At 50.9% G+C, this 115,343-nt stretch carries 108 protein-coding genes, 5 tRNA genes and 1 pseudogene (1 of these 114 running past the window's edge); 87 read left to right on the top strand and 27 right to left on the bottom strand.

Translation table 11 applies throughout. The features are described from left to right. The 6 genes from E1757_RS16205 to E1757_RS16180 all read left to right on the top strand — a co-directional run. On the top strand, positions 1–390 hold the 3' portion of the coding sequence (locus E1757_RS16205; RefSeq protein WP_133229909.1) for a sugar phosphate isomerase/epimerase family protein. The gene continues 384 nt to the left of window position 1, outside the view; the window shows 390 of its 774 coding nt (coding positions 385–774); its start codon lies off the left edge, out of view; the stop codon is at positions 388–390. Positions 391–451: 61 nt separating this feature from the next. After that, a complete protein-coding gene (locus tag E1757_RS16200; protein ID WP_133229907.1) occupies positions 452–1,474 on the top strand; it encodes a Gfo/Idh/MocA family protein in 1,023 nt (340 codons plus the stop codon). 264 nt (positions 1,475–1,738) lie between these two features. Next, positions 1,739–2,611, top strand: a complete 873-nt coding sequence (locus tag E1757_RS16195; RefSeq protein WP_133229905.1) for a 3-hydroxyacyl-CoA dehydrogenase family protein — start codon at positions 1,739–1,741, stop codon at positions 2,609–2,611. Beyond that, on the top strand, positions 2,608–3,825 hold the full coding sequence (locus tag E1757_RS16190) for an acetate/propionate family kinase (protein WP_133229903.1): 1,218 nt from the start codon (positions 2,608–2,610) through the stop codon (positions 3,823–3,825). Before E1757_RS16195 ends, E1757_RS16190 begins: the two co-directional genes overlap by 4 nt. A 43-nt stretch (positions 3,826–3,868) precedes the next feature. Next, a complete protein-coding gene (asnS, locus tag E1757_RS16185; protein WP_133229901.1) occupies positions 3,869–5,167 on the top strand; it encodes an asparagine--tRNA ligase in 1,299 nt (432 codons plus the stop codon). An 83-nt stretch (positions 5,168–5,250) separates the two neighbouring features. Then, positions 5,251–5,931, top strand: a complete 681-nt coding sequence (locus tag E1757_RS16180; protein WP_133229899.1) for a DnaD domain-containing protein — start codon at positions 5,251–5,253, stop codon at positions 5,929–5,931. Between the two features lie 83 nt (positions 5,932–6,014). On the opposite strand, the gene E1757_RS16175 is transcribed toward E1757_RS16180, so the two are convergent. Both E1757_RS16175 and E1757_RS16170 read right to left on the bottom strand, forming a co-directional pair. After that, positions 6,015–6,704, bottom strand: coding sequence for an ankyrin repeat domain-containing protein (locus E1757_RS16175; RefSeq protein WP_165972149.1), 690 nt, complete (start codon positions 6,702–6,704; stop codon positions 6,015–6,017). Between the two features lie 79 nt (positions 6,705–6,783). After that, a complete protein-coding gene (locus E1757_RS16170) occupies positions 6,784–7,671 on the bottom strand; it encodes an ankyrin repeat domain-containing protein (RefSeq protein WP_133229895.1) in 888 nt (295 codons plus the stop codon). 387 nt (positions 7,672–8,058) lie between these two features. On the opposite strand from E1757_RS16170, the gene E1757_RS16165 reads away from it, so the two are divergent. From E1757_RS16165 to E1757_RS16120, 10 genes are all read left to right on the top strand, one after another. Then, entirely contained in the window at positions 8,059–8,940 is an 882-nt protein-coding gene (locus E1757_RS16165; RefSeq protein WP_246079222.1) for an ABC transporter ATP-binding protein, read from the top strand. Positions 8,941–9,130: 190 nt separating this feature from the next. Next, positions 9,131–10,183: an efflux RND transporter periplasmic adaptor subunit gene (locus tag E1757_RS16160; RefSeq protein WP_425464848.1), complete on the top strand. Its 1,053-nt coding sequence runs from the start codon at positions 9,131–9,133 to the stop codon at positions 10,181–10,183. A 5-nt stretch (positions 10,184–10,188) separates the two neighbouring features. Further along, on the top strand, positions 10,189–13,113 hold the full coding sequence (locus E1757_RS16155) for an ABC transporter permease (RefSeq protein WP_133230241.1): 2,925 nt from the start codon (positions 10,189–10,191) through the stop codon (positions 13,111–13,113). A 3-nt stretch (positions 13,114–13,116) separates the two neighbouring features. Further along, positions 13,117–13,986, top strand: a complete 870-nt coding sequence (locus tag E1757_RS16150; RefSeq protein ID WP_133229893.1) for an ABC transporter ATP-binding protein — start codon at positions 13,117–13,119, stop codon at positions 13,984–13,986. Between the two features lie 47 nt (positions 13,987–14,033). After that, positions 14,034–15,497: an ABC transporter substrate-binding protein gene (locus E1757_RS16145; protein ID WP_133229891.1), complete on the top strand. Its 1,464-nt coding sequence runs from the start codon at positions 14,034–14,036 to the stop codon at positions 15,495–15,497. A gap of 7 nt (positions 15,498–15,504) precedes the next feature. Then, the gene (locus tag E1757_RS16140; protein ID WP_133229889.1) at positions 15,505–17,670 is read left to right on the top strand and encodes a hypothetical protein; all 2,166 of its coding nucleotides are present in this window, start codon (positions 15,505–15,507) and stop codon (positions 17,668–17,670) included. A gap of 203 nt (positions 17,671–17,873) precedes the next feature. Beyond that, the gene (locus tag E1757_RS16135) at positions 17,874–18,407 is read left to right on the top strand and encodes a GbsR/MarR family transcriptional regulator (RefSeq protein WP_133229887.1); all 534 of its coding nucleotides are present in this window, start codon (positions 17,874–17,876) and stop codon (positions 18,405–18,407) included. A 69-nt stretch (positions 18,408–18,476) separates the two neighbouring features. Further along, positions 18,477–21,590, top strand: a complete 3,114-nt coding sequence (locus tag E1757_RS16130; RefSeq protein ID WP_133229885.1) for an efflux RND transporter permease subunit — start codon at positions 18,477–18,479, stop codon at positions 21,588–21,590. Positions 21,591–21,620: 30 nt separating this feature from the next. Next, a complete protein-coding gene (locus E1757_RS16125) occupies positions 21,621–22,871 on the top strand; it encodes an efflux RND transporter periplasmic adaptor subunit (RefSeq protein ID WP_133229883.1) in 1,251 nt (416 codons plus the stop codon). A 22-nt stretch (positions 22,872–22,893) separates the two neighbouring features. Beyond that, a complete protein-coding gene (locus E1757_RS16120; protein ID WP_246079220.1) occupies positions 22,894–24,795 on the top strand; it encodes a hypothetical protein in 1,902 nt (633 codons plus the stop codon). A 199-nt stretch (positions 24,796–24,994) separates the two neighbouring features. On the opposite strand, the gene E1757_RS16115 is transcribed toward E1757_RS16120, so the two are convergent. Beyond that, the gene (locus tag E1757_RS16115) at positions 24,995–25,513 is read right to left on the bottom strand and encodes a 2'-5' RNA ligase family protein (RefSeq protein ID WP_133229881.1); all 519 of its coding nucleotides are present in this window, start codon (positions 25,511–25,513) and stop codon (positions 24,995–24,997) included. Positions 25,514–25,768: 255 nt separating this feature from the next. Between E1757_RS16115 and E1757_RS35830 the strand changes: the two genes are divergently transcribed. The 7 genes from E1757_RS35830 (at position 25,769) to E1757_RS16085 (ending at position 29,895) form a co-directional block, all read left to right on the top strand. Further along, positions 25,769–25,933: a hypothetical protein gene (locus tag E1757_RS35830; protein ID WP_165972148.1), complete on the top strand. Its 165-nt coding sequence runs from the start codon at positions 25,769–25,771 to the stop codon at positions 25,931–25,933. A gap of 71 nt (positions 25,934–26,004) precedes the next feature. Next, a tRNA-Met gene (locus E1757_RS16110) sits at positions 26,005–26,081 on the top strand. A gap of 9 nt (positions 26,082–26,090) precedes the next feature. Next, a tRNA-Ile gene (locus E1757_RS16105) sits at positions 26,091–26,164 on the top strand. Positions 26,165–26,268: 104 nt separating this feature from the next. Continuing rightward, a tRNA-Leu gene (locus tag E1757_RS16100) sits at positions 26,269–26,353 on the top strand. Between the two features lie 214 nt (positions 26,354–26,567). Then, complete coding sequence (locus tag E1757_RS16095) at positions 26,568–28,184, top strand: plastocyanin/azurin family copper-binding protein (protein ID WP_165972147.1); 1,617 nt, start codon at positions 26,568–26,570, stop codon at positions 28,182–28,184. Between the two features lie 340 nt (positions 28,185–28,524). Beyond that, positions 28,525–29,103 (top strand): sigma-70 family RNA polymerase sigma factor, encoded by a 579-nt coding sequence (locus tag E1757_RS16090; RefSeq protein WP_133229877.1) that lies wholly within the window; start codon positions 28,525–28,527, stop codon positions 29,101–29,103. A 6-nt stretch (positions 29,104–29,109) separates the two neighbouring features. Further along, complete coding sequence (locus E1757_RS16085; RefSeq protein WP_133229875.1) at positions 29,110–29,895, top strand: anti-sigma factor; 786 nt, start codon at positions 29,110–29,112, stop codon at positions 29,893–29,895. Between the two features lie 128 nt (positions 29,896–30,023). Here the strand turns inward: E1757_RS16085 and E1757_RS16080 are convergent, their stop codons facing one another. Continuing rightward, positions 30,024–30,362: a hypothetical protein gene (locus E1757_RS16080; RefSeq protein ID WP_133229873.1), complete on the bottom strand. Its 339-nt coding sequence runs from the start codon at positions 30,360–30,362 to the stop codon at positions 30,024–30,026. Between the two features lie 23 nt (positions 30,363–30,385). Then, positions 30,386–31,087, bottom strand: a complete 702-nt coding sequence (locus tag E1757_RS16075; protein ID WP_133229871.1) for a pirin family protein — start codon at positions 31,085–31,087, stop codon at positions 30,386–30,388. A gap of 174 nt (positions 31,088–31,261) precedes the next feature. On the opposite strand from E1757_RS16075, the gene E1757_RS16070 reads away from it, so the two are divergent. The 7 genes from E1757_RS16070 (at position 31,262) to E1757_RS16040 (ending at position 35,646) form a co-directional block, all read left to right on the top strand. After that, positions 31,262–31,654, top strand: coding sequence for a VOC family protein (locus tag E1757_RS16070; protein WP_133229869.1), 393 nt, complete (start codon positions 31,262–31,264; stop codon positions 31,652–31,654). 51 nt (positions 31,655–31,705) lie between these two features. After that, on the top strand, positions 31,706–32,854 hold the full coding sequence (locus tag E1757_RS16065) for an acyltransferase (RefSeq protein ID WP_133229867.1): 1,149 nt from the start codon (positions 31,706–31,708) through the stop codon (positions 32,852–32,854). A gap of 69 nt (positions 32,855–32,923) precedes the next feature. Continuing rightward, a complete protein-coding gene (locus E1757_RS16060; protein ID WP_133229865.1) occupies positions 32,924–33,127 on the top strand; it encodes a hypothetical protein in 204 nt (67 codons plus the stop codon). 290 nt (positions 33,128–33,417) lie between these two features. Next, positions 33,418–33,618 (top strand): hypothetical protein, encoded by a 201-nt coding sequence (locus tag E1757_RS16055; protein WP_133229863.1) that lies wholly within the window; start codon positions 33,418–33,420, stop codon positions 33,616–33,618. A gap of 61 nt (positions 33,619–33,679) precedes the next feature. Continuing rightward, positions 33,680–33,937: a hypothetical protein gene (locus E1757_RS16050; RefSeq protein WP_133229861.1), complete on the top strand. Its 258-nt coding sequence runs from the start codon at positions 33,680–33,682 to the stop codon at positions 33,935–33,937. Between the two features lie 151 nt (positions 33,938–34,088). Next, positions 34,089–34,319 (top strand): hypothetical protein, encoded by a 231-nt coding sequence (locus E1757_RS16045; protein ID WP_133229859.1) that lies wholly within the window; start codon positions 34,089–34,091, stop codon positions 34,317–34,319. 109 nt (positions 34,320–34,428) lie between these two features. Continuing rightward, positions 34,429–35,646 carry an MFS transporter gene (locus E1757_RS16040; RefSeq protein WP_133229857.1) on the top strand — a complete coding sequence of 406 codons (1,218 nt, stop codon included), beginning with the start codon at positions 34,429–34,431 and terminating at the stop codon, positions 35,644–35,646. A gap of 71 nt (positions 35,647–35,717) precedes the next feature. On the opposite strand, the gene E1757_RS16035 is transcribed toward E1757_RS16040, so the two are convergent. Continuing rightward, positions 35,718–36,296: a hypothetical protein gene (locus E1757_RS16035; protein WP_133229855.1), complete on the bottom strand. Its 579-nt coding sequence runs from the start codon at positions 36,294–36,296 to the stop codon at positions 35,718–35,720. 208 nt (positions 36,297–36,504) lie between these two features. Between E1757_RS16035 and E1757_RS16030 the strand changes: the two genes are divergently transcribed. Further along, positions 36,505–37,758, top strand: coding sequence for an ATP-binding protein (locus E1757_RS16030; protein ID WP_133229853.1), 1,254 nt, complete (start codon positions 36,505–36,507; stop codon positions 37,756–37,758). A gap of 22 nt (positions 37,759–37,780) precedes the next feature. Here the strand turns inward: E1757_RS16030 and E1757_RS35825 are convergent, their stop codons facing one another. After that, positions 37,781–37,933 carry a hypothetical protein gene (locus E1757_RS35825; RefSeq protein WP_165972145.1) on the bottom strand — a complete coding sequence of 51 codons (153 nt, stop codon included), beginning with the start codon at positions 37,931–37,933 and terminating at the stop codon, positions 37,781–37,783. 177 nt (positions 37,934–38,110) lie between these two features. On the opposite strand from E1757_RS35825, the gene E1757_RS16025 reads away from it, so the two are divergent. The 5 genes from E1757_RS16025 (at position 38,111) to E1757_RS16005 (ending at position 41,360) form a co-directional block, all read left to right on the top strand. Beyond that, entirely contained in the window at positions 38,111–38,299 is a 189-nt protein-coding gene (locus E1757_RS16025) for a YqaE/Pmp3 family membrane protein (protein WP_133229851.1), read from the top strand. Between the two features lie 236 nt (positions 38,300–38,535). Then, positions 38,536–38,607: transfer RNA gene (locus tag E1757_RS16020), tRNA-Lys, on the top strand. Positions 38,608–38,838: 231 nt separating this feature from the next. Next, complete coding sequence (locus tag E1757_RS16015) at positions 38,839–39,069, top strand: hypothetical protein (protein ID WP_133229849.1); 231 nt, start codon at positions 38,839–38,841, stop codon at positions 39,067–39,069. Positions 39,070–39,498: 429 nt separating this feature from the next. Next, the gene (locus tag E1757_RS16010) at positions 39,499–40,623 is read left to right on the top strand and encodes an AAA family ATPase (RefSeq protein WP_133229847.1); all 1,125 of its coding nucleotides are present in this window, start codon (positions 39,499–39,501) and stop codon (positions 40,621–40,623) included. After that, entirely contained in the window at positions 40,623–41,360 is a 738-nt protein-coding gene (locus E1757_RS16005; RefSeq protein WP_133229845.1) for a DUF3226 domain-containing protein, read from the top strand. Before E1757_RS16010 ends, E1757_RS16005 begins: the two co-directional genes overlap by 1 nt. A gap of 105 nt (positions 41,361–41,465) precedes the next feature. On the opposite strand, the gene E1757_RS16000 is transcribed toward E1757_RS16005, so the two are convergent. Further along, a complete protein-coding gene (locus tag E1757_RS16000; protein ID WP_133229843.1) occupies positions 41,466–42,185 on the bottom strand; it encodes a helix-turn-helix domain-containing protein in 720 nt (239 codons plus the stop codon). Positions 42,186–42,739: 554 nt separating this feature from the next. Between E1757_RS16000 and E1757_RS15995 the strand changes: the two genes are divergently transcribed. The 4 genes from E1757_RS15995 to E1757_RS15980 are packed head-to-tail and all read left to right on the top strand — an operon-like array spanning position 42,740 to position 45,546. Further along, on the top strand, positions 42,740–43,804 hold the full coding sequence (locus E1757_RS15995; RefSeq protein ID WP_133229841.1) for a replication initiation factor: 1,065 nt from the start codon (positions 42,740–42,742) through the stop codon (positions 43,802–43,804). Positions 43,805–43,823: 19 nt separating this feature from the next. Next, positions 43,824–44,006, top strand: a complete 183-nt coding sequence (locus E1757_RS15990; protein WP_133229839.1) for a helix-turn-helix domain-containing protein — start codon at positions 43,824–43,826, stop codon at positions 44,004–44,006. 15 nt (positions 44,007–44,021) lie between these two features. After that, the gene (locus tag E1757_RS15985; RefSeq protein ID WP_133229837.1) at positions 44,022–45,134 is read left to right on the top strand and encodes a tyrosine-type recombinase/integrase; all 1,113 of its coding nucleotides are present in this window, start codon (positions 44,022–44,024) and stop codon (positions 45,132–45,134) included. Positions 45,135–45,162: 28 nt separating this feature from the next. Beyond that, a complete protein-coding gene (locus E1757_RS15980) occupies positions 45,163–45,546 on the top strand; it encodes a hypothetical protein (RefSeq protein ID WP_133229835.1) in 384 nt (127 codons plus the stop codon). Positions 45,547–45,657: 111 nt separating this feature from the next. Here the strand turns inward: E1757_RS15980 and E1757_RS15975 are convergent. Further along, positions 45,658–45,730, bottom strand: a tRNA-Val gene (locus E1757_RS15975). 249 nt (positions 45,731–45,979) lie between these two features. Between E1757_RS15975 and E1757_RS15970 the strand changes: the two genes are divergently transcribed. Together E1757_RS15970 and E1757_RS15965 are read left to right on the top strand one after the other, a co-directional pair. Next, entirely contained in the window at positions 45,980–46,927 is a 948-nt protein-coding gene (locus E1757_RS15970; RefSeq protein WP_133229833.1) for a hypothetical protein, read from the top strand. A 95-nt stretch (positions 46,928–47,022) separates the two neighbouring features. Then, the gene (locus tag E1757_RS15965) at positions 47,023–47,319 is read left to right on the top strand and encodes a DUF1811 family protein (RefSeq protein WP_133229831.1); all 297 of its coding nucleotides are present in this window, start codon (positions 47,023–47,025) and stop codon (positions 47,317–47,319) included. Here the strand turns inward: E1757_RS15965 and E1757_RS15960 are convergent. Beyond that, on the bottom strand, positions 47,316–48,032 hold the full coding sequence (locus E1757_RS15960; protein WP_133229829.1) for a Crp/Fnr family transcriptional regulator: 717 nt from the start codon (positions 48,030–48,032) through the stop codon (positions 47,316–47,318). The genes E1757_RS15965 and E1757_RS15960 overlap by 4 nt on opposite strands. Before the next feature lie 191 nt (positions 48,033–48,223). Between E1757_RS15960 and mobA the strand changes: the two genes are divergently transcribed. From mobA to E1757_RS15940, 4 genes are all read left to right on the top strand, one after another. Then, the gene (gene mobA / locus E1757_RS15955; RefSeq protein ID WP_133229827.1) at positions 48,224–48,853 is read left to right on the top strand and encodes a molybdenum cofactor guanylyltransferase; all 630 of its coding nucleotides are present in this window, start codon (positions 48,224–48,226) and stop codon (positions 48,851–48,853) included. 9 nt (positions 48,854–48,862) lie between these two features. Continuing rightward, on the top strand, positions 48,863–49,777 hold the full coding sequence (locus E1757_RS15950; RefSeq protein ID WP_165972144.1) for a sugar phosphate isomerase/epimerase family protein: 915 nt from the start codon (positions 48,863–48,865) through the stop codon (positions 49,775–49,777). 401 nt (positions 49,778–50,178) lie between these two features. Then, the gene (locus E1757_RS15945; RefSeq protein ID WP_133229825.1) at positions 50,179–51,624 is read left to right on the top strand and encodes a hypothetical protein; all 1,446 of its coding nucleotides are present in this window, start codon (positions 50,179–50,181) and stop codon (positions 51,622–51,624) included. 57 nt (positions 51,625–51,681) lie between these two features. Then, positions 51,682–52,179: a divergent PAP2 family protein gene (locus tag E1757_RS15940; protein WP_133229823.1), complete on the top strand. Its 498-nt coding sequence runs from the start codon at positions 51,682–51,684 to the stop codon at positions 52,177–52,179. 88 nt (positions 52,180–52,267) lie between these two features. On the opposite strand, the gene E1757_RS15935 is transcribed toward E1757_RS15940, so the two are convergent. Next, complete coding sequence (locus E1757_RS15935) at positions 52,268–53,896, bottom strand: ATP-binding protein (protein WP_133229821.1); 1,629 nt, start codon at positions 53,894–53,896, stop codon at positions 52,268–52,270. Positions 53,897–54,093: 197 nt separating this feature from the next. On the opposite strand from E1757_RS15935, the gene E1757_RS15930 reads away from it, so the two are divergent. Further along, entirely contained in the window at positions 54,094–54,321 is a 228-nt protein-coding gene (locus E1757_RS15930) for a DUF3892 domain-containing protein (protein ID WP_133229819.1), read from the top strand. A 119-nt stretch (positions 54,322–54,440) separates the two neighbouring features. On the opposite strand, the gene E1757_RS15925 is transcribed toward E1757_RS15930, so the two are convergent. Further along, entirely contained in the window at positions 54,441–55,187 is a 747-nt protein-coding gene (locus E1757_RS15925) for an MBL fold metallo-hydrolase (RefSeq protein WP_133229817.1), read from the bottom strand. Positions 55,188–55,604: 417 nt separating this feature from the next. Here E1757_RS15925 and E1757_RS15920 point away from each other — a divergent pair, with 417 nt between their 5' ends. Both E1757_RS15920 and E1757_RS15915 read left to right on the top strand, forming a co-directional pair. Then, on the top strand, positions 55,605–56,219 hold the full coding sequence (locus E1757_RS15920; protein WP_133229815.1) for a stalk domain-containing protein: 615 nt from the start codon (positions 55,605–55,607) through the stop codon (positions 56,217–56,219). Between the two features lie 101 nt (positions 56,220–56,320). Continuing rightward, positions 56,321–56,614, top strand: a complete 294-nt coding sequence (locus E1757_RS15915; protein WP_133229813.1) for a DUF1292 domain-containing protein — start codon at positions 56,321–56,323, stop codon at positions 56,612–56,614. A 118-nt stretch (positions 56,615–56,732) separates the two neighbouring features. Here E1757_RS15915 and E1757_RS15910 read toward each other — a convergent pair whose 3' ends face one another. Further along, a complete protein-coding gene (locus E1757_RS15910) occupies positions 56,733–57,152 on the bottom strand; it encodes a DUF1885 family protein (protein ID WP_133229811.1) in 420 nt (139 codons plus the stop codon). A 112-nt stretch (positions 57,153–57,264) separates the two neighbouring features. Between E1757_RS15910 and E1757_RS15905 the strand changes: the two genes are divergently transcribed. Next, entirely contained in the window at positions 57,265–58,092 is an 828-nt protein-coding gene (locus E1757_RS15905; protein ID WP_133229809.1) for a Cof-type HAD-IIB family hydrolase, read from the top strand. Between the two features lie 162 nt (positions 58,093–58,254). On the opposite strand, the gene E1757_RS15900 is transcribed toward E1757_RS15905, so the two are convergent. Continuing rightward, positions 58,255–59,724 carry an aminotransferase class I/II-fold pyridoxal phosphate-dependent enzyme gene (locus E1757_RS15900; protein WP_484217464.1) on the bottom strand — a complete coding sequence of 490 codons (1,470 nt, stop codon included), beginning with the start codon at positions 59,722–59,724 and terminating at the stop codon, positions 58,255–58,257. A 253-nt stretch (positions 59,725–59,977) separates the two neighbouring features. Here E1757_RS15900 and E1757_RS15895 point away from each other — a divergent pair, with 253 nt between their 5' ends. Further along, positions 59,978–61,153: an MFS transporter gene (locus E1757_RS15895; RefSeq protein ID WP_133229805.1), complete on the top strand. Its 1,176-nt coding sequence runs from the start codon at positions 59,978–59,980 to the stop codon at positions 61,151–61,153. Between the two features lie 234 nt (positions 61,154–61,387). Here the strand turns inward: E1757_RS15895 and E1757_RS15890 are convergent, their stop codons facing one another. The 3 genes from E1757_RS15890 to E1757_RS15880 all read right to left on the bottom strand — a co-directional run bounded on the left by E1757_RS15890 (position 61,388) and on the right by E1757_RS15880 (position 64,046). Continuing rightward, positions 61,388–62,326: an S-layer homology domain-containing protein gene (locus E1757_RS15890; protein WP_165972143.1), complete on the bottom strand. Its 939-nt coding sequence runs from the start codon at positions 62,324–62,326 to the stop codon at positions 61,388–61,390. A 146-nt stretch (positions 62,327–62,472) separates the two neighbouring features. Then, complete coding sequence (locus tag E1757_RS15885) at positions 62,473–63,210, bottom strand: hypothetical protein (RefSeq protein ID WP_133229801.1); 738 nt, start codon at positions 63,208–63,210, stop codon at positions 62,473–62,475. Between the two features lie 197 nt (positions 63,211–63,407). Beyond that, the gene (locus tag E1757_RS15880; RefSeq protein WP_181956653.1) at positions 63,408–64,046 is read right to left on the bottom strand and encodes a DUF1054 domain-containing protein; all 639 of its coding nucleotides are present in this window, start codon (positions 64,044–64,046) and stop codon (positions 63,408–63,410) included. Between the two features lie 249 nt (positions 64,047–64,295). Here E1757_RS15880 and E1757_RS15875 point away from each other — a divergent pair, with 249 nt between their 5' ends. The 8 genes from E1757_RS15875 to E1757_RS15845 all read left to right on the top strand — a co-directional run bounded on the left by E1757_RS15875 (position 64,296) and on the right by E1757_RS15845 (position 75,522). Beyond that, complete coding sequence (locus E1757_RS15875; RefSeq protein WP_133229797.1) at positions 64,296–65,252, top strand: ABC transporter permease; 957 nt, start codon at positions 64,296–64,298, stop codon at positions 65,250–65,252. A 23-nt stretch (positions 65,253–65,275) separates the two neighbouring features. Next, positions 65,276–66,154 carry a carbohydrate ABC transporter permease gene (locus E1757_RS15870; RefSeq protein ID WP_133229795.1) on the top strand — a complete coding sequence of 293 codons (879 nt, stop codon included), beginning with the start codon at positions 65,276–65,278 and terminating at the stop codon, positions 66,152–66,154. Between the two features lie 147 nt (positions 66,155–66,301). Next, entirely contained in the window at positions 66,302–67,864 is a 1,563-nt protein-coding gene (locus E1757_RS15865) for an extracellular solute-binding protein (protein WP_133229793.1), read from the top strand. Between the two features lie 132 nt (positions 67,865–67,996). Further along, positions 67,997–69,034, top strand: coding sequence for a response regulator transcription factor (locus E1757_RS15860; RefSeq protein ID WP_133229791.1), 1,038 nt, complete (start codon positions 67,997–67,999; stop codon positions 69,032–69,034). Next, a complete protein-coding gene (locus E1757_RS15855) occupies positions 69,031–70,890 on the top strand; it encodes a cache domain-containing sensor histidine kinase (RefSeq protein ID WP_342774572.1) in 1,860 nt (619 codons plus the stop codon). The genes E1757_RS15860 and E1757_RS15855 overlap by 4 nt, the downstream gene beginning before the upstream one ends. 59 nt (positions 70,891–70,949) lie before the next feature. Further along, positions 70,950–71,093, top strand: coding sequence for a hypothetical protein (locus E1757_RS35820; RefSeq protein ID WP_165972142.1), 144 nt, complete (start codon positions 70,950–70,952; stop codon positions 71,091–71,093). Continuing rightward, complete coding sequence (locus tag E1757_RS15850) at positions 71,090–73,195, top strand: heparinase II/III domain-containing protein (protein WP_133229789.1); 2,106 nt, start codon at positions 71,090–71,092, stop codon at positions 73,193–73,195. Before E1757_RS35820 ends, E1757_RS15850 begins: the two co-directional genes overlap by 4 nt. Continuing rightward, positions 73,192–75,522: a DUF4962 domain-containing protein gene (locus tag E1757_RS15845; protein ID WP_133229787.1), complete on the top strand. Its 2,331-nt coding sequence runs from the start codon at positions 73,192–73,194 to the stop codon at positions 75,520–75,522. Before E1757_RS15850 ends, E1757_RS15845 begins: the two co-directional genes overlap by 4 nt. 245 nt (positions 75,523–75,767) lie before the next feature. Here the strand turns inward: E1757_RS15845 and E1757_RS15840 are convergent, their stop codons facing one another. From E1757_RS15840 to E1757_RS15830, 3 genes are all read right to left on the bottom strand, one after another. Beyond that, on the bottom strand, positions 75,768–76,823 hold the full coding sequence (locus tag E1757_RS15840) for an ABC transporter substrate-binding protein (protein WP_133229785.1): 1,056 nt from the start codon (positions 76,821–76,823) through the stop codon (positions 75,768–75,770). Between the two features lie 79 nt (positions 76,824–76,902). Continuing rightward, positions 76,903–77,667, bottom strand: coding sequence for an ABC transporter permease (locus tag E1757_RS15835; protein ID WP_133229783.1), 765 nt, complete (start codon positions 77,665–77,667; stop codon positions 76,903–76,905). Next, a complete protein-coding gene (locus E1757_RS15830; RefSeq protein WP_133229781.1) occupies positions 77,600–78,439 on the bottom strand; it encodes an ABC transporter ATP-binding protein in 840 nt (279 codons plus the stop codon). Before E1757_RS15830 ends, E1757_RS15835 begins: the two co-directional genes overlap by 68 nt. Positions 78,440–78,685: 246 nt before the next feature. On the opposite strand from E1757_RS15830, the gene E1757_RS15825 reads away from it, so the two are divergent. The 7 genes from E1757_RS15825 to gndA all read left to right on the top strand — a co-directional run bounded on the left by E1757_RS15825 (position 78,686) and on the right by gndA (position 87,154). Beyond that, on the top strand, positions 78,686–79,642 hold the full coding sequence (locus tag E1757_RS15825; RefSeq protein ID WP_133229779.1) for a hypothetical protein: 957 nt from the start codon (positions 78,686–78,688) through the stop codon (positions 79,640–79,642). 369 nt (positions 79,643–80,011) lie between these two features. Beyond that, a complete protein-coding gene (locus E1757_RS15820) occupies positions 80,012–80,608 on the top strand; it encodes a hypothetical protein (RefSeq protein ID WP_133229777.1) in 597 nt (198 codons plus the stop codon). A gap of 281 nt (positions 80,609–80,889) precedes the next feature. Beyond that, positions 80,890–81,903 (top strand): LacI family DNA-binding transcriptional regulator, encoded by a 1,014-nt coding sequence (locus E1757_RS15815; RefSeq protein ID WP_133229775.1) that lies wholly within the window; start codon positions 80,890–80,892, stop codon positions 81,901–81,903. A 1-nt stretch (position 81,904) separates the two neighbouring features. Then, positions 81,905–83,176: a nickel pincer cofactor-dependent isomerase, group 22 gene (locus E1757_RS15810; protein ID WP_133229773.1), complete on the top strand. Its 1,272-nt coding sequence runs from the start codon at positions 81,905–81,907 to the stop codon at positions 83,174–83,176. Beyond that, positions 83,173–84,726: a gluconokinase gene (gntK, locus tag E1757_RS15805; RefSeq protein WP_133229771.1), complete on the top strand. Its 1,554-nt coding sequence runs from the start codon at positions 83,173–83,175 to the stop codon at positions 84,724–84,726. The genes E1757_RS15810 and gntK overlap by 4 nt, the downstream gene beginning before the upstream one ends. Before the next feature lie 68 nt (positions 84,727–84,794). Beyond that, complete coding sequence (locus tag E1757_RS15800) at positions 84,795–85,562, top strand: SDR family oxidoreductase (protein ID WP_133229769.1); 768 nt, start codon at positions 84,795–84,797, stop codon at positions 85,560–85,562. Between the two features lie 179 nt (positions 85,563–85,741). Beyond that, on the top strand, positions 85,742–87,154 hold the full coding sequence (gene gndA, locus E1757_RS15795) for an NADP-dependent phosphogluconate dehydrogenase (protein ID WP_133229767.1): 1,413 nt from the start codon (positions 85,742–85,744) through the stop codon (positions 87,152–87,154). On the opposite strand, the gene E1757_RS15790 is transcribed toward gndA, so the two are convergent. Further along, positions 87,155–87,502, bottom strand: a complete 348-nt coding sequence (locus E1757_RS15790; RefSeq protein WP_425464845.1) for a hypothetical protein — start codon at positions 87,500–87,502, stop codon at positions 87,155–87,157. It lies immediately after the preceding gene. 183 nt (positions 87,503–87,685) lie between these two features. Here E1757_RS15790 and E1757_RS15785 point away from each other — a divergent pair, with 183 nt between their 5' ends. After that, a complete protein-coding gene (locus E1757_RS15785) occupies positions 87,686–88,195 on the top strand; it encodes a shikimate kinase (protein WP_342774571.1) in 510 nt (169 codons plus the stop codon). Here the strand turns inward: E1757_RS15785 and E1757_RS15780 are convergent. After that, positions 88,192–88,485 carry a rhodanese-like domain-containing protein gene (locus E1757_RS15780; RefSeq protein WP_133229763.1) on the bottom strand — a complete coding sequence of 98 codons (294 nt, stop codon included), beginning with the start codon at positions 88,483–88,485 and terminating at the stop codon, positions 88,192–88,194. The genes E1757_RS15785 and E1757_RS15780 overlap by 4 nt on opposite strands. Before the next feature lie 185 nt (positions 88,486–88,670). Here E1757_RS15780 and aroA point away from each other — a divergent pair, with 185 nt between their 5' ends. The 14 genes from aroA (at position 88,671) to E1757_RS15710 (ending at position 102,036) form a co-directional block, all read left to right on the top strand. Next, the gene (gene aroA / locus E1757_RS15775) at positions 88,671–89,966 is read left to right on the top strand and encodes a 3-phosphoshikimate 1-carboxyvinyltransferase (protein ID WP_133229761.1); all 1,296 of its coding nucleotides are present in this window, start codon (positions 88,671–88,673) and stop codon (positions 89,964–89,966) included. A gap of 166 nt (positions 89,967–90,132) precedes the next feature. Then, entirely contained in the window at positions 90,133–90,957 is an 825-nt protein-coding gene (locus E1757_RS15770; RefSeq protein ID WP_181956652.1) for a C39 family peptidase, read from the top strand. Between the two features lie 55 nt (positions 90,958–91,012). Continuing rightward, positions 91,013–91,438 (top strand): CoA-binding protein, encoded by a 426-nt coding sequence (locus tag E1757_RS15765; RefSeq protein ID WP_133229757.1) that lies wholly within the window; start codon positions 91,013–91,015, stop codon positions 91,436–91,438. 3 nt (positions 91,439–91,441) lie between these two features. After that, on the top strand, positions 91,442–92,089 hold the full coding sequence (gene thiE, locus E1757_RS15760; RefSeq protein WP_246079219.1) for a thiamine phosphate synthase: 648 nt from the start codon (positions 91,442–91,444) through the stop codon (positions 92,087–92,089). Positions 92,090–92,228: 139 nt separating this feature from the next. Beyond that, complete coding sequence (locus E1757_RS15755) at positions 92,229–93,029, top strand: hypothetical protein (RefSeq protein WP_133229755.1); 801 nt, start codon at positions 92,229–92,231, stop codon at positions 93,027–93,029. 72 nt (positions 93,030–93,101) lie between these two features. Next, positions 93,102–93,326 (top strand): hypothetical protein, encoded by a 225-nt coding sequence (locus tag E1757_RS15750; RefSeq protein WP_133229753.1) that lies wholly within the window; start codon positions 93,102–93,104, stop codon positions 93,324–93,326. 21 nt (positions 93,327–93,347) lie between these two features. Then, positions 93,348–93,680 carry a spore coat protein gene (locus E1757_RS15745; protein ID WP_133229751.1) on the top strand — a complete coding sequence of 111 codons (333 nt, stop codon included), beginning with the start codon at positions 93,348–93,350 and terminating at the stop codon, positions 93,678–93,680. 99 nt (positions 93,681–93,779) lie between these two features. Continuing rightward, entirely contained in the window at positions 93,780–95,672 is a 1,893-nt protein-coding gene (locus E1757_RS15740) for a glucose PTS transporter subunit IIA (protein ID WP_133229749.1), read from the top strand. Continuing rightward, entirely contained in the window at positions 95,665–97,398 is a 1,734-nt protein-coding gene (ptsP, locus tag E1757_RS15735; protein ID WP_133229747.1) for a phosphoenolpyruvate--protein phosphotransferase, read from the top strand. The genes E1757_RS15740 and ptsP overlap by 8 nt, the downstream gene beginning before the upstream one ends. Before the next feature lie 44 nt (positions 97,399–97,442). Then, complete coding sequence (locus tag E1757_RS15730) at positions 97,443–97,976, top strand: type 1 glutamine amidotransferase domain-containing protein (RefSeq protein WP_133229745.1); 534 nt, start codon at positions 97,443–97,445, stop codon at positions 97,974–97,976. Between the two features lie 259 nt (positions 97,977–98,235). Then, a complete protein-coding gene (locus tag E1757_RS15725) occupies positions 98,236–98,655 on the top strand; it encodes a hypothetical protein (RefSeq protein WP_133229743.1) in 420 nt (139 codons plus the stop codon). Between the two features lie 181 nt (positions 98,656–98,836). Next, entirely contained in the window at positions 98,837–99,853 is a 1,017-nt protein-coding gene (gene ccpA, locus E1757_RS15720) for a catabolite control protein A (protein ID WP_133229741.1), read from the top strand. Positions 99,854–99,927: 74 nt separating this feature from the next. After that, the gene (locus tag E1757_RS15715; protein WP_133229739.1) at positions 99,928–100,629 is read left to right on the top strand and encodes a 5'-methylthioadenosine/adenosylhomocysteine nucleosidase; all 702 of its coding nucleotides are present in this window, start codon (positions 99,928–99,930) and stop codon (positions 100,627–100,629) included. 24 nt (positions 100,630–100,653) lie between these two features. Next, positions 100,654–102,036 carry a glycine--tRNA ligase gene (locus E1757_RS15710; RefSeq protein ID WP_133229737.1) on the top strand — a complete coding sequence of 461 codons (1,383 nt, stop codon included), beginning with the start codon at positions 100,654–100,656 and terminating at the stop codon, positions 102,034–102,036. Between the two features lie 98 nt (positions 102,037–102,134). On the opposite strand, the gene E1757_RS15705 is transcribed toward E1757_RS15710, so the two are convergent. Next, complete coding sequence (locus E1757_RS15705) at positions 102,135–103,322, bottom strand: acetoin utilization protein AcuC (protein ID WP_133229735.1); 1,188 nt, start codon at positions 103,320–103,322, stop codon at positions 102,135–102,137. Between the two features lie 150 nt (positions 103,323–103,472). Next, positions 103,473–104,108 (bottom strand): GNAT family N-acetyltransferase, encoded by a 636-nt coding sequence (locus E1757_RS15700; RefSeq protein WP_133229733.1) that lies wholly within the window; start codon positions 104,106–104,108, stop codon positions 103,473–103,475. Positions 104,109–104,348: 240 nt separating this feature from the next. Here E1757_RS15700 and acsA point away from each other — a divergent pair, with 240 nt between their 5' ends. Next, positions 104,349–106,067 (top strand): acetate--CoA ligase, encoded by a 1,719-nt coding sequence (acsA, locus tag E1757_RS15695; protein WP_133229731.1) that lies wholly within the window; start codon positions 104,349–104,351, stop codon positions 106,065–106,067. Positions 106,068–106,176: 109 nt separating this feature from the next. Here the strand turns inward: acsA and E1757_RS15690 are convergent, their stop codons facing one another. After that, positions 106,177–109,338 carry a transglycosylase domain-containing protein gene (locus E1757_RS15690; protein WP_133229729.1) on the bottom strand — a complete coding sequence of 1,054 codons (3,162 nt, stop codon included), beginning with the start codon at positions 109,336–109,338 and terminating at the stop codon, positions 106,177–106,179. 615 nt (positions 109,339–109,953) lie between these two features. Here E1757_RS15690 and tyrS point away from each other — a divergent pair. Next, entirely contained in the window at positions 109,954–111,213 is a 1,260-nt protein-coding gene (gene tyrS, locus E1757_RS15685) for a tyrosine--tRNA ligase (protein ID WP_133229727.1), read from the top strand. Between the two features lie 204 nt (positions 111,214–111,417). Here tyrS and rpsD read toward each other — a convergent pair whose 3' ends face one another. Continuing rightward, positions 111,418–112,017, bottom strand: coding sequence for a 30S ribosomal protein S4 (rpsD, locus tag E1757_RS15680; protein WP_133229725.1), 600 nt, complete (start codon positions 112,015–112,017; stop codon positions 111,418–111,420). A 346-nt stretch (positions 112,018–112,363) separates the two neighbouring features. On the opposite strand from rpsD, the gene E1757_RS15675 reads away from it, so the two are divergent. The 4 genes from E1757_RS15675 to E1757_RS15660 all read left to right on the top strand — a co-directional run bounded on the left by E1757_RS15675 (position 112,364) and on the right by E1757_RS15660 (position 115,032). Then, a complete protein-coding gene (locus E1757_RS15675) occupies positions 112,364–112,951 on the top strand; it encodes a TVP38/TMEM64 family protein (protein ID WP_133229723.1) in 588 nt (195 codons plus the stop codon). A gap of 36 nt (positions 112,952–112,987) precedes the next feature. Beyond that, positions 112,988–114,103, top strand: coding sequence for an aminopeptidase (locus tag E1757_RS15670; RefSeq protein WP_133229721.1), 1,116 nt, complete (start codon positions 112,988–112,990; stop codon positions 114,101–114,103). 142 nt (positions 114,104–114,245) lie between these two features. After that, positions 114,246–114,494: an HPr family phosphocarrier protein gene (locus E1757_RS15665; protein ID WP_133229719.1), complete on the top strand. Its 249-nt coding sequence runs from the start codon at positions 114,246–114,248 to the stop codon at positions 114,492–114,494. 250 nt (positions 114,495–114,744) lie between these two features. Next, on the top strand, positions 114,745–115,032 hold the full coding sequence (locus E1757_RS15660; RefSeq protein ID WP_133229717.1) for an Fpa/YlaN family protein: 288 nt from the start codon (positions 114,745–114,747) through the stop codon (positions 115,030–115,032). 142 nt (positions 115,033–115,174) lie between these two features. Here the strand turns inward: E1757_RS15660 and E1757_RS15655 are convergent. Then, positions 115,175–115,343: pseudogene (locus tag E1757_RS15655) on the bottom strand (IS5/IS1182 family transposase); the annotation flags it as partial.

Here is a 115,343-nt window from a genome sequence, read left to right as displayed (position 1 = left end):
CATAACCATGCCTTCGAATTCGAAATGAAAACGGACGGTCAATATATATTCGACGCCTTGTATGCCTCCGCATCTCCGGAAGCGCTCCAGGTCGAGCTGGACGCAGGTTGGGTTCAATACGCGGGGCTGGATACGCTGCAATATATCGCCAATTACAAAGGGCGTCTCCCGCTGCTGCATCTGAAAGATTTCAAAGGTACAGTCAACGGGCTCATCAATACGGTGGAGCTCGGACACGGCGAGATCGATCTGCCATCCGTTATCCAGGCGGGCTCCGATGCCGGCGTGGAATGGATCATCGTGGAGCAGGACCGCTGCGCCAATCCGCCGCTGGAAAGCGTCGCCACAAGCTACAACTGGCTGAAGGACAACTATTTGTCCAAATTTTAACACGCCAATCCATGCGCAGCACCAACCAACTATATGATTGAATAAGGAGTCGAACTAGAACATGAGTAAAATTAGAGTTGCCGTCATCGGCTGCGGGTCCATTTCCAAGCATCGCCACATTCCGGAATATGCGGCTAATCCCCATGTCGAACTGGTCGCCTTTTGCGATCTCGTAAAAGAGCGCGCGGATCATTATGCCGAGCTGCATGGCGGTAAGGCATTCACCGATTATGAAGAAATGCTGCGCACGGTCAAGCCGGATGCGGTCAGCGTCAATCTGCCTAACGTACTGCATGCTCCGGTATCGATAGACGTGGCCAACGCGGGCGCGCATGTGCTTGTCGAGAAGCCGATGGCTACGACTTACGAGGAAGGCTTGGCCATGATCGAAGCCGCCAAGAAAAACGGCGTTTTCCTGATGGTCGGTCATAATCAGCGCCTCATGCCGCCGCATGTGAAGGCGAAGGAAATATTGGAAACTGGCAAGCTGGGCAAAGTATTGACCTTCCGTACCTCCTTCGGACATCCGGGACCGGAAAATTGGAGCATCGACGGACGCGGCAGCTGGTTTTTCCGCAAAGAAGAAGCCATTATGGGCGCGATGGGCGATCTGGGCGTGCATAAATCCGACTTGATCCGCTGGCTGCTTGAAGACGAGGTGACCGAGGTTGCCGCATTTGTAGACACGCTGCATAAGGACGGCACGGAATGCGACGACAACTCGACCTGCTTGCTGCGTATGAAGAGCGGCGCCATCGGTACGCTCGTAGCAAGCTGGACCTATTATAAAGGCCAGGATAACAGCACCGTCCTGTGGTGTGAAAACGGGGCGATGCACATCGGTACGCATCCGGAAGATCAGGTCATCGTCGAGCTGCGCGACGGCACGGTGGAGAAATATAGAGTCGGCGCCATGGCTACCAACGAAAAGCAGACAACAAGCGGCGTCATTGACGCTTTCGTCCAATGTATCGTGACGAATACGCCGCCGACCATTTCCGGAGAAGAAGGCTTAAGATCGTTGAACGTCATTTTGGCGGCATTCGAATCGCAGGCGACGAAGCAAAATGTTTTGGTGAAATAATCGATTTTTTTAATACGTATGGGCCTGTTTGCCGCTTTGCGGCCGCAGGCCCATTCTTTTATGCCGATGAAGCCGTATGGTCGTTTGTCAACCGGGGGGCACAGCATTTGGAGCGGACCGGACGCGGGCTGCTCCGATTTGTCATATAGATGTCGGTGTCTATTCGAACCGGGGATGATGTATAATACATATATGGACAAGCATCCCGCTTTAGCGGCGAATGCTCGATGGGTCCAGGTAAAGGTGGCAGGGGGAGACTACAAGATGCAATTCAATAAAATCGGCGTCATCGGAGCCGGCACGATGGGACAGGGGATCGCCGAAATGCTGGCGGAGCAAGGCTTGGAAGTGCTGCTGCTGGAGCGTACGCCGGAGAAGCTGGAGCAGGCGTTCGAGCATATTGAGATGAGCCTGGATAAACGGATGGAGAAATGGGCGATAACGGCTTCGGAGAAGAAGCTGATTTTGTCCAAAATACATAAAGAAACCGATTTGCAAAAGCTGGCGAAATGCGATATGGTCATCGAATCGATCAGCGAAGATCTGGAACAGAAGAAGCAGCTGTTTCAGCAGTTGGATGCGATTTGCCCGCCTTCGGTCATACTTGCCAGCAATACGTCCACATTGAGCTTGACCGAAATCGCTGCTGTGACGACGCAGCCCGGGCGCGTGATTGGCGTTCATTTCCTGCCCCCGGTATCGAAGGTAAGTCTGGTGGAAATCGTGCGCGCGCTTAAAACTTCGGAACAAACGTTCGTGCAGACGAAGGTGTTTATTGAAACGACCATCCAGAAACGCGGCATCCAGGTGTACGAATCGCCCGGTTTCGTGACTACGCGGTTGATCTGCGTGCTCATTAACGAAGCGATGCACACGTTGTCGGAACGGGTGGCCACAGCCGAGGATATCGATTCGGCGATGCGGCTGGGCTATGATTTTCATTACGGGCCGCTGGAGATGGCCGACCGGTTTGGACTGGACTCCGTGCTTGATGCCATGGAAAGAATGTTCCGGGAATTCGGCGACGTCAAGTACCGGCCTTCCGTGCTGTTGAAGCAAATGGTACGGGCGGGCCAACTGGGGACGAAAACGGGACAAGGATTTTTCAGCTACGATAAGGAGGGCGACCGCCTGTGAACATATTGGTAATTAATGCGGGCAGCTCGTCATTAAAGTTTCAGCTGTACAATATGGATCATGAAGAGGTGCTGGCTAAAGGCAAAGTCGAACGGATCGGCATGGAATCGGCGATCTTGAGCTACGAGCCGGAAAGCGGGGCTGAAATCCGCGAGGTTGAGGAAATATTGGAGCATACGACGGCGATCCGCAAGGTGCTGGCGATACTCGTACATAAGGAGCATGGCGTTCTCTCCTCGATGGACGAGATCGATGCGGTCGGGCACCGGATTGTGCACGGCGGCGAATCGTTTTCCAGCTCCGTAATCGTCAATGAGGATGTAAAGCGCGAAATCAAGCGGTTGTTCGATCTGGCTCCGCTGCATAATCCGGCCCATATGCTCGGCATTCAAGCCGTCGAGACCAATATGCCGAACGTGCCGCAGGCGGTCGTATTCGATACGGCGTTTCATCAGACGATGCCGCCGAAGTCGTATTTATATCCGATTCCGATGGTGCTGTACAAAAAGCATAAAATCCGCAGATATGGCTTTCACGGCACTTCCCATGCTTATGTCAGCGAGCGTGCCGCCGCTTTTCTGCGATGGCCGCTGCATGAGCTGAAAATCGTTACATGCCACATCGGCAACGGGGCAAGCTGCGCTGCCGTGCTGAACGGGCGATCCGTTGATACGAGCATGGGCTTGACGCCGCTGGAAGGGCTTATGATGGGGACGCGCAGCGGCGATATCGACCCGGCGATCGTGCCGTTCGCGATGGGCAAGGAGGAGCTGACGTTAAATGAGGTTACCTCCATGCTGAACAAGCACAGCGGTCTGATGGCAGTATCCGGTCTCAGCAGCGATATGCGGGAAATCGTCGAGGCGATGGAAGCGGGCGACCGGAATGCGGCGCTTGCCTTCGACATGTACGAATACCGGCTGCGCAAATATATCGGGGCGTTCGCAGCGGCCATGAACGGGATGGATGTGCTGGTTTTTACAGCCGGCGTCGGAGAAAATTCGGCGGCGATGCGGAGAGCGGTATGCCGCAATCTGACGTTCCTCGGACTGGAGCTGGACGAACCGGCCAACGAACAGCCGAGTGCCGCGGAACGTGCGATCTCGACGACCGGCTCCAAAGTGCAGGTGCTGGTCATTCCGACAAATGAGGAGCTTGTGATCGCGCGCGATACGCACCGGTTAATTTTAGACAGCAAGGAAGATGTAGTATAATAAAGGGAGCCATGAAAGCAGAACAAGGAAGGATGTCGGTCCGATGAGTCGTAACTTATCCATGATCCGCGATGTGAATCAGCATATTAACGAAACCGTGACGATCGGCTGCTGGCTGCACAACAAGCGGTCGAGCGGCAAAATTCAATTTTTGCAGCTGCGCGACGGCTCCGGGTTTATTCAAGGCGTCGTCGTCAAGAGCGAAGTGCCGCCGGAAGTATGGGACGCCGCCGCCAAGCTGACTCAGGAAAGCTCGCTGTACGTGACCGGAACGGTTCGGGAAGACTCGCGAAGCAAGAGCGGCTTCGAGCTGAATGTTACCGGCGTCGAAATTATCCAGATTGCGAACGATTACCCGATTACGCCGAAGGAGCATGGGGTCGACTATTTGATGGATCATCGCCATTTGTGGATCCGTTCGCCGCGCCAGCGCGCGATCCTTGTTATTCGGGCGCAAATCATCCGGGCGGTCCAGCAGTTTTTTGACGAACGCGGATTCCAGCTTGTCGATCCGCCGATTTTAACGCCTTCCTCCTGCGAAGGAACGACGAATTTGTTCCATACCAAATATTTTGACGAGGACGCCTATTTGACGCAAAGCGGCCAGCTGTATATGGAAGCGGCGGCGATGGCGCTGGGCAAAGTGTACTCTTTCGGGCCGACCTTCCGTGCGGAGAAGTCGAAGACACGCCGGCATTTGATCGAATTTTGGATGATCGAGCCGGAGATGGCCTTTGTAACGCATGAGGAAAATTTGGAGGTGCAGGAGCAGTTTGTCTCCCACATTGTCGCCTCCGTACTGCAGCATTGCCACAAGGAGCTTGAGGTACTCGAGCGCGACACTGCCAAGCTTGAAAAAATTACAGCCCCGTTCCCGCGGATCACTTATGACGAGGCCGTCAAGTTTTTGAAGGCGAACGGACACGAATTCGAATGGGGCGAAGATTTCGGCGCGCCTCATGAAACCGCGCTTGCCGCAAGCTATGAGAAGCCGGTGTTTATTACGCATTGGCCGACGGATATTAAAGCCTTTTATATGAAGCCGGATCCGAGCCGCCCCGAGGTTGTGCTGTGCGCCGATATGATCGCGCCGGAAGGCTATGGCGAAATTATAGGCGGCAGCCAGCGGATCGACGACCCGGAGCTGATGGAGAAGCGGTTTGCCGAGCATGAATTGTCCAGGGAAGCGTACCAATGGTATATGGATTTGCGCAAATACGGCTCCGTACCGCATTCCGGCTTCGGGCTGGGCCTTGAACGAACGGTAGCCTGGATATGCGGTCTGGAGCATGTACGGGAGACGATTCCATTTCCAAGATTGCTGTACCGGCTGTATCCGTAGCATCGAAAAAAAGACTTATCGGCCTGTTAGTGAATATGGAAGGAATTGTTGAATAGGAAAGCATTGCTTAAAGAGGTGGACGGATGAAACGCAACGATAGCGAGCATGAACGGACTATGCTGCAGGCTGCTTTTGTGGCGGGCTGGAAGGCGGGAAGCGTTGAGCTCCCGTACCTGCTGCTGAAGCACTACAGCCAATTAAAGCTGAACGAAACCGAGGTCATGCTGATGATCCATGTGATGGCCTTGAAGGAAAAAGAACAAAAAGGCTTTCCGACCTTGGACGAGCTGCAGGGACGGATGTCCATTCCTCCTGAAAAAGTAATCGCGGCGCTGCAAAAGCTGCTCGTGCAGGGGCTGATGACGATTGACGAGCATATCAACCCGCAGAGCGGACTGCAGTCCGAAACCTATAATTTCAGTCCGCTGTTCGAACGGCTGGCGGGCTGCTGGTACGATGACATGATCGCTCAGCGGAACGAACGGGAACCGGCGGAGCCGGCAGTGCGCAACGATATTTTCAGCATTTTCGAAAAAGAGTTCGGGCGGCCGCTGACGCCGATGGAGCTGGAGTCCATTACAGGCTGGCTGGATAAGGATCAATATCCGGAGCAGCTGATTTTGGCCGGGTTGAAGGAGGCCGTGTTTGCAGGCAAAGTCCATTTCCGTTACATCGACCGGATTTTGCTCGAATGGAGCCGGAACCGGATTACGACGGTGGAGCAGGCGAAAGAGCATTCGCAGAAGTTTCGCTCGATCCGGTAAAGCCGCGGCTTTGGAGCCGATATGCAAAAAAACGCTGTGCCCATGCCGGGAACACAGCGTTTTTTTGCGTTAATCAGGCCGGATCAATGGCCTCCGGCCTGATCGTTCGGGCGCGCCAGCAGCCTTTCGAGCTGCGCGTCGCCAAGCTCGCGCGCCATCGAAAGCGGCGTCGCTCCGGCGTCGTTGGCCGCGTGCGCATCCGCGCCGTGCGCCAGCAGCAGCGCAGCCAGCTCGGCGTGCCGGTTATGCACGGCCGAGTGCAGCGGCGTCCAGCCGCTCTGCTGGCGCGCGTTAGCGTCGGCGCCATGCTCCAGCAGCGCATGCGCGATCGCGGCATGGCGCCCGGCCGCCGCCGAATGCAGCGGCGTCACGCGCATCTCGTTGCGCGAAGCCGCATGGACGTCGGCGCCGCGCTGCAGCAGCTCGGCCGCGATGTCCGCGTGGCCGAAAAAAGCGGCAAGGCCGAGCGGCGTGTAGCCGTCGTGCGAGAAGCTGTCCGCGAGCTCCGGCGATTCGCCGAGCAGGCTGAGCAGTGCGGCGGATTGCCCGACCGCGGCGGCTTCGTGCACGCTGAGCGGGACGCCGCGTGCCAGCAGCAGCCCGATGATATCGTGCGCCCCGTAATAACGGGCGAGCAGAATCGGGCTGTTGCCCTGCGCGTCGCGGGCGGACGCCAACTGCGGCTGCCGTTCCAGCAGCGCCTGTACGCGGTTCGTATCCTTCGCTTTGATGGCCTGCATGAGTTGCTCCGTTTCAATTAATCCATTGTCCATGACCGTTACCTCCCTTGGCATATAAAGCGATTCCATTCGCTTGCAGCGATAGCCGCATCACGATGTGCCGCCGCTGCGGCTATTCGCCCGCGCCGCGCTCGCGCAGCCATGCCGCCATAGCGGTCTTGCCCTGCTGCCGCGCGTAGGCGAGCGGCGTCTGCCCGTCTGCCTTGCGCGCGTCGAGCGGCGCGCCATGGACGAGCAGCAGCTCCGCGATGGCGATATTGCCGCGGCCCGCGGCCACATGCAGCGGCGTGAAGCCCGCCCGGATGCTGCCTTCGGCCGGCTGCCGGACATCGGCGCCGCGCGCCAGCAGCAGCTGCACGATTGCCGCATGCTGGCCGGCGCAGGCGGCCTGCAATGCGGTGTTGTTGAGCCGGCCGTCCCGGCCGAGCAGGCCGGGCTGCGCTCCCCGTTCGAGCAGGAACGACACGACCTCCGCATGGCCGAAATGACTGGCCAGCGCCAACGGGGTAAAGCCGTCCGGGCTGTGGCTGTCAAGAAGCCGCGGCGCCGCGGCAAGCTGCGCCTTGACCAGCTCCAGATCGCCGATTGCCGCCGCCTCATAAAGCGTCAGCTCGGCGCCCCGCTCGATCAGCAATTGTTTAATTTCCGCAGCGCGGTAGTAGGCCGACAGCAGCACAGCCGTTTCGCCCCGCTCATTCCGCGCGTTCGCCAGTCCCGCGTCAGCTTCGAGCAATTCCTGCACACGGGCGATATCGCGTTCCTTGACGGCCTCGAGCATGTCCCGGCGCAGCGAGCGAACATGCTCGGCCAAGCCTTTTGCCCGCAGCAGCAAGCTTTCGCTGGACGCAACGCCGCAGCGCACGAACTGCGTAGCCGCTTCAGAGCGGCTCTGGGCGAGGCCGGCTTCGACAAGCAGATCCATTGCCTGCAGCGTTAAATCGTCCACCCGGACGGAGATGACATGCTGTTTGGCGGGGGTTGTTTTTTTCGTTCTGGCCATCGCTTTCGATCATTCCTGACATTGTAATTATTATTACAAAAGTAATTATATACCAAAACAAACAAAACGTACATAAGTCGTCCAAATGATGTGAAATCGTGTAAAAGTTATATTTTGTTGATAATTTTTTGTAACTTTTTGCGCTTAAGCATCGTCTATAATGGGGAAACGGATTGAAGCTGATAGATCATAGAAGTCCTGTGAATTAGCGGCGCTGCGAACGGCATTATACATAAGATACGGAAGGCATCTTCCGTTATTTTCCAAATTTCGACCGCCGGGACGGCTCCCTGAGATCTCAGGGGCAACAGCGTCCGGCCATGATCCGTCCGCGCAGCGGGCATTTTTTCACCGGACTTAAAGAGCACATCAGGCAGGGGGATAGAGATGATAGGCTGGCTGCGATCAAAAAATAAAACCGCCGGATCAACGCAGGTTTCAGATTCGACAGGGGAGCGGCGGGAAGCTGTTTCGACATCAGACGCACAGCCGTCTGACGACGCCGGGTCGAGCCGGCAGGCCGTTCAGCAGCCGGAGGAGGAGAAATCGATCGGCAAAGGTCCGCTGTTTAAGCCCCGTGCTTGGGACGAGACGAAGCCGCTGCTCACCGTTTCCGGTGTGGAGCGTTCCTTTCCCGTAGGGGGCGGGCAGCTGCATGTGCTGAAGGGGATCGATATGGCGTTGTACCCGATGCAGCTTGTCATGTTAAAGGGACGCTCAGGCTCGGGGAAGACGACGCTGCTTAATATGATCGGCGGCCTGGATCAGCCCAATAAGGGCGAGATTGTATTTATGGGGCATGCTTTTCACCAAAGCGGTGACGATCAGCGCACGCAAATCAGACGCAAGGAAATCGGCTTCATTTTCCAATCGTTTGCGCTGATGCCGTTGCTGTCGGCTTGGGAAAATGTGGAGCTGGCGCTTCGTATGGCCGAGGTGCCGCGTTCCGAATGGAAACGGCGAACCGCTCACTGCCTGGAACTGGTCGGGCTGGGCAAGCGGATGCATCACCGTCCGTTCGAGCTGTCCGGCGGAGAACAGCAGCGTGTGGCCATTGCCAAGGCGATAGCTCACCGTCCATGTCTGCTGCTGGCCGACGAGCCGACTGCGGAGCTCGATTCGCAGATGGGGGCACAGGTGATGGCCGTTTTTCGCGATATTATTCAAACTGAGCAGGTTACGATTTGTATGACAACACATGATCCGACAATTATGGAGGTTGCCGACCATGTATTCGAAATGGTGGATGGAAAATTTATTAACGGCTAGAAATTCAGCCGGCAAGAAGCGGAGAGGCCGGAATCGTTCCGGAGAAGCGTCCGCGCTTGCCCTTTTAACCGGATTTTTACCGCTGCTGGAGCGGTTTCAATCCAATAATTCAGGAGACAACAGCGAACGGAACAATGAACCGCCTGCACAACGCGCATACATTCACCGGACTCCCGGAAGATCGGCGAGAATGCTGTTTATTATTTGCATGGCCTCCGTAATGGCCGTCAGCTCCGGATGCTCGATCCTTCCTAAGGAAGACGAAGAGGAGACGCTGCCTGCGATCACCCCTCCGAAGCTGTCCAAAAAACCGGAGTACGTCGTAAAGACCGATACGCTGGAAACGAAGGTGCGCGGCTCCGGCAGAATGATGGCGACCAAAGAGGAAGATTTGTATTTTACCGATGAAGCGAACCGGCGCATCAAAGCGATGAATGTAAAAACGGGGGACAAGGTCGAGCAGGGTCAGGTTATCGCCGAGCTGGATGTGACCGAGCAGGAGAGCAAGCTGAAGCAGCAAAGGCTGCAGACGCGCAAGGACGAGCTTGCGATGATCGAATCGCTGCGCAAGGCCGATGAAATGAGCGCGGAATCGCTGGAACAGGCCAAAATTGATTTTGAGCTGAAGCGCGAAGAATTGAACAAGCTCGAAGAGACGATTGCCAATGCGAAGCTGAAGGCGCCTTTTGCCGGCACGATTGTTACCCTTTATATGAAAAAGGGCGACTCGGCCCAGGCTTACGGCGTTGTCGCGACGATTGCCGACTTGGCGCAGCTGACGGTAGTGGCGACTTTAAACCAGGATGACTTGAAAAAAGTATCCGTCGGCATGGAGGCGGTCGTCGATATTAACGGAGCCGGTCAGCATAAGGGGAAGGTAACACAGCTTCCGGTTCCGAAGGAAGATGACGGCAATAACGGAAACCAGGGCAATCAGGGGGGAAACAACCAAGCGAAGCCGATCGACACGATCGACAACTACCTCGTCGTACAACTGGATGAAATGCCTCAAGGCTTAAACCGGGGAGCGCCGCTCAGCGTTTCGATTATTACTCAGCGAAAAGAGAAGGCCGTGTTGATTCCGCTTGCCGCGCTTCGTTCCTATTCCGGACGCAACTATGTGCAGGTCGTCGACGAGCAGGGGAACAAGAAGGAAGTGGACGTGGAAATCGGCCAGCAAACCGCTACCGACGTCGAAATCATTAAAGGCTTGACGCCGGGACAGAAAGTAGTGGGCCGCTGATGTCGATGCCGATGCTTCGTTTTTTATTCCGTAAAATGTGGAATACGCGCTGGCTGACCGTCAGCTCACTGCTTGGTTTGATTATGGCCGTAGCTTTTACGACAAGCATTCCGATGTATGCCGACGGCTCTTTGAAAAGAGTCGTTACGAAGTCGCTGCAGGAGAAAAACGGCGGCTTGCCGGCCGGTTCCGTGCTGATCCGCTTTCAGGCGGCGGGCAGCGATAAGGCGGAGCTCGATGCATTGGCCGATGCCGATCAATATATTCAGAACGAGCTTCCCAAAGAAATTGCTTTCCCGTATCAAACCTACGTCAAGAGCTATTCCATTCGCGCCGCCCAGCTTACGCCGGACGATCCGCAGAAGGTGGATCCGAGCAAGAAGCGGCAAATGACGTTGATGTCGCAAAACAGTCTGAAGGAGCATGCGGAGCTTGCCCAGGGTAACTGGTTCGCGGATGCGATGTCCGGAGGCGTTGTGGACGTGGTCATGATGGAAGAAGCGATGTACCGCAACGACATTCATGTCGGCGACGTATTTTCGTATCCGATCAGCGGCGGGCTGGGCATTGCGCCATTGAAATTAAGGGTGGCCGGCACCGTCAAGCCGAAGTCCGAAGACGATCCGTACTGGTTTCAGGGCCAGGAAGGACTTATCAATACATTTTTTGCGAGCGAGCCGGTTTTCCAAGATTACATATTGAAGCAAAAAAAAATACCGCTGAACCTTGCGAACTGGTATTATGCGTTCGATCTGCGGAATATTCAGACGAGTCAGCTGTCGCCTCTTGAAACGAAGCTGGAACGGCTGGACGTCATATTGTATCAAAAATTGAAAAATACGCGAGTCGATTTATCGTTTATTCCCATTTTGCAAGAGTTTAAAACGCAAAGCCTGCAGCTGCAAATCATGTTGTTTACATTGGCGGCGCCGATGATTGCCATGGTGTTCTATTATATAGTCATGAATGCCCGCCAATCACTTGACCGTCAGCGCAGCGTCATTGCGGTGCTGCGCAGCCGGGGAGGCAGTACGCGGCAAATTATCGGGATATACGTGCTCGAAGGACTGCTGCTAGGAATTACCGCCTTATTGATCGGTCCGCTGCTTGGCTGGTTCATGGCGAAGAGCATCGGCTCCTCAAGCGGATTTCTGACGTTCGTCGACCGCCAATCCGTACCGGTCGGCGTTTCGGCGGAGGCGTTGTTCTATGGCGCCGCCGCCGTGCTGATTGCGTTGATGGCGAGCGTCATTCCGGCTGTCGTCTTTGCCAGATCGTCCATCGTTGGCTATAAGCAAAAGCTGGCCCGTTCCGACAAGCCGCCGTTTTGGCAGAAGTGGTTTCTCGACGTCCTGCTGATCGGCGTAGTCGTCTACGGCTACTATTTATTTGATCAAAGACAGGTTTTGTCCGTGCAAACGGGCTTGACGACGGATCAGCTGCAGGTGCATCCGCTGCTGTTTTTCGTACCTGCCTTGTCGATTATCGCCTTAGGCTTGTTTTTTTTGCGGATATTTCCGTGGCTGCTGCGCCTTTGGAATTGGATTGGCAAAAGGTTTTTGCCGGTGCCGGTATATTTGACGCTGACGCAGCTGTCGCGTTCCGCCCAATCGTATTATCCGCTCATGCTTTTATTGATTTTGACGCTTGGACTGGGCGTATACAATTCATCGGCCGCCCGGACGATTGATTTGAATTCGACCGACCGCATTTTATACGCCTACGGGTCGGATGTCGTGCTGCAGCCCGTATGGGAAGGCGTCTCCGACGAGCTGCCACAGGATCAATCCGGCGGGCAGAACGGCGGCGCTGGCGGATCCGGTTCGGGCTCGGGGTCGGCCGGCGGTTCCGGAGGCGCGCAGGGAGGCGGCGGGCAGCAGGGAGGCGCTCCTGGCGGCGGCGGTCCCGGCATGGATGATCCGCCGCCCAAGCTGCGGTATGTGGAGCCTCCTTTTGAGGTTTACAGGCAAATGGAAGGCGTGGAGCATGCCGCCCGCGTTTTGCGGACCAAAGGAAATGTGGTCGTATCGGGCAAATCGCTGGGGCAGGGAATGCTGATGGGTATCGATAATGTCGATTTTGCCAAAGTGGCCTGGTTCCGCAGCGATTTGTTCAAGGCGCATCCTTTCCGGTATTTAAATCTGTTGGGGACGTATGAACAGGCGGCCATTGTGCCGACCTCATTTGCCGAGAAGCATCATATTAAAGCGGGCGATCTGATCAGCATCTCCGTCCAGCAGCAGCTGATCGAATTTGTTGTCGTCGCCACCGTTCCGTACTGGCCCAGCCAATATCCGGAGCAAATGCCGTTTTTCATCACGAATTTGGACTATATTTACGATCAGGCTCCAATGACGCCGTATGAGGTGTGGCTGAAGATGAAGGAGGGGGCGAAGACGACTCCGCTGATCGAAGCGTTGAATGAGAAGCAGATTCAGATTGCAAGCGTCAAGGATGTGCGCAACGAGCTGATTGCACAGAAAAAGCATCCCGCCCGCGGCGGCGTGTTCGGGATTTTGAGTCTCGGCTTTCTCGTATCCGTGCTCGTCTCGCTGATCGGCTATATCCTGTACTGGTTCTTCAATTTGTCGAGCCGGGTTGTCCAGTTCGGCGTGCTGCGGGCGATGGGACTGTCGCGCCGGCAATTGACCGGGATGCTGCTGCTTGAGCAGGGCTTTACGGCCGGACTTTCCATCGCTCTGGGGATTGGAATCGGCAAGCTGACCAGCTACCTGTTCCTGCCTTTCCTGCAAACTGCGGAAAACGTCAAGATGCAGGTGCCGCCGTTCCGGGTCGTATTCAATGCGCGGGATACGGATCAGCTTTACATCGTCGTAGCCTTCATGATGCTGACCGGCGCCTGCCTGTTATTCCTTCATATCCGCAGGCTGCGGGTGCATCAAGCGGTGAAGCTCGGGGAGGAGAAATAAGCGATGATTTCATGCGAGGAGCTCGTCAAAATTTACAAAACCGACGACATCGAGGTCGTCGCTCTAAAAGGGCTTAACATCAGCGTGGCCGACGGCGAAATGATGGCGATCATCGGCAACAGCGGCAGCGGCAAGTCGACGCTTCTGAATATATTGGGCGGCCTCGACCGTCCTTCGGCCGGCCAGGTTCAGGTCGGGGAATGGAACCTGCTAAAAATTACCGACGACGAGCTGGTCAAGTACAAACGTAAAACCGTCGGCTTCATTTGGCAAAACAACGCCCGCAATTTGGTGCCCTATTTAACCGCTCTGGAAAATGTGGAGATGCCGATGATGCTGAGCGGGCAGTATGACCGGACCTATGCGAAGCAGCTGCTTGAATGGGTAGGCCTTAAGGAGCGGATGGGCAACAAGCTGCAGCAGCTGTCCGGCGGCGAGCAGCAGCGCGTCGCGATTGCGATTTCGCTGGCCAACCGGCCTTCGCTGCTGCTGGCTGACGAACCGACCGGTTCGGTCGATACGCGAACATCCGACATGATCATGGATATTTTCCGCAAATTGAACCGCGAGCTGGGCGTCACCATCGTTATCGTCACCCATGATATGACGCTGGCTGGCAAGGTGGACCGTGTCGTTGCCATTCGCGACGGCATGACCAGCACGGAATTTATTAAGCGGAATCCGAATTTGGATCAGCTGGAAGCGGGCGGGCATTCGATTCAGGAAGCGCATGAGGAATACGTCGTGCTGGATCGGGCCGGCCGGCTGCAAATTCCGAAAACTTATCTGCAGGCACTGGGGATCGACAACAAGGCGTCAATGGAGTTTGACGGGGATAAAATCATTATCCGTCCCCCCAAATCGCTTACTTAACAAGGGTGTCACGAAAGAGAATATTAATCACATGGAGGAGTGCCTGAATGAAAACATGGGTGAAACGAACGATGCTGCTTACCGTTTCCACAAGTCTTATGGTGCCGATGCTTTCGGCATGCAGCAAGACCGGGAGCGGCAATACGAACACGGAGCGGGTGCTGCGGGTAGCAACGAGCTTCGGTTACGGGGATGACGAATATTTCCGCCAACAATTTACGGAAGTATTTGAGTTCGCCAACCCCAATATTAAGCTGGAAATGATTTCGACGGCGGATGAAAGCATGCGTTATGGAAGGTATGATCCGAACAAGAAGCCTGCCGATCCGATGGAAAAGCTGAAGGAAGTGATGCAGGGCGATAACCCGCCGGATGTCGTCATGGTCAACTACGAGCAGCTCGAAGATTTGATCGGCGGCAATTTGCTGATGCAGCTGGATCCGATGATCACCAAGGATAAGTTCGATACTTCGGACATGGTTCCCGCCGTCATCGACGGCTTGAAGAAGGTGGGAGACAACAAGCTGTATGCGTTGGCGCCGACCTTCAATTCTTCGGCTCTCATCTTTAACAAGCAAATGTTTGACGAAGCGGGCGTATCGTATCCGAAGGATAAAATGACTTGGGACGAAACGTTCGATCTAGGCAAACGGTTGACCAAGGGAGAAGGGGACAACCGGAAATACGGCTTCTCGTTCTCGACGCAATCGATGGGGGATATGTTTTATTCCATGCAGCAGGCTTATACGCTTCCGCTGCAGCTGAGCATGTTTGACGAGAAAGGCGAAAAGATGACCGTTGATACGGATCAATGGGAAAAAGTATGGAAACGGATGGTTCAGCTCTCCCAGGATAAAATAACGCCGCAGCAGCAGGAGCCCGCAGCGATGAAAAGCCGCGTCATGAATGCGAGCGGTGAAGATTTCAATCCGTTCCAATTCGATGATTTTTTATCCGGCCGTGTAGCCATGTCGATTATTAATTACGGGCAAATCAGCCAGATCAACAACGCCAACAAGAACGCGCAAAGCATTAAAGGCTTTACGCCGATCGACTGGGATGTCGTCACGATGCCTGTGCATCCGGAAGCGCCTGAAGTGGGCGGCCAGATCGGGATGAACGGAATTATGGGCATCAATACGAAAGCGCAAAATGTTGACGATGCATGGAAATTCATTAAATTTATTAACGGCGAGGATTGGGCCCGTCTGAAGTCAACCAGCTCTTATAATATCGTGACCCGCAAAAAATATATCAAGCCAAAGGACGGCGTCCAGTTCCATATGGAAGCCTTCACGACCTTGACGCCGGCACCTCAGGTTGACGGCAAAGTTTTCAGAAGTAATCCGAATATTTATCCGGCGCAGGATATCGGACGGCGTTTATTCAATGATGTCGTTCAAGGTAAAATGCAGGTTCGCGAAGCGCTCAAAAAATGGCAAACCGACGGCGATGCCATGCTGCAGCAAATTCAAAATAATCCGAATGGAATTCCGGGAGGAAGAGGGTAGAGACAACATGAAACGGAAAAAAAACTCGGCTTGCATATGGCTGTTGGCTGCCGCACTGACATGCGGCGGCGCCTCCCCGTCATGGGCCGCCGAAGGGACGACTGCGCCGCCCGCAAGCGGCGGCGCAGCCACTTTGACGATGGGTAACGCTCCGGCGCTTGGAACGGTTAAAATCGATGGCGGCAGCTTCTTTGAACTGAAAAATGTGATGATGCTAACCGAGCAAAAAGGAAGAACGGTCACCTTTACGGTTAGCGTTCATAACGAGAGCAGCACGGATTTATTATTTATCGATTATTGGGTGCGGCTGCGGACGAAAACCGGCGAGCAGATTTCGGTGCGCATCCTGCCGCAGGATAAGGAAAAGAACAAAATTTCGGCTAAAACCGTTCAGGATATTAACTTTTACGCATCCATCAACGAGACGACAGAGCTCAATCAGCTGGCGTTTGAGTTTATCAAATGGGATTTCAGCCAGCCCAACTTTGAACGCAAAGTCGGCGATGTCTCCGTACCTGACGATTATTCGACGTTGACGCCGGTTGGCGGCTCGCATGCGATTTCGATGTCGGGCACCGATGTGAAAACATCGATTAAAAAAGTGCTCATGACCAAAAATGAGAAAAACTATTCGCCGACTGTCGTCCTCAGGATGGAGAATATTGGCAACCGTACGGCTGTCGTTCCCGGCTATCAATATTTGCTGCGCACGAAGGAGGGGTTCATGTATCCTATGGACGCCAAGAAAAAGAAAGATTTGACGATCAATCCGCAGGTTGTCGAGGATGAAATCGAGCTTTCCGGCTCTGTGCCTATTGCCGTCAGCACGGACGGCTGGCAGCTCGTCATCGTGCAGGAGGCGGCAGATATCAAATTGAATTTGCCGATCGCTTACTTCCAAATGCCGGCCGTATCGGACACGGATGCGGTCGCTACGGGAATCGAGTACCATTTTACGAACAAGAAGGGCACTTATACGACCGTGCTGAACTCGTTCCAGCGTTTGCCGTGGGAGGATCAGGATATTTTGACGGCCAATATTTCGCTGATGAACAAGGGACCGGAGGCGCTGCCGATTCCCGAGCTGACCGGCTATTACATGCTGGACGACGCGGTGAAGGTGGAGGCGAAGCTGATAAGGACGGATAAGACGATCGGCTTGCCGAAGGGCGCCTCCGCGAACTTCCAGTTTATCGGGAAAATGCCGTACACGTACCCGTTTTCAACCGTCAAGCTGGTGCTGGAGGAGAAAACCGGCGAGAATGAGGCGGAGGAGCTGCTGGAGTTTGCGCAAACCTCCGAGCTGCTGAACGTCCCTTACCTCAATGTCGGCGAAACGCATAAAATGACCAATGTCGGCCGCAGCGCGAGCTACTCGGTGAAAAGCATCAGAACCTATGGAGGCGATACGGCTGATATTTTCACCGTACAGCTGGAGGCTACGAATCTGGAGAAACGGTTCACCGATGTGTCCAAGCTGGTCGCTCAGCTGAAGACGGCTGACGGTACGGTTTACCCGGCCGCCGTTTCGGACATTAAGAAAAAGGTAGCACCTGGTTCTTCCGCGCTGCTGTACCTGTCCGCTGCACTGCCCAAAGGCTTCCCGACCTCCAATATGCATGTAATGATCGGCGAGGCTGTGACCGAGGATAAATATACGGAAAAAGACGCCGTGCCGGATGCTTACGTCAATGCCGCCGCCTTCTGGCTGCCGGACGAAAACAAAACCGTCGCGGACGATTTGCTGAACGTCGATCTGATGCCGTACACATTCTCAATGAATCATATCAATACATGGCTGCTGCAAGGGCAGCTGAAACTGACCTTCAATTATGAGCTGACCAAAAACTTGCTGATGGAAGCAAATACGGAAGGCCGCAAGCTGGTGATCGGCTTGGAGGACGAGAACGGCAACAAGACGTTTACAAGAGAGTTCGATTTCAAAGATTTTGACACGAGCGATGCGGGAGCGGAAAGCTCGAGCGAGGATACGGCGATCACAAAGCTGAAAATCGGCAAGCATGACGGCGTTAAAATTATCGAGCGCGATCAGGACCTTATTTTTAAACTGGAAACGTTGAAAACATACAAGCTGAGCATTTACGATTCGTTCCAAGGGCAGAAGAAGCTGCTTGCGAGCAAAAAGATCGACTGGTTCTCAACAACCGATTAAATGACCATGATTTCATTGACAACCGACCGTCCTGTCAGAAGCTGCATGCAGCATGACGGGACGTTTTTTTTGTTGATTATTCCTTTTATGAATGTTTTGTTAATTTGTCAGAAAATGTATTGACAACTTTTTCAAAAGGAAATATGTTATTAACGTTAAGATTGTTCTTAACGACAACAACGTAAACAATTGAGGAGATTGCTATGAGATCAGCGCAACATTCGTATGCCGGCTTGAAGCAGCGTATCACCGACCATATGTCGCTCACGTTCGAGAATGAAGGATTCAGTCCGCTGGTCGGGCGGATTTTTGCGTATTTGCTGTTTTCTGTGGAGCCGGTCAGCCTGCAGGAGATGGCGGATCAGCTTGGCGTCACCAAAGCGGCGATCAGCGTACAGGTGAGAACGCTTGAGAAGCATTTGATGTGCCAGAAGCTGCCGACCGCAAGCGACCGCAAAGATTATTACTACATATCGGAAGATTTCAGCATGAAGGCCGTTCAGAACAGCATCGTCAAAATGAGAGGCGTTTTGCAGCAGATGGAATCGACGCTGGCGCAGTTTAACAGCTTGGAGCAAATCGAGCAGGAGGAGCGTCGTTCCTATGACATCTCCAGGCGAAGATTTGTCGAAATGAAGGAGCTGCATCAAATTTTTTTAGACCGTCTGGATGGGCTGGAGGAGGAGTGGGACGAGCGCAAGAAACAGCTTTTTCCTGCTAATGAATCCAATTTATGAAAAAAAATGAAGGGTTAACAGGCAATGCTACGTCTAAGTTGTCAGCAAATGTAATGGAGGAGTAGAGAGATGAATAAGTTGACTCAATTTTCAATGAAAAACATAACCGCCGTCATTATTATTGCCCTTCTTTTGCTGGGAGGCGGTATGTATACGGCGACCACTCTGAAGGTGGAAAGCTTCCCGGATATTTCCTTTCCGGTCGTCTTGATCAACACCCAGTATACGGCGCCTCCAAAGGATGTCCTTGAAGATATTACGAAGCCGTTGGAAAAGGCGGTCTCAAGTCTTGAAGGCACCAAAACGTTAAGTTCCACCTCCAGCGACAACTTTTCGTCCATCGTCATTGAGCTGGAAAATAACATTAAATCCGAGGACGCCAAACGGGATGTGGAGAGCTTGATCTCCAACGTAAAGCTGCCCCAAAGCGCGGAAAAGCCCAAGGTACAGACATTCGGATTCGCGTCCGAGCCGGTTTATTATTTGTCGGTGTACGGAAAGAACGGCATGAGTCAGCAGGATCTCGACAAAGTGTATAAGGACGTGATTTTGCCGGGCTTCGAATCCATCAAAGGCATCGACCATGTCGACTCCATCGGCAACCAGGAAGCGGTTTTAACGATGAAGCTGGATGCGAATGCGCTGACGAACTACAATTTAACGCCGGCACAGGTTTCAGGAAGCATTAAGTCGGCGCTTCTGAGCAGTCCCGCAGGCTCGGTCGATTTTAACGGCAACACCCAGATGGTTCGGGTCAAAAGCGATTTGAACTCGGTGTACAATCTTGAAAATATGAAAATAACGACGGTTGCAGGCGATACGCTGCTGCTGAGACAGATCGCCAAAGTGGAAGCGATCACGGAATCGACCTTCCGCTCCCGCTTGGACGGACAGCCGGCGATCGGCGTCCACTTGTTCAAAACCAAAAATGCCAACGCGGTTGAATTCGGCGACGAAGCCGATAAGCTGATGGCCGGCTGGAAAGAGCAGTATCCGAACATCGTGTTCCATACGATTTACAACAGCGCGGTGGACATCAAGCATTCGATTAACGGTATGGTGCAGGAAGGCTCGCTCGGAGCCATTTTGGCTTCGATCATGATTTTATTGTTTCTCCGGAATATCCGGATGACCATCATCGTACTCGTCTCGATCCCGCTCTCCATTCTGGTCACGCTGCTGGTTATGGGTCCGCTCGGCATTTCATTAAATATTATGACGCTCGGCGGTATGGCAATTGCGATCGGCCGGGTCGTCGACGATAGTATCGTCGTTATCGAGAATATTTACAGCGAATTGGAAAAAGCCCAGGAACGCAACGAATCGGTCATCCGCATGGCGACGGCGCAGGTCGCTTCGGCCATCACATCCTCGACCATTACAACGGTTGGGGTATTCGGACCGATCGCATTTGTCAGCGGGGTGTTGGGCGAGGTGTTCCGTCCCTTTGCCATTACGCTGGTTGTCGCGCTGCTGTCGTCACTGATCGTTGCATTAACCGTCATTCCGATGATGGCGAAGCTGATGGTGATGAAAGGCAAAATCAAAGCGCATCATGAAGAAGCATCGTTGGGAAAATTTTCGGCCGGCTACAAAAAGACGTTGATTTGGTCGCTTAATAACAGCAAAAAAACGATGCTTCTGGCCTTCATATTATTTATTGTAACGATTGTATCGACTGCGCCGTTCCTGTCCACATCGTTTATGCCGGAGAGCGAAGCGGATAAGCAAATGATGTTTTCGATCAAAATGCCCCGTGAAACCTCCATTGAAACGATGGATGCGAAGGTCAAGGAAATTGAAGGCGTGCTGCGCGAAGCGAAGGAGCCGAACGGACAGCCGACCTTCGATTACGTGGAGTCGCTCATCGGTTATAACAACGGTACGGACCGCATTCCGTACCGGACGATGTTTTTTGCAGCGGCGTCCAAGGATGCCCATGCCAAAGAGGTTGTGAAGCAGTACAAAGAGAAAATATTATTCACGCTGCCAAAAGGCTCCGAAGCGGAGGGGCAAGTACTCGCAGGCGGCGGGCCGGGCGGTTCCAATACAGACTTTTCCTATGCGCTGAAGGGCGATGATTTGAACAGCCTGAAGGCGGCTGCCGAGCTGGTTAAGGCCAAGATGAAGGAATTTCCCGAAATGATCGAAATTAAAGATTCGCTCAGCGAATCGAAAACCGAGGTTGAAATTAATGTCGATCAAAATAAAGCCCGGCTGTACGGCTTGTCGTCCGCTCAAATTACGGAAACGGTGCACAGCTGGCTGGCGGAAGAAAAAATCGGGGACTTGAAGTTCGACAATACGACCTTTAAAACAAAGGTCATGCTGGATTCTTCCTTTAAGGATTCCGTCGACAAGATCGGGCGTTTCCCGATTAAAACCGCCACCGGCGCGACAGTAAGCCTGAACGAGGTAGCCAAGGTCCGCCAGATCGACGCACCGGTTGCCATTACGCGCGAAGCGGAAGAGCAGATTGTGACGGTTAACGCCAAAATCGACAGCGTCGATAAGGGGGGCGTCAGCGCCAAGGTAAGCGCAGCGCTCAAAACCGTCGAGCTGCCGAGCGATGTACGGACGCAGGTCAAAGGGGTAACCGATGACATCCAAACGAGCTTCCAGCAAATGTTTATCGCGATGGGCGCTTCCATCTTTATCGTTTATCTTGTCATGGTGCTTGCTTTTGGAAACGGCAGCGCGCCATTCGCCATTTTGTTCTCGCTGCCGCTTGCGGCGATCGGCGGGTTGCTCGGGCTGTTCGTTACCAACGAGTCGGTAAATATTACGTCGCTTATCGGATTTTTGATGCTGATCGGCGTCGTCGTAACGAACGCGATCGTGTTGGTCGACCGGGTGCAGCAGCTTCGCGAAAGCGGGCACAGCGTACGCGAATCGTTGGTCGAGGCGGGAATGACCCGATTGAGACCGATCATTATGACGGCCGGCGCGACAATTATCGCTCTCATGCCGCTTGGATTGGGTCTGTCGAAAGGAACGCTCATTTCCAAAGGACTGGCGGTTGTCGTCATCGGCGGTTTAACGACCTCCACCCTGCTAACGCTTGTCATCGTGCCGATCGTTTATGAAATGATTGACCGATTTAAAGGCAGAGTGGCGAGATTGTTCAGAAAAAAAACTCAACCAGCCGACGTGCAGCCTAGCACGCCGACGGTTATTCATTAATAGAGAGACATGGAAAAGGAGAATCGGCAAATGAACTTAAACAAGATGAAATCGGTCAAACATAGCACGAAATGGATGGGGGCCGTCGTATTGAGCACAGCGCTGCTGACTGGCTGCACGGCACCTGCGGCCAAACCGCAGCCTAACGCTGCGGAGGCGGCATTGAAAACAGTCAAGGTCAGCCCTATCACGAAGAAATCGATTGGCGATCCGTTGGAACAGGTGGCGGATGTCGTATCGTCGGTAACGATGGACGTGGTGACGAAAGCAAACGGCGATGTGCTTGAAATTTATAAGAAGCGCGGAGAGCTGGTACAAAAAGGAGAGGTCATTGCGAGAATGGACCCAACCGACGTGGCGTTGCAAAAGCAAAAAGGCGTGCTGGGAGTTAAAAGCGCTGGTCAGCAGTTGACGAAGGCGAAGGAAGATTTGGCCAATTCGAAGGTCGATTTGCAAAACGCTGTAACCAAGTCGGAAACGGCAGTAAAAGACGCCGAAAAAAGCTATAGCAAAGGACGTAATGATTATGATTCCGGTCTTATTACGAAAAATCAGCTCGATCAGATGGAAACCCAGCTCAATAACTTGAAGCTGGATTTGGAAAGCGCGAAAAACAAGCTGAAAACGTTGGAGTCGACCAATTCGTTGTCACAGCTCGAAACGCAGCTGGAATCGTCGAATCTTTCGGTTCGCGAAGCGGACCGTACATTGGAAAATATGGAGCTGAAGGCGCCTGTCAGCGGCGTGCTCACGGAGCTTCCCATCGAGACAGGCATGAGCTTGTCTCCCGGATTTAAAGCGGCGCAGGTGCAGCAGCTTGATCCGGTCAAAATCAAAGCCGAACTGACGGAGGCGTCCGCTGCGCTTATTCGCGGCAAACAGGAACTAGGCTTCTATGTGCCGGGCAGCAAAGACAAGCTCAAAGGGCAAATCAGCTATTTGGCCGATGTCATGAGCGCTCAATCCAAATCGTATTCGTTGGAGCTGCAAGTGTCGAATGCCGAACGGAAGCTGAAGCCGGGCAGCAAGGTGCAAATATTGCTGACCGAAGAGAAGGATGAAGTGGTCATTACCGTACCGACGCTTAGCGTTGTGCGAGAAGGTGGCGATACATTCGTATTCGTTCTGGTGGGCGACGTCGCCGAGAAGCGCAAGGTCGAGCTGGGCCGCCTGAATGAGACGATCCAAGAGGTGCTCTCCGGCATCAAAGAAGGGGAACAATTAATCGTTTCCGGTCAAAACCAATTAAAAGACAAAGAAAAAGTACAGCTGGCCAAGTAAATAGCGGCCACAGGAGGAGATCATGTTGAAGATGAACTGGAAAAAAACGGTAACGACCGTTGTGATATCAACCTCGCTTATGACAACAAGCTTTACCGCTATCGCCGCACCGTCCGCAGACATGAATGCCGAATCGGCCGCGGCCGTTTCTTATCCGTTAAACGATACGTTAAGCGTGGAGCTTAAAACCGTATTGAACGAGCATGTTCTCGGAGGAACGAGGCTTGGCGTTGTCGTCAGAATGAATAATAACGGCGCAGCGGTTGCGCGCGTACCGGAATATGAGGTGCGCATGAAAACGAATGACGGTGTGGAATATACGCTGCAGGCGAGCGCGGCGAACCCGAAATCGATCCAGCCGAAGGCGAAAACGGAATTAAGCTATTTGGCCGTAGTCGATCGCACGGACACCGTAACATTGGCCGAGGTTAATTGGACGGATGTCGACTATTACGTTTACCCGAAAAAAGAAACGTTGATGGTCGCCGTTCCGATCAGCGATCAAGCCTGGAAGGGCGCGGATGCGCCGATTACGAATCCGGCGATGATCAAGAAATGGGGCGAAACGTTCACGATTCCGTCGCTGCTTTCGCCGCTGCAGTTTCAACCGCTAAGCATCGACAAGGAAGTGACCGAGAAGGGGACGGTGCAAGTCGTTCAACTGCTTGTAACGAATCCGACCGGCCAACGCGAAACGCTGCCCGAATTTCTCATCGACGGCAAATCGGATTCGCAGGTATATGCCGGTGAAAAAATCGCGCAGGGAGCCGCGGCTTCGGCCGTTCCGCCGGCTGCCGGGGAGGCTGCCGGCGGAACGGCGGCTGCGGGCAGCGCAGACACTTCCGGAGCGGCTCCGGCGGCGGCAAACGCTGCAGCAGCCGCTGTAGGCGCGACAGGATTGAAAAAGGCGGATTCCCAGTCCTATTCCGGCCAAAAGATGGAGCAGGGTGAAATCATCCTTGAGCCGAAAGAGAAAAAATATGTGCACTATGCGATAGCGACCGACAACGATACGGCATTGTCCAGCCTGACCGTGTTGACGCCGGAAAAATTCGCTCAGGCCGGAGGGCAGCAGACGTCTTATCTCGTCGGCAGATTGAAGGTGCTTTTGCCGGACAGCACCGCACGGACCGCCGCATCCTCTTATCAGATCGGGCAAACGATGAAATTCGATGCTTTAAGCGATCTGATTCACCCGAATTTGGATGTGTCGATCGTCGAATTCCATATGAATGATAATGAGGATGAAGGTTCCAAAAGCGTTACGGCCAAGTTCAAGCTGTTTAATAAAACGGATCAGCCGATGGCAGTACCCGTTTTCCAAACGGATCTGGTCAGCTCGGATGGCTATACATATACCGGCAGCCGTCAAAATATAGCGGCGCAGCGCATATTGCCCAATTCCGGCGTCGTCATCAATTATGCCTATACGCTCCCGGCTTCCGAAACCGGCAGCGGCCTGATCATACGGGTCAACGATACGCAAAAAGCGGCGCCGTATAAAACAACGATCGCCTCTTACGGAATCGGCCTGCAGCAGCCGGATACGAACGAATCGTTTGATGTGTATCCGTTTGAAGCGAAGGTCGGTTACTGGACGATCACTCCGATGTTTAATCGCAGAGGCGATATGACCTATTCTTATAAAGTAAGATTCGATCTGGAGCTGAAACGCGCCGAGCAAGTTCAGCTTGATCCTTCCTTCTCGAAGCTGCAGTTCGAAATCTACAACTCGACGAACAACCTGATCGGAGCGACGCCAGTCAGCTTCACGGGAGCCAACCGGCTCGTTTCGGGAGAAAACAATATTATGCTGAATGCCACCTCCGAACAATTGGAGCGACCATTGACCGTTAAGCTGTATGAAGTGTTCCAAACGCCGGCCGGCGAGTCCAAACGTTTAATCGGCGTATACACGCAATAAATCCCAGCTATTATTAGGATCATACGAAATGGCAAAACAAGCCGGCCCAAGAGCCGGCTTGTTTCCTGTATGTTCAGCAAGGTATGAACGATGAACGTCGGTTTCGACGGCAAGCTTCCTTCAATCGGCTGCCGCGGAGGCCGTTGTTGAAAGACCGGAGCTTTCGTCAATTTGATTCACACATCCAGCGCGTACCGGATTATTTATTCGTCAGCGGATAAGCGTGCATATGTTCCCATATGCCGTCCGCCGATCTCCTCAACAGCTCCAGTTTGTCTACCGTGCAGGCAATATCTACATCTCGCAGTCTCAGGCTGCCGTATAGATCGTGCAGCTCGTCATCGCCCAGATTTTGGGCCACGGTTAAATGAGGGGTGTAAGCGTAAGGCTTATCCGGCTCGGCCAGCATGCCGCCACCGCAAATCCGTTTGTATAACGATTGCATCGGCTCGGGGTCCGAGAGGGCCAAATAAATGACGTTATTGACCGGGAAAAAGGTGGAAAACCGGTTGAAATGCAGCCGAATCGGCTTGCATTGCGCCGCTGTACGCTCCAAAAGCTCATGGACGTCGCGAAGCTGATCATCCGTCCAGTCCTCGCTTGCGCGAAGCGTCAAGTGCGGATCGATAAATGCGAACTGCGGATCGTATCTTTGACGGAGCCGGTTCGCAGTATCCTGGATTTCTTTTGACGGAAAGACGGCTATGCCATATAACATATGGATCCCTCCTCGCAAAACTTCTTCAAAAGCATGGGCTGCACCTTTATTATACCTTTGATTGCTCCTTCGTTCCAAGTCGTATCGGCGGTATGGCAGCCATTAACAAGTATGAATATATTATGGATGTCAGAACCGATTGTTATGTTGATTGTTCATATTTTTTTGCATCAATAAGACGGCTCCATTTTGGTTATGCTATCCATGTATCCTTGAATCAATAAAACTTACATGAATAAGTGGAGTGAATGCCTTATGCATTGGGTATATTGGGTAAAATTATACGAAAGCAAATTTCAGGCAGGCTGCTTGGCCAAACGGATGGAGGAAGATTGGTGGATCTACGGCTACGAATGCCCTCAGGAGGTCGAAGTGTTTAAATCTAAAAGAGGGCGATTCGGGGTGCGATATTTAGTCTAAATTTTTCCTTGACTTTTCTTTTTTGTTTGTTGTACAATAGGTTTCGTCGCTATGACAGGCTAACCAACCATCGCGGGGTGGAGCAGCCCGGTAGCTCGTCGGGCTCATAACCCGAAGGCCGCAGGTTCAAATCCTGCCCCCGCAACCAATTCATCAAGGGCCCTTAGCTCAGTTGGTTAGAGCGGTCGGCTCATAACCGATTGGTCGGGGGTTCGAGTCCCTCAGGGCCCATAACCCCATTTTACTTGAAATGTTCATGTACGGTGGCTTAGTGGACTTATCCTTTATAAGCATGAAGCGTTCATCCGATCGGACGGATGAACGGTACGTGACTTGCCGAAGTGGCGGAATGGCAGACGCACAGGACTTAAAATCCTGCGGTAGGTGACTATCGTGCGGGTTCGAGTCCCGCCTTCGGCATCAATGGAATAATCGAATATGAATGACTGTAAATCCTGATCGGGTCGTTGAGCCCGGCTCGGGATTTATTTATTTTGAAGAAGCAAAGCTTCCTTGCATATAACCTCGAAGCGAACTTTTCAATCCGCCGTCAAACCGTTTATTCGCGATCTACGTTACCTGAGATGAATGGATGCATTCGATCTATATCATGAAATTGGGAGGTATAATTCGTATGAACAAACGCAAACGCAGTAAAGCGGCGGCGTGGCTGCTGGCCGTTGCATTTATGCTCGGGAGCGCAATTCCGGCGTGGGCGGCGGAACCGACGGCACCGGGCATCGTAAAGACCGACATGCAAATAGCGACCGACCTTGGCGTGCTGCAAGGGGACGGTAGCGGCGTCACCGCTGCTTACCTTGCGAAGACGACGACGAGAATGCAGGCGGCTATTTTATTTCTTCGGCTCAAAGGTTTGGAAGCGGTTGCGTCGGCCTTCGGCGGCACCGATAATTTCTCCGACGCGGGAACGGTCAGCGACGGCAATAAAGCGATACTCGCTTATTTAAAAGCGAATCCGCAATTGGGCTGGACCGGAACGGGAAGCGGCAAATTCGAACCTGCCGCACAGGTAACGGCGCAGCAGTATTACAAAGTACTGCTGGAGGCGCTGGGCTACAAGCAGGACGCAGATTTTACATACGATCAGACGCTTAACTATGCGCGCGGCTTGGGCTTGTCACAGGCGGCAGGCGCAGGCTCGCTGCGCAACGCACATGTCGCAGCGGCTACGGTCGAAGCGCTGAAGGCGAGAATGAAAAGCGGCGGCAAGACACTGCTCGATTCGCTCGCCGGGCAAAAGGTGATCGATGCCGCCAAGGCCGCCGCCGCCCAATACGCCTCGATCCGCATCGCAACGGACGCGGCGCTGGGCTCCTACCTGGTGGACGAAGCCGGTAAAACACTGTACATGTTCATGAAGGACACGCCCGGTATAAGTACTTGCAAGGATCAATGTGCCGTCAATTGGCCGGTCTATTATGCCGAGAACATTCAAATCCCGGCGGACTTGAATGCCGCCGATTTCAAGACGATCGTTCGCGATGACGGGAAAAAACAGACGACGTACCAAGGCTGGCCGTTATACTATTATGCCAAAGACGGGAAGGCCGGCGATACGTTGGGGCAAGGCGTCAATCAAGTATGGATGGTTATGAACCATTCCGGCGTCACGATCGCCAGTCTGGAAGGTCTGGGCAGCTATATTGCGGACTCCAAAGGGATGGCGCTCTACTTGTATACGAAAGACTCGGCCAATCTGAGCGTCTGCAAAGGGAACTGCGAGGTGAACTGGCCGATCTTTTATACTGAGCACCTGCCGGTAATGGGACAATTGAAATCAACCGATTTCGCGACGATTACACGTGAAGATGGAACCAAGCAAACGACGTATCAGGGCTGGCCGCTCTATTATTACGTAAAAGATACAAAGCCGGGAGAGGTAAAGGGCCAGGATGTGGGCAAGGTCTGGTATGTCATTGATCCGACCGCCGCTGCCAAGCCTGTAGTCAAAGCCGAGCCAAAAACGTACTCGATCGAAATCGCCAAGTTCGCTTTTTCCGTACAGGAATTGACGGTTGAAGCCGGCTCGACCATCACCTTTACCAATAACGATCCCGTCATGCATAATGCGGTCTCCGACTTGCTTAAGGAGGACGGCACGCCCTTCTTCGAAACGAAGCTGCTGGGCAAAGGAGAATCCGAATCGGTCACAATCGACAAACCCGGTGTGTATACTTATTACTGCCTTCCGCATAAGGCCAATATGAAGGCGACTATTATCGTCAAGTAAACAGCTCTAAAAAGCCCGATGAACCGGCATGTCCGGGACGTTGGGCTTTTCTTTATAATATCAGAATTTATAAGTTTTCAGCGAAGCTGAACAATTCTGATATTGCAAGAAAAGCTACATCTAAAACACGAATGTATCTTCATCGAAAGGGCTTCGGTCAGAAGCTTTTCTTATATAGCTTCGTCAAAAGGGCGTTCGATCAGAAGCTTTTCTTGTTCGGCACGCCTTACCCTATTGCAAAATATTTCTATATGTAAGAAGATAACACTAAACTGGAATGTCGTTATATCCGTTTCTTATATTGAGAGAGTCGTTTTGCGACTTGGGGAGCGCCGATCACGTGCAGCAATATTCAGATGAACAATTGATGCAGCAAATTAAGGAAAAGCAAAGCGCTGCGCTTCGTATTTTATACGATCGCTACGTGCGGCTTGTTTATTCATTTGTGCTCAAATCGGGAGCGGGCGGCGATCCGCAGTTTGTACAGGATATCGTGCAGCTCGTATTTACGCGCATCTGGACGACGGAGACCGGCTACGATCCGGGCAAAGGCCAATTCGTCAACTGGCTTATAACGGTTACAAGAAATATTACCATTGATCAGCTCAGGAAGCGGCGCAAGCAGGAGCGGCTTGTCCCGTTCGACAACGAATCGACGGAAGCGGAGCTGGCTGATTATTACAGGCAGGATATGCTGCAGGATGCCGTATCGCGCATGATGCTAAAACAGCAGATTGAGGCGGCCTATCGATTTTTGTCGAACAGCCAGGTACAATTAATCCGCGATTTTTATTGGGACGGCTATACATTAAATGAAATTGCCGAGCGAAACGGCGAGCCATTGGGAACCGTAAAAAGCAGGCTGCATCAGGCGTTGAAAACATTACGCAAGCAATTGAAGCCTGACGGAGAGGAGTGAGCTGCCATGACACAATCTAACAATACTTGCGAGCGAATGTTTGCCTTTTTTCTTAACGAACTGCCGGAGCAAGAGACGGAAGCGTTCAAGCTTCATTTGGCCGCGTGTCCGTCATGTCGGGACGAGTGGAACAATCTTCAGCGGGTCTGGCAGACGCTCCCCTTTGAAATGGATGAAACGGATATTCCCGATTCGTTAAAGGAACGAATGTTCGAACAAATTTCGAGAAATATTCAGCAGCCTCTTCATGCGGAAGAACAAGAGATAGCTGATGAGCCATTCGAATCGGAAAGCCCGCCGCTTCAGAAAGCGAAGCCGGCGGCGCCAATAAGCAAACGTTGGACCTATGCGGCGGCGGCTGTCGTTTTCGCGATGATCGGAGCGGCGGCAGGCTGGGGTATCAATGAATACGGACGAAGCCATTTGGCCGCAAGCGATAGATTAGCGGCGCCGGCCAAGGTGGTCGATCAGTACGCGCTGAAGGCATTCGACCCGGACATGCCGGCCGCAAGCGGTCATTGCTGGATCAAGGAGCAGGGCAAGTCCAAGCAGTTGGTCGTGCAGGTCAACGGGCTCGGCCGCAATGCCGGCGATGAGGCGTACCAGGTATGGATTGTGAAGGAAGGTACGAGGTTTAACGGCGGCACGTTTCAAGTGGACGATAAAGGCAGCGGTGTTCTGACGTATGATCTCAATTCGCAGGAAAGCGGGTTTGACCGGATTGGAATCACATTGGAGCCTGACGCGAAGGGCACAAAACCGCGCGGCAAAAAAGTGCTGGGTACATCGTAGAGCAGATCCAGGCCCCTTTTTCGATGGCACAACTCAAAACCGGCGTCCCGATTCCGCAAGTCTTGCGGTTTCGGGACGCCGGTTTTGCCGCATGAGTCGTCCATCATACGACGATCACCTTCACGCGCTTATACGTTTTCGTTGTTATATTCGACTTTGGAATCGACTTCAATAACACATTGCCGCGATCCGTCGTCGTATTCAATGACGGGACATGCTTTATCGTAGAGCCAGCTCTTTTGAACGGGCTGCCCCGGCTGCTCTATAAAATAAAACAGATTGAGCTCCATGAGGTTGTCGCGAAGGCATTGGACGGTATCCGGCTCCACATCGGCAATGACGAATTTCCAGCCGCCGCCGGAAGACGATAACAGCTCGAAGGCATTGCCACTGGCGGAGACGTCAAACAGCATCCGGCTTCCTACCGCGTGCTTGATATATAAATGCTTGGTTGCTCCGGCAGACATGTTCGTTCAGCTCCTTCCATCGGTTATGGCAAATCGATAAGCAGCAGCAATGATTCCTCAGATCCGTTATGAACCGTTAAAGCCGCAGTATCCGTAATTCGCGCGGCATCGCGGCGATTCAATCGGTTGTCCGCGTTTAACGCAGCGGTGCCTTCGATAAGATACACGTACATGCTGCGGCCGTCCTGCTGTTCGTAGGACAAGGACTGACCCGCCTCCAGCCTGCTCATATAAATCGTCAAATCCTGGTGAATATGGGCTACGCCGGGACCCGAATGATTGGAGACGACGGGAAGCCAGCGGTTAAGCAGCATGGCAGTGTCGTAGCTGGACGTTTCATACGACGGCTCCAGCTGCCGCTGGTTCGGCTCGAACCAGATTTGCAGCAGACTGACCGGCTCATCGCCCGGGTTTACTTCGGAATGAATGATTCCCGTGCCTGCGGACATCCGCTGCACGCCGCCGAAGCCGGTGACTGCCGTATGGCCGGTGCTGTCCTCGTGCTTCAGCTGACCCGATAAAACGATGGAGACAATCTCCATCTCGCGGTGCGGGTGCGCGCCAAAGCCGCGATGTCCGGCAATGACATCGTCGTTGAATACGCGCAGCGGTCCGAACTTCGTATTGTCGGGATCGTAATAATCGCCGAAGGAAAAGCTGAAATTGCTCTGAAGCCAGCCGTGATCGGCGGAATAGCGCGAAGCGGAAGGGTAAATGCGTATCATGCGATCGCTCCTTTTATTTAATGGCGTCGTGTCTGCCGTTCCTGATCTACCACTAACTATACCGAAGCAGCCAAATATATTCAAGCGAGATGCGGCTTCCCCCCAGAACCCCAAGTTGTGTCCGTGTCCAATTTCGGATAAGATGGAATATAACAATATTTGGGAGGTAAAAGTATGGCACGTCAAAAAATTGAACATGTCGGGATCATGGTTTCCGACTTGAACCGATCGATCCGCTTCTACCGCGAAGTGGTCGGTCTCGTCTTAAAAGACACGCTTCTTCATTCCAACGGTGTGATCCAGCTTGCTTTTCTCGGCTTTGACCAGGCCGGCGAAACCGAGCTCGAGCTGATACAAGGGTATAGCGACAAGCTGCCGCAGGAAGGCAAGGTTCACCATATTGCGTTTACCGTCGATAACGTCGAGCATGAATTGGAGCGGATCAAGTTGCTGCAGCAGGTTCAACTGATCGATTCGGAAATTATTACACTGCCTAACGGGTCCCGGTATTTCTTCTTCCATGGACCTGACGGCGAGTGGATTGAATTTTTTCAATCGACCCGTTAACCGGAGGCGGATCTTGATCCGTTCGGTCAGGCATCGAGAGGAGCAGAACCAATGGCTAAGCGGGCCAAAATAGAAGAAATCCAATATTTGCGCGGCTTTGCATTTTTGGCCGTCGTCCTTCAGCATGCCATCGGGCACTATGCCTATTTGCCGGAGGCGGGCCTGCAGGACGGTGTCTTGCTGGGCATCCTGCTGATCGCGTCCAAATTTGCCGTACCCTTGTTTATTTTTATAACCGGACTGGTGCTGTTCTACAACTACCGGGACCCAGTGTCTTACGGTTCATTTCTCCGCAAACGGTGCAAAGATATTGTGCTGCCCTATGCGGTATGGACTGTCGTGTACGGTCTCCTCTTCGGAGGGGATCATGGAACGGCGTGGGCGTGGATAAAGCAGTTCGTGCTGGACCTGTTTACCGGAAAAGCCTCCTACCATCTATGGTATGTTGTAATGGTCATTCAGCTGTACATCGTATTCCCATGGCTGCAGCCTTTGTTATTGCGCATTCATAAAAGTTTGAAGTCATGGCAGCTGACGGCATGGTTTATCGTTTTGGCGGCATTTTATGTATGGCTGACGGGACAGGTTTCGGTGATCGGCAGCGCCGCGGAGAAGCTGCAGCTTCCCGTGCTGACCCCGTTTTTTACCGAATATGCCGATCGCAATGCGCTCTATTTTTACCTCTATTTCTTAATGGGAGCGGCGGCAGGACTCAATCTGGAGTCGTGGAAAACGAAAATCATGAGCTGGAAAGCATGCTGGCTCGGCTTGTTTACGATCGTTTCGGGCATACTGCTTTATCAAATGGCGGCAAGCTTCCGGACGGACGCCGGAATTGTGATTCAATTCAACAACACGCTGCTGGTGCAGCCCTTTATGGCGTTGTTTCTATCGCTTTCCGTTGTCGCCATGTGCATCGTCTCCGTCGTTTTCGAACGATCGGCGGGACCTCGGATGAAACGGATGCTGACCGTTCTCGGCCATTATTCCTACAGCGCGTATTTGGCTCACGCTCTTCTGCTTAACCCTGCAACGCTTGCCGCGGACTGGGCGCTTCCGGGCTGGAACGCAACGCTTAAAACGTTAGCTGCTTTTGCCGTCTGCACGCTGCTGTCGGTCGGATTGGCCGTCCTGCTCGGCAAATTTTCGCTCGGACGGTTATTAAGTGGTATTCCGGCTCCCCGCAAATCCGCGGCGTAAAGATCGTTCAGTAGCCAAATAGCTGCAAGTCACATAGTATACATCAACTAACGGGTTGAGGTGAACGTGATGAGCGGCAAAAAGGTGAAGAAGAAAACGGTAGCGCAAATCGTAGACAAAAACCGGTTTAACATGAAGGTCGTAACGTCCGATGTATGCGCCAAATGCAGGCAATGCCAGCGGGGACTCCGCTACCTGGAGAAAATGTCGCAGCCGGGCGCGGTCGGCAATGGCGTTCCTTGCATTTTGACGAGAGGCAAAGCTTACGTATAAGCGTAATGATTGAGCTTGGCGGTTCCGGTGCGGGCCGCTTTTTTATAATGATAGAAAGAATAAGTTTTCAGCGGAGCTGAAGCTTTCTATCATTGCAAGAAAACCTACATTTAAATCGCGGTCGCTCATCTTGGATAGGCTTCAATAGAGGTTTTCTTATAATGATAGAAACAATAAGATTTCAGCGGAGCTGAATAATGATTGACCGATTTATGCGGTGTGGGGTGGAGGTAACGAAGGCGGTATGTTAAAATTTGAATAACGAGCTTAAAATGACGAGGTGCGATTCCATGTTATTCTCAAATAGCCAGAAGCAGCTTATACTTGAAATTTTGATGAAGGAGCGCCGGCGCATCTTTTCGAAGCACAGGGGCGAGTTGTTGAACAAAACGATCGCCGATCTGCAGCAAATGGCGCGAAACGAATCGGTGAATGCTCCCAAAACTTCCGATAACTCGATCGATTGGAGCTCCAGAAGCAAGCGGAAATAACGACGTGTCCGAAAGCCAGGTACTTCCAGTATACGACCGGACAGGAAAGATGGAGAGGCCCATGACGAACAAAGAATTTGAATATGCCCGATTGCACGAAGCGCTCCGGCAGCTATTTGCCGATGCAGGCTACACGATACCGGAGCTGGAGCAAGCGCTTCGCGGGGTTGAACGGCAGGAAGCTGGGGATGAACGGTTAGCTGCGCTTGAAGCCGAGAACAACCGGCTGAAGCAGGAAGCGAAACGACTGCGGGAACTGTATTACGGGAAAACAGTCAACTCCATGTCGACGAAGCTGAAGGATGCATTGCGCGAGTAGTACAGGATGATGCATCTATTTTTGAGATTTTTTAGAAATGGTTATTGTCAAACATACCTGTAAGCGCTACAATGTTAATTAAGACACACTAAACCTTATATATTGTGTATTAATTTAATTCATTCTTAATTAAAGAAGGGAATTGATTAACGTGGCGCAATGGAATACTTATGCAGGATATAAGGAAAAACTCGAGGAGATGCAGGAGTTGGCCTTTGATTGCTACCGGACCGATCCTGAGTTGTTTAGTGTTATTGACAGCTTGGTACGGGCCTGCGAAATGATGACAGATTCATCGCGCGAGGACTTCGTGTACAGCCAGCTGGAAACCGCATGCAACGGCCTGCGCAAATATAGATCGGAACGAATGACTCATATGTAAAATAACGACAATCCCCTCGAACCGGAGCTGAGGGGATTTTTTCATGTCTTGGTAAGCTTCTTTCCCCGTGCTATGATGATGATAACTCGCGTTGTTAGGATGTGTGCAGATGCCCGACAAATGGAAGTTTCAGTTATTGATTTTATGGATCGGTTCTTTTTTCGTCAGCATGTCCTTTTCCATATCGATTCCTTTTTTGCCGATTTTTTTGCAGGAGCAGCTTCAGGTGCAGGAGCATCTGGAATTATGGTCGGGTGCGATATTTTCGGTAAGCTTCCTTGCGAGCGCATTCATTTCGCCGTTCTGGGGGTCGCTGGCGGATAAGTACGGACGCAAGCCGATGATGATCCGAGCCGCGGCCAGCCTATCCGTCGTTTATTTATTGTATTATTTCGTACATAATCCGTATGAGCTGTTCGCTATCCGATTGTTGGAGGGACTGCTGGCGGGCTATATCCCGTCTGCGGTTGCGCTGGTCGCCACCAGCACCCCCGAGAAGCATGTCGGATATTCGCTTAGCATCATGACGACGGCAACCGCAGCGGGAGGCATTATCGGGCCGTTGGTCGGAGGCTCGGTCAGCCATTGGATCGGCAACCGCGAAGCGTTCCTGCTGTCTAGCGGAATGGTATTCATCGCCTTGATCATTGCCTTGGTGTGGGTAAAGGAGGCGAATGTGAACAAAAAGACGGAGCGGTCGCATGTGCTGAACGATTTGAAAATAGCCGTTTCCAGCACGAGTTTGCTGCCGATCATTTTGATCACTTTCGTGGTCAGCGCATCCGTCATGATTATCGAGCCGCTGCTGACCATTTATGTGCTGCAGCTCGGTGCCAACAAAAGCGAAGCTTCATTAAGCTCAGGCATCATTTTCTCGGCGGTCGGGATCGCCACCTTGATCGCTGCGCCGCGCTGGGGGAAAATCGGCGCCAAAATCGGCTACGAAAAAGTGCTGTTCATCGGCCTTCTTGGCGGAGCTCTGGGCAATTTGCTGCAAATTGCATTCCACAGCCTGATCGGCTTTGGCGCTCTTCGCTTCGGTTACGGGTTGTTTTTCGCAGCGGTGTATCCGGCATTAAGCTCGTTGATCGTAAAAACGACGGATATCGGCTTCAGGGGCCGGGCGTTCGGGCTGAATCAATCCGCCATGCAGATGGGGACGATGGCCGGCCCGGTTATGGGCGGGCTGCTGGCGAGTCATATTTCGATCCCGATGGTGTTTTTGGTCAACAGCATTCTGCTTTTCGTGATTGCCTTTTTCGTCAAGAGCCGCAAGGTCGGTGCAACCAACGGCAGCAAAGCCGGCTCTGTCGAATCCGCTATGTAAAGGGCGGGGCGGCTGCCAAAGCAAATAGACCTGACCATTCGGCAAATGGTCAGGCACATGGAACGCACCGGTTATTGCAGCTGGCCCGAGGATTGGTTTTGTCCGCTTTGCTTATAAGCGTAATCCACTGTCCAGTCAATCATGCCGTTCATCATCGACAGCATCAAGTTAATGACATCTTCTTCGGTTAGCTGCTTGCCGGAAGCCTGGTTGGAAATATACGATTTCATTTTCTGCTCCAAGCCGCCGATCATCCCTTTCAGCTTCAAAAAATCGCCAGCGATTTGAAAAAGATCGTTCCCTTGATTGCCGCCGCTGCTTGTGTTTTGATTGCTGCTTCCGCTGTCTTGGCTCTGCTGGCCGCTCCCGTTGCTTTGATTTTGCTGATCGCCTTGGCTGCTTTGGGTGGATGGATCGCTTTGGCTGCTTTGGCTCTGATTTTGATTCTGATCCTGATCCTGTCCCTGTTTCCGATTCTGCTTCTGATTTTGCTTTTGATTCGAGCCCTGCTCCTGGTTCTGGTCCTGGTTTTGACCTTGTTGGCTTTGGCTTTGAATCAGTTCTTTAATTTCCTGCAGCTCTTGGGTCAAAAATTGGTTTTGTTCGGTTAGCTCATCAATTTGCCCCTTAATTTCACGGTTGCTAATCATAATTGCTCCTTTGGAAAATATAGAAGTTTAATGATTAGCGTATCCAAATATAAACAGAATATCCAGCTGGGCCGACATAATTTCGCGGAATTATTTCCAAAATAATGTAAAATGGATCTTTTTAGGAAGGAACAAGTCATTGTGTGTCGAATTGGTATAATGTCTTCTGCGGTACGATTCTTATTACACAAAAAGTGGTGGGAATGGGATGCAATTTAATTACGCATTAAATGAGTTTTTGCTAAATGTGTTCTTTATCATGTTCCCGTTAATATTTTACCAATTTGTCATCCAGGAGAAAATGAAGCGGCATTTTATCGCAAATACAATGCTGACGTACCTGTTATTCGGTCTGCCGATGGTTTTATGTATGTTTTTTCCGATTGTGAAGGAGGAAGAATTTTTATTCGACCTGCGCGTCATTCCTTTGCTGCTGGGGTGCTTTTACGGCAATTTGACCACGGCGCTGATGCTGTTCGTCACCTTGGTTGGTTCCCGGTTTATGCTTGGCGGTATGGGCGCGTATTTGAACCTGATTTCAAGTTCGATATCGTTTCTGATCTTCATCTCGTTCGCCAAAAGATTTCATTCGTTAAGGCTTGTGCATAAAATCGTCTTTGCCGCAGCGCTTTCCTTTATTTGCAAGCTGATCGGAATTTCCAGCAATCTTCTGTTCGATCCCGATTATCATATCCAATACGGCATTATGTTTTATTTGTTTCAAAGCGTGCTGATGGGATTGACCATTTATATCATCGAATCGATCGTCAGAAGCATTCAACTGCGGAAAGACCTGATGGATGCCGAAAAAATGAAGGTGGCCAGCGTCATATCCGCATCGGTGGCCCATGAAATCAGAAATCCGTTGACCGCGGTGCGAGGATTTATACAACTGCTCGGCGCGGCACAATTGGACTCCGATAAAAAGCAGCTGTACAGCCAAATCTGTCTGGAAGAGATCGACCGCGCCCAGCAGATCATTAACGATTATTTGTCTTTGGCCAAGCCGCATGACGGTAAGATCGAGAAGCTGGATCTGGGTGAAGAAATCCAGTATGTCAGCAATGTGCTGTCGTCTTATGCAAATCTGAAAAATGTTCAAGTGCATATCCATCATGAGTCGAACCTGTATGTGCTGGGCGACCGGCAAAAGTTCCGGCAAAGCATCATTAACATTTCCAAAAACGGCATCGAGGCGATGGGGGAGCGGGGCGGCATCCTGACGCTGAGCGTCATTGAACAAAAGGATATCGTAACCGTTCTGATCAGCGACACCGGTTCCGGCATGACGGAAGATCAAATTCGCCGTCTGGGAACGCCGTATTATTCGACAAAAGACAAAGGCACGGGTTTAGGCACGATGGTTGCGTTTCATATTATTCAGAGCATGATGGGCAAGGTTGACATTAAAAGCCAGGTCGGTCGGGGTACGGAATACAATATCGTATTTCCGAAGGCATGATGCAGACGTAATTGTAAGCGCTCTATTCGTGTTTTGTATACGGAAATACCGGATAAAGCATGGAATTATCTGCCTCCTTCGGCTTAATAACGATTTCGCCCGCAGGCACGTTAAGTGGGATTGACAACATTCCGCTTCCATCGTAATAAATCGGTTTTTGCGGTTGCTCGTTCATTTCGATCAGCTCCTTATTTTTGAGGAAATAGGTCTCTAGAAATAGTTTACAATATGCTCTAAAATAGTGATACCATGGAATATAGGAAGTTTTGTCGTAAAAAGGCGTCTGAAACAAATGCAGCTTCATTTCGTAAACATATATAAGAAACCTCTGATGATTAAGGTGGTGAAGACCATGTATTTGCTGGCGATTATACTGCCTCCCGTAGCCGTTCTTTTTTGCGGGAAACCGATTCAAGCCTTGCTGAATTTTATTTTAACCTGCTTCTTCTGGGTTCCCGGGATTATCCATGCGGTTCTGGTCGTGAATGAAGCTAAAAACAACAAACGGATGGAACAGCTGGCCAGAAACATGAGGCGCTGACAGGAATGCATAAATACAGTTGCAGATCGTTTGATGCGGGCTCAAAACCGCCTTGGGAAAAAATCCCGTACGTTCGATTCGTTTTGAATCGATCATATATCGTGCTTGGAAAGCTCAGTCTCCGCGGCTGAGTTTTTTTGGGAGTTGGCGGGATGCGGCGCATGAGGGTCGCTTCCTGATTCGGTTGAACTGGAAGTTTTATTTTAAATGGAGAAATGCTATAATAAAGTTAATTCAGGTTCGTAGCTCAATGGCAGAGCAACCGGCTCTTAACCGGTAGGTTGTGGGTTCGAGTCCCACCGGGCCTATTCTTCGTAAGCTGATAGCCCTCTTTCCTTCGGGATGGAGGGCTGATTTATTTTGCTTAGGAAGTGAAGTCACACCATTCGCCGTACGCATAGGTGCAAGTTGGAATTCCAGTATTGTTTGCCTTCTCGGAAAAGCAGATTTTCGATCAGAACGAATGAGTTTACAAGCAGATTCTTGTCATATATGCTAGAATTAAATACATCATAAAAAAGATAAAGGAGGTTGCGAGATTGGAGAACAATCAACTAAACCGTATGGAAGAAATGCTGGGAGCCCTCGTCAAAATGGTTGGAGAAAATAATAGCAGGCTGAAGACATTAGAGGAAGATATGCAAGAGGTAAAAGGCAGCGTTAAAGAATTGATGCAGGGTCAAGAAAGGCAGGATCGTATTCTTGAAATGCTCTCCGTTAAATCCATTGAAACGGACTCATACATTCGGGATTTTAAACGAAAAATGTAGTGAAGCTCACTCATCCAATAACGAGTGGGCTTTTATTTTTGACCGAAATAAGCATTCTTGACCAAATCTTGATCGATCACAAAGCCGATTTTATTGATATTTCGTATCCATAGCAATCCCTGAAAAAGCGAAAAAACCCTTGATTATCAAGGGTTTTTCTATATGACCTGTAGTGGGCTCGAACCACTGACCCCCACCCTGTCAAGATTAAAAAGGTTATTTCCTCTTTTTCCTGATAGTAATGATAGGACCCTATCATGAGAATGTAGGCTTAATTTAGATAATTGTCGTTAACCTGGGTTTCCTACGATTATTAGTAGTTAGTGACCAAAATGGTGACCACAATATTCTTTTTTCTTTAAAATGAAAGTATTGGTTATACTATTATTGTGGTACAATTTGGATATATAATCGGGAGGTGTAACTACTTTGATAAAAGAGTTTGAAATTAATAATTTCAAAAAATTTAAATTTTTGAATATTAAGGATTTAAATCGTATCAATATTTTCCTTGGTAATAATAATGTTGGTAAAACAACTTTGTTAGAGGCCATTTTTGCTTTAGCAAGTGGAAATAATCTTCCACCACTTTTAAATAATAGCATTATACGTTATAAAGACGAGATAAGCATCTATAACTATATAGAACAATTGCTTAAAGGATTTCATAACGACGAAACTGCTCCATTTAAATTTAAACTGTCTGCTAAATTTAATGGAAAAAGAGATCAATACTTTGAACATACATTATACCCCAATTCATTGTTCGCTGATATAAAGCCGAGTTTATCTTCTTCAATTGTTTCATTTAGCATAGATAGTAATACAATAGATGTTAATCAAAACCATGTTAGTAATAATTTTCCTGTTACAACTATTGGCAGGTGGGAAATCAAAGACAGAGAAAATTTAGTTACTAAAGTCAATATAAGTTTTCCTCTTATGAACGTAGAAAACAAGAACCCGTTAATTCTTGGTCGATTAGTAGACATTTTGGCTCATAGGAATCAAAAGGAGAATCTAAAACTTTACTCTTACATAAAACGTGATGGATTACTTGGAGAGTTTAATGAAGAGCTTTCCAAAACATTTCCTGACATTTTAAATGTAGATCTTATACCTTATCCAGACGGAAGTATCGCTCCAGTAAGTTTAAATATAAAAAATAGGGGATACTTGCCTCTTAATAATTTCGGTGATGGTATACAAAGATGGTTCCATATCTTGGGCGGGATGATTGCATATAAAAAAGGCATTCATTGTATTGAAGAAATAGATGCTACCTTTCACCCGAATGCACAAAAAGATTTAGCACATAATTTGTATAATTACTCAAAAAAATATGACAATCAATTATTTATAACTTGTCATAGTATTGAATTCGTTGATAATTTCTTAGAAGCATTATATGGACCCGATGTGGATGAAAACAATGAGGATATCGTTCGTATTATTACTCTGAAGAACATGAATAATGATGCAACATTATCAAAGGTTTTATCGGGAATAGAAGCTTTCAAAACAAGAGAAAAATATCAGATGGAGTTACGTTAATGAAAAGTATAATTTTATGTGAGGGTCCTACTGATGCAATATTAATTAGTTACTATTTAAATAGTACAAAAAAGTGGGAATACTACAAGGGGAAAAAAAGCCCTTTTAGTTTCCCAATTAGGGACAGTCAATGTGAAGAAGCAAACTGGTATACATTAGGGGATGATTGGTTAGGTATTTGGGGGATTGGAGGAAATACCAACTTTGAATTTGCAATTAGAGAAATACAGAATATTAATAGAAATTATGATAGTAGCGAATCTATCACTAAAATAGTATTAGTTACTGATAGAGACAAAACAACTTCGGACAAAGACATTACAGATACTTTTAATAAAATTTTCTTGAATGAAGCAATTAATATTGAAATAGAAAACAATAAATGGGTAAAGACACAATTTACTAATAAATTTAGTGAAACTGTAAATATAGAAATTGGATGTCTGATAATACCTTTTGATAGACAAGGCGCTTTGGAGACGTTTCTTTTAGATGCACTTTGTGAAGATAAAGACATTAAAGTACTTGTGGATGCAAGTAGAAACTTGCTTTCTTCTTTAGAATCTTTAGTTTATTTGCCAAGTGATCGATTAAAGCTTAAAGCTGAATTGGGAACAACTTTCGCCTTAATGTACCCTACAAGAGTTTTTAAGCCACTAAATCAAATACTTATTGGTGTTAACTGGGAAAAGTATAAAAGTATTCAAAGTGGGTTTAATCTTCTTGAAGTTATATAGCTTAACGTACTTTCTCCAAGTATTACCTATTTATATAGGAATATAACCTATCTATAACAATGTAAATTGCCAATTGCCATTCTATAAAAGAAGTGGCAATTTTTTTTATTCTAGATACTTAACGATTTTTCCAATTTTTGCGACGATTTTTATCTCTTCTTTTTTATATGTTTTTGGAATTAAACTAATATCTTCCTTTATAATTACAACCTTATCGTCAATAGGAATAAATCTCCCAATGGTGTGAATGCCTGTGTCCTCTTCAATTGCAAATACAATATCCCCACTCTTAATATCCGATATGTAAGAAAAATGTATATTGGAGCCTTGAGGAATAATAGGTGACATATCTCCTTCTTCGTATTTGAGTCCCACTCCATCCCCAAACAGTGCATTATCTTTAAGTTCAATAAAAAAATTAAATAACTCTGATGTTGATCCCAGCGAATGATTTATTATTTCATAATCAGACAATCCATCTTGCTGTTCTGCTAATAGTGGAATAATTTCCTCTGGATAAGAATCAGTTGTAACTTTCGAAAGAAAATCTCTAAAGAAATGTGCTACATTTCCTAGTAAATCTTTAATAAATTCAGGTGCTTTTTCCATAAAAGCTTCATATCGAAAGTTATCTATATCGGAGTTACATACAGTTGCAAGAGCTTTATTAACTTCATCTGATGCCGGAGATTGTCTTGTTGTTAGAATCTTACTTATATACGAGGGAGTAATCTTTACTCCATTTTCCTCACATTTTTGAGCTATTTCCTTAAGAGTAAAGCCACTCTTATCGACCATCTCATTTAAAGTTTCATAATACCCCATAATAAGTCACTCCCTTCCAATTAATCTTACCTATCGGTAACTCAAAAATCAACAAACTTATACTTACTGATAATTCATCAAATATTGACTTATTAGTTGAATCATAATATCATTATAACTAAGTAGTAATTTAAATATTACTTATTAGTATACACATAATGAGAGGTGATTATAATTGACTGATAAAAATTTTATTAAACTGCTCGACGAAGTATATTCATCACTAAGAAAATTGGCAAAAACCCGAGTAATACAAATATCTACTGAAAAGAAACTCCTAAATAATATTGAAGACCTTCGGCGTAGCTTGGAAAGCGCAGCCGATACCGGTAAGGAGCAGAGCGACGCAACGGCTTGGCCTTGATATGGAGGGGCAAGTCATGCAAGGCTGTTTTAGCGGACAGGCCACTCCGTGGCATGGCCGCAAAACCTGTCCTGCATGACTTGTAGAGGCTCCAAGTCAAGGCTGAGGCGATGGACGAGGCACATATGGTGCCACCCAGCAACCTTATAACATGCTGGGTGCAAATTACATACGAGGGAGGTACAAAGCCTTGATATTAAAGGGTTTTGACAGCATTGAATTTAGTTTATATTTTGAGAACTACGATGAATCATTCGATCCTTATCTTACGATGTTTGCGGAATACAAACGAAAAGCTCAAGAAACAAGCATAGAGCAAGAAATCGATCTGCATGGTGTCACAGTAAAAATCGGTAGAGCAGGTATTCGCTTCTATTCCTATACGTTAACGACGAATGATTTTATTGTTTGGTTTCGTGACAGTAGTAAAGGAGAATTTCCGCCTGTTAGAGTACGATTTCTCTCTGGATACTTATGGTCAATGGGATTAGCTGAATGTGTAAAAAGTTTTTATCACTGGTTTTCAAATTTCAATTTACAGATATCAGAAACCAAGCTTTCAAGGCTAGATATTTGTGCAGACACAGATGAAGCCCAGTTTATCGAAGCTGATCGGAAAGGAATCGTAACGAGGGCTAAAGGTATTGCCATCCATGGAGTAGATGACTCTACTTATTTTCAAGGAAAAAGGTTTAGTGGTTTTGTCGTGGGACGAAATCCCATACTTGCACGGATATACAATAAGTCACTTGAAATCAAGAAATCAGCAAAGGTATGGTTTAAGGATCTGTGGATTAAACACGGTTGGAATGAAAAGAAGGAAGTTTGGAGAGTTGAATTCCAGTTAAGGGGTGACGTTCTGAAGGAATTTGGCATTCGTACTCTAGATGATGTGTTACCTGTTGAAGCAAATCTCTGGTCTTCCTTAACTAAAGAATGGTTGACAATAAGAAGCCCAAAAGACGATAACGTGTCACGTTGGCCTCTTAAACGAAAATGGAAGGTTATACAGAGAGCTTTTTTAAATCAAGAAGCATCCCCCCTTGTACGTAAGAAGGTTATCGTTGGCGACTCCACAAGAACTCTGAACCAGATAGCAGGTCTGGTAATCTCACTTGCAGCACGGAATGAATTTGAAGACACACCAGAGGTACTTCACATAGTGGATAATTGGATTCATAGAAAGCTAGATCAAAAAAACTCAACATTTCAAGCTGAGACCACATTACGAAAATTAAGATTCATTCAAATTTAATTATAAGGAGCAATTTAAAATGAACAATGCATTAGACCATTACCCGCCAGTTATCGACGTAACTCATATTCAAGAAATATTGGGAATAGGAAGAAGACAAGCATACGAGCTAGTACATTCAAACAGTTTTAAAGTGGTACGTATCGGAAAGCGAATCAAGGTTGTAAAATCTATCTTCATTAAATGGTTGGAAGGCAACTAAAAGGATGTGTAAGTTATGCCTGGTTCGATAAAGAAAGACGGCAGTACGTGGTACTATATCTTGGAGTTAGGAAAAGACCCTAAATCGGGGAAAAGAAAGCAAAAGAAGAAGCGTGGTTTTAAAACGAAAAAAGAAGCTCAGGCTGCATTAGTCCAAGCGGAGAATGAAGTATTAAAAGGGACATTTGTTGAAACAGAAATACTGTATAAAGATTTTCTGGATAAATGGCTTGAAGATAAGAAAACAAAGGTCAAAGAATCTACTTTATCAACTTATACATGGTTAACTAATACATACATTAGCCCAACTCTTGGCATGTATGAACTCAGTAATCTTAAACCTTGGATCATTCAAGATTTTTATAATGAGCTTGTTAATCAAGGCAAGTTATCTAGAGAAAACGTACAGAAAGTGCATTCTCTCGTCCATGATTCATTAAAGCGTGCCGAACGTTGGGAGTTAATACAGCGGAATCCTGCAAGCCTTGTAGACCGTCCTAGAGCCTCTAAAAAGGAAATGAGCTTTTGGACACAAGAAGAAGTATTAACGTTCCTTAAGGAAGCCAAGGATGATCGTCTTTACGGCGCATTTTTGCTAGCAATCACAACTGGAATGAGACAGGCTGAAATATTAGGCTTAAGATGGAAAGATATCGATTTCAACGATGGATCACTGTGTATAGTCCAAACTCTAAGCCACGATGGAAAACGATTAATAACAGGTGCCAAAACAAATGCAAGTATTCGAAAGGTTGATTTACCCGAAGAAACTCTTAGAGCACTTAGGATTCATTATAAATTGATTCATTTTGAAAAGTGTGAGTTAGAAGACGGCTATCAAGATCATGATCTTGTAGTATGTACTCAGCTTGGAACACCTGTAATTCCAAGAAATTTAATGCGTTCCTTTTACCGTATCACCCGAAATGCTGGTGTCCCGAAAATTCGCTTCCACGATTTAAGACATACTCACGCTTCTATGCTGCTTAAGCAAGGCGTAAATCCCAAGATTGTAGCTGAAAGGCTTGGACATGCAAATATCCGTATTACCTTGGAAACATACAGCCATTTAATGCCGAGTATGCAAAAAGAAACTGCACAAAACTTTGGGAAGTTATTATTTGGTTAAAATGAAAGATTGTAGAGGAGAATTAAAAATGAACGATACATACAAAAAATTAGGACTTAATATCGACTATCCTGTTAAGATCGTTACTGAAATGGATTTTGACGGCAACGGTCGTACAATCATCCTACAAGAATATGGTAATAAAGCTGAGGACCAAACAATTCAAAGTAAATCTCTTAGAGCCGCTAATTCTCTGATTGAAAATTATTTTTCAACGAAAGATAATAAAACAACTCATGAAAAATTTATGCAGGTACTGCCTATTTTGAATAATATTGCACAAATCGTTAGGATTGATCTCGGGTACGAATACCCAAGATCGAATAAAGAACTATTTAAGGATTTAATTGATTGGAATGTAGATTGGAATGCAGACTGGATCGAGGAGGACGAAGATAACGATGATATTTAAACTCTCATTGTTGTGACCATTACGTGACCGAAAAGCTTATTTTTGAAGAAATTAAAACGAAGCTTTCTTTAAACATGCAAAAAACCCTTGATTATCAAGGGTTTTTCTATATGACCTGTAGTGGGCTCGAACCACTGACCCCCACCCTGTCAAGATGGTGCTCTCCCAGCTGAGCTAACAAGTCATGTTTGAGGGACATTTAATATAATACCAACGTGATGCTGACTTGTCAACAATTCGTTCAAAAAAAATTTACACGACAAGCGTTGAGCGCAAAAGGAACATCATTAAGTATCGTTTACTGTCTAATTAGGCCGCCGGAACTAAGCTTGTCTCGATGCCCGCCCATTTTCGATAAATAAGTCCACTGCACGGAGATACGCCTGTTATGGTATAATACAGGCATATTTCATAGTGTGGAAGAGGGTATAGTATGAGGGAATTTCAACAACCGCCGGGCCATCCGGCTGCAGATCAGTATGTTGAACAGCAGGGCGATTACGCGGAATCCGTCGATTGGGGGAGCCAGGAGTGGGGCACGCACCGTTATCATATACGCCAGCTGCTGGAGCATGCGATGGACCGGCTTCCGGTCAAAGAGAAGGTTGCCGTATTCGGCGCCGGGAATCACGGCGATGTAGATTTACCGGAGCTGGCAGGTCATTTCTCGCAAGTAACGGTGCTGGATACCGAGGCCAATTCGATCGAGGAGGTTTTGACTCAGAGCGGAGCGGGCGCTTCGGCCAGAGTGAAGTCATTGACGACAGTCGATTACACTTGTCTGGATCAAATACAATTTTATGAAACGTGGGAAGAGATGCTGCTGAATCGGACACCGGCCGCTGAGATGGCTTCCTATTTGAAGGACTGCGCTTTTGCCGTCCGTAAATACGAAGCGCTGCCCCATTTGAAGAAGAGCTTTCAGCTCGTCGTATCTTCTTCCGTACATACGCAATTATTTTACATTCACGCGCTGTCGCAGTTCGCCGGATATGCGGGCCAGTATGAAGAACAGGATGTACGTCTGATTATCGATGCGTTATCGTTTATGCGAAATAACCTGATACTGGATTACAATCGATTGCTGCTATCATTATTGAAGCCGGAAGGAAAACTGGTTATGTGGTCCGATATGATCCGCATGGACGAGGCTAACGAGGAGCTGCTGGAGCAGCTATACGGTTTGCAAAGCGAATCCGAGCGCATCGGTTATTTGTTCCGGGCATTCGGTCAATACGGCATCGAAGCGGCTGTTAACGGCCTCAAGGATTTGTACGAGCAGATGAAGCAGGAAGGATTGCTGTTCAAAAGCTGGGTGTGGATCCCCGGAAAAGAAAGAAAATATATCGTTGCCGGAATTTCCGGAAGTCCTGTTCAGTAGCGCAAGCAAGCGGATAAGCCGGGCCGTGCAGATGGAAGGTACGGTCCGTCCAGACCGGCGTTATGTCAACGGAATTTCAAGGAAGGAGGAGACAAGTGAAAAAGCTGTACAGCCAAATGTCGCGCGAAGAGCTGGAGGCGGAGATGCTGGATAGCTTAAAAGCGATGGAGCAGGCTGAATTTCCAAGCCAGAAAGAGCAGTTTGAACGAAAATATTATACCGCCAAGGCGTATACGTTGAATCCGGCGGATTACCCGCCCGGCGCCTACAAGGTCGAAGGTTATTCGGACGTCATTTTTCAACTCCGGTACATAAATGGAATCATGGGGTGGGGCGTTATGGGAGAAGACCTTGAAGCCAGCTTCCCCCTGTCCATGCTATCGCGTGTTTAAATGCGGCAAATATTTTTCGGACAATTTTCACATTGGCAAATGCTGCGCAAATGTTCGATATCCTGAATTACCATCAAACCGTTTTCCATCGTCAAAATATCCAGTTTTTTTAAATCGCTCAGCATCCGGTTGACGCTTTCGCGGGTGGCGCCAATCATATCGGCCAACTCGCTGTTGCTCAGCTTTTTCGTGATGACGATGCCGCTGCCGTTCGGCTTGCCGTAGGAGTTGGTTAACCGGATTAAGGTCGAGCACAGCGCTCCGGGCTTGCCGAACATCATCAGATCGCGGAATTTCGTCTGCGTCATCCGATGCATAAGCCCCATCCATTTCATAAACTCAACCGCCAAATCGCCATGCTGCCACAGCAGCACTTCCAGATCCTTCTGTTGAATAACGCCGATGACGCTGTCTTCCATCACTTCGCCGTTAAAGCTGTGTATCGACTGGTGAAACGGGTCCAGTTGACCGAACAGATCGTTTTTGCCGTACATATATAGAATAAAGCTTTTACCGTCATCGTTCGTCTTCGTAATCTGGATGCGTCCGCGTTTAATAAAATACAGCTTATCCGCCGTTTCGCCTTCCCAGAACAAATGGGATCCGGCTTCGGCCTTTTGCTCGTACATAATATCCATCAGCTTCCCGAAGTTTTCCTCCGAAAAGCACGCTGTGTTAAAGTTTCCGTCCACGTTTGAGTTTATATCTTTCATCTGGATTCCTCCTGATCAAAAAACGTCGTATTCCTACCATAATGGATTTACGTTCCGAAGGATGTGACTTATGTCACAAAGTAATAGCCTGATTTTAATTTCCTGTGATAAATATAACATGCAGACGCCGTCCTATCCGCTATATTTAGTTAAGAAAAAGAAAACTTTTGCGGAAAGGTCGTGTTTGCCCTATGCTGACGGGAGTTATATTGGCCGGTGGGGAGCATGATGTCGGCAGTGCGCTCCGCTTAATAAATGGCGAACCGCGGATTAGCCGGCAAATCGGCGAAATGCAAGCCGTATGTGAGGAAATCATTATAGTCGCCAATGAGCCGCGGAAGCTGCTGCCGGTCGTGCCGCGATCGGTTCGGATCATTACGGATTTTATTCCCGGATTCGGGGCGTTGAGCGGCATGCATGCGGCTTTTACTTTGGCGAAGCATTACGAAATTTGGGTGATTACCTGCCGGGAACGCTCGATTTCCTCGGCCGCTGCACAGCTGCTATGCGAACGAAGGCGGTCGTTCGATTATGAGGCGGCGCTTCCTATGTATCAGGAGCATCCGCTGCCGTTTCACGGCGTATACAGCCGAAGCTGTCTGGCGCCGATAACCGGCTTGCTGGAAATGAAGGAACGCGGGATTGACGAGCTGCTGAAACGAATATCGTGGGGTGCGGTGGATGAAGCCTTTTTTCATGATCGGCAGGTGGATACGGGCAATTTCGATCGGATGGAGCGTAAGCTGAATAAAAGTCGTGACAGATCGCCTCATGTATCGTATTCTGGTGAACAGAACGGTGCTGATAATTTTGGAAAATGAGGTGTGACAATGGAAAACGAACGAAGACAATCTTTTCGGGATGGCAGCTCCAACCCGCCAAGGATGGAAGTGCACCAATCATGGTGGGCGATGAACGGTGTCGGCAGCGGAGGCCGCGAATGGTCGATTGAAGAAAAGTTCGAAAAAATTGCGGAAGCCGGTTTTACCGGAATTATGGCGCATCTGCCTACCGGACAAGACGCCGGTCTGTGGCGTCGGCTGCTCGATGAGTACGGCTTCAGTCTCGGGATTCACTCATTTCCGCGCAAGCCCGAGGATATGACGGAGCTGCTCCGGGAAGCGAAGCAATTCGGCGTGCTGTATGTCAATTCACAGGTAATGGATTCTTTCGTGATCGGGCAGGCGGCTGTCGAATTGCTCCACGGACTCGTTGAGGAGGCGCGTAAAGCTCAAATCCCGTATATGATCGAAACGCATCGCGGACGGGTCACCCAGGATTTGCACCGCACAGTCGATTATGTCAAAGCGATTCCGGAGCTTAGACTTACGATTGATTTGTCTCATTATATAGTGGCCGGCGAGCTGACGGCTGCCGCTTCCAGAGAATTGGAAATGGCCGGCGAGCTGTTCGATGTGCTGCTGCAGCGTACGTCCGCAATTCATGCGCGAGTTTCGAACGGAGAGCAGGTGCAGGTCGATATCGGTCCGAATGGCGAGCACCCGATGGTTAAACCGTTCATGAAATGGTGGGAGCGGGGAATGAGCTGCTGGCTCAATGAAGCGAAGCCGGGCGATATATTGCCGTTTGTAACCGAGCTGGGGCCGCCCGATTATGCCATTACGGAAGCGACCTACAAGAGGGAAGACCGTACGGAAATTTCCGATCGTTGGCAGCAGGCGTTAGTTCTGAAGCGTCTGGGCGAGGAAGCGTGGGAGCATGCGCAGGCCAATCGCGGCCAGTAAGGCAGATGAGGCAGAGGGGCTGTCCGCCGTGAGGCAGCGTCAAACATACGTTCGGGCGGAGCCTGTACTAATGCCTGTGATCGATACGAACTGAATGGTGCCCGTCCGGGAGACGAGCACCTTTTTTATAATATCAAAATTTATATGTTTTCAGCGGAGCTGAAAAATTCTGATATTGCAAGAAAACCTACATTTAAATCGCGGTCGCTCATCCTTGAAAGGCCTCGATAGAGGTTTTCTTATGTTCTCAGGTAATCAAGCGCTGAAAAATCTAAAAATTGTACTGGTTGTTTAACCGGTTCATATGGTAGAATATTTCAGGCAACGTAAGTTGTCACGTAATGAAAGCGCATTCATTAAGTTTTTATGAACGAATTGATTGCTGACGGAGGGCGATGCTTGTGAGAAACTTGATGATCGGGCTTCTATGTATTTTATGTATGTTCGTTTCTGTACAAGCGCATGCTGAGGAGGGACAATCGGTCAGCTACACATCACCGGAGGGGATTCAATTTGTAAGCCACAGCCCGCTTTGGAATGAGCAGAAGCTGGAAGGCTTGTATCGCGTTTTGTTGAAATGCGAGCATGGTGAGGAGTTTGCCATGCTGAAGCAGGTCATTTTGAACCCGGATTCCGTCAAAGGGAGAAGCGGCTACAAGGTCGGCAACTATGACGAATCGTCACGCACGATCCGTTTGTTTGAAGTCGATTCGCTGCCGGTCGAGCGTACGCTGATCCATGAGTACGGGCATCACTTCTCTTACTATTGGCTCCGGAATAAGGAGGGCCTGGCTCCGCACCGCTTAACCGCCGGCGCAGCCTGGTCGCATATCCGGCAGCTGGACGGTTACCCGATCCGCTGGTGGGGCAGCTCGCTGCCATACAGCCACCAGTGGGATCCCGACGAAATTATGGCCGAGGATTACGTCGCTTTGTTCGGTGTCGAGGCCATGGAGATGCCTGAACAAGCGAAGGATGTCGTCCGGCACATTCGTCATGAGAATGAATATATACCGCCAGCCCAGTCGATACCGGCGCTTCGCAGCTACTGGGAAGAATTGGCCGGTTTAACGAAGCGGCAGCCGCTGAAGATGCCATTACTGCAAAATTGGGAGGCATCTTCATCCCCGAATACCGAAAGCGGGACGGAAACGGTGACTTTCCGGTTTACCTTCTCGCCCGCAGCTGTGGAGGACACCCAGCTCATCGATTATGGAATCAGCTTAACCGGCTTCGGCAGGCAAGCCGGTGTTCCGCTCCATTGGACGGCAGGTACGGCGGCAAAAGGGAAAGAATGGGTAGGAGCCAAGCTCGATGTGGAGCAGCCGCCGAACACCCGGTACGATTATTTTCACCTGCAGGTATGGGCATTGGACCGGCTGGGAGGTCAGCTGAACCAGACGCCATTGTATATGAACTGGTTCGAGTATGATCCGTCCACCCTTCTGCTGCAAAGCATTTCCCCGCCATTTTACAGGTCCGGATGGCAGGAAATACTCAAGAAGGAAGGAATGGAAAGATGGCCGCTGCTTCATATTTTTATCGACGGTTTGCCGGTGGATGCCATTAGCAGACCTGCGGAGGAAGATGAACCGTATGTACCTTGGCGTCTCTTCAATCCGGAATACGACAGCCGCATGTTAACGGCGGATTGGAATCGTCATTCCGTCGAGTTTCAATCGGATTACGAGCGGTTTACGGTGGACGATGTGCCGGCAAGGCTGAAGAAGCCGATGCGGTGGATCGATAACGAGCCTTACGTTTCGGCAGATGACCTGCCGCAAATGTTCGGGGTATCGTTGCATTACGACAATAAAGGCAGCAGCTTGTTCATTGAGCCCAATTAAAGCCCGCAGGCGAATAGAATTCAATCCAAATAAGGATTCTATAGTTGAGGTGATAACATGAACCGAGCTTTGTTGACATCGTTAGCTACCGTAGGCTTGGCGCAATTTATAAAAGCCCCTATTTCGCAAATGGAGACAGGGCAATGGAAGTGGTCGACCATGTTTAAAACCGGCGGGATGCCGAGTTCCCATTCGGCCGGGGTAACCGCGTTGACTACATATGTCGCCTTGAAGAGGGGGGTCTCCAGCATTCCGTTTGCCCTTGCGGGAATGTTCAGCCTGGTTGTGATGTACGATGCGATGGGCATCCGCAGACAGGCCGGCAACATTGCTACCGAAGTGAACGCGTTGGAGGAAACGGTCGATCAATTGGTCGAGCAGCATAAGCCGGCTGCCAGGGACAAAAAGGAAGAAAGAGCGCGTTTGGAGGAAAGTCTGGGTCATTTGCCGGTAGAAGTGCTCGGGGGCGTAATGCTCGGAATTGCAACGGGAGCATTAAGCTATTTACTGGAAAAGCCCGACCGTCCCAACAGGCTGTTACGCCTTTTTCGGTAACGGCGGCTTGTGCATTTCCATTCCCAATAATAACAGCAATGAACAACCCCTCTTTCTTTGCCGCGGCAAAGAAAGAGGGGTTGTCGGTTCACGAGACATACGGCTCGCTTGCGGCCATATCGCAGCCGGTACCTTCCGGTTGGGCAATTGGGACCGTAATAATAAATTTGGTCCCTTGACCGATGACGCTTTCAACTTCCATTGTGCCTTCATGATCTTGAACGATCTTATGGCATATCGACAGCCCCAGGCCTGTGCCCGATTCTTTCGTCGTATAGAAGGGAAGAAAAATTTTGTCCAGTTCTTCTTCCGGAATGCCGCTGCCGGTATCCGCGATTTCGATGACCGCACTGCCGTTGTCGACATACAGCCGGATATGAACGAAGCCTTGGTCGGGCATCGCTTCAAACGCGTTTTTAATCAGATTGAGCAGCATTTGCAGCATCTTGTCCTGATCCATTAACATATGAAGCGGCTGAGGCTCCGCGTCGAACAATATTTGATGTCCGAGACGGCCTGTCTCCGAGTCGAGCAGCGAGATGACGCGCTGAATGCAATGCTGGATCGGATGAATTTTAAACTGGGTCGCGTGAGGTCTGGAAAACTGCAAAAATTCCGCCGTCAGCATACTCATTCTCGTAATTTCATCCATAATTAAATCGTACCACGGGCCTATGTTGTAATTGTCCGCTTTGGATAGCTGCAGAAATCCTTTGATTGTAGTGAGCGGATTACGGATTTCATGCGCCATGCCGGAGGCCAGCTCGCCGACGACACGCAGCTTTTCCGAACGGAGCATATGCTCTTCGCGCTTCAGCCAAGACTCTCTTTTCATATTATACAAATTGCGCTCTGCGATAAAGATAAGATCGTCCTTGGAAACGCCGTCCTCGGGGTAAAAAGCCATGCCGTAATTGATTTCGATGCCGGTCAGCTTCGGGAATTCCAGTGCCAGCTGCTGGGAAATCATGTTCGTCGTCCGCTCGCTGTCCCGGGATTCGACCACGATGGCAAACTCGTCGCCGCCATACCTGCTTATAAACAGAGCGTCGGGAAACATAATGCGCAGCAGCTGCGCCGCCTGCTTCAGAATGCGATTGACGCCGTGGAAGCCATTCGTTGTATTGAGCGATTTAAGATCCTTACAATCGATCATAACGAGCGCGATTATTTTCTTGGCTTGTACCAGCTGGTCGAGCTGGCGGTGGCATTCCTCGAAATTGTACAGGCCGGTGAGCGAATCGTGCGTCGTGAGATGCTTTTTTTCATTGTCCAGCAGCTGGGTCTGGTCCTCTATCACATGAATGTAACGGTAAAACATAATGGCAAATATAAGGCAGCTGAAGGACGTGAACAGAATGGTGATCATTCCGTATAACGAGTAAGGCATATAAGTAAACGATATTAACGCATAGGTGATCGTGTAAAGCAGGCTGACCGCCGAAGCGGTATTGATTTTACGGATTTTATAAAACTGCTTGCCCATTTGGGCCAAGTAAAGCGGCAAACACCAGTCCATCTGGCTTAACCAATGGAAAACGATCAATAGGCTCATTTGAAGCACGGTGGCGGCCACGAGCCGCTTTTCCGCATAGTGGACGGCAATGTACAAGATTCCGATAACACTGAGCAATACAGGGCTTGAAGTTTGATCAAAAAGGATAGATGAGGCGCACACAACAATCGTATATATAAATAAGATCCAGTTATGGCTCATGCTTTCAAGCTCCTTATTCAATTTGGTTCCGAGCAAACGTACATGATAAATAAATTTCTCTGCAAAGCTTCTCAAATCCTGCTCGAATTGTCGGAAAAGTCAATAATTGTGAATAAAAAGTTTGTTTCGGCGCAAAATACAGTACATGAGTTCTGCCGGATTGCAGATCTCAAACCTTGATTCGGGAGGGATCGCTCATGGAACGTGAAAGTTTTGTGGCTGTGCAAAAAAACGGTGACGGAGATATAACCGCATTCAAAACCTCGAGTGGACGCGTTCTCCAGTACGATCAAGCCATTCAAGAAGTGCAGAACGGGACCATTCAAGGCGTAAACGTTTTCAAGGGAAGGGATGGGGACTCCTATATCCGCGGCAACGCAGACGGTGATCCAAGCAACAATCTCGACCAGCTTCCTGGTTTTTAAGGGAAAAACCTGACCTCATCCGAGGCCAGGTTTTTTACATATAGAATTTATAAGTTTCGGGGCTCCCCGCAAAGTACCTGAATCAGCTTTGAAGCAATGCCCCACTTTGTGGGGATATTTTACGGGAAGCTGTATAACTTATGCTGTTCGATAAAGGTCATGCTCCCGGTTTTACCGATGAAATCGCCGACATGATCGTCATAATGCATGAGAATGACTTTTTCCTGCATCGGCTCCGGCAGCGTGAGCAGCTCGCTGAGGCTGGCATGAACGACGCCCGGCGATTGGAACTGGCAATCATGCAAAAAATAGTCGCAGCGGCCTGATTCGTAAAGCTCCAGCAATAATGCTCTGTTGAATTTGGCGTCGGAGCTGTAAAACACTTTATCGTTCAAAATAATCGAATAGCTGGGTTTATCCGGAATATGCTGGGACGGAATCAATTGGATGTCCAAACCGGGGGCCACCGTCTTCCGAATTTGCTCCTCCAGCACGACGACTTCAAAGTAATCGTCCAACTTCGTCAAGTTTTCAGAGCTGTTTTCCAACCCGCCCCGCAGCGAGTGGTTCCATAATGGGTACAGCAGGGAAGAAGGGACAAACAGCTTCATCCTAAGGCTGTCGCAAGCATATTTGAGGCGAAATGCGAATTCTTCCATACCGCCTACGTGATCCGAATGAATGTGGGTAATCAGAATACCGTCGATATCCGTTAAAGGAATATTAAGTTCATGTAAAGCGCGGGGAGCCGTCGATCCGCAATCAATCAATAAAGTATAACCGTTGCAAAAAACCAATGCATTATTGTTATAAAATTTTTTGGAGAAGGCACTTCCAGTACCTATCATTTGGATTTGCAGGGTCACGTACGATCCTCCACTCATGAGTCCATAGCGCTTTCATTTTCTTTATCAAATCTATCATGGTTTAGACAAATAATTCAAGCAAAAATGTCAAATTTTATCGTTTTTTAGTCGATTTGTGAGTTATTTCACTTTATGGGGAAGCGGTCGATAACCGTTTATTGCAATGCATTTGCCGGGCGATGACAGCGCTCCTGGCGACGTTCGGGAAGTATTGCGGCAGCGAGTCGGCCAATCGGGAATTATGGATGATCTTGGCATATTTTGTAGCGAATCGCCTGAAGTTAACGTTCGGCCACAAGATGTAGATACATATGAAAATTATTTTTTATGATTTTTGAGGAAATGAGCGCAACTCTTACCAATCTGCGGAGTATAAGAGAATAGAATACAAGTTCAAGTCACGATGGAGGTTGCAGGATGAAAGTGCCACGATTGCTAACTATAGTGCTATCACTTTCGCTTTTCGGTGCGACGGGGGCATTTGCCAGCTCGATGTGGGGCGACTATGAAGGCTTTGCGAAAATCAAGATGCTCGTTAACGATGTCGAGAAACCATTTGCGGACAATGAGACGCCGGCTTTTATTATTAAAGGCAATTCGGTATTCCCGGTACGCATGTTGTCTGAATCGCTTCAAACGCTTGTTCGCTGGGATAACGGTTCAAAAACCATCTCCGTGTTCAAGCCTAATGTTCATATGTTTGTTGCCGAGAAAGTGAATGACGATTATTCGGTCAAGTCCCCCTTTGGAAAAGTGCCTAAGGGAAAGAAAATCGATTTCGCGGTATTTGCCCAGATCGACAGCCTCAAGACACCGTTCTACTCTTTCAAAATTTCGATTGATTCGCCAAGCGGCGAGCAGGTAGCCGCTCATGAGAAAGTGGTAAACGGGGAGAAGGAAAACTTCTGGTATCCGTGGCCGTTCAACGTTTCCTTCGGCGAGACCGGCGAGTATGTGATCAAATTTTCCGTGAAGCTGGATGAAGGCGGAGACTACACGGTCGTTTCCAAAAAAGTGATTGTATCCGAGTAATGTTTACAGATGCAAAAGGCGAATTATGATCGTTTGACCTGCAGGAAGGAACATGATACGATACGAGGGATAACTATTAATTGATGAAATGAGGTTTCCCCATGAGCGATCATATCCATGACGAATCCTGTGATCATGAACATGACGATGATATTTTCATAGTTACCGATAAAGACGGCGTGGAACACGAGATGGTGATGGTGTACACGTTTGAAGCGGAAAACCAGCCTTATGCAGTGCTGCTCGACCGCAATGATCCCGAAGCCGACGGCGTCATTTTCCGAATCGAGGAAGAGGATGAAGACGCCTATCTGGCCAGTATCGAAGACGAGGAAGAATGGGATCGCGTTGTGAAAATCTACAATCAGATTGTAGAGGAACAGGAATCGGAATAACAGACGGAACCCCCTTCTTGTCCGGACAGGAAGGGGGTTTTTGCGCGGAAATGGAGCGGGCCGGCTTGCGGTTTCGCATCAACCGGCATACCGCTGTCACGACTGCTGCTGCGGCCGTCTATTTGCGGGGATTGAAATACATGGTGCGGCCATTGAACAAATGCAGCTCGGCCTTCCACAGCTTGGCCAAGTACTTGCAAAATTCGTTGCCCTTCGACTTGTCGCCGTGCGTACAGTCGTCGGGAAGCACAACCTGCACGTAATGGCGGTCCGTTTCCCCGATCTGCTCGCTGCCGGTCCCCATGACAATATACTTGTACAGCGGATCTTTACCTTTAAGATAAAACCATTTGCCTTCCGATTCCGGCTTCGTTTCGATCGTATACGGAAATCCGGCGTCATCATATTCCCAACCGAGCTGTTTGCCGGTAAGATTCAGCTGCTCCTTATAATGAAGCAGTTGATCTTTTAATTCGTCCAAAGTGAGCGACGATAAAGAAGAGCCTTCCACAAACTTAATATAAGCGCTTTGAGCCATATTCACACCTGCCTGTAAATGATCTGGAAAGGTTTTCATCCGATGGATACATGAAACATCATAGCATTAAGCGGATGCAATTGACAATATGACAATAGAGGAGCAAGCGAGTATGGATACGAAACGTTTTCAAGGCATAATGCTGGTTACGGACATGGACGGAACGCTTCTCGACAGCGGCAAACGGATCAGCGGCGAAAATTTGCAGGCGATCGAGCGGTTTGTCGATCAGGGCGGGCTGTTTACGCTCGCGACCGGCCGTATTGCCTCGTCGGCGAAGCGGTATGCGGATCAGCTGCCGATCGGCGCGCCGGCTATTTTGTACAATGGTGCGGTTATTCATGATTTTGCAGCGGGAAGAAACGTCTGGGAGCGTACGCTGGGAGCAAACGTTAGGCCGGTGCTGAAGTGGTTAATGGAACGGTTTCCCGAGCTCGCTGTAGAAATCTATTGCGGGGAGGAGCCGTATTTTATTAGAGAAAACCGGATAACGGCTTACCACAGACAAACGGAAGGTTTTACAAGACCGATCGAGCAGGAAGGCTACGAGCGTCAAATTCAGGAGCCTTGGTACAAAGTATTGTTCGCATGGGAGCCGGAGCGGCTGGACGAGGTCGAAGCGTATGCGGCATCGTTGAAGGAGGAGGCGGAACCATTCACCTGGGTTCGGTCCGACGCCAAATATTTTGAGATTTTGCCGGCTGAAGCTTCGAAAGGACATGCGCTTGATCATCTGCTGGAAATGACGGGGATCGACCGGGCGAATTGCATCGCGATGGGCGATCATCTTAACGACCTGGAGATGCTGCGCAGAGCCGGTGTCGGAGTCGCGGTCGCGAACGCGCATGAATCGCTGGTCAGCGTCTCCAACCGCTCCTGCAACCATCATGACGAGCATGCTGTCGCCGACGTAATCCAATGGCTGGAAAGCCGCGGCTGAAGCTTGGCATGCATTCGCAGCAAGCCTCGGCTCTGCTGAAGGCTCTGCATATACGAAGGGAACAAACCGGCGCGGCTATGCGCGGATTGTTCCCTTTTTTGCTTGTATGGGCCAGCTGCGCATGACCATAAGCGCAGCGGCCGGAGAAGCGGCTTGCGGCGATCAGAAGATCGCGTTCGTTTCAACGATGACTTTCACATTGTCGATGCTGCGGTCTTCGGGGCCTTTGACCGGGAGGCCGACCTCGACATGCTCGGTAATATAGTCGATCAAGTCCTGGGAAATCACTTCGCCCGGCAGCAGGATCGGGATTCCCGGCGGATAGACATATATAAACTCCGCTATAATACGGTCAGCCGATTCCTTGAACGGAATAATTTCCGTATCGCCGTAGAAGGCGTCCCGCGGGGTAAGCGTCAGCTGCGGAATTTTCGGCACCTTGATGACGAGCTCCGAAGCCGGGCGAATATTGTAATTTTGACTGGACAGCTCGCGCAGCGCATTGAGCAGCGTATCGATATTTTCATGCGTATCGCCGGGTGTAACCAGGCAGAGGATATTGTACATATCGCTCAGCTCCACCTCGATATTGTAATGCTCGCGCAGCCAGTTTTCCGCATCGTATCCGGTGATCCCCAAATGTCGCACATGAATGTTCACCTTCGTCGGATCGTAGTCGAAGGTGGCCTCGGTGCCAAGTATATCTTCGCCGAAGCAGCTCAGGCCGGGAATTTCGTTGATCGCCTTGCGCGCATACTGGGCGAGCTCGATCGCGTATTCGGCCATCCGGGCGCCGTTCAACGCCAAATGGCGGCGCGACGTATCCAGTGACGCCAGCAATATATACGACGTCGACGTCGTCGTCAGCATGCTGATGATCGTCTTGACGCGGCGGGCATTTATGCGGCCTTCGCGAATATTCAGCACGGAGCTTTGCGTCATCGATCCGCCCAGCTTATGGACGCTGGTAGCGGCCATATCGGCGCCGGCCTCCATGGCCGATACCGGCAGCTTGCTGCTGAAGTGAATCAGCACGCCATGCGCTTCGTCAACCAGCACAGGCATATTGTAGCTGTGCACCAAATCGACGATCTCCTTCAGATTGGCGCAAACGCCGTAATAGGTCGGATTGATGACAAGCACCGCCTTGGCATCCGGATGTTTTTCCAGAGCGCGTTTTACGGAGCGCGATGTAATTCCGTGGTCGATACCGAGATTGGCATCGCGTACGGGCGAAATAAAAACCGGCTTCGCACCGGCGAAAATGATCGCCGCCATGACGGATTTATGAACGTTGCGGGGAACGATAATTTTATCGCCCTGCGAGCAAACGGTGAGAATCATAGTCATGATCGCGCCGCTCGTCCCTTGAACGGAGAAGAACGTATGGTCTGCGCCGAACGCATCGGCAGCCAACTGCTGCGCTTCTTCGATGACGCCGGTCGGTTGATGCAGATCATCCAGTGGTGCTATATTGATAAGGTCGATGGACAGCGCGTTATCGCCGATAAACCGGCGGTATTCGGGATCCATCCCGACTCCTTTTTTATGGCCCGGAATATGGAACTGAACCGGATTCCGCGCCGCATGTTCTTTTAAAGCCGTGAAGAGGGGCGTTTGCTGATGATCCACTGTCATCCTACCTTTCTGTGCAAAATGAAAACGATAAATCTAACTTATAGTAACGATAAAGCGTCGTTGTTGCAAGCGGTTTTTACAAAACTTTACGAATCGGGGTTTAAGCGGCTTTAACGAAGGGGCGGGTTTGTCCATTTTGTTAATCTTGCCCCGTTTTGTTTCATGATGAAAAAAGTTATGATACGATAGATATCGTATTTTACATAAACTTGGATATTATTTCATTCCGGGAGGTTTGGCATCATTTATGAAAAAACAGCTGACCATTATTATGGTGCTGCTTATGACAATATTTATCGGCTTCGGGATCATTATTCCGGTGCTGCCGGATGCGATTGCCGGCTCAGGCGCCAGCAGCTTTCACCTCGGCATGCTGCTGTCCGTATATTCGCTGGCCTCGTTTCTGATGTCGCCGGTATGGGGCGGCATCTCCGACCGGGTGGGCAGAAGGCCGCTCATTATGATTGGCGCGCTTGGCTTCAGCGTCAGCTTCTTCCTGTTCGGCATCGCGGGCAGCAGCTTGCTGCTCATGTATGTATCGCGAATACTCGGCGGCTTGTTCTCCGGCGCGGCGACGGCGTGTGCGGTAGCTTATGTGGCCGACATCACGACCGAGGAGAACCGTACAAAAGGAATGGGGCTTGTCGGGATGTCCATCGGCCTGGGCTTTATATTCGGGCCTGCGGTCGGGGGGATTTTGAGCCAATGGGGCTATCAGGTTCCGTTCTTTACGGCTGCCGTGCTCGCATTTGGAACGTTCGTATTTGCATTCATAATGCTGCCCGAATCATTGAGCGAGGAAAAGCGCCGCGCGCAAAAAGAGGAAAAGCCGTCGCGCTGGAGCGCTTTTGTCGGATCGGTTAAATATTTGTACGTGCTGTCGTTTTTCGTATCGTTTACACTGGCCGGTCTCGAAGCGACGTTGCTGCTGTTCGAAAAAGACCAGATCGGCGCCACCTCGCTGCAGTTGGGCATTATGTTCGCGGTTAGTGGAATTGTGGGCGCGCTGATTCAAGGCGGCGTCGTTCGCCGGTTTATTAAAAGAGGCGACGAGACGCGCGTGATCGGAATCGGCCTCGTGCTGTCCGCAGTCGGGTTCATTCTCATTTTATTTTCATCCAGTCTGCTGACCGCCTCTATTTATTTGTCCGTCTTTGCGGCCGGCAATGCGCTGATCCGGCCGTGCGTAACTTCATTGATTACGCAAAAAACAAAAGCGGGGCAAGGCGTAGCCTCGGGACTCAGCTCCTCGATGGACAGCCTGGGAAGAATTGCCGGCCCGCTGCTCGGTGCGGGAATTTATCAATACAGCCATCAGCTTCCGTTTTATATCGGGGCGGTCCTGTCACTGGCGGCGATCTATTTGCTCTACCGTTTTATGACTGCAGACAGGGACAGCCAAGTACTGGTTCGCCAAGCATAAGCCTTGGCAGCTTCGAAGCATCGCGGCACCGCCGTTCAATCATAGTCTCCTTACCGATCTTATTAGGAAAAGCCGCCGTGTCCGCAGGTGAACTGCAGCCCGGGGGTCGGACGCTTTGCTCAAGCGTCCGCGATCCCGGCCACAGTTCATGCCTTGCGACAGGCGGCTTTTCCATGTTCCATTTCAACAGCTGCATCCGGCATCAGGCATACCGGATCGTTTCGCAGCAGTCCTTTACGCAACGGGGTGAACCAGCCGGTAAATGACGGCAGCGGCTTCGGCCCGTGTCATATATTGGTCGGGGCGGAAGGTGCCGTCTTCGTAGCCGTCAAACAAATGGGCCTGTTGCAGGGCCCGGATCGCGTCGCCTGCCCAAAAGCCGGGCGGCACGTCGCTGAAGATGCTTTCGCCATCGGGCTTCAGCATTTCGCTTCTGGCGATTATAGCGGCGATTTCGGCGCGGGAAATATGATTTGCCGGGCGGAACGTTTGATCGGGATAACCGTTAATAAGCCCGTATTCGACCGCTGTAATGATATAGACTTTGTCTTCCTGGCTGCCGCTGACATCGGTGAACTCCGAAGCTGCCGTATTGGACAGAAACAGCTTTTTGGCTTTGACGAAATATCGGATGAATTCTGCGCGGGTAATAGATTGGTCGGGTTTAAATTCCGTTCTTCCGGTCTGCAGGTCGGTAAAGCCGTCAATATATTTTTGGTTCATCAGCTCGGCAATTTCTTTGCGGGCCCAATGGCGGTCGATATCGCTGAATCCGCTTGCGGTGCCGTTAAGCGACAAGACATAATCGGCGACCGCTTTATACTCATCCTCGCGCAACGAGCCGGGGGCATTTTGCGGCATATTGCGGGAAATATATTCATAGGCTTTGTCGTAAGTTCCCAGGTTCTTTTTCATGCGCTCGGACACTAACGACGGGTAGCTGCCCGCACCCCGGCCATCGGCGGCGTGGCAGGCAAGGCAATTTTTTTCATAAACCGCTTTGCCTTTGTCCGGGTCTTTGGTCGTGGCCGCAGCGCTGGGAGCGGAGGGCGCTTCCGGCGCTGCGGCAGCGCTGCTTTCCGGTTCGTCGACGAGCAGCAGCCCGCCGCAGCTGAACACTGCGGCTCCCAGCAGCAGTATACTCAAATGGTGTTTGGTCCGTTTACGTTTCATACAATCTGGAACCTCCTCGCAAACATCGAGCCTTTTCTCCATTATAATAGAAATTCATGACGAACGTGTGAAAATATTGTCCATGCATACGAAAAGCCGCCCTGAAACCGATCAGGGCGGCCGATGTTGCATTTGGCGTTAAATGGTCATGGTTTTGCCGGTTTTTGGGCGGAGCCGCCTCGCTTATGTTCGACCATTTTTTCAATCCACGGCGTCATTTCTTCCTTGATTTTGGCGATAAGCTGTTCTTTGCCGATTCCTTTCGATTGAGCGATCTCGGCTAATGATTTGCCTTCCATCAGCTGTGCATGGAGCTCATCCTCCGTCATGCCCAGCAGCGCGGACAGCTTATCGGGAGCGGGCATCATGCGATGCTTCATGTCGTGCTTGCCGTTAAACCTGGGACCTTTATGGTTAACCATGAAGGTCAAATGCTTCTCGAGGCCGGACTTGATTTTTTCGGCCTTTTCAGCCTTCAGCTTTCCGGCCTTTACGGCCTCATCGATTTGCTTGCTGCGGACGGCCTTCAGCTTCGCAATCAAATCCGCTTCCTTCATTCCTTTTTCCTTGGCGATCTCGACAAGCGTTTTGTCCTGCAGGGCCGCTTGCAGCGAAGCCTGGTCGATGCCGAGTATGGCTGCCGCTTCCTCAATTATCGGCATATGCTTGCCCCAATGTGCCTTATCGCTTCTGACATCGCTTTCGCTGCGGCTCGAAATCGGCTGCTTGCTTGTATCGTCGACCGCTTGCTGCCGAACGGCCAGGTTGTCGGCCGCCTCAGCCGCAGATGCCGGCTGCCGGCTGGCGTAAATGACGCTGCCGCTCAACATAAGAGCCAGCGTTAAGCCGGTGACGATCACCCTCCGGGGAGACAGACTTTTCATGGTCCGGTCCACCTTTCTGAAATAGGCTCGGTTACGTGTATACGTATCCAAGCCTAGCATATGCAGCCAAGCTTAAATTTACTTTAAAGGAACCTTAGGCTAACATAAAATATCCCTACAAAGTGGGGCCTTGCTTCGGGGCTGATTCAGGTACTTTGCGGGGAGCCCCGAAACTTATATATTTAATGTTAAAAAATTTAAGACGCCGCCGCTTCGCGCGCCATTTGGTACAACGGCATCAGTGTCGTTATCGTGTCGTTGACCAGCCTGACGAAGGCATCGCCGTCCGCCAGCACGGGATCGGTCGAGGCGAGATTCAGGCCGATCAGCAGCTCGGCTTTTTTGACATCGCGGAAACGCTGCAGCGCCTCGGTCAGCTCTTTCTTGCTTAACGCGCCGACGGAAACGGCGTCCTTCTTCATATGGTCGAAGGAAAGAACGTAATGCTGCGGGATCAGGCCGCGAACCTGATTCAGCTTGCTCAGAAACCGCTGCGCGATTTTCCGCTTGTTCGGCAGCTCGTAGATCAAAGCAAGCCAGACGAATACGCGGTCGTCGAATAACCCTACCTGGAAATGCGGGTGCTGCTTGTAGCCGCGTTTATTATCGCAGATTGCCATCCAAGTATCTACCGGCGCATTTACGGTACGGCGCGCGTGCTTGGCGATATGCAGAAACATTTCATCGCCGGCGAGCGTAGCCGTTTCCTTGCACAGTTCATCGCCGAGCGCTTTGAATTTCGGTTGGATATGCCCTTGAATGCCTTCCATCCGGGCGTTCAGTCCAGGTACGGAGAAGACGTTGAAATCGGTTTGGGTAAAGCCTGGAAATGTCACGGAAATTCGCTCCTTTGATCGGGGACCGGTTAAACGCGGCAACCATATCGTTCTATGTACATGTATCAGCATTACTATAGCATATTGGTATGCTTTTATGGAATGGCGGCGCACGTTGTCGAATCATGCGGAAACCTAAAAAAAACACAAGCGCGAAAGAAGGGATTCCATTGTTGGAATAGGAATTAGACGGTACGATAAGGCTAACCTGCAAAAATACAAACGACAAGAAATGAGGGAGGCCGTTTTATGGCTAGCAAAGTACAGGCGTCTGACCATGTAAGCTACAAGTCGATTACGAGCAAAGGCTTGTTAAACTTTATGTGGAAATATAGGGCGCTTTATTTGATCTCACTGCCGGGAATTATTTACTTTTTTATTTTTAAGTACGTCCCGCTGTTCGGATCGGTTATCGCATTTCAGGACTACAACATTTTCCAGGGCATCATGGGCAGCAAGTGGGTAGGGCTGGAGCATTTCCAACGCATGTTCGCACATTACGATTTTCTTAATATATTGAAAAACACGCTGTTGATCGGTCTGTACGACCTTGTTCTGGGCTTCCCGGCCCCGATCGTATTGGCCCTGCTTCTCAACGAGCTGAGAGTGGTGCTGTACAAGCGGGTTTTGCAAACGGTTGTTTACATGCCGCATTTTTTGTCCTGGGTTATCGTCAGCGGGATTGCAATCGGCATCCTGTCTCCTTCGACCGGGATCGTCAATCATCTGATCAGCTGGCTCGGTTACGATCCGATCTATTTCCTCGGCGAAGAGTCCTATATCCGCTCGGTACTGATCGGTTCGGGGATTTGGCGTGATTCCGGATACGGAACGATCATATACCTGGCGGCTTTGGCCGGCATTAATCCGGATTTGTATGAAGCGGCGGAAGTTGACGGCGCAAGCCGTTGGCGGCAAACGATTTCCATCACGCTGCCTTCCTTGATGCCGACGATCATGATTTTGTTCCTGCTTCATATCGGGAAATTCCTTGATTTCGGTTTTGAGCGCGTGTATGTATTTTTGAATCCGCTGAACATCAACAACGGCGAAATATTGGATACGTACATTTATAAAGCGGGCTTGCAGGGCCAACAATACAGCTATACGACGGCTATCGGCTTGTTCAAATCGGTCGTGGGCCTGATGCTGATCGTCATCGGTAACTTCCTGAGCAAAAAAACGACGGGCGAGAGCCTTTATTAATACGAACGGAGGTGTAAACAAGTATGAGGAAACTAAGCGCGGGGCAGCAAACGTTCAACGTGTTTAATATTACTTTTTTAACGGTTTTGGGCCTGATTATGTTTTTGCCGTTTTTGAATGTGCTGGCGCAATCGCTGAGCGATTCCGAAGCGGTTGTAACGGGTAAAGTATTTTTTCTTCCTGTCGATTTCACTTGGATCAATTATCAATATGTGTTCAGCGACGCTTCGATCTGGAGATCGTTCGGCGTTACGGTTTATATTACGGTCGTGGGAACGATCATCAATTTGATCGCAACGGCTTCGCTGGCCTATCCGGTCTCGCGGCAGGAATATGTAGGGCGTAAATATGTCGTATTTTTTGTACTGATTACGATGGTATTCAGCGCGCCGCTCATCCCTAACTTTATTTTGATGAAAAGCTTGAACTTGACCAACTCGCTATGGGCACTTCTTATTCCAGGGGCGATCAGCGCATTTAACTTTTTCGTCATGCGGGCTTTCTTCATGCAGATTCCTCCGGAAATTATCGACTCCGGCCGGATCGACGGCTGTACGGAGCTGAGAATGATTTGGAACATCGTGCTGCCGCTGTCCAAGCCGGTTATGGCGTCGCTCGGAATTTTTTATGCGGTCAACCATTGGAACACGTACATGGCCGCGCTTTACTACGTGAACAAGCCGACGCTGTGGCCGCTTCAGGTGAAGCTGCGCCAGCTGATTATGGCGGATGACATCAACATCGATCCTTCGGCATCGCAGTTCAGCTCGTTGATTCATTCCAACCCGGAAGGGATCAAAATGGCTACGATCATTATTGCGACTGTTCCGATCGTGCTGATTTATCCGTTTTTGCAAAAGCATTTCGTTAAAGGCATGATGATCGGTTCGGTAAAATCGTAATCGCCCGAAATCGTCTGATCTAAAAAAAATACAACCGCAGCCAAAGTCATTCCATTGTCCCTTAGCAAGACAGGCTATAAAATGTAACTATTGTGAAAGCGCTATTTCTTCATGATTACATCGCAAAAAGAAGAGGGGTAGTATCAAATGAAAAAATGGATCAAGGTAAGTATGGTATCCGCGCTTGCCGTCACCACGCTCGCCGCTTGCAGCAAACCGCAGGACGCTCCATCCGCACAAGGCTCCAAGCCTGGCGAAAAAGCGAAGTTTTCGATCTCGATGCGTACGCTTGCGTTCAACCACGTGGAGAAATCGCCGAATATTAACGAGGATAAATGGGTTAAGCTGCTTGAGCAAAAAACGAACACGGATCTGGACATCGTGCTTGTTCCTCATAAAGAATTCGAGCAAAAGATGGCGCAAATGTTCGCAACCAACGACATCCCGGATGTCGTGCAAGGCAGCGGCGGCGTATCCGGTAAAGAAATGGCCGGCTCCGTACAGGCAGGCGTGTTTATGCCGCTTGACGATCTGTTGCAAAAATACGGTCCGAATCTGTTGAAAAAAATTCCGAAGGAAGCATGGGCGAAAGAAACGTATCAAGGCAAAATTTATGCGATTCCCGAGTTTCTGTCCAACCCGTCCCGCCGCGCGACCGCAATCCGCAAAGACTTGCTGGACAAAGCCGGACTGCCGATTCCGAAAACGGTAGACGAATACTTGAACGTTATGCGCAAGTTCAAAGAAATGGGCGTTGAGAACCCGTATCAGGGACGTGAAAACTTCAAGTATGCCGACACGTTCTTCGGCGCTTACGACGCATTCCCGTACTTGTCGATGATGATGCAGCAGGGCGATCAAATCGTCCCTAAATTTTTCAACACCGATAATATGACGAAAGCACTGCAAACGTATAAGACGATGTTTGACGAAGGCTTGATCAATAAGGAATTCGCAACGATCAACCCGACAGTTTATAAAAACTCGATTTTGGCGGGTAAAGCCGGAATTTGGTCGATGAACGCGAACGAAGCGCTGCAATGGGAGCAGCAAATGAAAGCCAACGTGCCGACAGCCAAAATCGAACTGATTCCTTCCCCGGTCGGACCAGACGGCAAAGGCGGTTACTACTTGTACAACTCGGTAACCCGCGCTTGGTTCATCAATAAAAATGCGAAAAATCCGGAAGCGATCATTAAGTTCTACGACTGGATGCTGTCGGACGAAGCCGAGCAATTTTTCACCTTCGGCGTTGAAGGCGAAAATTACACGATGGATAACGGCAAAATCAATTACAAAACGCCGACAGATCCTGCCGGTATCGATGAAGAGCGTTATCGTCAGGCATTTCTGTGGATGGTTCAAGACACTACGTATAATAAAGGCACGCTTAGCTTGACGGAAGAAGGCAAGCAATTGATCGGCACTTATGACAATATGCTGGCTAAAGAAGGGCGTGACGGTATCCAATTTGAACCGCGGCTGGACGGCTATGTGAAAAATCCGGATATTGCGCCTGAATCCGATTATGGGGCGCCGCTCATTCTTCAACATATGGTCAAAATGGTATACGGCAAAGAGCCGATTTCCGATTGGCCGAAAGTCATTGAGGAATGGAAAGCCAAAGGCGGCAACGATGTCGTGAAAGAAGCGACCGAAAAATTCAACAAAAAAGATCCCAGCGTAACCATCAGCATGCCTCGCCGATAAAACGGGCGGCAACCACTTTAGCTCCTCACGTTGAACCGGCGTGGGGAGCGAGTTTTATTCGAACCGCTAAGTTGGTATATACTATACTTACCTGGACAACCAGCAATTTACGCCAAATAAGGGGTGTTCCTCATGTTTACCATTTTGATTGCAGACGACGAACCGATGATCCGCAAAGGGCTCCAGAAGCTGATACAGCAATCCGGACAGCCCGTCGCCAGCCTGCGGACGGCAGAAAACGGTGCGGATGCGCTGCAGCAAATTCGGGAGGAGCGCCCCGATTTTTTGTTTACCGATATCCGTATGCCGAAGATGGACGGCCTGGAGCTGTGCCGGCAAGTCGCCGAGCTCGAGCTCGATATTCATGTCGTTGTCGTATCCGGCTATAACGATTTTGAATATGCGCAAAAATGTTTGTCATATGGCGTCAAAGAGTATTTGTTGAAGCCGATCAGCAAAAAGACGGTCGATGCGGTCATGGTCAAGCTGGCCATTATGCACGCAAAGCGGCAGCCGCAAACTTTCGTCTCCGTACAGCGTCTCGAAACATGGGTCGCGAATGCGGAGGAAGCGATCTGGTCGCTGAAGCACGACGCGCTGCAGGAGCTTCTTAACCAGGCGCGCAGCGAAATAAACGGCTACCGGATGCGTCTGCATCAGCTGTCCGAACTGCTGGGCGAAATATCCGAGCTGCTGAACCGCCGGTTAAACATAAGAGACATCTTTTCGTTTACAAAGCGGCTGGAGCTGCAGGACGTAACGAATGAGGAAGAAGCATGGAGCCGGTTTGAAGCGAGTCTGCAGCTGTTGTTTCAGGAGCTGAAGCAAAGGCGGAAGGGCAAGCTGAAGGATCCGGTCGAGGAAGCGAAGCATTATATCGAAGATCATTTGGCGGAGGAAGTGTCGCTCGAGGAGGTCGCGGAACGGATCGGGCTGAACGCCTCTTATTTCAGCCAGCTGTTCAAGCAGGCCACGAAGGAGACGTTCGTCCAGTACCGGACGCGCCGGAGAATTGAGAAAGCGAAAAAATTGCTCGCCCAGCCTCATTACCGGATCACCGATATTTCAGGCGAGGTCGGCTATGCCGATCATCCGCATTTTACGAAAACGTTCAAGAAATATACGGGTGTCCTGCCTTCCGAATACCGCAGCCAGTTGGGTATCGAATGATGAAAATTCGCACGCTGTCGGGACAGGTTTATTTTTATTTTTCTATCGTAATCGTGCTGTCGCTCGCATCGGTCGGCATCGTAACCTATATTCAATCGTCCCGGGCGCTCGATCAGCAGGTCGAGCAATACCTGGATCAAATGATTGAAAACGCGGCTTATCAAACCGATATTTATTTGCAAACATATGAGCTGTTAAGCAACTCGTTTTCCTCGAATTCCGATGTGCGGGCGTTTTTCGAAATCGGCGTGGAGGATGTGTATGAATATTATTACTATTCGGATGCGATTAAAAGCTTTGCGTCCAAATCCGTACAGTCGATTGCGACCCTTTACAAGCAATTGAATGCGATTTATGTGGTCGGCCAGCAGGGCCGGGCGGTCGTATACGATAATCAAAATTTTTTGGCGCTCGATATGGGACTCATTCCGGAGAAGTATGCCTATTTGATGAGATCGCTGCCGGATAACAATAAAATTGTACTGCTCGATACGAGCATTCGTCCCGAGGATAAAGGCACGGTCATTACGATGGCCCGCAAAGTCCGCGGCGCTTCCTACGAGGGCACCAAAGGCATCGTGGCGATCGAGTTTAAGCTGCAGGAGCTGGCTAAAATATGGGATCGCGTCAATATCGGCAAGGACGGTTACTTTTTCATTATTGACGGGAACGGGAACCCGATCTATCATCCTTCGAATGTTCAGTCGTACGATCCGGTTTTCAAACAAGTGTCCGAGCATTTGGTTGACGGCGAGAACAAAGCGTTTACGACCGAATATCAAGGCCAGAAGCGGATGTTCGTGGCACGCAAATCCGACTACTCGAATTGGCGGCTGGTCGTATCGGTGCCGGTCGACGAATTGCGCAAGCCGATTTCGACGATCCGCACGGTGACGATAGTCGTCGGCCTGGTCACGTTGGCAGTGGCGTTGTGGATCGCCTCCCGCTTCGGCCGCTCCATGCTGGCTCCGATCCGCGAACTGAAAGAAGGGATGCGCGAAACGGAAAAAGGAAATTGGCAGCATATCCACGACCTGGGGCGAACCGATGAAATCGGCGGGCTGATCCACAGCTATAACCTGATGGTTACCCGGCTGTCCGAGATGATCGACAAGGTGTATGCCGCCGAGCTGCAGCAGCAGAAGGACGCGCTGCAAATTCAGGAAGCGGAGCTGGAGCGGCACCGGGCCGAATTTCAGACGCTGCAGCTGCAAATTAATCCGCATTTTTTGTACAACACCTTGGAAACCATTAACTGCTACGCGATTGTCCAGGATTCGCACGAAATAACGGAAATGGTCGAGGCGATGGCCTTTATGCTGCGGTATTCGATCCAGACGAATCTGGAAGAAATTACGGTAGCCAACGAATTGAACCATGTCCGCAATTATTTAATTATTTTGCAGCATCGCATCGACCGCGAATTTGAGATCGAGGTGATCATTCCGCCGTCGCTGCTGCTGGAAAAGATGGTTCGGCTTACGCTGCAGCCGGTCGTCGAAAACAGCTTTCAGCATGCGTTTCCGAACGGAATCGAGCCGCATCATACGATCAGCATCGACGCCCGCAAGGAAAACGGCATGTTCCAGGTTATTGTCGAGGACAACGGCGCAGGCATTCCGCCGGACCGGCTCAAGGAGCTGCAGGAGCAGCTGAAGCTGAACCGATTGGCCGAGGAGGAGACGCAGTCCGGTTACTTCCGCCGCGGCGGTATCGGGCTCATGAATGTGCACCGGCGTATCCAGATGGTGTTCGGCGAGCAGTACGGGTTAAGCATTGAAAGCGTCTGGGGCGAAGGAAGCCGGATCACTCTTTCCATGCCGGATAAGCCGAACAAATTATCGATAACCAAATAAAGGCTGGAGCGGCAGACGATGGAGGCCGCTTCATGCTGTCACCATAGGGGAGGAACCTGATGATGAACACACAGCTGCAAGGACAAATTGCGCTTGTAACCGGCTCCAATGCCGGAATCGGTCGAGCTGTCGCCAAATCCGATTTGGCGGCCTACTTGACGGGTGAAACGATAGAAATCAACAGGGGGATGTTCATGCGATGAGAATACGGGAGAAGCTGACCTCAACCGATTGGGCCGCCGAAACGCTGCAGACCTTGAAAGCGGAGCTGGATCGGCTGCAAGCTGCCGGCAGCCTGGAAATTCCGAAGGAGCCCGGCGGCTGGTGGCATCAGTATGTATGCCCGAACCATCACACGGAGCTCGAGTTTGATCCGGCCGAACGCGATGCCCGTACGTTCGCCTGCCCGCACGGCTGCCGTATCGAAGGGGAGGCGTACCGCGGCGCGTGGCTGGTGTTCAAGCACCAGTCCATCGCGCGGTGCGCGCTCCAGGCGGCAGCGGTTTATGCGGGAACGGGAGAGCAGACTTACGCGGATCTCGCGAAGCGGATCCTCGTCAGCTATGCGGAGCAGTTTCCTAACTATCCGGTCCATCCGGATGCGCAGCCGTGGATGCTGAAGGGCCGGGCGTTCCACCAGGCGCTGACGGAAGCGATCTGGGCGACGACGCTGCTGCGCGCCTATGTGCTGCTGCACGATGAAGGCGCAGCGCTCGGTTCGGCGGAACAGGCCGTACTGGACCGGTTTCTCTCCATGCTGGAGGAGAGCATGACGCAGTATCGGCATATTCTTATCCATGAACGCAGCAATGCCGAGAACAATTACACGGCGTGGTTGAACGCCGCCCTTTGCTGCGTCTATACGATCCGCGGCCAGCGTGAACAGCTGGAGGCGCTGATCGAAGACGAAGGCGGCTGGAAGCATCATTTGACGATCGGAGTCAAGCCGGATCAGCTCGAATTTGAAGGAAGCACGTATTATCATATTTTTGTGCTTCGGGCATATTTGATTGCGGCGGAGATGGCAGCCCGGTTCAGCATCGACCTGTACCATACCGAAGGCGGTCAAGGCCAATCAATGAAAGGCATGTTCGATGTGCTCGTCGGCCTGTCCGACGACCAGGGGGTGCTTCCCGCACTGCATGACGGTCCGTTAGCCCGCGTGCCGTTTGCCAGAGAAATCGCCGAAATTATGGAGATCGGCCTTGCCGTCTATGGCAATGAAGCGTATATTCCGATTTTGGGCGAGGCGTACCGGCAAATGGACGGCGAGCCCCGACGCATCTCGCTGGAGGCGCTTGTTTACGGCGAAGGCGATGCCGAGCTGAGCCGATCGATGCCGTCCCGGCCTTCGCTGCTGCTGGCCGATTCCGGATTTGTTGTCGGCCGGAGCTCGAATAACGGGGGGCTGTCGTTCCTCGCCGATTTCGGTCCGCACGGCGGCTCTCACGGGCATTACGACAAGCTTCATCTAAGCCTGCAGCATACCGGCGGAACCATTACGCCCGATTTGGGCATGGTACCGTACGGCTCCGAGCTGCGCAAAGAATGGTTTGCCGATACGGCCAGTCACAATACCGTATCGATCGACGGCAAATCGCAGGCGGCCCATGAAGGGCGCTGCAGGCAATTTACGGATAACGGCCGCACCGTATACGCTTGGCTGCAATCGGATGCAGCCTATGAAGGGGCCCGGTTGGACCGTCATCTGCTGCTGACGGACGAATGGCTGCTCGACTGGTACGAGGTCAATCTTGACAGCGAGCGGACGATCGATTGGTGGATGCATGCGCTTATCGCGCCGGAAGCGGCTGGCGGCGGCTGCGGTTCGTTACGCGCGTTGGAAGCTGCGGAAGCCGTAACCGGTTATACCGAAAGCGGCTATAGCCATATACGGCTGCTGGATCGGTACGAAGCAGGCGGTGAAGCCGCTGCCTGCGATCCGGTATTAGCGAGGCTCCGCTACCGGCTGAACGATGCCGCGGCTGTCAAGGACTTGCTGCATACTGCGATTTTGTTCGAGGGAGATACGCTGTATCGCATTGAAACACCAGGGACCACCATCGATCCGAGCGAAAAGCTGACCGGCTTGCTGCACCGCAGGAAAGGCCGGAGCGCCAGATTTATTCATATTTATCAGCTTGGCTCCGAGCCGGCTTGCAATGTCCGCTGGCAGTCTTCGGACGGCTCTGTCGGAGCGTCTTCTTTGCCCGGCAGACTGATCATCGAAACGAGTCAGGGACGAGCCGTTTGCGAATTGGATTCAAATCAAGGATTGATCGTACAGGGGGAGGCAACATCATGAGTACTGCAAGCAAGCCGTTATACCAGCCGCAAAGCGGCGTTTTGACCGTACAATACGAACCGGACGAACAGTCCGTACTTATCGAAAATCCGCCGCGTTTTACATGGATTCCGGCGCAATTGGAGCATGACCGGTATACGCTGCAATTCTCGCGGTCTGCGCAGTTTGCCACGGACGATACGGTTACGGTGCAGGAGATTCCATATAATCTGTATACGCCGGAGCACGCATTGGAGCCGGGCCGTTATTATTGGCGGTATGCTTTGCTGCTGGAGCCGGAGGAAAGCGCATCGGACAGCCCCGCTTTGCAAAGCGAATGGAGCCGGGTTCGAAGCTTCAACGTGCCCGATGGCTTGCCGCTCACCCCGCTGGCCGGCCGGAAGACGCGGTATGCCAAGGCCGCTGAAGCCCATCCGCGCCTGTGGCTGCAGGCGGACGAGCTGCCGGAGTTTCGCCGCAAGGTCCGCGAAAACCCGGATGCCATTGGCTGGACCGCGTTCTACGAGCGTTCCGTTAAGCCGTGGGTCGAGCATGAGCTTATTGCCGAGCCAAAGCCGTACCCGAACAATAAGCGGGTCGCTTCGCTCTGGCGTCAAATGTACATCGACTGCCAGGAGGTTCTTTATGCGATTCGTCATTTAAGCGTGGCCGGCGTCGTCCTGGAGGACCCTCGACTGATCGGGCTTGCCAAAACATGGCTGCTTCATGCAGCCGCCTGGGATCCCAACGGCACGACGAGCCGCGATTATAACGATGAAGCATCGTTCCGCATTACCGGTGCCATAGCCTGGGGCTATGACTGGCTTTATGGCGAGCTGTCGCCGGAGGAACGCGGGCTGATTCGGGCAAACCTGCTGCAGCGGACCGGACAGATTGCTTTTCATGTCATCGAGCGCAGCAAAATTCATCATGTTCCGTTTGACAGCCATGCCGTCCGTTCCTTATCTTCGGTGCTCGTTCCGGGCTGCATTGCCATGTTCGGCGAAGAAGAAAAGGCGGAGCAGTGGCTGAATTACACGCTTGAATATTACGCCTGCCTATATACTCCGTGGGGCGGGGTGGACGGCGGCTGGGCCGAAGGACCGATGTACTGGACGACAGGAATGGCCTTCGTCACCGAGGCGTTGAACCTGCTGAAGAAATATACGGGCATCGACTTTTACGAACGTCCGTTTTTCCGAAAAACCGGCGACTTCCCGCTGTACTGCTTCAGTCCGGATACGCTGCGCGCCAGCTTTGGCGATCAATCGACGCTCGGCGATCCGGTCAGCCTGAAAACCGGCTTCAATATTCGCCAGTTCGCCGGCGTGACAGGCAGCGGTTTGTACCAATGGTATTTTGAACAGACGAAAGCGATCGACACCGATTCGGAGATGAAGTTTTACAACTACGGCTGGTGGGATTTCCGCTTTGACGAGATGGTCTATTTGCAGGATTACCCGTCCGTATCCGCTGAAAAGCCGACTGCGATCGAGTCGGTCAAATGGTTCCGCGATATCGGCTGGGTTGCCTTCCATTCAAATATGGACAAGCCGGAGGATCATATTATGCTGCTGACCAAAAGCAGCCCGTACGGCTCGATCAGCCACAGCCACGGCGACCAGAACGGATTTCTGCTGCACGCTTACGGGGAACCGCTGGCGATCGAGAGCGGCTATTATGTCGCGTTCAACAGCACCATGCATATGAACTGGCGCAAGCAGACGCGTTCCACGAACAACCTGCTGATCGACGGGCTTGGCCAATATGCCGGGACGAACAAGGCGCTGAACAAAGCCGCATACGGCGTTGTGGAAGATGTCCAACAGTATGCCGCGTACACGTATTCCCGCTGCAACGCTACGGCTGCCTACACAGAAAACGTCCCGTATTTGGAGCGATTCGTGCGTGAGCTCTACTTCTTCAACGAATCGTTTATCGTCGTCGTCGATCATGTCGATTTGGCGCAGCCGGGCAAGGTCGATTGGCTGTTCCACACGCTGTACGAAATGAAGCTGGACGGCCAGTCCTTCAAAGTAAAGGGACAAAAAGCCGATATGGACGGCCGTTTCGTGTACTGCTCGTCCGGCGACTTGCAGCTGTCGCAGCATAACGAATTTCCCGACGTCGACCCGGCGGAAATCGAAGGGCTGCCTTCGCAGTGGCACCTGACCGCCTCGACGCAAACGGCGCGCAGCCACCGGATCGCCGCTTTGCTCGTGCCAATCCGTAAAAATGAGTCTAAATACGTATCCTACTTTATGGATGATCAGGGACATGGCGTCGACTTGTACTTTACCGACGAGCAGGGCGCGACACATAAAATCGACGTTCCCAAACCTTATTAAACCGCACTAAGCCGTATAAAGCCGCATTACAGCGCATCGATCAGCAGGCAGCGGTCACAGGCATCATACAGCATCATACAGCATCATACAGCATCATACAGCAATGATACTAATCATACAGCCATTATAAATCTAATCCAGCCCCGTCTGCATCGGCAGCGGGGCTGTTTATCGTCGCCGGTCCAATAAAAATCCCCCGCCCTTCATTAAGAGGGGCGGGGGCGAATCGTTTTGCCGCTGTTTGATTATTTGCCTGCTTTTACTTCTTCCAGCAAGCTTAAATCGACGAACTTGCTCAAATCCAGCTGCTCTTTTTTCAAGTCTTTAATATAACCGGCGTCAATGGATACGCGCGCCATTTCTTCAATCGCGTCCTTGCTGACCTCGGTAGTCAAATTCAAGCGGGACAGTGCGGCTTTTATGAGGTTGATGTCCATGCCTTTACCGCTGAGCGCCTTCAGGCGGTTGTTGATCAGTTCATACGATTTGTCCGGATTTTTCTTAATGAAATCAATCGCGTCCGCATTAGCCTTGATCGCTTGCTTCACCATGTCGCGGTGCTCCTTCAAAAACTTGTCGCTTACGGCAAGCAGCGTAAGCGGATAGTTGCCGTTGTTCGGGGGGATTTTGTTCCAATCCACTATAATTTTACCGACGCCTTCCTGCTCCATTTGCGTGCCCCATGGCTCAGGCACAAGCGTCGCCTCGATTTCCTTTTGACGCATAGCGATCAGCGTATCGGCCGGAGCGCGGGCGATGATTTGCACCCCTGTTTTATCCGTCGTGACATTCAGGTTGTTTTCCTTGAGCAGCAGGCGCAGTGAAATTTCATTGGTGCTGCCCTTGGTCGGGATAGCGACCGTTTTGCCGAGCAAATCTTTCGCGCTGGCGATGCCGGAATCTTTGGCCGCCACAAGTACGGCGCCGCCGTTGTTGGAGCCGGAAACGATCCGGAAGTTTTTGCTTTTAATGAATTGATTCGTTGCCGGTCCCGGACCTACGAAGCCGATATCGATTTGCTCCGTCGCCATCGCGGTGGAAAAGTCGGAACCGTTGTCGAATGCGGTCACTTCGATTTTTACGCTGTCGCCCCAATATTTTTGGAACAAGCCTTCCTCGAGAGCGACATAGCCGGGAGCGTGGGTGACGTTTTTAAATATACCGAGCCTGACCGTCGACGCCGGCGCGGTTTTTGCGCCCGCAGCTCCGTCTTTGGCGGGCTCTTCTTTTTTGCCGCAAGCCGACAGCACCATGACGGCAGCTATTGCAAAAATTAACAGGATGGATATGTTCTTTCTCATTTCGTTTCTCTCCCTTTTTCATATCAATTTAATTAATTGTATTTCAAACCTGAGATCGGTCCGGTTATCATCGCCGTTTTTATTTTTTTTGCCCGGCTAAACCGTAGCGGATCAGGATTGTATCTTCCAGCCGCTTGAAGCAAAAATGGTCGGACAGCGTGCCGAGCACCGCGATAATGATGACGATACAGAGCATCAATGCGGTATCCGCCAAATTTCTGCCGTCCTGCAGCAGCTGGCCGAGGCCGACGCCTTTGGCGATCAGCTCGCCGGCGACGAGCGCCCGCCAGGCGAACGCCCAGGCGACGCGGACTCCCGTAATCATATGCGGGAATGCGGCCGGAATCATGATCTGGTAAAACATCCGGAAGCCGTTGCCCGTTCCCATCGTCTGCGCAGCCTTTAAGTAAATCGGCGGGATATTCATAATGCCGGTACGGCTTGACATGGCCATCGTCCAGGTCGCCCCGAGCGTCGTAATGAACACGACGGAGAAGTCGTTCATGCCGAACCAGATAATGGCGAAAGGCAGCCAGGCGATGCTCGGAATCGTTTGCAGCGCAACGACGAGGAAGCCGAGCGTATCGTCGAGCAGGCGGTATCTGGCGAACAGGAAGCCGAGCGTCGTACCGACAACGATCGAGATGACAAAGGAGGTCAGCAGCCTGCGAAGACTTTCATACGCAGCTTCCAGCAGCTGCCCGTGCACGATTCCGTCATAAAACGCCTGGAAGGTCTGGGTTACCGAAGGAAATTTCCAGCCCCAGTCGAAAATTCTAAATCCCGCCTCCCATGCTATCAGAAGCAGTACCAGAAAGAGTGTTCTTCTTAATGCTGTACTCATCGCCCATTTCCTCCTTTACCACTTTTTCCAGCTCGTCGGCAAGTGCCTCCATGATGCTGTTTTCCACGTGGTGGAGGACCGGATCGGCCAAATCCCGGGGACGGGCGGCGCGCACGGCGAATTCTTTCTTTATGGTACCGGGGCGGGTCGACATGACCAGCACACGATCGGACAAAATGACCGCTTCTCGGATATTATGTGTAATGAATAAAATCGTCTTGCGCGTCCGCATCCAAATTTCTTCCAATTCCTTATGCAAAATGAGCCGGGTTTGCTCATCCAGCGCGGCAAACGGTTCATCCATCAGCAATATTTCCGGGTCCATCGCCAATGCGCGGGCGATGGCCGCCCTCTGCTTCATGCCGCCTGACAGCTCATGCGGATACCGGTCCGCGAATTTGCTCAAGTGAACCGATTTGATCTGCTCCATGGCCAGCTCTTCGCGTTCTTTTTTGCCAACCCCTTTTTGCTTCAAGCCGAATGCAACGTTGTCCAATACAGTCAGCCAAGGAAATAACGCATGCTCCTGAAAAACGACGACGCGGTCCGGTCCCGGGGTGCTGCACGGTTTTCCGTTGACGGATATCACTCCTTGCTGCGCCTGCTCCAATCCGGCAACCAAGTTTAAAAGCGTCGACTTTCCGCATCCGGACGGCCCCAGCAGCGATACGAATTCCCCTCTTTGAATCGAAAGGGATACGTTGTCAATGGCTGTGAACGAACCGCCTGTACGCTGATGGAAAGTCTTGCTCACGTCTTTGATTTCGATCAACGTTGTTCACTCCTTCTAAAGTGCCTGCGGTATCGCTTTTCTTTAAGTAAGATCAAGACATACCGACTATATACCAACCTATTTTATCGGAATTATGGCTTTTGTCAATATAAACTTTTATGGAGGAAATTTGTCATGATATGGCGAATTGTAAGGAAAGACGGAAACATTTGGCAAGTTAAAAGCGTTCATCATGTAACCGGGTATTTCGGATGCCCTCTTATTTAACGAAAGGAATGGTTTGGAATGAGACAGTGGAAACGTGTAATTGCAATGGGAGTGCTGTTGAGCGGCACATTTACGGCCGGCGTGTATGCGAACGATGTGCTTCAGCGGGTGGAGGCATATTTGCGCCCCGATTTTAAAATCGTCCTGAACGGGAATCCCGTTCAGCTTAGCGGCCCGACCTTGATCTACGAGGGCTCCAGCTATTTGCCTTTGAAGGAGCTTGGCAATTTGATGGGCGCCAATATCATTTTCAAGGATATCAATAAAACGATTTATATCAACAGCCGCATAAATACCGAGCAGCCGGCCGAGGAGAAGGATTTGACGACGGATCAATTCAAATTCCGCAATCCGACCTCGATGATCGTCAAGTTTTTGGGAGCCGAGTATCCGCTGCTGCAGGCAAACGCCGAAGATTTGAGCAGCTCCCTCGTCTATTACCGGCTGTCGGACCTGAGGAGAATGGGGATCGACACCTCCGCTATGAAAAAGTCCAAGGAGAAGCTGACGGAGGAGCTGTATGTCACGGAAGCGGAGCTGAAGCGATTTGTGAAGCAGCTGCCGACTCAAACGTACAACAATACGTTCAAGGACCGATACGTGATCGGAGGGGAAGTCAATACGAAGAAGATTGAAGCGATTCAAGGCTATATTAAAACGTCCATGAACTCCCAGGACAAGGATAACCGGGATCGGGACCGGGATTTCCGCTACACATCGAGACCGATTATGGTAGACAAGACGGAGAACGAAAACGAGTACCAATATTTGTTTTATCAAACGACTTACTTTAACGGGACAACGTCCAACCGGTACATAACAACCAAGCTTACCTTGACCAAAATGGAGAGAGACAGCGACGCCTATACGATCAATCTTTCCGGATGGACCGATCTTAATGAGCAGCTGGATGTGCGGGAGCGCAGGAAGGAAGAGGAGGAGGCGAAAAAAATACTCGAGCCTGTTAAGCCGTAACGGGTTGAGCCTCCTTGCACAAAGAGATACGACGCATTTGAAACGACGCCGCGGGGCGTCGTTTTTCGCAGTCGTTTAACCTGGAAACCGCACCGGATACCGCGACGTACGGCTGCTGAAAAAACGGGGCGGCGGCAAATACACGGCGTAACGTATGGCTAAACTATATGTGAGTGAACCCGGCAGCTGCCGTCTTCCGAGGCGGCCCGAGGGCTCCCTTTTTAAAAAAATGGTTAAAAATTATAAGAAAAAAGTCAATAAACCAAGTTGCTAAATCATATGATTCATAATAAGATAGAAGTAAGTAACTGAATTATCAGAAAATTCTATCAAAATTTGAACGTTGTACCATTCAGGGAGGGGATTGCCGTGAGTAAGAGTCATGAAGTTGAATATTGCAACCTTGAGTTACGATTTGACCGTCGGCTAATCCGTAATTTTATCAAAGCGCTCATTCAGGAAGGATATTCATTATATTGGAATGAAAGCGAACAGCAATTCATCGTATCGATTCGCACCGGCCGCAAGCTGGTTAAGCTGAAATTCCAACGCATCGGGGAGCGCTACAAAATTGTCGGCAATTACTCCTTTAAGGATGAGAAGCTGGCTGAATTAATGGAAAAGATGATCGGCGATACCCGTGGGCATGCCGTAGTGAAGCGGTTCAAGGACCGCCAGATTTTAATCGAAAATATTATGTTCGGGGAAATTATACGGATGGTAGAAATATCGGGCGTTGAGCATAAGGTGCTGTTTCAGAAGGAGCCGGTTGTAACGGTCGAGGAAATGATGCAGGCGTTCCGCTCCAGACGTCCGGACGACCGCATTCCCGTACTGCGGCTGGAGCTTGATTACGAGCTGGCTACGCTGCACGATGCGATTGAGGCGGGAGACGGCAAGGCGGTCAAGGCCAGCAAGGAAAAGCTGATGGAATTAAGGCATGAAATGCTGCTTTTGGAAATGTAGCGTTTGATACGCTTTATGCAAGGCCTGTGCGAATGCGCGGGCTTTTTTCTTTGTAAACAATACTAGGTTCATGGAATGGCGGAGCTGGTTATCCTATCTATGTTGAACTAAGAACATCCGAGATAAACCTAATGAAATGGTTTTGGAATGCAATGGACACGCTTTATCGGTTCAACTTATATAGATGTTAAAATAAAAGCAAAACAAGTGCATCCAGCGCAAAAAATGATCGTTGTTAACGTGTGCAGCATTATGCTAATATAAAACGGAGGTGGTAGGGATTGAGCGTTACTATCAAAGACATTGCCAAGCTGGCCAACGTTTCGCACACGACCGTCTCCAGGGCGTTGAACGATAGCCCTCTGATCAACCAAGAGACGAAGGAGCGAATCCGGCAGCTTGCCGAAAGCTTGAATTATACACCCAATTACAACGCGAAAAGTCTGGTGCTTGACCGGTCATACAATTTGGGGTTGTTTTTTTCGACGCTGCATACGGGGACATCGGCCGGCTTTCTGTACGAGGCGGTCAAAGGGGTCAACGACGTCATCAAGGACAGTTATAACTTGATTGTCCGCGGGATTGACGACTATACGAGCTACGAGAAAGTGAACAGGAAAAGCTATGACGGCATTATCGTCATGAGCCAGAGCTCATCCGACCAGCCGTTCATTGAATATGCCTCCGCAAACGAGATTCCGTTGGTCGTACTGAACAGGGAAATCGATAACGTTCAAGTGATGAACTTAATCCCGGACGATCAGGGCGGCGCTTTTCGGGTTGTCCAATATTTGATTCGCCAAGGACACCGCGATATTGCTATTATAGAAGGGAAGCAAAATTTCAAATCGACCCAGGCCCGCCTGGACGGTTATAATGAAGCTATGATGCGGAACGGCGTGGCGATAAGAGACGAGTATAAAGTTCAAGGAAATTACGATTTGGAAAGCGGATATGCGGCGATGAACCGTCTGCTGGAGCTGGAGGCCATACCTACGGCTGTTTTTTGCTGCAACGACGATATGGCTCTCGGCGCGATAAAAGCGATTCACGAGAGGCGGCTTTCGGTTCCCGACGATATTTCGGTTGTCGGCTTTGACGATCATATTTTTTCGGGCTTTATGTCGCCGGCTTTGACGACCGTGCACAGACCGATCGAACAGATCAGCAGGGAAGGGGCGGCCAAGCTGCTCAACTTTATTGAAACGAAGCAAATCGAAAAGAAAACGATTTTGTTCCGCACGGAGCTGGTTATCCGGGATTCCGTTAAATCCATCTGGGAGGCTGAGACCTGATATGAGTATTTTAAGAAAAGTTTTGGAGGACATTCCCATTCCGCAAATGGTGAAAATCCGTCAAAAATTTGACGGGACCAAGCTTGACGATTTAGCCGGGGAGCTGGAGCGCGAGCTGCAAAAGCCGGGCACGATCGATCGGATCAAGCCGGGCCAGCAGGTAGCCGTAGCCGTCGGCAGCCGCGGCGTCGCCAATATCGATTTATTTACAAAAATTACGATTGATGCTATAAAAAAAGCCGGAGGTCATCCGTTCATCGTGCCGTGCATGGGCAGCCACGGGGGCGCGACCGCGGAAGGGCAAAAGGAAGTGCTGCATCATCTCGGCGTCACGGAGGAAGCAATGGGCGCGCCGATCCGTTCCTCGATGGAAGTGGTCAAGCTGGATCAGCTTCCAAACGGGCTGCCGGTCTATGTCGATCAGATTGCATCTACAGCCGACGCAATCGTTGTCATCAACCGCGTGAAGCCGCACACCGCATTCCGCGGCCGTATCGAGAGCGGCATCATGAAGATGATCGCAATCGGCCTCGGCAAGCAAAAGGGGGCGGAAGCCTGCCATCAGCTCGGCTTCAAGTATATGGCCGAGAACGTGCCGGCCATGGCCAATATTATGATCGACAAGCTGCCGATCGTTTTCGGCGTCGCGGTTGTCGAAAATGCGTACGACCAAACCTGCCGTATCGAGGCGCTTCCGGCCGAGCAAATTGAAGCCCGCGAAGAGGAGCTTCTGATTGAGGCCAAAGCGCGCCTGCCGAAAATTTTGTTCGATCAGATCGACGTCCTCGTCATCGATTATATCGGCAAAAACATAAGCGGCGACGGTATGGACCCGAACATTACGGGACGCTACCCTACGCCTTACGCGCATGGCGGTCCGGACGTGTCCAAGATGGCCGTGCTCGATTTGACGCCCGAGACGAAAGGGAATGCGAACGGGGTAGGTACAGCCGATTTTACGACTCAGAAGCTGGTCGATCAGATGGACCTGCACGCTACCGTCGTCAACGGACTGACGTCGACCGTATGCGCGCCGACGAAAATTGCGAGCACGCTGGACAACGACCTCTACGCGATCAAGGCGGCAGTCAAAACATGCAACATTTTGGATTACACGAAATGCAGGCTCGTCCGGATCAAGGATACGCTGCACCTGGGGGAAATTGAAATATCCGTAAATTTGCTGGAGGAAGCGAAGCAGCATCCCGACATTGAAGTTTTGAGCGAGCCGTATGATTTGCAATTTGATAGCGAAGGGAATCTTGCTAAATGAGTTCGTCGTTACAGAAGCCATATATTATCGCTGCCGATATCGGCACGACCAGCACGAAAACATTGGTCATCGACCGTGACGGTCGCGTGCTGGCTTCCCACTCGGTTGAATATCCGCTGCATACGCCAAGACCGGATATGGCGGAGCAGGACCCGGATGAAATTTTCCGGGCGGTGCTGACCGCGGTTCAGGCGGTTATCGCGAAAGCGCGGATTTTGCCGGGGCAAATTTTGTGCGTGTCGTTCAGTTCGGCGATGCACAGTCTGATTGCCGTTGACCGGGATTTGAATCTGCTGACCCAGTGCATCACATGGGCTGACAACCGGAGTGCGGATTATGCCCGCATTTTGAAGCAGGGGCAGGACGGGCACCAGATTTATTTGAACACCGGAACGCCGATTCATCCGATGTCCCCGCTGCTGAAGCTGATGTGGTTCCGGGATAACCGGAAAGACATTTTCGAGCAGGCGTATAAATTTATCGGCATCAAGGAATATGTGTTCGCCAAGCTGTTCGGCCAATTCGTGATCGATTACTCCATCGCCAGCGCGACGGGGCTGTTCAATCTGCGCAGCCTGCAGTGGGACCCGCAGGCGCTTGAAGCTTGTGGCGTCCGTCCCGAACAGCTGTCCGAACCGGTGTCGACGATCCATCATTTGGCCGGAATGAAGCAGGAGTACGCGCAGGCGATGGGGCTGAACGCGGATACGCCGTTTGTCGTGGGCGCTTCCGACGGCGTTCTGGCCAATCTGGGCGTAGGCGCGTTCGAGCAGGGCATCTATGCAGTAACCATCGGTACGAGCGGCGCGGTGCGCGGCGTCGTGCGCGAACCCGTTACCGATCCGAAGGGCCGATTGTTCTGCTATGCCTTGAAGGAGGATTTCTGGGTCGTCGGCGGCGCGATCAACAACGGCGGCATCATGTTCCGCTGGGTGCGCGACCAGCTGGCTACGGCGGAGGCGGAAGAAGGCCGCCGCAGAGGCATGGATCCCTACGATTATTTGACCTCAATTGCCCAGGAGGTTGCCACCGGCTCGGACGGGCTTATTTTCCTGCCGCTGCTTGCAGGCGAACGAGCGCCTTACTGGAACGCCAACGCGCGCGGCGTTTTCTTCGGTCTATCGCTCTACCACGAGAAGAAGCATATGATCCGCGCCGTTCTGGAAGGCGTCATGTACCGCATCCAGTCCGTATTGTCTGCTCTTGAGGAGCTGTCCGGTCCAACCAAGGAAATCCGTGCATCGGGCGGCTTTGCCCGCTCCAGCTTCTGGCTGCAGCTGATGGCCGACGTGACCGGAAGCAACGTTGCCGTGCCGAACTCCATTGAAAGCTCGGGCTTGGGCGCCGCTCAGCTGGGGCTGCTTGCCTTGGGCGAGATCAAAGATTTCACCGCCGTATACGAGTGGATGCAAATTCAGAACAGCCATAAGCCGGAGGTGGAAAATCACCGCATTTATGAGCAGCTGGCGGCGATTTACACCCGCGTCTATCATCAGCTGAAGGATGAATTCGACATGATCGCTTCGTTCCAGCAGCAGCATACGAAATAATCGGCGGTTCTGCTGTGCCGGACTTTCAAGACTCACTACACCATTACGAACATTTGAGGAGGAATACGATGAATTTATTTGATTTGACAGGCAAAACGGCGGTTATTATTGGCGGAAACAGCACATTGGGAGGGGCGATGGCTGTTGCTCTGGGCGGCCATGGAGCGAATGTGGCGGTTGTCGGACGCAACATGGAAAAGTCCGGCGATGTGAAAAAGCGGATCGAAGAAGCGGGCGGAAAAGCCGAAGTGTTCTCGGCGGACGCCACGAATGTGGAAGATTTGCAAAAAGTATTGGCCGATGTGCTGGCATGGACAGGCCGCGTCGACATTTTGATGAATTGTCCGGGTAAAAACAGCCCGACGCCATTCTTCGATATTCAAATGGAAGAATGGGATTCGATCATGGATGTCAATTTGAAAAGCGTTGTATTAGCTTGCCAAGTATTTGGGAAACATATGGTTGACAAAGGCGAAGGCGGCAGCATTATTAACATTTCGTCGGCTTCCTCGGAAATTCCGTTGTCCCGCGTGTTTACCTATTCCGCTTCCAAAGCGGCCGTAAACAATGTTACGAAGTTTTTGGCGCGTGAGTTCGCACCGGCGCGCGTTCGTGTCAATGCCATTATCCCGGGCTTCTTCCCTGCCGAGCAAAACCGTAAAATTTTGTCGCCGGAGCGTGTCGATTCGATCATGGGCCATACGCCGATGAAGCGTTTCGGCGATGCCGAGGAGCTGCAGGGAGCAGCCGTGTTCCTTGCCTCCGATAAAGCTTCCAGCTTTGTAACCGGTTCGCTGGTAACGGTAGACGGCGGATTCACGGCGATGACGATCTGACGGCAAGCTCGGAAAAGGGCCGGTTACAGCCGGCCGCTTCCGTCATTCTTATAAAAGTTTTCAGCGGCTCATCTTGGAAAAGCCCCGATATAGGTTTTCTAATAAACAAGAATGTTCAAAATGGCATTTAAATCGTATAATAGGCTAGATAGGAATTTTGAAGGAGAGGAAGTAGAACAATGTCGAAACAACAAGTAGGCGTGATCGGTCTTGCGGTCATGGGCAAAAACCTGGCATTAAACATCGAAAGCAGAGGGTTTACCGTATCGGTGTATAACCGTTCCCGCGAGAAAACGGATGCTTTGATGGAAGAAGCCAAAGGCAAAAATTTGGTAGGTACATACAGTGTCGAGGAGTTCGTGGCTTCCCTGGAGAAGCCGCGTAAAATATTGATCATGGTTCAAGCCGGCGCCGGTACGGACGCAACGATCGATTCGCTTATTCCGCATTTGGATCAAGGCGATATCATTATCGACGGGGGCAACGCATTCTTCCCTGATACGCAGCGCAGAAACAAACGTCTGGCCGAGCTTGGCTTCCGCTTTATCGGGACCGGCGTTTCCGGCGGCGAAGAGGGCGCTTTGAAAGGTCCTTCGATTATGCCGGGCGGTCAGAAGGACGCTTACGAATTGGTCGAGCCGATACTGACGTCGATTTCTGCGAAGGTAGGCGGCGACCCTTGCTGCACATACATCGGACCGGACGGCGCAGGCCATTATGTAAAAATGGTTCACAACGGCATTGAGTACGGCGACATGCAGTTGATTTGCGAAGCGTACCAGCTGCTTAAGGACGTTCTGAACGTAAGCACGGACGAGCTTCACGAAATTTTCGCCGAATGGAATAAAGGCGAACTGGACAGCTACCTGATCGAGATCACAACCGACATCTTTACGAAAAAAGATCCTGAAACCGGCAAAGCGATGGTCGACGTCATTCTCGACTCCGCCGGCCAAAAAGGTACAGGCAAATGGACAAGCCAAGATTCTTTGAACCTGGGCATCCCGTTGTCCATCATTACCGAATCCGTATTTTCCCGCTTCCTGTCCGCGATGAAAGCGGAGCGCGTTGCGGCAAGCAAAGTGCTTAACGGACCTAAGGCGGCTCCATTCGACGGCGACCGCAACGAATTCATCGAGGCGGTGCGCAAAGCGTTGTACGCAAGTAAAATTTGCTCCTATGCGCAAGGCTTCGCTCAAATGAGAGCCGCATCGGAAGAATACAAGTGGGATCTCGATTACGGCAGCATCGCAATGATTTTCCGCGGCGGCTGCATCATTCGCGCCCGTTTCCTGCAAAACATTAAAGATGCGTACGACCGTAACGGCGAGCTGAAAAACTTGCTGCTTGACGAGTACTTCAAAAATATCGTGGAAAACTACCAGGATGCCTGGAGAACGGTTATTGCTTCCGCGGTAACCCGCGGCGTACCGGTTCCTGCGTTCGCTTCGGCGTTGGCATACTACGACAGCTACCGCACCGAGCGTTTGCCAGCGAACTTGCTGCAAGCTCAAAGGGATTATTTTGGGGCGCATACGTTCCAACGGTTGGACAAGGAAGGTTCTTTCCACTTCAACTGGATGGAGAATTAATTATCGGGTTTCCCTGTCTCGAGGCTTGTCGGGGATTGGAGGATGGAAACCGTAGGCCGCCTCGGCGATCCATTGTTTCAACCGGTCCGCTTCTTGATCGAAGCCGTTGCGGCGGTGAATCAGCATTAACGAAATATCCGCGAAATACCTAAAGTTTTGCATCAGACGTGGCTGGGAGAGCTCCATCAACTGGGGGTCCTCCTCAGCCACCTTTTTTTTGATATATTCCAATATCCATACAACATCGTCTTTGCATAACGGATAGGCCGGGTCCAGAATTTGCTCCAGCTTGCGCTGTGCGAGATTCGTAGTGGCCGCTGCGTGGGGCTGCTGCATCATAGACCGCATGATAGAATCAACTCGCTTTCACCTGTATTGTGCTAGTATTAGGATGGCTGCCTGACTGGAATTTATTCACATTTCAAACATATGATTTCGGATAACTTTCTATTCATGCTGTTCATCGTATGATATGATAATAAGGTTCTGTAAAGAAGCGCTATAACATGTATATATGAGGCTACCAGAGGTGTGAGAGGATTGAATAAAGCGAATGTAGTTTTAATAGGCTTCGCCGGAACAGGCAAATCGACTGTCGGCAGAGCATTGGCGGAACGTTTAAACTGGCAGTTTACCGATACGGATCATCGCATCGAGGAACGATACGGTATCAGTATTGCGGAAATATTCAAATTGCACGGGGAGCCGGAATTCCGCTCCGCGGAGAGCAAAGCGATCGATGAGGCGCTGGCTGAGCGGGGGCAAGTCGTATCGACCGGCGGGGGTGCGGTATTGGCTGAACGCAACCGGACCCGGATGCGGGAAGGCGGCTTTGTTGTGGCGTTAACCGCGTCCAAACGAGCCATTATTGAACGGGTCAGCCAGGATCAAAGCCGTCCTCTGGTCCAGGGCAATGTCGAGGAAAAAGTAACGGCTCTAATGGAGAGCCGCAAGCATGCCTATGATTTTGCCGATTTGAAGATCGACACAAGCGAATTATCCATTGAAGCGATCGTCGACAGGATTCAGGCGGCGCTTTAAAGAGATTCCCATTCGAGCATGCCGCCGCTCATATTTTTTAAATTCGTATAGCCCTGCGCGGTTAAATATTCATAGGCTTTTCCGCTGCGGTTGCCGCTTCTGCAGACGAGAACGGTCTCTTTATCCTGCGGTATTTCGCGCATACGGTCAGGAATTTGCATAAGCGGAATCGAAATGGCGCCCGGTATCATGCCTTGAGCGATTTCATCCGGTTCGCGGACATCAATAATGTGCAGCTGCTCGCCGCTGTTCAAGCGCGCTTTTAATTGCTCGGGAGTAATGGTTGTCATCGATAGGGACCTCCTAAGGTCTTATTTAATGGATTGCATTCAAGCTTCATGATATCGGCATAACCCGGCAGGTGTCAAACGGCAAACTTCGGAGTTTCCAACACAGTACCTGTATGGTAAACTGGCTGTAACCAAAATTGTTGTAATTTGACGGATTAATTGCGGAACAGGAGAGATACATATTCATGAAGGCTATCGTAAAACCGACGAATCGACTGGAAGGAACCATTAACGCATTATCTTCAAAAAATTACACGACCCGTTATTTGCTGATCGGGGCGTTGGCCGAAGGGATAAGCACGATTTATTATCCGGCCCACAGCGAGGATAGCGACGCGATGCGCCGGTGTATTCGCGATCTGGGCGCCATCGTGGAAGAAGACGACGAGAAAATGACGATTCGCGGCTTTGGCACTCATCCGCTGCCTGTGAAGGAGCTGAATGTCGGCAATGCGGGAGCGGTGCTCCGGTTTCTGATGTCGATCGCGGCTTTTTGCCCGGATCTGACTTTCATTAATGCATATCCGCAATCGCTTGGAAAAAGACCGCATGACGATTTGATCGTCGCACTTCAGCAAATGGGTGTGGAAATTGAGCATAATCAGGGCAAGCTGCCGATTACGATTCGCGGCGGCCGTCCGCGCGGCGGCAAAATTCAAGTTTCAGGCAATGTGAGCTCCCAGTTTTTAAGCTCGCTGCTGTTTATGACGCCGCTGCTTGAGGAAGACAGCGAGATCGAAGTGCTGCACGATCTGAAGTCGAAGGTAATCGTCGGTCAAACATTGGAAGTAATAGAGCAGGCCGGTATTCGAATCGAGGCGTCGGCCGATCTGATGCATTATAAAGTGCCGGGCCGCCAAAGCTATCAGCCGCAGAAATATGTCGTACAAGGCGATTATCCCGGTTCCGCGGCTATTTTGGCCGCCGCGGCCGTTACGAATTCGGACGTTACCGTACTGCGGCTCGAAGAGAAAAGCAAGCAGGGGGAGAAGGCCGTCGTCGACGTGCTCCGTGCGATGGGCGTTCAGCTTACGCATGAGAACGGCGTTGTGCGGGTACAGGGCAATCAGCGGCTGAAAGCCGGAGAGTTTGACGGCGATCATTTTACCGACGGCGTATTGGCGATGGTAGCCGCCGCGGTGTTCGCCGAAGGAACCTCGCGCTATTATAACGTTGAAAATTTGCGCTATAAGGAATGCGACCGCATTACCGATTTTGTGACGGAACTGCGCAAAGCGGGGGCCGATGTGGAAGAAAGACAAAGCGAGATCATTATTCACGGACGTCCGCAAGGAGTGGCGGGCGGCGTGGAAATCAACGCCCATTTCGACCACCGCGTCATTATGGCTTTGACCATCGTCGGGCTTCGTTCGGGACAGGGTCTTGTCATTCGCGACGCTCATCATGTCGCCAAATCGTATCCGCATTATTTCGAGCATCTGCTGTCGTTGGGCGCGCAGATCGAGCTCGTTGAGGAGTGAACTCGTTCAGCTTTGCTGAACATCGGGGAATCAGATGGGGACTCTACCCCATCTGATTCAAGGCCTGCCTTAGAGGTGGGGGTCTTAACCCGATAAAGTCGATATCGGATAAACCGGACAAGCTTTTCTTCATAGATGTGATTATGCTAAAAGTGGGTTGAGATCAATGACGATCTTATGGAAAGGAATCCAGGTTACGTTCGCTTATATGCTCGTTGCGGGTCTCCTCTTCGCGAGCGGGGTATTTTCTGTCCTGCTGTATGCCAAAATAACGGGACATGGCTGGTTCGACGACCAGGCCCCCGTTGCTTATGCGGAAACGGCCGGAGCGAATCAGCCGATAGCGGCAACCGCTGCCGAAGTTAAACCGCCGGTGCCTCCTGCGCGTTCGGCGCTTCTCGACGCTCCTCTCGTCCGCCAGCTCCCTGAGCTTCCTTCCGGATGCGAGGTAACGAGTCTCGCAATGATGCTTCAATTTTTGGGCATCGCCAAGGACAAGATGGATCTGGTTCCCGAGATGAAGCGCGACACGACTCCTTTGCGGCGCGGCAAGGATGGCAAAATTGCTTATTGGGGGAATCCGAATACAGGCTTTGTAGGTGAGGTTACCGCCGCCGGCAAAGGATTCGGCATTTACCATGGGGCGCTGCACGAGCTCCAGAAGCAGTATGTTCCGACCGCGGTCGATTTGACCGGTCAGCCGTTCGAGACATTGGAGCAGAAGCTGCGGGAAGGCATTCCATCGATCGTTTGGACAACTATCGACTATCGGGTTCCCGAAAAGTGGACCGTCTGGGACACCCCGATCGGTCCGATCCAAACCACGTTTATGGAGCATGCCGTGCTGCTCGTCGGCTTTGACGACGATTATGTATATGTGAATGATCCATTGAACAGTCAGCCTAAAATTAAAATCGGCAAGACGCGGTTTTTGGAAACATGGGAAGCAATGGGAAAACAAGCTTTATCTTATGACCCAGCCAAGCCTTAGACAGACAGGCGGTCACATGCTCAAGCTTTATACTAATTCGAGGAGGTTGACCCTTATGCCATTCGAAAATCCTTCCAGAGAACATATCAAGGAGCTGCTGAAAGCGGCGCGCAACGTAGCTGTAGTCGGACTGTCGGACAAACCGGATCGGGTTTCCCATATGGTGGCGGAGGCGATGCAAAAGAAAGGCTATCGCATCATTCCGGTGAATCCGAATGCTGAATCGATTTTAGGCGAGACCTGCTATGCGACTTTGTCTGATATCCCTGAGCCGGTCGATATCGTTAACGTGTTCAGACGCAGCGAGCATGTGGTGCCGGTTGCGGAAGAAGCGGTGCGCATCAAGGCGAAGGTGTTTTGGCTGCAGCAGGGCATCTATAACGAGGAAGCGGCCGAGATTGCGAAAGCGGGGGGCTTGGACGTCATTATGGACCGCTGCATTAAGGTCGAAGATTCAATACTGCTGCCTGGAGGGAAATAAACGTTGTCTTACGACCGGATTGTACGCGATTTGCAGGTTTATTTAGTGATGGGTCTGGAAGATGCCGGCGGCCGGACTGCACTGGAAATAGCCGTGGAAGCAATTGCCGGCGGAGTTACGATGATCCAGCTGCGTGACAAGCAAGCACCGCTTCGGCAAGTGCTGGAGCAGGGGGCGAGACTGCGGGATTTGTGCCGCGGGCATGGCGTTGCGTTTATCGTTAACGATCGGGTTGACGTTGCGGTTCTTCTGGATGCGGACGGCGTTCATGTCGGACAGGATGACATTCCCGGAGCCGAAGCGCGGAGGCTGCTGGGAAGCGGGAAACTAGTCGGAATATCCGCAGGCACGATGGAGGAAGCGGAGTGGGCGATGGCGAACAGAGCCGATTATTTGGGCGTAGGCCCGGTTTACGCTACGGCTACGAAGCAGGATGCCGGCGAAGCGATCGGCACGGATCTGATCGGTGCGATTACCGATCGTTGGAAAATTCCGGTAGTAGGCATTGGCGGGATCGGAGCCGACAATGCAGCGCCCGTTATTAAAGCCGGCGCGGCGGGCGTTGCCGTTGTTTCTGCGATAACGAGGCAGGCCAATCCGATGCAAGCCGCGCGGCAGCTGGCCGATGTCGTACGGCAGGCGCTAAAGTAAAAAAATTAGTTTCATCCATGAGCTACCATAAATAAAATAAATCCTCCTTAGAGAAAATAAGAAAGGCTTCCGGGACAGGACGTGTTGTTATTCCGTTTGTCCCGAAGACTTCCCACAAACTCTAAGGAGGATTTTTCGCATGTATCAAAACTATCAGCAAAATCAACAAAGCGGGCTTCAAAATCAATGGAGCTCCGGCAATGCAACCTCTCAATACCGCGGCTTGAATCAACAATACAAGCCGATTGGGTTTGTGCAATCCCAATATAACCAGAACCAAAATCAAAATCAATATCAGTACCAAAACCAAAATCAGTACCAGAACCAAAATCAAAATCAATACCAGAACCAAAATCAAAACCAAGGCTTCGGCCAAATGCAAAGCTTTGCGCCGATTTCTTCGATTCAGTCTCAAAATCAATTTCAAAACCCTCAATCTTTCCACACTGCAAGCTACCGTGGAAATCAACAAGGCCATGACAATCAATGGAGAGCCGATTCGACGCAGCCCGCCAACATCCAGTCCATGTCCGGCTTTACGAACCGTGCTTCCACTTTTTCGAATATCGGGACGTCTATCGGTTCCCAGCAGCAGCAATTTGCACAGCAAAGCCCACAGTCGTTCCATACGGCCAGCTATCGCGGCAACCAGCCTGGACATGACAATCAATGGCGTTCGGATTCGACTCAGCCTTCCGGCTCGGCACAAGCTCAGTACACCAATTCTATGAACAATATGAATGCCAACCAGTTTACTGCCGCTTCCCAACCGCAAGGCTTTAGCCAAATGCAAAGCAGCGCCCAAAATCCTCAAGCTTTCCATACAAGCAGCTACCGCGGCAACCAGCAAGGACATGACGCTTATTTGAAATCCGATTCGTTTCAACCGGCACAAAGCCAATACAATAGCATGAACGCCAGCAGCCGTTTCCAATTTTAAGTAAAATCAGAGCAAAGCGGGCCGAACGGTTCGCTTTTCTTTTTATGAATGATATTGAGGAGGATAATGCGGATGACATCCAATTCCGGATCCACACCGACGACTGCAGACCGTAACATGCTAAGCGATAAAGAGCTCCATTATTTGAAAGATTTTATGTCGTGGGAGCTGCTGGCGATGAAAAAATGCCGCGAAACGGCGGATGCGTGCCAGGATGCCGAAATCAAGCAGCTTCTTGAGCAAACCGGGCAACAGCATTTGCAGCAGTATCAAACTATACTCAATTATTTGCAATAAACCGAAGGGAGATGAACCCATATGCCGACAATGGAAATCGCCAAACCGCAGACAGGCGAGCTGCCGAAAGTAAAATCGCCGGAAATGAACGACCGGGACCGGATCAACGATATTTTGATGCTGCAAAAATATTTGACGAACGGATATAACACCGGACTGTCCGAAATGCAAAATCCGAAGCTGCGCCAAACGGTCGCCGGTATTTTGCAATCGCAGCACGATCTGCAGTGGCAGCTGTTCAATAAAATGTTCGAAAAAGGCTGGTATAAGATGAAAGCCGCGGATCAGCAGGAAATTGCGCAGGCCCATCAGCAATTCAGCAGCTACGCCTCCCAATTCCCGAGCTTCTCATAGCCGTTTTGAACAGCCCCGGACAAAGCTTTTGTTTTGGGGCTGTTTGACAAAATGAGGCATTGGGCTTACCATCGAAATAGAAAGGAGGGTGCGGTTGGTTTGAACTGGATGGGTAACCTGCAGCAGTTGGGCCGGTCGTTAATGCTTCCGACGATCACGATCCCTGTTGCGGCTATTTTGCTGTGTCTGGGTAATTTGCCATGGGAACAGATTCATTTGTCCCGCATCGGCGACGTTTTGTTATTTAGCGGCAGTACGATTTTTACGTATTTGCCGATGATTTTCGCCGTAGGCGTCGCACTCGGCCTGACGGAAAGCTCCGGCATCGCCGGTATGTCCGCATTGATCGGTCATGTGATGTTTATTCAGGCAACACGCCATTATTTAGGCCAGGAGTTTCACATGGGCGTGCCCGGCGGCATTTTGATCGGTTTGATCGCTGCGGTGCTGTTTCATCGCTGCAAGCACATTCAACTGCCGGAATCCATTCAGTTTTTTGGCGGTCCGAGAATGGTCCCGTTGCTAATGGGCCTGGCGATCTTTGTACTGAGTCTGATTACGATCGAAGTCGGCCCGTATATGGAGTCCTTTATGCAAACGCTCTCCACGGCTATATTGGGATTGGGCGGCTTCGGCACTTTTTTGTACGGCATTATTCACCGTTTGCTTGTGCCTTCGGGACTGCATCACGTGTTCAACAACTTTTTCTGGTTTCAGCTCGGGGCTTATGAGAAGCCTACGGGCGAGATGATCTTCGGCGATTTGCCCCGCTACTTTTCGGGAGATCCGACCTCCGGGGTGTATATGGCCGGCTTGTACCCGATCATGATGTTTGCCCTGCCGGCGATCGCTTTGGCGATCATTCACGAGGCCAGGGAAGATTTGAAACCGAAAATACGCGCTACGTTTTTAACGGCGGCGCTTGCTTCTTTTTTAACCGGAGTTACGGAACCTATTGAATTTGCCTTCTTGTTCGTGGCGCCGTATTTATTTATCGGCCATGCCATATTATCGGGATTGTCGATGTGGATTGCATACTACCTGGACATCCACCATGGCTTCTCGTATTCGGCCGGAGCCATCGATTTTATTATTAATTATCATTTATCCCGCAACGGGTGGATGCTGCTGCCGATCGGACTCGGGTACGGGCTCCTGTATTACTTTTTGTTCCGTTGGGCGATCCGTACGTTTCGTATTCCTACGCCAGGCCGCGAGGAAGGCTCGCCGCTCGAGGAATGGGCGGGCGATATCCCTTACCGTTCGCCTTTAATTTTGCAGGCGCTGGGCGGCAAGGAGAACATCAAGAACATTGAAGCATGCATTACAAGACTCCGGTTGACCTTGGTCAACGACCGGCTGCTCGATATCGCGTCGCTCAAGCATTTGGGTGCGGCCGGCGTCATTCGTCTGGGCGGAGGCAATGTGCAGGTCGTATTCGGCACCTACTCGGAGCTGATCCGCGAAGAAATAAAAAAAGTGCTGCGCAAGGACATTCACCAGGTGCTTTTTAACGCCCCGATGCAGGGTCATATGATCCCTTTGGAGGAAGTGCCCGATAAAATCTTTGCAGGCAAGCTGGTCGGCAACGGGGTCGCTTTTATGCCGGACCGCGGCGAGCTGGTCGCACCGATTGCAGGTAAAATCATTATTTTATATCCGACGCTGCATGCCATAGGCATTCAAACCGAGGAAGGGCTAGAAGTTTTGCTGCACATCGGCATCGACACGGCGCAGCTTCAAGGCAAATGGTTCACCGCCTTCGTCAAGGAGGGAGATACGGTGGAAGCCGGGCAATTGCTGGTCCGCTTCAATCTGCAAAAAGTAAAGAAAAACTGCACGTCACTGGCCACCCCGATGATTATTACGAATGTGGACAAAGTGAAGTCATGGAGCTTTGCTCCGTACAAGTCAGTGAAAAAAGGGCAGGCGTCCGTCATGTCGGTCGTCCTGAAAACAGAAGTCGCAGGGGGAGGGAACGTTTTTGGTTGAGGGGATCGGAGCTTCATCCGGCATAGCGATGGGCAAAGCTTTCGTCATTCCAACTTGGGAATGGGACTTTCCTGACAAGCTGATCGATGTCACCGATTTGGCCTTTGAATTCGAGAGGCTTTATGACGGTATTCGCTGTTCCAAGGATGAAATCGTACACATGAAGCAGGAATTCGTGTCTGTGCTCGGGGAGGAGCAGACGTCGATTTTTGACGCCCATCTGGCCATTTTGGAAGATCCTATTTTTATGAGCGAAGTGCAGGGGATCATGCAGCGGCAGTACAAGGCGGCCGAGGTCGCCGTTAAGGAAGCGATTGAAAAATTCGTCAATATGTTCGATTTGCTGGACGACCAGTATATGAAAGAACGGGCGCTTGATATCAAGGATGTCGGCAACCGGCTTTTGAAGCATTTGCTGGGAGCGCTCGAGGAGACGCTGCCGCCCAAGGACCATCCCTATATCGTCGTCGCCAAAGAGCTGATTCCGTCGCAAATGGTTCATCTCGACATCAATCAGGCGTTAGGCCTGGTGACGATGCTGGGCGGCAAAACGTCCCATGTGGCTATTATGGCCCGGGCGATGGGAGTTCCTTATGTGCTGGGGCTGGAAGGCAAACTGAACACGGCGATCCAAAACGGGGATTTCCTCATTATCGACGGCGATGAAGGCCGCGTATTCGTCAATCCTTCCGAGGAAATCATCGAGCAGTACAAAATCCGCAAGACGATCTGGCAAAAAATGCGCGATAAGCTGCAGACGCTGGCAGGGGTGCCTACACAGACGAAGGATGGCGTCGCTTTCCAGCTCGCGGCCAACATCAGCTCGGTCAAGGAGCTCGATCAGGCTTTAAGAAACGGCGCGTCCGGAGTCGGTCTGTTCCGCACCGAATTTTTGTATATGGACCGCCACAGCCTCCCGCAGGAGGAAGAGCAGTTTGTCGTTTACAAGCAGGTGGCGGAGGAGCTTGGCGGCAAGCATGTCGTGATCCGGACGCTCGATATCGGCGGCGACAAATCGCTCGATTATTTTGCACTCCCCGAAGAGGACAACCCGTCCCTGGGTTACCGGGCGATTCGGATTACGTTGGACCGGACGGATTTGTTCAAGACGCAGCTCAGAGCGATATTGCGAGCGAGCCATTATGGTCATATTAAAATTTTGTATCCGATGATCTCCTCGATCGAGGAGCTGGATAAAGCCAATCAAGTATTGGAAGAGGCAAAGCAGGAGCTGCGCAACGAGCGGATACCGTTCCAGGCGGATATTGAGGTCGGCATCATGATTGAGGTGCCGGCGGCGGTCCTGATAGCCGATATATTGGCCCCGAAGGTCGATTTCTTCAGCATCGGTACGAACGATCTCGTACAGTATGTGCTGGCAGTTGACCGGATGAACGAGCAGGTCGCGCATTTGTACGATCCGTTCCACCCGGCGGTGCTGCGGATGCTGAAGCAGACGGTAGAGGCGGCCAAAGCGTGCAATGTCCCTGTGAGCGTCTGCGGGGAGATGGCCGGCGACATCCGCGCTCTGCCGATCTGGCTCGCTTTGGGAATCAGGGATTTGAGCATGTCCGTCATGTCCATACTGCGCGTCAAAAACAGTTTGCTGCAAAGCCAATACAGCGAAAGCGCCGCGATATGGAAAGAAGTATTGGGCTGCGGCAGCGGCAAGCAGGTCGTCGAAGTGCTGAATAAGCATTTGCATCAGGATGTTTTAACCAAATGACCGAAAGCGTTCAATAAATAAAAAAAACGGATGGAGGGCTTACTGTGGAGTTGAAGGGCTGTAAGGTGTTGGCTTTTGTCGATGAGGACTTCGAAGATCTGGAAATGTGGTATCCCGTGCTCCGACTGCGTGAGGCCGGGGCGGAGGTTCATGTGGCAGGAGATAAAGCGAATAAAGTATATCATGGAAAATATGGCGTTCCGATTACTTCGGAGTATGATTTCGCCGATGTGTCGTCATCCGATTACGCCGGGTTGTATGTCCCGGGCGGCTGGGCGCCGGACAAGCTGCGCCGCTATGCCGATGTATTAAAGCTGACCAAGCAATTTCATGAGGCTGAGAAGCCCATTGCACATATATGTCATGCCGGCTGGGTGCTCGCCTCCGCCAAAATTTGTGCAGGCTACACGATGACCTCGACGCCGGGGATCAAGGACGATTTGGAAAACGCAGGGGCGATATGGGTCGATCAGGAAGTCGTGGTAGACCGCCATATCGTGTCCGGGCGCAGACCTCCGGATTTGCCGGCCTTTATGAAGCAATTTATTCGCGTGTTGGCCGAGCACGAGGCTCGTTAAAACTAAAGCTACCGCACGAATGCATCTTCATTGAACGGGCTTCGGTCCGGATGTCGCCGATTTGCGCAATGATGCGATATGCGGCCGGGCGATGCTTTTCGCAGCCGTACTGCCTTTCGCAAACGATTTGAACGATAGTCGGGTGTTAAATATTACATGCCTCATCACAGCAGGAGTTTGTACTCCAAAGTAGAATTACAAAATTACAGTATTTAAACCGCTGTAGGGACCTGTTGTAGTGATGAAGGAGTGGTATCGGTTGCAAAAGCAGTGCAAATGCGGCAGTTCGATGAGCATACGGCTGCGGACTGTCATTTATCAAAACAAAGTAGAGATAGAAAATGTTCCCGTGTTTTCGTGTGAGGAGTGTCAGCGAAGCGAAGTGTTTGCCGAGGTGAAGCCGGATCTCACCGGAATCATAGGAAAGCTTGGAAACTTGCCGGAGAAAAAACAGCTTTATTTTAACGACATAAGCGAAATCGCTCACCTGCTGCTGAAAGTGACGGAGAAAGAGCACGCGTCCGACCCGGTTGAAAAAATTGTGGAGGATCGGATCAATGAGCTGCTCGATCTGCTGCTGCTGGCCCAGTCCCTCGGGGATGAGCCTTGGACCGTCGATATTCGGAAACGGTTGACGCAAATTTCCAAGCAGTCGCTTTCGGTAAACGATCTCAACTAATACTTATCCGGTATTTTTACAAAGCCATCTGCCCGTCAGTTGGCTTTTTTTGCTGTTTTTTGATACTATTAATGTAACAAGACGCCGAATTCATTGCACAAAGCCATATTTTGTCGTATGATTAAGGTTAATAGTACAAGATCGAATAGTAATCACACTTTATATATTGGAGAGAATGTCCGTGACAGTAACCATTTATGATGTAGCCAGAGAAGCAGGCGTTTCCATGGCAACCGTTTCGCGGGTTGTCAACAACAATCCGAACGTAAAGCCGCAAACCCGCAAGAAAGTATTTGAAGCGATCGAACGACTCGGTTACCGTCCGAATGCCGTCGCCAGAGGTTTGGCGAGCAAGAAGACAACCACGGTAGGCGTGGTAATCCCCGACATTTCCAACTCGATTTTTTCGGAGGTTGCGAGAGGGATCGAAGATATCGCGAACATGTACCATTACAATATCATTTTATGCAATGCCGACAAGAAGAAGGAAAAAGAAATCCGCGTAATCAACACGCTGCTGGAGAAGCAAGTGGACGGTCTGCTCTTTATGGGCGGTACTGTAACCGAGGAGCATTTGCAGGCATTCAACACTTCGTCGGTGCCTATCGTGCTCTGCGCAACGACTGACGAGCAAAATGCGGTTGCCTCGGTCGATATCGACCATGAGAAGGCCGCCTTCGACGCCGTCAATGTTTTGATCCAAAACGGACATCGCGACATCGCGATGATCTCCGGAACATTGCAGGATCCGGCGAACGGATACGCCCGCTATCAGGGCTACAAGAAAGCGCTGGAAGCGGCCGGCATGACGCTGCGCGAAGACTACGTGCGGATCGGCAATTACCGGTACGAATCGGGACTGGAAGTAACGAAGCATTTTCTGGAGCTGAAAGACCGGCCGACGGCTATTTTTGCCGCAACGGACGAGATGGCGATCGGCGCCATCCACACGCTGCAGGATAACGGCTTGAAGGTGCCTGAGGATGTTTCGGTTATTAGTGTGGATAACATCCGTATGGCTTCGATGGTGCGTCCTCAGCTTACGACGGTAGCAATGCCGATGTATGATATCGGCGCTGTATCTATGAGACTTTTGACCAAGCTGATGAACAAAGAGATGAAGGATGCTTCGGAGCTGATGCAGGTCATTTTGCCGCATGAGGTCATTCATAGAAATTCGGTGGCTCATCGTTCATGAGCCTCTTTCTTTTGTTAGGTGGAAAATTGGGCTTATGCCTTAACTAATTTATGGTTCGGTGGGAGGATATTCGCTTGTCTTACGAAAAAATCGGCGTGATTGGCGCGATGCAGGAAGAGATTGAATTGTTTCTTGAGCATATGGAGCAGGTTCAAGTGACGGAGAAGGCGCAAATCGCGTTTCGGGAAGGGCGGCTGCACGGACGTTCGGTCGTGCTCTGCAAATCCGGCGTCGGAAAAGTCAACGCCGCGGTAACGACCCAACTGCTGATCGATACGTTTGGAGTGGAAGCGGTTGTTTTTACAGGGGTGGCCGGGGCGGTTGATCCCGAATTGAACGTGGGCGATATCGTCATTTCATCGGAGAGCATGCAGCATGATATGGACGTAACAGCGCTCGGATTTCCGAGAGGAACGATCCCTTATGAGGAAACGTCATTGTTTCCCGCGGACGACAAGCTTCGGAAGCTGGCCGAAGAGGCGGGTACAGCATTGTCCGAGGGGCGCGTGAAGGTAGGGCGGGTTTTGTCCGGGGATCAATTTATAGCGAGCCGGGATACAGTTGCCAAGCTGTACGAAGAGCTGCAGGGCGCCTGTACCGAGATGGAAGGGGCGGCCGTTGCCCAAGTGTGCTCGATGAACCGAATCCCCCATGTCATTATCCGGTCGATGTCCGACAAAGCGGATGGCTCGGCGCATGTGAATTTCGCCGAATTTACGCTGCAAGCATCCCGCAATTCATATCGCATTGTCGATCATATGCTGAAGCAACTGTAGAATAGTGAAGGAGAGAACGATTTTATGACAGTTACAATGGATCAAGTAGTAGCGCTGGCGAAGCACCGCGGCTTTATTTTCCCGGGTTCCGAAATTTACGGGGGATTGGCGAATACGTGGGATTACGGCCCGCTCGGCGTCGAATTGAAAAATAATATTAAGCGTGCCTGGTGGAAAAAGTTTATCCAGCAATCGCCTTATAATGTCGGACTGGACGCGGCGATATTGATGAATCCTCAAGCCTGGGTCGCTTCCGGCCATGTCGGCAATTTTAACGATCCGATGATCGATTGCAAGCAATGCAAAGCCCGCCACCGCGCGGATAAAATTATCGAAAACGCCTTGAACGACAAAGGAATCGAAATGGTTGTGGACGGCCTCTCGTTCGATCAGATGATGGACCTGATCCGTGAGCATCATATTGTCTGTCCGGATTGCGGCGCTTTTGATTATACGGATATCCGGCAATTCAATCTGATGTTCAAAACGTTTCAGGGCGTAACCGAGTCCAGCGCCAACGTCGTCTATATGCGTCCGGAAACAGCGCAAGGCATTTTCGTCAACTTCAAAAACGTACAGCGGACAATGAGAAAAAAGCTGCCTTTCGGTATCGGCCAAATCGGCAAAAGCTTCCGCAACGAGATTACGCCGGGCAACTTTACGTTCCGTACCCGCGAGTTCGAGCAGATGGAGCTGGAATTTTTTTGCAAGCCTGGCGAAGATATGCAATGGTTCGAATATTGGAGAAGCTTTTGCTTTGAATGGCTGCTCAGCCTGAATTTGAAGGAAGCGAATATTCGCCTGCGCGACCATTCCGAGGACGAGCTCTCCCACTACAGCAACGCGACAACGGATGTCGAGTACAAGTTCCCGTTCGGCTGGGGCGAGCTGTGGGGCATTGCAGACCGGACCGACTATGACCTGAAGCAGCATATGACGCATTCCGGCGAAGATTTCAATTATATTGATCAGGAATCGAACGAGCGCTACATTCCTTACTGCATCGAGCCATCGTTGGGCGCCGACCGCGTTACGCTCGCATTCCTTATCGACGCTTTCGAGGAGCAGCAGCTGGAAGGCGACGACAGCCGCACCGTGCTTCGTTTTCACCCTGCATTGGCGCCGGTCAAGGCTGCGGTATTCCCGCTATCGAAGAAGCTCGCTGACGGCGCGCAACAGATTTTTGCCGACTTGTCCGCGCATTTCATGGTCGATTATGACGATGCCGGTTCGATCGGCAAACGATACCGCCGTCACGACGAGATCGGCACGCCGTTCTGTATTACTTACGATTTTGAGTCGGAACAGGACGGCCAAGTAACGGTTCGCGACCGCGACACGATGGAACAGACCCGGATGCCGATCAGCGAGCTGAAGTCGTTTATCGAAGCGAAAATTCAATTTTAAGCTGCATCATATTAGAGCCTGCCGACACTTGAAGGAAGTGTCGGCGGGCTTTTTCAAATATCCGGGCGCATCCGCACCATAATGAACGCAAAGGCTGTTTACGGCACGTAGAGGAGCGCGAGCTCCTTCGTCTGCCGGTTTTTGAGCGTGATTTCATCGCGCCGGGGTATCGGCTCGAGCGCGTCCGGGCCGTCAAGCCACGCGGACGGCAGCTCGAACGGGCTTAGGGGCTGCCACTGCGCCAGCCATGCCGGCGGCAGCCCCGGCGCCTGCTGCGGCTCATCCATACTGGCGGCCAGCGGATGGCCGCTCATTTCGAGCCACAGCAGGCTCCAGGCGCGCGGTACGACGCGCCAAATGTCGTAGCCGCCGCCGCCAAGCGCCACCCAACGCCCGCCGCAGTATTGGTGGGCGAGCCGGTGGATCAGCTGCGGCATGGCGCGGTAAATGCCCATGCTGCAGTGCACATGGGCCAACGGGTCGAAAGCATGGGCGTCGCAGCCATGCTGGGAGACGATCAGGTCCGGCTTGAAATGGGCCGCGACCCGGGGCAGTACCGCCTCGAGGCATTCCAGCCACGAGGCGTCCTCCGTGTACGGCTCGATCGGAATGTTGATCGAGGTACCGAATGCCGTGCCCTCGCCGCGCTCGTTTACGGCTCCTGTGCCGGGAAATAAATATTTCCCGGTCTCGTGAATCGATACCGTGCATACATCGGGATCCGAGTAAAAGCTCCACTGCACGCCGTCGCCATGATGGACATCCGTATCGATATAAAGCACGCGCAATCCGTAACGGCTTTTGGCGTGCTGAATTGCCGCGGATACGTCATTATAGACGGAGAAGCCGGAGCCTTTGCTCTGGAGGGCGTGGTGCAAACCTCCTCCCAGGTGAAGCGCATGCTCCGCTTCGCCGTTCATCACGGCGTCAATAGCGCGTACAGAGCCGCCGACAACCATCGAGGTGATGTCGTGCATCCGGTAAAAATAAGGCGTATCCTCCGTATCCAAACCATAACGTCCGGCCCGGCTTACCCATGAAGGGTCCGGCGACGACTCGCTGAGCGCCATGACGGCTTCTATATATTCGCCGCTGTGTACGGCCAGCAGCTGTTCCATGGCTGCAGGGCCGGGCGGAACGATGCAGTCGGCGGGCAGCGCATCCAGCTTGCGCAGCAAATCTACCGTCAGCTGCAGCCTTTTTTGATTGAACGGGTGTTCATCGTTGAAATGATATCCGGTCTCGGATTCGTCATAAATAAACATGGCATGTTTTTGGTTCGTCATAATTTCAACTCCCGAAGGACGATCTAAACGAATTGTACGGCGGCTCCTGCTTTATGAGCCCGTGGGGGTCGCCGGTTGTTAAAGCTTGATCCGAAGTATTGCAGTAATCCGTAAATGCCTATCAGCGGACATGCCGTCGGGACATGCCCGTCAGTACATGAATCTTTGCCTGAAGCGCACCCGGTCGAACTGTTCCACCGAGCTGAGGGGCACATCTTTGCCGATCCGGACCATCAGGCAGTTGGCCGGGTGCGAGCAAATTTCCGGGTCGTCGGTCGCAAACCAGACCATATCGACGGATTTCATCAGTTTCTCCATCATTTTCCGATATTCCCATAAATTTAGGCCGCTTTTATCCAAATCCCAATGCCAATAGTATTCGGTGGTGAAGGTGATCACGTTTTCCATTTGCCCGCCTTCAAAAGCAAGCCGGATCAGCTGTTTGCCGATTCCGTATCCGCGGAAATCATCCGCTACCTCAATAGCGCCGAGCTCGATCAAATCCTCCATGTTGCCGTAAGACCAGTGCTCCATTTCATCCGCGTAATGAAACGTCACGTAGCCGACAATTTCGGCTTCAAGCCTTGCCGCTATTATCCGGCCCTCGGGCAGCTCCGCAATTTCCACCAGCGCTTCGAATTGCTCCTTGGGCCTGCGAAACGCGTCCAGATCGGGATGCATCCGGTATTGCCTTAATTGTTCCGGAGGAACGGGGCCTTCGATGACAATCGATTTTGCGTCGCGATAAGGGATAAGTCGGGAATGATAACGTTTGATATGTTCCATAGCGCTGCAGCTCCCTTTTTAAAACATCCGGTCGGCGTCGGTCCTGCGATTTCAAACCATGGTATTCTTGGTACGTACTATAACAAAAATCAGACAACAATTAAAGCGTTAAGAAAACAAATAGTCGGAAAATCGAGGATATGGTATAATATGCGGTGTAAAAACTACATCATTTCCTGGGGCATGTTGTAAGCGTTTCATTGATATGCGGAAAATGATGAATCAGGAGGCATAAGTTGTATGGATCATACGAATGTTGAAAGCATTGAACCCGTTTCCACATCATCCAATATGAAAAATTATGAGCAGGAACGTGCAAGCTTCAGCTGGGAATCGGTTGAAAAGCAGTTCTCCTGGTCGACGACCGGCAAGGTGAACATGGCTTATGAGGCGATCGACCGCCATGCCGATGCCGCGAGACGGGATAAAATTGCGCTTTATTACAGCGACGACAAACGCGATGAGAAGTACACCTTCCACGAGATGAAGCTGAATTCCAACCGGTTCGGCAATGTGCTGCGCAAGCTTGGCATTGCCAAAGGCGACCGTATATTTATTTTTATGCCGAGAACGCCCGAGCTGTATTTTTCATTACTCGGTTCGATCAAAGTAGGCGCTATAGTAGGCCCGCTGTTCGAAGCGTTTATGGAAACGGCAGTCAAAGACCGCCTGCAGGACAGCGGAGCTGTCGCGGTCATTACAACGCCTGCGCTCGTGTCCCGCGTACCGGTGAACGAGCTGCCCGAGCTGAAGCATGTTATCGTAGTCGGCCAGGATATCGCCGCGGGCCAAGTCGATTTTTACAAGGAAATGGAGCAGGCGTCGGACGAACTTGACATCGAATGGGTCGACCGCGAGGACGGCTTGCTGATCCATTATACATCAGGCTCGACAGGAAAGCCGAAGGGCGTGTTTCATGCGCATAATGCGATGCTGCAGCATTATTATACCGGCCGCGTCGTACTCGATTTGCAGGAAAACGACGTGTACTGGTGTACGGCCGATCCCGGCTGGGTAACAGGCACCTCCTACGGTATTTTTGCCCCCTGGCTGAACGGCGCGACCAATGTGATCCGCGGCGGCCGATTTAGTCCGCAGGATTGGTACGGCACCTTGGTCAAATACGGCGTCACCGTATGGTACAGCGCGCCAACCGCGTTCCGCATGCTGATGGGAGCGGGCGACGATGTCGTTAAGCAATACGACTTGTCATCGCTTCGTCACGTTCTCAGCGTAGGCGAGCCGTTAAATCCGGAAGTTGTCCGCTGGGGCATGAAAGTATACAACCAGCGTATTCACGATACGTGGTGGATGACGGAAACCGGCGGTCAGCTGATCTGCAACTATCCGTGCATGACGATTCGTCCTGGCTCGATGGGGAAACCGCTTCCGGGCGTTGAAGCGGCGATTGTCGACGATGCAGGCAATATATTGCCGCCGTACCGGATGGGCAATTTGGCGATCAAGACGCCGTGGCCTTCCATGATGCGCAAAATATGGAACAATCCGGCCAAATACGAGGAATATTTCCGTATATCCGGCTGGTATATTTCCGGAGATTCTGCTTATAGCGATGAGGATGGTTACTTCTGGTTCCAGGGAAGAATCGACGATGTGATCAATACCGCAGGTGAGCGCGTCGGTCCGTTCGAGGTGGAAAGCAAGCTCGTTGAGCATCCCGCTGTTGCAGAGGCCGGTGTTATCGGAAAACCCGACCCAATGCGTGGCGAGATCATCAAGGCATTCATAGCGCTGCGCGAAGGATACACGCCTTCCGACGAGCTGAAGGCCGAAATATCCAAGTTTGTGAAGGAAGGCTTGTCCGCACATGCGGCGCCTCGTGAAATCGAGTTCAAGGATAAACTGCCGAAAACGCGGAGCGGTAAAATTATGCGCCGTGTTCTCAAAGCGTGGGAATTGAATTTGCCGACAGGCGACTTGTCCACGATCGAAGACTAATCCGATTCGAAAGTATCCGTCATTTGACGTCATGACCAACAAACACCCTGGAGCCGGGAAGCACTCTTGCGAGAGTGTCATCACGGTCCAGGGTGTTTGCTTTATGAGGTCATTTTTTGAAATGAATCGATGCGGTCGGTTTCGATTCGCCGATTTCGTTAACGGCCGTAATTTTGTAATAACCGTCGTAGGAGGTGGCGAAGTAACGGAATTCCGTACCTTTATTCACCGTGCCCAGCTTGGTGAAGTCTCCTTTTTCTTGTTGACTGAAATATACGACATACTCTTTGACTTTATCTTTTTCCGCGTTTTCCTTCCAGTTGAGCACAATGCCTGCGCCGTTGGCCTTGACCGCCAGGCCGGCCGGTACGGACGGAGCTTCCTTTGCCTTACCGGAGACCGGAGGGCCGCCTGTTTCCGAGCCGGTTCCGTTAGTGTCTTTTTTCGCATCGCCTTTACCGTTAGCCTCGCCGCCGGGCTGCTTGTTATCCGGATTGATCGCGCCATTCTCATCCGGTGTGAGGAACAGCGTGTCTAAGCTGCTACCGTCCGTAAACGAGGCTTTGCTCGGTACGGATTCTCTGCCCGCTACATCGACTGCCGTTACATAATAGCCGAAAACGCCGCTGCCGCTGGCTTGGTCGGTAAATTTCGTTTCGGCTCCGGCTTCCACCACTTTTCCGCTAACGACTTTAAAGCCGCTGTTGTTGGCGGAACGGTACAGCCTGTAGCCGACCGTATCCGGGCTGCCGCCGGCCTGGAACGTAATGACGCTCGTATCGCCCGAGCGGGTAGCGACGACGGTTGTAGGAGCGTTCGGCGCTTTTCCGTCGTCCACCCGCGGATCCGTCTCGGTTGGCGCATCGTCATCGTAATCGGCAGGGCGGTACCGGTCGATCGAACGGCGGCGATCCTCCGGCACCTTGCTCATAATTGCCGACAGCTCGCCAAGTATCGTATTAATCGATTTTTCCCTTTTGATTACCGTTTTTTGCTGAACGAAATCTTCCGGCGTGTTCGGCTGTGCGATGTAATTGATGCCGTTGTACGGGATGATCGACAGCTTCGTAAACACGTTGTCTTCTTCAGTCGGGATGTATTTTTTATTAAAAATATCGGTTGTCAGCTTGCCGGATTTCGTCGTTTCTTCGCTTGGCAGTTTGCCGGAGTATGCAGATACCGTCATTTCGACGATGCCATCCGGACGTTTGAATGTCTTCGTCGGGAAGTAATCCGGCTTCTTGTCGATCGCGGCGTCCATGACGAGCGCCCAAATATTTTTGGCCCGATTGGTCCCGCCGGTCGCTTTGCTCAGCTTGTTAATCGGTGAATCGTAACCGGCCCAGACACCCAATGTAATATCCGGCGTATAGCCCATATACCAGGCGTCCGCATCGTCCTGGGTCGAGCCGGTTTTACCGACGATCGGAATTTTTCCGTAGTGCTTGAAATTTTTCATCAGGTCCGTCGCAGTGCCGGACGTAACAACCGTACGCATCATATCCGTCATAATATATGCGGTTTGCTCGGAAAATACGGTCGTCGGCTGCAGCTCGTGATTATATACGGCCTTTCCGTTGGAATCCGTAATTTTGCTGATCATGAAAGGCTCGTTGTAGACCCCTTTGTTCGCGATCGAGGAGTAGGCGTTCGTGAATTCCTTGACCGATACTCCGTATTTCAGGCCGCCGATGACGCCGGTTTGCGCGTAATAGTCGTCCTTGCTGATCGACGAAATGCCGAGCTTTTTGGCAAAATCCCACGCCTGCTCGATGCCGACGACGTCCAGGAACAGCTTGATCGCCGGAATATTGTACGATTGGTTCAGCGCTTTGCGCGCCGTAACGAGTCCGTGAAATTGATTATCCCAGTTTTCCGGAATATGATAGCCCTTGGAGCCGTCCTTCAAAATGACCGGCACATCGTCGATGATGGACGCGGGAGATATCGCGCCTTTTTCAATAGCGGGTATGTATGCGGCAATCGGTTTCATTGTTGAACCCGGTTGACGGAATGCCTGGGTGGCGTGATTCAGCTGCTCTTGAAAAAAGTCGCGTCCCTCGATCATGCCGAGTATGGCGCCCGTCTTGCTGTTGATCATGACCGCTCCGATTTGTTCCACGCCTTTCTTCGGATCGTCGGGCGAGAAATTATTCGGATTTTCGGAGATTTCATGCATCGATTCATAAATATCTTTATCGATCGTAGTATAGATCTGATAACCGCCGCGGCTTAGCTGCTGTTGGGCGTTTTTCAACGCCTCGTTGTAGGCGTCCGCATTCGACGTTGGCGTCAGCTTCGGATTTTGCGCCTTGAGCAGCGCTTTGGCCGCTTCCTTCTCAACCTCGATCATCAAATACGGATAGGTTGAATACGCTTTTTTGACCCGTTTGGCCAATGAGCCCTGAATGTCGAAACTGAGCGCCTCCTGGTACTGCTGTTGATTGATTTTGCCTTCCTCCAGCATCCGCCGCAGAACGAGCTGCTGTCTTGTAATGGCCCGCTTCAATGCGGCTCCGTCGACCTCGCCTTTGCTCGTAAAGGCGGAGTAATTGCTTGGCTGCTGCGGCACGCCGGCCAAATAGGCCGCTTGCGCGATGTTAATGTCTTTCAAGTCGTCGATGTCGAAGATGCCTTTGGCCGCCGCCTTGATTCCATACAGATTATAGCCCGAAGAACCGTTTCCGTAGGGGATTTTATTCAAATAAGCGAGCAAAATTTCATCCTTGGACATCAGGCGTTCCATCCGCATGGCCAGAAAAATTTCTTTCGCTTTCCGGCTGTCCTCCCGGTCCAGCGTCAGGAAGACCCGTCTCGCGAGCTGCTGGGTGATGGTGCTTCCGCCGGTTTGGATGTCCTGCCTCATCAGTTTTTGGACCACGGCGCGAGCAAGTCCTTTAAAATCGATCCCGCTGTGCTCGTAAAAATGGTTATCCTCAATCGCAAAAACCGCATCGAGCACTTGCTGGGGAATTTCCTCGAGTTTGGCCATCCGGCGGTCTTCGTCGGAGCGGATTTGACCGAGAATAGACTGGTCATTGAAATAAACAAACCCGGTTATCGCATTTTCCTGCACTTGGGCTGTCATCGATTCTTTGCTGCGGATCGGGTCTTCCTTGACGAGTGCGGATACATAACCGAAAGCGGCGGCGCCGCCCAAAAATCCGAAAATGATTCCTGCTATCAAGAGCCATTTACAAGTAATGAGGGTATACTTGGCAATAGTCCAAATCACAGCAGCGGCTTTTTTTTCCTGTTTCTCTGTCTCCATACTGTTAAAAGTTCCTCCCGAATTATGAAACATACGTAGCCTATTATACCATACGGGTACTGCTGTGACACTAGCCCATCCTGTCAGATTGCTCACAATGGGGTTTGACACTTGTCCCGTCATATGTTATAAATCTTGTAATCGCATATAAGTCAAAATGCAATGATGGACCAGCACCGCTGCGGCAAGCAGCTGCAAGGTGCGACAGTAGAGGTAGGAGCCCAGCTGACAGAGAGCCGGTGGATGGTGCGAACCGGTGTTGACCTATTCTCGAAATACCGTCCTGAGCAGGGGAAGGGAACGCAAGCGAACGACTCATCATCGGGTCGGGCTCAGCTGCCATTAGCTTCCTGCCGGGTTAGCAGCCCGTTATCGAAATGAAGTGAAAGCAGGTCAGGAGCGTTCCGATATACGGAGCTGCCGGCATTGCTTTAATTAGGGTGGTACCGCGAGCAGCAGCCTTCTCGTCCCTTGTGGATCGAGAAGGCTTTTTTGGTTGTAAAAAAGTATAAATTTTGCACTTTGCTTCGCACAACCTTGATAAACGCGCTCGTCCGCCAGGGACGGCGAAGCCGGTTAACCCGGTATTTTTACGAAACACAGGAGGCCAAATCAATGAAGAAATGGGAAGAGCTTACAGCAGATCAACAGCAGGAGGTCAACCGTCAACTGGAATGGATTCGTCGCGGCGTGGTCGAAATCGTTCCGGAGGACGAGCTGAAACAAAAAATTATCGGTTCGGTCGTTTCGGGCAAGCCGCTTAACGTCAAGCTGGGATTGGATCCTTCGGCCCCCGACATTCATATCGGGCATACCGTCGTGCTGCACAAGCTTCGACAGTTCCAGGAGCTGGGGCATCAGGTGCAATTAATTATCGGCGACTTCACGGGACGAATCGGAGACCCGACCGGGAAGTCCGAAACCCGCAAACAGCTTACGGAAGAAGATGTTAAGCGCAATGCGCAAACGTATCAGCAGCAAATTTATAAAATTTTGGATCCGGACAAGACGAAGCTGTTTTACAATGCGGAATGGCTGAGCCCGCTCAATTTCGCCGAGGTGGTTCAACTGTCCGCCAAGGTTACCGTTGCGCGCATGATGGAGAGAGACGATTTTTCGAAACGGTATTCCTCAGGCCAGCCCATCCACATCCACGAGTTTTTCTATCCGCTTATGCAAGGGTACGACTCGGTCGCGCTGAAAAGCGACATCGAGCTTGGCGGAACCGACCAGAAGTTCAATCTGCTGATGGGCCGCACGCTGCAAAAGGAATACGGCGCCGATACGCAAATCGCGATCATGACGCCGCTGCTCGAAGGACTTGACGGAGCGAACAAAATGAGCAAAAGCCTCGGGAACTACATCGGGATTGACGAGGAGCCGAATCAAATTTACGGCAAAGCAATGTCCGTTCCGGATGAGCTTATGATCAAGTACTATGAGCTGGCCACTAATATTTCGAACGAAGCGCTGAAAAGCTTGCGCGACGGTCTGGCGGACGGCACCGTGCATCCGCGGGATGCCAAGATGCAGCTTGCGCAAACGTTCGTGCGGATGTACCACGGAGAGCAGGCGGCTCAAGATGCCCAGCAGCATTTCGTCACCGTATTCCAGCAGCGTGCGCTGCCGGATGACATTGAGGAAGTCGTGCTGCCGCAATCGGAGCTCGACGAAGGGAAAATCCGGATCGTGAAGCTGCTCGTGACGCTCGGTCTGCAGTCTTCGAGCAGCGAAGCCAGGAGAAGTGTGCAGCAGGGCGGCGTCCGTCTGAACGAAGTCAAGCTCGAAGACTTGAACGAGGATCTGGTTCCGCAGGATGGAGACATCGTTCAGGTAGGCAAACGCAAATTTGCGCGGATCAAGCTTGGACAATAACAATAAGAATGCTGCTGGCCAAAAGGCCGATCGGCCCAAGTATTCGATATTCCGCAGCTGTGCGCGAGCCGTACGGAGAACCGGACACGAAGAGACCGCAAAGCCCCGAAGGGGACAAGCGGTCTCTTTGCTTCAGCTCCGCTGAACAATTCTGATATTATAAAAAAAGCCTTGCCGGCCGGGGCCAGCAAGGCTGAGTCGTTATTAACGGCTGTAAAACTCGACGATTTGCTTCTCGTCAATTTCTTGAGGAAGCTCGGAACGTTCCGGAAGACGCGTATATCTGCCTTCCAAAGCTGCGTCGTTGAATTCCAGGTAAGCCGGCAAATAGTTGCGGTTGGCCAAGGCTTCTTTGACAGCGGACAGGTTGCGGCTTCTTTCGCGAAGACTGATTACATCGCCAGTGCTGACAATGTAAGAAGCGATGTCAACCTTTTTGCCGTTTACGGTTACGTGACCGTGGGAAACCAATTGACGCGCGCCGGCGCGGGAGTGGGACAGACCCAAACGGTATACGAGGTTGTCCAAACGGCTTTCCAGCAAAATCATGAAGTTTTCACCGGCAATACCTTGCTGCTTCGTCGCTTTGTCGAACAAGTTGCGGAATTGCTTCTCGTTCATGCCGTACATGTGGCGAAGTTTTTGCTTTTCTTGCAATTGAACGCCGTAGCCGCTCATTTTTTTGCGTTGACCCGGGCCGTGCTGGCCTGGAGGGAAAGGACGTTTCAATTCTTTTCCGGTGCCGCTCAGGGAAATGCCCAGACGACGGCTCAATTTAAATTTAGGACCTGTGTAGCGTGCCATGTATAATGAGCTCCTTTTTTTCCACAATAATGGGTTAGTGTTAGTTAATGATCTCGGGTGAAGCATGTGCCCGATTTTGTTTAAAGCGTTGGACGTATAAATGCCCCGTCCCGCACCTGCCAGGAATCTCAGCCGCTGTCCTGTCAGCAACAAAATCAGTGAGGGTGACACAAGCTTCCACCATAAACATGTCCCCGGGGGATATGTTTATTCTCGACTTCTAATTCTATAAGAATATATATAGCCGTGTCAAGTATGGCGGCCGGTTTTTGCAGCAGAAAATAGTCAATATTATGAAATGAAGGAAAGAAAGTGTTACAATAGGCTTGGAAGGGATGTGTTGTTCTTGGTCAAATGGAATGTCCACCACTTATCGGACATCCTGAATACATGGGGAGTCTGGGGACATCTGGCCGGCGCATTACTGGCTTTTGTGCAGACGCTCTTTCCGTTTGTACCTTTTGTCGTCGTTGCGGGAGCTAACGTGCTTATATTCGGTTTCTGGTGGGGGTTTATCGTCAATTACGCCGCCTCCGTGTTGGGAGCCGTCACCGCATTTTGGTTCGCACGGCGATTTGCCCGCAGCTGGGTGGAGAAAAAGCTGGAGAAATACGCGTATTTGAATAAATTGAACGACAAGCTTGAGCGCAGCGGGTTTATGTATATTTTCATCCTGCGGATCGTTCCCATCCTTCCTTCCTTCGTGATCAACATGGGAGCCGCGGTGATGAAGATCCGAAGCCGCGATTTTATATTGGGCACCGTTTGCGGCAAGCTCCCGATGATTTTGCTGGAGTCGTATATCGGTCATGATCTGCTCTACTTTCATCAAAATAAACGCAGACTGTTATTGCTGTCGGTCGTGTTCATCGGACTGATCCTCATCGGCAACAGCTTTAAAAACAAGTGGTTCGGCAGCAAAACAAAAACATAAACATAATCAAATCCAAAACAAAAGGAGACGATTGCCATGCGCGATCCGCGATTGCAGGTGTTGGCCCAAAATATTGTCGGTTATTCCCTGGATGTTCAGCCGGGTGAAAATGTGCTCGTCGAAATGATCGGCTCGGAAAGAGAGTTTGTCGTGTGTCTGGTTGAACAAATTTATGCGAAAGGCGGCAACCCTTACATACAGCTGACGGATCCGACCGTTCAAAGCGCACTGCTGCAGTCGGCCGGCAAGGCGCAGATCGAGCATATGGCCGAGCTGGACTTGAAAAGGATGCGGGATATGCAATGCTATATCGGAATTCGCGCCGGATCGAACGTCAGCGAAATGTCCGACGTGCCGGAAGCGCAAAAAAAATTGTACGACACCTATTTTCAAAAACCGGTTCATTTGGAGCAGCGGGTAAAGAAGACGCGTTGGGTCGTCATGCGCTATCCTAACGCTTCAATGGCCCAATTGGCCAATATGAGCACCTCGAAGTTCGAAGATTTTTACTTTAATGTATGCAACCTGGATTATGCCAAAATGTCGTCGGCGATGGACCCGCTGCAGCAATTGATGAACCGGACGGATCGGGTGCGCATTGTATCGCCGGGGACCGATCTCAGCTTCTCGATCAAGCAGATCGGCTCGGTGAAGTGCAGCGGCAGGCGCAACATCCCGGACGGCGAAGTATACACGGCGCCGGTTCGCGATTCCGTCAATGGGACGATTGCCTATAATACCCCTTCGGTGCATGCCGGAGTCACATTCGAAAATATCCGCTTCCGGTTTGAAAACGGCAGGATCGTCGAGGCGACAAGCAGCGATACGCAAAAAATTAACAAAATTTTGGATACGGACGAAGGCGCACGCTTTATCGGCGAATTCAGCATCGGCTTTAATCCGCATATTTTAACGCCGATGAAGGATACGTTATTCGATGAAAAGATTGACGGCAGCCTGCATTTTACACCCGGTCAAGCCTATGAGCAGGCCGATAACGGCAACCGGTCGGCCATTCACTGGGATCTGGTGCTGATCCAAAGGCCGGAATACGGAGGCGGGGACATTTATTTCGACGACGTGCTGATCCGCAAGGACGGGCGGTTTGTCATACCCGAGCTGGAAGGATTGAATCCCGAGCATTTGAAATGACGAGACCGCTGCCGCCAACTCGCAAATAGTCCGGCCTATTGAGCAAAAAATGGTTGCGTGTTATGGTTTTCCAAGGTAAAATCATAAAAAGAAAGCGATTTACAAATGAGTACAAGTAACATAACGCATGGAGGGATTCAATATGTCAAGTGCCAATAATGCAGCTATAGTAGAAATTTCCCAAACCGCCAACAAATTCAGATCATCCATTGTTTTGCAGTACGATAATAAGTACATTGACGTAAAAAGTATCCTTGGCTTGTTCACAACCTTAGTGACCAGCAGCAATTATGACCTCCATGTTCACGGTCCGGATGCGGAAGAAGCCAAGAAGGCGATGGCGGACGTATTTGCCAAGCATAACCTTCATATTAACAGTATTCTCGACTAATGCGGCATTTCAAAAAAGCATTTTCATCCTTAGGGGTGGAAATGCTTTTTATTTGTTCAGGAAATTTTGCACAGCAGGCTCTTGTAGATTGCCGTTAGCCCCCCCGAAGCAGTTGGAATATGCCCAAGAAAAACGGTTTCACTTTTGAGGGGGTTCTGTTTTGGCAGTTCCGGCTATGGATTCTCTTGTGTATTGCGCCGATTTCGACTAATATTAAGCTATGAACATGCAGGTACAAGGGGGAAGCTTGATGTCATCATCCGAATTGTTGCTTAGCCTATCGCAAAAAGCGCTTCATCTTCTTCAGGAAGATGCCGATAAAATTGAAAAACTCATCGAAGTGCAGATGGAAAATTTGACAACGCGCAAATGTCCGCTGTACGAAGAGGTGTTAGATACGCAAATGTACGGCTTGTCCAGAGAGATCGATTTCGCCATTCGCGCCGACCTGATTAACGAAGCTGCAGGCAAGCTCATCTTGGTGAAGCTGGAACGAAATCTGGCCGAGCTGTACGAGGCCTTAAATAAAAAAGAGTAGCCGCTTTTTACGGAGGCCACTGAAGAACTTACTGTTTTTCTTCTTCGGCGGCAAATTCATAATCAAAGAAGACATCTACCCAATTTTTTTGGGGAGATGTCTTCTTTTTTTTGATCCTATTCGGGGATATCAACCCTAAATTTCAATCCGTTAATTTCAATATTCGCTTGAGATTCACTGCAAATATGGCCATGGCTCCTTGCAATTGCATACCAAGCAAACCCGAGGATGTGGCTACATCGTACCCGTGTCCGTGTTTGAGTTCACTGTTTTTGGCTTCTATTTTGTAGCGTTCCTTGGCTTTTGCTTTG

It is taken from the genome of Paenibacillus piri, assembly GCF_004354045.1.
In the GTDB taxonomy this organism is placed as follows: Bacteria; Bacillota; Bacilli; order Paenibacillales; family NBRC-103111; genus Paenibacillus_S; species Paenibacillus_S piri.
The sequence above is the reverse complement of the archived record's forward strand: the minus strand, read 5'-3'. Positions and strand labels throughout refer to the sequence as shown.

Coding starts and splice junctions, on each gene's coding strand:
- E1757_RS16200 (WP_133229907.1), top strand. CDS start 452: ATGAGTAAAATTAGAGTTGCCGTCATCGGCTGCGGGTCCATTTCCAAG.
- E1757_RS16195 (WP_133229905.1), top strand. CDS start 1,739: ATGCAATTCAATAAAATCGGCGTCATCGGAGCCGGCACGATGGGACAG.
- asnS (WP_133229901.1), top strand. CDS start 3,869: ATGAGTCGTAACTTATCCATGATCCGCGATGTGAATCAGCATATTAAC.
- E1757_RS16180 (WP_133229899.1), top strand. CDS start 5,251: ATGAAACGCAACGATAGCGAGCATGAACGGACTATGCTGCAGGCTGCT.
- E1757_RS16175 (WP_165972149.1), bottom strand. CDS start 6,704: ATGGACAATGGATTAATTGAAACGGAGCAACTCATGCAGGCCATCAAA.
- E1757_RS16170 (WP_133229895.1), bottom strand. CDS start 7,671: ATGGCCAGAACGAAAAAAACAACCCCCGCCAAACAGCATGTCATCTCC.
- E1757_RS16165 (WP_246079222.1), top strand. CDS start 8,059: ATGATAGGCTGGCTGCGATCAAAAAATAAAACCGCCGGATCAACGCAG.
- E1757_RS16160 (WP_425464848.1), top strand. CDS start 9,131: ATGCTGTTTATTATTTGCATGGCCTCCGTAATGGCCGTCAGCTCCGGA.
- E1757_RS16155 (WP_133230241.1), top strand. CDS start 10,189: ATGCCGATGCTTCGTTTTTTATTCCGTAAAATGTGGAATACGCGCTGG.
- E1757_RS16150 (WP_133229893.1), top strand. CDS start 13,117: ATGATTTCATGCGAGGAGCTCGTCAAAATTTACAAAACCGACGACATC.
- E1757_RS16145 (WP_133229891.1), top strand. CDS start 14,034: ATGAAAACATGGGTGAAACGAACGATGCTGCTTACCGTTTCCACAAGT.
- E1757_RS16140 (WP_133229889.1), top strand. CDS start 15,505: ATGAAACGGAAAAAAAACTCGGCTTGCATATGGCTGTTGGCTGCCGCA.
- E1757_RS16135 (WP_133229887.1), top strand. CDS start 17,874: ATGAGATCAGCGCAACATTCGTATGCCGGCTTGAAGCAGCGTATCACC.
- E1757_RS16130 (WP_133229885.1), top strand. CDS start 18,477: ATGAATAAGTTGACTCAATTTTCAATGAAAAACATAACCGCCGTCATT.
- E1757_RS16125 (WP_133229883.1), top strand. CDS start 21,621: ATGAACTTAAACAAGATGAAATCGGTCAAACATAGCACGAAATGGATG.
- E1757_RS16120 (WP_246079220.1), top strand. CDS start 22,894: ATGTTGAAGATGAACTGGAAAAAAACGGTAACGACCGTTGTGATATCA.
- E1757_RS16115 (WP_133229881.1), bottom strand. CDS start 25,513: ATGTTATATGGCATAGCCGTCTTTCCGTCAAAAGAAATCCAGGATACT.
- E1757_RS35830 (WP_165972148.1), top strand. CDS start 25,769: ATGCATTGGGTATATTGGGTAAAATTATACGAAAGCAAATTTCAGGCA.
- E1757_RS16095 (WP_165972147.1), top strand. CDS start 26,568: ATGAACAAACGCAAACGCAGTAAAGCGGCGGCGTGGCTGCTGGCCGTT.
- E1757_RS16085 (WP_133229875.1), top strand. CDS start 29,110: ATGACACAATCTAACAATACTTGCGAGCGAATGTTTGCCTTTTTTCTT.
- E1757_RS16080 (WP_133229873.1), bottom strand. CDS start 30,362: ATGTCTGCCGGAGCAACCAAGCATTTATATATCAAGCACGCGGTAGGA.
- E1757_RS16075 (WP_133229871.1), bottom strand. CDS start 31,087: ATGATACGCATTTACCCTTCCGCTTCGCGCTATTCCGCCGATCACGGC.
- E1757_RS16070 (WP_133229869.1), top strand. CDS start 31,262: ATGGCACGTCAAAAAATTGAACATGTCGGGATCATGGTTTCCGACTTG.
- E1757_RS16065 (WP_133229867.1), top strand. CDS start 31,706: ATGGCTAAGCGGGCCAAAATAGAAGAAATCCAATATTTGCGCGGCTTT.
- E1757_RS16060 (WP_133229865.1), top strand. CDS start 32,924: ATGAGCGGCAAAAAGGTGAAGAAGAAAACGGTAGCGCAAATCGTAGAC.
- E1757_RS16055 (WP_133229863.1), top strand. CDS start 33,418: ATGTTATTCTCAAATAGCCAGAAGCAGCTTATACTTGAAATTTTGATG.
- E1757_RS16050 (WP_133229861.1), top strand. CDS start 33,680: ATGACGAACAAAGAATTTGAATATGCCCGATTGCACGAAGCGCTCCGG.
- E1757_RS16040 (WP_133229857.1), top strand. CDS start 34,429: ATGCCCGACAAATGGAAGTTTCAGTTATTGATTTTATGGATCGGTTCT.
- E1757_RS16035 (WP_133229855.1), bottom strand. CDS start 36,296: ATGATTAGCAACCGTGAAATTAAGGGGCAAATTGATGAGCTAACCGAA.
- E1757_RS16030 (WP_133229853.1), top strand. CDS start 36,505: ATGCAATTTAATTACGCATTAAATGAGTTTTTGCTAAATGTGTTCTTT.
- E1757_RS35825 (WP_165972145.1), bottom strand. CDS start 37,933: ATGAACGAGCAACCGCAAAAACCGATTTATTACGATGGAAGCGGAATG.
- E1757_RS16025 (WP_133229851.1), top strand. CDS start 38,111: ATGTATTTGCTGGCGATTATACTGCCTCCCGTAGCCGTTCTTTTTTGC.
- E1757_RS16005 (WP_133229845.1), top strand. CDS start 40,623: ATGAAAAGTATAATTTTATGTGAGGGTCCTACTGATGCAATATTAATT.
- E1757_RS16000 (WP_133229843.1), bottom strand. CDS start 42,185: ATGGGGTATTATGAAACTTTAAATGAGATGGTCGATAAGAGTGGCTTT.
- E1757_RS15990 (WP_133229839.1), top strand. CDS start 43,824: ATGAACAATGCATTAGACCATTACCCGCCAGTTATCGACGTAACTCAT.
- E1757_RS15985 (WP_133229837.1), top strand. CDS start 44,022: ATGCCTGGTTCGATAAAGAAAGACGGCAGTACGTGGTACTATATCTTG.
- E1757_RS15980 (WP_133229835.1), top strand. CDS start 45,163: ATGAACGATACATACAAAAAATTAGGACTTAATATCGACTATCCTGTT.
- E1757_RS15970 (WP_133229833.1), top strand. CDS start 45,980: ATGAGGGAATTTCAACAACCGCCGGGCCATCCGGCTGCAGATCAGTAT.
- E1757_RS15960 (WP_133229829.1), bottom strand. CDS start 48,032: ATGAAAGATATAAACTCAAACGTGGACGGAAACTTTAACACAGCGTGC.
- mobA (WP_133229827.1), top strand. CDS start 48,224: ATGCTGACGGGAGTTATATTGGCCGGTGGGGAGCATGATGTCGGCAGT.
- E1757_RS15950 (WP_165972144.1), top strand. CDS start 48,863: ATGGAAAACGAACGAAGACAATCTTTTCGGGATGGCAGCTCCAACCCG.
- E1757_RS15940 (WP_133229823.1), top strand. CDS start 51,682: ATGAACCGAGCTTTGTTGACATCGTTAGCTACCGTAGGCTTGGCGCAA.
- E1757_RS15935 (WP_133229821.1), bottom strand. CDS start 53,896: ATGAGCCATAACTGGATCTTATTTATATATACGATTGTTGTGTGCGCC.
- E1757_RS15930 (WP_133229819.1), top strand. CDS start 54,094: ATGGAACGTGAAAGTTTTGTGGCTGTGCAAAAAAACGGTGACGGAGAT.
- E1757_RS15920 (WP_133229815.1), top strand. CDS start 55,605: ATGAAAGTGCCACGATTGCTAACTATAGTGCTATCACTTTCGCTTTTC.
- E1757_RS15915 (WP_133229813.1), top strand. CDS start 56,321: ATGAGCGATCATATCCATGACGAATCCTGTGATCATGAACATGACGAT.
- E1757_RS15910 (WP_133229811.1), bottom strand. CDS start 57,152: ATGGCTCAAAGCGCTTATATTAAGTTTGTGGAAGGCTCTTCTTTATCG.
- E1757_RS15905 (WP_133229809.1), top strand. CDS start 57,265: ATGGATACGAAACGTTTTCAAGGCATAATGCTGGTTACGGACATGGAC.
- E1757_RS15895 (WP_133229805.1), top strand. CDS start 59,978: ATGAAAAAACAGCTGACCATTATTATGGTGCTGCTTATGACAATATTT.
- E1757_RS15890 (WP_165972143.1), bottom strand. CDS start 62,326: ATGAAACGTAAACGGACCAAACACCATTTGAGTATACTGCTGCTGGGA.
- E1757_RS15885 (WP_133229801.1), bottom strand. CDS start 63,210: ATGAAAAGTCTGTCTCCCCGGAGGGTGATCGTCACCGGCTTAACGCTG.
- E1757_RS15875 (WP_133229797.1), top strand. CDS start 64,296: ATGGCTAGCAAAGTACAGGCGTCTGACCATGTAAGCTACAAGTCGATT.
- E1757_RS15870 (WP_133229795.1), top strand. CDS start 65,276: ATGAGGAAACTAAGCGCGGGGCAGCAAACGTTCAACGTGTTTAATATT.
- E1757_RS15865 (WP_133229793.1), top strand. CDS start 66,302: ATGAAAAAATGGATCAAGGTAAGTATGGTATCCGCGCTTGCCGTCACC.
- E1757_RS15860 (WP_133229791.1), top strand. CDS start 67,997: ATGTTTACCATTTTGATTGCAGACGACGAACCGATGATCCGCAAAGGG.
- E1757_RS15855 (WP_342774572.1), top strand. CDS start 69,031: ATGATGAAAATTCGCACGCTGTCGGGACAGGTTTATTTTTATTTTTCT.
- E1757_RS35820 (WP_165972142.1), top strand. CDS start 70,950: ATGATGAACACACAGCTGCAAGGACAAATTGCGCTTGTAACCGGCTCC.
- E1757_RS15850 (WP_133229789.1), top strand. CDS start 71,090: ATGAGAATACGGGAGAAGCTGACCTCAACCGATTGGGCCGCCGAAACG.
- E1757_RS15845 (WP_133229787.1), top strand. CDS start 73,192: ATGAGTACTGCAAGCAAGCCGTTATACCAGCCGCAAAGCGGCGTTTTG.
- E1757_RS15840 (WP_133229785.1), bottom strand. CDS start 76,823: ATGAGAAAGAACATATCCATCCTGTTAATTTTTGCAATAGCTGCCGTC.
- E1757_RS15835 (WP_133229783.1), bottom strand. CDS start 77,667: ATGAGTACAGCATTAAGAAGAACACTCTTTCTGGTACTGCTTCTGATA.
- E1757_RS15825 (WP_133229779.1), top strand. CDS start 78,686: ATGAGACAGTGGAAACGTGTAATTGCAATGGGAGTGCTGTTGAGCGGC.
- E1757_RS15810 (WP_133229773.1), top strand. CDS start 81,905: ATGAGTATTTTAAGAAAAGTTTTGGAGGACATTCCCATTCCGCAAATG.
- gntK (WP_133229771.1), top strand. CDS start 83,173: ATGAGTTCGTCGTTACAGAAGCCATATATTATCGCTGCCGATATCGGC.
- E1757_RS15800 (WP_133229769.1), top strand. CDS start 84,795: ATGAATTTATTTGATTTGACAGGCAAAACGGCGGTTATTATTGGCGGA.
- gndA (WP_133229767.1), top strand. CDS start 85,742: ATGTCGAAACAACAAGTAGGCGTGATCGGTCTTGCGGTCATGGGCAAA.
- E1757_RS15790 (WP_425464845.1), bottom strand. CDS start 87,502: ATGCGGTCTATGATGCAGCAGCCCCACGCAGCGGCCACTACGAATCTC.
- E1757_RS15780 (WP_133229763.1), bottom strand. CDS start 88,485: ATGACAACCATTACTCCCGAGCAATTAAAAGCGCGCTTGAACAGCGGC.
- aroA (WP_133229761.1), top strand. CDS start 88,671: ATGAAGGCTATCGTAAAACCGACGAATCGACTGGAAGGAACCATTAAC.
- E1757_RS15770 (WP_181956652.1), top strand. CDS start 90,133: ATGACGATCTTATGGAAAGGAATCCAGGTTACGTTCGCTTATATGCTC.
- E1757_RS15765 (WP_133229757.1), top strand. CDS start 91,013: ATGCCATTCGAAAATCCTTCCAGAGAACATATCAAGGAGCTGCTGAAA.
- E1757_RS15755 (WP_133229755.1), top strand. CDS start 92,229: ATGTATCAAAACTATCAGCAAAATCAACAAAGCGGGCTTCAAAATCAA.
- E1757_RS15750 (WP_133229753.1), top strand. CDS start 93,102: ATGACATCCAATTCCGGATCCACACCGACGACTGCAGACCGTAACATG.
- E1757_RS15745 (WP_133229751.1), top strand. CDS start 93,348: ATGCCGACAATGGAAATCGCCAAACCGCAGACAGGCGAGCTGCCGAAA.
- E1757_RS15710 (WP_133229737.1), top strand. CDS start 100,654: ATGACAGTTACAATGGATCAAGTAGTAGCGCTGGCGAAGCACCGCGGC.
- E1757_RS15705 (WP_133229735.1), bottom strand. CDS start 103,322: ATGACGAACCAAAAACATGCCATGTTTATTTATGACGAATCCGAGACC.
- E1757_RS15700 (WP_133229733.1), bottom strand. CDS start 104,108: ATGGAACATATCAAACGTTATCATTCCCGACTTATCCCTTATCGCGAC.
- acsA (WP_133229731.1), top strand. CDS start 104,349: ATGGATCATACGAATGTTGAAAGCATTGAACCCGTTTCCACATCATCC.
- E1757_RS15690 (WP_133229729.1), bottom strand. CDS start 109,338: ATGGAGACAGAGAAACAGGAAAAAAAAGCCGCTGCTGTGATTTGGACT.
- tyrS (WP_133229727.1), top strand. CDS start 109,954: ATGAAGAAATGGGAAGAGCTTACAGCAGATCAACAGCAGGAGGTCAAC.
- rpsD (WP_133229725.1), bottom strand. CDS start 112,017: ATGGCACGCTACACAGGTCCTAAATTTAAATTGAGCCGTCGTCTGGGC.
- E1757_RS15670 (WP_133229721.1), top strand. CDS start 112,988: ATGCGCGATCCGCGATTGCAGGTGTTGGCCCAAAATATTGTCGGTTAT.
- E1757_RS15665 (WP_133229719.1), top strand. CDS start 114,246: ATGTCAAGTGCCAATAATGCAGCTATAGTAGAAATTTCCCAAACCGCC.
- E1757_RS15660 (WP_133229717.1), top strand. CDS start 114,745: ATGTCATCATCCGAATTGTTGCTTAGCCTATCGCAAAAAGCGCTTCAT.